Annotated in this window: 109 protein-coding genes, 1 tRNA gene and 3 other RNA genes (2 of these 113 running past the window's edge); 54 read left to right on the top strand and 59 right to left on the bottom strand. The window is 48.3% G+C overall.

Annotation, left to right across the window (positions count from 1 at the left end; all coding sequences use genetic code 11):
- A protein-coding gene (locus ACZ50P_RS16485) for a leucyl aminopeptidase (RefSeq protein ID WP_464132433.1) crosses the window boundary here: on the bottom strand, positions 1 to 1,095 show its 5' portion. It extends 408 nt beyond the left edge of the window; 1,095 of the gene's 1,503 nt are visible here — the first part of the coding sequence; the start codon lies at positions 1,093 to 1,095; the stop codon falls past the left edge of the window.
- A 117-nt stretch (positions 1,096 to 1,212) separates the two neighbouring features.
- Here ACZ50P_RS16485 and ACZ50P_RS16480 point away from each other — a divergent pair, with 117 nt between their 5' ends.
- Both ACZ50P_RS16480 and clpX read left to right on the top strand, forming a co-directional pair.
- A complete protein-coding gene (locus ACZ50P_RS16480; RefSeq protein WP_464118871.1) occupies positions 1,213 to 1,851 on the top strand; it encodes an ATP-dependent Clp protease proteolytic subunit in 639 nt (212 codons plus the stop codon).
- Between the two features lie 6 nt (positions 1,852 to 1,857).
- The gene (gene clpX / locus ACZ50P_RS16475) at positions 1,858 to 3,150 is read left to right on the top strand and encodes an ATP-dependent Clp protease ATP-binding subunit ClpX (protein ID WP_464118870.1); all 1,293 of its coding nucleotides are present in this window, start codon (positions 1,858 to 1,860) and stop codon (positions 3,148 to 3,150) included.
- Positions 3,151 to 3,208: 58 nt separating this feature from the next.
- On the opposite strand, the gene ACZ50P_RS16470 is transcribed toward clpX, so the two are convergent.
- Both ACZ50P_RS16470 and ACZ50P_RS16465 read right to left on the bottom strand, forming a co-directional pair.
- On the bottom strand, positions 3,209 to 3,601 hold the full coding sequence (locus ACZ50P_RS16470; RefSeq protein ID WP_464118869.1) for a response regulator: 393 nt from the start codon (positions 3,599 to 3,601) through the stop codon (positions 3,209 to 3,211).
- A complete protein-coding gene (locus ACZ50P_RS16465) occupies positions 3,598 to 5,127 on the bottom strand; it encodes a sensor histidine kinase (RefSeq protein WP_464118868.1) in 1,530 nt (509 codons plus the stop codon). The genes ACZ50P_RS16470 and ACZ50P_RS16465 overlap by 4 nt, the downstream gene beginning before the upstream one ends.
- A 337-nt stretch (positions 5,128 to 5,464) precedes the next feature.
- Here ACZ50P_RS16465 and lon point away from each other — a divergent pair, with 337 nt between their 5' ends.
- A complete protein-coding gene (gene lon / locus ACZ50P_RS16460) occupies positions 5,465 to 7,960 on the top strand; it encodes an endopeptidase La (RefSeq protein ID WP_464132432.1) in 2,496 nt (831 codons plus the stop codon).
- 95 nt (positions 7,961 to 8,055) lie between these two features.
- On the opposite strand, the gene ACZ50P_RS16455 is transcribed toward lon, so the two are convergent.
- Together ACZ50P_RS16455 and ACZ50P_RS16450 are read right to left on the bottom strand one after the other, a co-directional pair.
- Positions 8,056 to 8,877, bottom strand: a complete 822-nt coding sequence (locus ACZ50P_RS16455) for a hypothetical protein (protein ID WP_464132430.1) — start codon at positions 8,875 to 8,877, stop codon at positions 8,056 to 8,058.
- A 124-nt stretch (positions 8,878 to 9,001) separates the two neighbouring features.
- Positions 9,002 to 10,303 (bottom strand): SUMF1/EgtB/PvdO family nonheme iron enzyme, encoded by a 1,302-nt coding sequence (locus tag ACZ50P_RS16450; RefSeq protein WP_464132428.1) that lies wholly within the window; start codon positions 10,301 to 10,303, stop codon positions 9,002 to 9,004.
- 154 nt (positions 10,304 to 10,457) lie between these two features.
- Here ACZ50P_RS16450 and ACZ50P_RS16445 point away from each other — a divergent pair, with 154 nt between their 5' ends.
- The 4 genes from ACZ50P_RS16445 (at position 10,458) to ACZ50P_RS16430 (ending at position 12,741) form a co-directional block, all read left to right on the top strand.
- Positions 10,458 to 10,736 (top strand): YheU family protein, encoded by a 279-nt coding sequence (locus ACZ50P_RS16445; protein ID WP_464118864.1) that lies wholly within the window; start codon positions 10,458 to 10,460, stop codon positions 10,734 to 10,736.
- Positions 10,737 to 10,928: 192 nt separating this feature from the next.
- Positions 10,929 to 12,032, top strand: coding sequence for a winged helix-turn-helix domain-containing protein (locus ACZ50P_RS16440; RefSeq protein ID WP_464118863.1), 1,104 nt, complete (start codon positions 10,929 to 10,931; stop codon positions 12,030 to 12,032).
- Between the two features lie 9 nt (positions 12,033 to 12,041).
- Positions 12,042 to 12,599: a hypothetical protein gene (locus ACZ50P_RS16435; protein WP_464132426.1), complete on the top strand. Its 558-nt coding sequence runs from the start codon at positions 12,042 to 12,044 to the stop codon at positions 12,597 to 12,599.
- A gap of 66 nt (positions 12,600 to 12,665) precedes the next feature.
- Positions 12,666 to 12,741, top strand: a tRNA-Val gene (locus ACZ50P_RS16430).
- Between the two features lie 99 nt (positions 12,742 to 12,840).
- On the opposite strand, the gene ACZ50P_RS16425 is transcribed toward ACZ50P_RS16430, so the two are convergent.
- A complete protein-coding gene (locus ACZ50P_RS16425) occupies positions 12,841 to 13,287 on the bottom strand; it encodes a hypothetical protein (protein ID WP_464132424.1) in 447 nt (148 codons plus the stop codon).
- Positions 13,288 to 13,701: 414 nt separating this feature from the next.
- A complete protein-coding gene (locus ACZ50P_RS16420; RefSeq protein ID WP_464132422.1) occupies positions 13,702 to 15,285 on the bottom strand; it encodes an FG-GAP-like repeat-containing protein in 1,584 nt (527 codons plus the stop codon).
- A gap of 394 nt (positions 15,286 to 15,679) precedes the next feature.
- Here ACZ50P_RS16420 and katG point away from each other — a divergent pair, with 394 nt between their 5' ends.
- The 3 genes from katG (at position 15,680) to ACZ50P_RS16405 (ending at position 19,550) form a co-directional block, all read left to right on the top strand.
- A complete protein-coding gene (gene katG / locus ACZ50P_RS16415) occupies positions 15,680 to 17,890 on the top strand; it encodes a catalase/peroxidase HPI (protein ID WP_464135226.1) in 2,211 nt (736 codons plus the stop codon).
- Positions 17,891 to 18,079: 189 nt separating this feature from the next.
- Positions 18,080 to 18,820, top strand: coding sequence for a L,D-transpeptidase (locus tag ACZ50P_RS16410; RefSeq protein ID WP_464132421.1), 741 nt, complete (start codon positions 18,080 to 18,082; stop codon positions 18,818 to 18,820).
- Between the two features lie 94 nt (positions 18,821 to 18,914).
- Positions 18,915 to 19,550, top strand: coding sequence for a hypothetical protein (locus tag ACZ50P_RS16405; protein ID WP_464132419.1), 636 nt, complete (start codon positions 18,915 to 18,917; stop codon positions 19,548 to 19,550).
- Between the two features lie 3 nt (positions 19,551 to 19,553).
- On the opposite strand, the gene ACZ50P_RS16400 is transcribed toward ACZ50P_RS16405, so the two are convergent.
- From ACZ50P_RS16400 to ffs, 9 genes are all read right to left on the bottom strand, one after another.
- Positions 19,554 to 20,300: a P-loop NTPase family protein gene (locus tag ACZ50P_RS16400; RefSeq protein WP_464132417.1), complete on the bottom strand. Its 747-nt coding sequence runs from the start codon at positions 20,298 to 20,300 to the stop codon at positions 19,554 to 19,556.
- Between the two features lie 149 nt (positions 20,301 to 20,449).
- Complete coding sequence (locus tag ACZ50P_RS16395; protein ID WP_347358502.1) at positions 20,450 to 20,842, bottom strand: hypothetical protein; 393 nt, start codon at positions 20,840 to 20,842, stop codon at positions 20,450 to 20,452.
- A 69-nt stretch (positions 20,843 to 20,911) separates the two neighbouring features.
- The gene (locus ACZ50P_RS16390) at positions 20,912 to 21,442 is read right to left on the bottom strand and encodes a 4'-phosphopantetheinyl transferase family protein (RefSeq protein ID WP_464132415.1); all 531 of its coding nucleotides are present in this window, start codon (positions 21,440 to 21,442) and stop codon (positions 20,912 to 20,914) included.
- Positions 21,443 to 21,467: 25 nt separating this feature from the next.
- Positions 21,468 to 22,433, bottom strand: coding sequence for a quinolinate synthase NadA (gene nadA, locus ACZ50P_RS16385; protein ID WP_464118847.1), 966 nt, complete (start codon positions 22,431 to 22,433; stop codon positions 21,468 to 21,470).
- A 245-nt stretch (positions 22,434 to 22,678) separates the two neighbouring features.
- Positions 22,679 to 23,272: a GTPase MglA gene (gene mglA, locus ACZ50P_RS16380; protein ID WP_011166041.1), complete on the bottom strand. Its 594-nt coding sequence runs from the start codon at positions 23,270 to 23,272 to the stop codon at positions 22,679 to 22,681.
- Positions 23,272 to 23,886, bottom strand: a complete 615-nt coding sequence (gene recR, locus ACZ50P_RS16375) for a recombination mediator RecR (protein ID WP_464118846.1) — start codon at positions 23,884 to 23,886, stop codon at positions 23,272 to 23,274. Before recR ends, mglA begins: the two co-directional genes overlap by 1 nt.
- A gap of 54 nt (positions 23,887 to 23,940) precedes the next feature.
- The gene (locus tag ACZ50P_RS16370; protein ID WP_464118845.1) at positions 23,941 to 24,264 is read right to left on the bottom strand and encodes a YbaB/EbfC family nucleoid-associated protein; all 324 of its coding nucleotides are present in this window, start codon (positions 24,262 to 24,264) and stop codon (positions 23,941 to 23,943) included.
- A gap of 13 nt (positions 24,265 to 24,277) precedes the next feature.
- Positions 24,278 to 26,095, bottom strand: a complete 1,818-nt coding sequence (gene dnaX / locus ACZ50P_RS16365; protein WP_464132413.1) for a DNA polymerase III subunit gamma/tau — start codon at positions 26,093 to 26,095, stop codon at positions 24,278 to 24,280.
- A gap of 47 nt (positions 26,096 to 26,142) precedes the next feature.
- Positions 26,143 to 26,241, bottom strand: an RNA gene (ffs, locus tag ACZ50P_RS16360) — signal recognition particle sRNA small type.
- A 368-nt stretch (positions 26,242 to 26,609) separates the two neighbouring features.
- Between ffs and ACZ50P_RS16355 the strand changes: the two genes are divergently transcribed.
- The gene (locus tag ACZ50P_RS16355) at positions 26,610 to 26,975 is read left to right on the top strand and encodes a hypothetical protein (RefSeq protein WP_464118843.1); all 366 of its coding nucleotides are present in this window, start codon (positions 26,610 to 26,612) and stop codon (positions 26,973 to 26,975) included.
- 19 nt (positions 26,976 to 26,994) lie between these two features.
- Here the strand turns inward: ACZ50P_RS16355 and ACZ50P_RS16350 are convergent, their stop codons facing one another.
- Positions 26,995 to 27,558 carry a dihydrofolate reductase family protein gene (locus tag ACZ50P_RS16350; protein ID WP_464132411.1) on the bottom strand — a complete coding sequence of 188 codons (564 nt, stop codon included), beginning with the start codon at positions 27,556 to 27,558 and terminating at the stop codon, positions 26,995 to 26,997.
- Between the two features lie 187 nt (positions 27,559 to 27,745).
- Here ACZ50P_RS16350 and ACZ50P_RS16345 point away from each other — a divergent pair, with 187 nt between their 5' ends.
- Positions 27,746 to 28,489: a hypothetical protein gene (locus ACZ50P_RS16345; protein WP_464132409.1), complete on the top strand. Its 744-nt coding sequence runs from the start codon at positions 27,746 to 27,748 to the stop codon at positions 28,487 to 28,489.
- An 85-nt stretch (positions 28,490 to 28,574) separates the two neighbouring features.
- Here ACZ50P_RS16345 and ACZ50P_RS16340 read toward each other — a convergent pair whose 3' ends face one another.
- A complete protein-coding gene (locus tag ACZ50P_RS16340; RefSeq protein WP_464132407.1) occupies positions 28,575 to 29,804 on the bottom strand; it encodes an NADP-dependent isocitrate dehydrogenase in 1,230 nt (409 codons plus the stop codon).
- A 360-nt stretch (positions 29,805 to 30,164) separates the two neighbouring features.
- Between ACZ50P_RS16340 and ACZ50P_RS16335 the strand changes: the two genes are divergently transcribed.
- From ACZ50P_RS16335 to ACZ50P_RS16325, 3 genes are read left to right on the top strand one after another with little or no spacing between them, the layout of a single operon-like run.
- Entirely contained in the window at positions 30,165 to 31,001 is an 837-nt protein-coding gene (locus ACZ50P_RS16335; protein ID WP_464132405.1) for a DUF4382 domain-containing protein, read from the top strand.
- Positions 31,002 to 31,017: 16 nt separating this feature from the next.
- The gene (locus ACZ50P_RS16330) at positions 31,018 to 31,884 is read left to right on the top strand and encodes a DUF4423 domain-containing protein (RefSeq protein WP_464132403.1); all 867 of its coding nucleotides are present in this window, start codon (positions 31,018 to 31,020) and stop codon (positions 31,882 to 31,884) included.
- Positions 31,885 to 31,889: 5 nt separating this feature from the next.
- Entirely contained in the window at positions 31,890 to 32,732 is an 843-nt protein-coding gene (locus ACZ50P_RS16325) for a hypothetical protein (protein WP_464132401.1), read from the top strand.
- A gap of 8 nt (positions 32,733 to 32,740) precedes the next feature.
- On the opposite strand, the gene ACZ50P_RS16320 is transcribed toward ACZ50P_RS16325, so the two are convergent.
- On the bottom strand, positions 32,741 to 33,343 hold the full coding sequence (locus ACZ50P_RS16320; protein WP_464132399.1) for a TetR/AcrR family transcriptional regulator: 603 nt from the start codon (positions 33,341 to 33,343) through the stop codon (positions 32,741 to 32,743).
- Here ACZ50P_RS16320 and ACZ50P_RS16315 point away from each other — a divergent pair.
- Both ACZ50P_RS16315 and ACZ50P_RS16310 read left to right on the top strand, forming a co-directional pair.
- Positions 33,342 to 33,854 carry a DoxX family protein gene (locus ACZ50P_RS16315; RefSeq protein WP_464132397.1) on the top strand — a complete coding sequence of 171 codons (513 nt, stop codon included), beginning with the start codon at positions 33,342 to 33,344 and terminating at the stop codon, positions 33,852 to 33,854. The two genes, ACZ50P_RS16320 and ACZ50P_RS16315, sit on opposite strands and share 2 nt — an antisense overlap.
- Positions 33,851 to 34,429 (top strand): NAD(P)H-dependent oxidoreductase, encoded by a 579-nt coding sequence (locus ACZ50P_RS16310; protein WP_464132395.1) that lies wholly within the window; start codon positions 33,851 to 33,853, stop codon positions 34,427 to 34,429. Before ACZ50P_RS16315 ends, ACZ50P_RS16310 begins: the two co-directional genes overlap by 4 nt.
- 14 nt (positions 34,430 to 34,443) lie before the next feature.
- Here ACZ50P_RS16310 and ACZ50P_RS16305 read toward each other — a convergent pair whose 3' ends face one another.
- The gene (locus ACZ50P_RS16305) at positions 34,444 to 34,746 is read right to left on the bottom strand and encodes a hypothetical protein (RefSeq protein ID WP_464118836.1); all 303 of its coding nucleotides are present in this window, start codon (positions 34,744 to 34,746) and stop codon (positions 34,444 to 34,446) included.
- 479 nt (positions 34,747 to 35,225) lie between these two features.
- Positions 35,226 to 36,098 (bottom strand): LysR family transcriptional regulator, encoded by an 873-nt coding sequence (locus tag ACZ50P_RS16300; RefSeq protein WP_464132393.1) that lies wholly within the window; start codon positions 36,096 to 36,098, stop codon positions 35,226 to 35,228.
- Positions 36,099 to 36,184: 86 nt separating this feature from the next.
- Between ACZ50P_RS16300 and ACZ50P_RS16295 the strand changes: the two genes are divergently transcribed.
- The 4 genes from ACZ50P_RS16295 to ACZ50P_RS16280 all read left to right on the top strand — a co-directional run bounded on the left by ACZ50P_RS16295 (position 36,185) and on the right by ACZ50P_RS16280 (position 39,079).
- The gene (locus ACZ50P_RS16295; protein WP_464132392.1) at positions 36,185 to 36,679 is read left to right on the top strand and encodes a hypothetical protein; all 495 of its coding nucleotides are present in this window, start codon (positions 36,185 to 36,187) and stop codon (positions 36,677 to 36,679) included.
- 145 nt (positions 36,680 to 36,824) lie between these two features.
- Positions 36,825 to 37,631 carry an extracellular medium-chain-length polyhydroxyalkanoate depolymerase gene (locus ACZ50P_RS16290; protein WP_464132390.1) on the top strand — a complete coding sequence of 269 codons (807 nt, stop codon included), beginning with the start codon at positions 36,825 to 36,827 and terminating at the stop codon, positions 37,629 to 37,631.
- Between the two features lie 183 nt (positions 37,632 to 37,814).
- Positions 37,815 to 38,318, top strand: coding sequence for a hypothetical protein (locus ACZ50P_RS16285; RefSeq protein WP_464132388.1), 504 nt, complete (start codon positions 37,815 to 37,817; stop codon positions 38,316 to 38,318).
- A 146-nt stretch (positions 38,319 to 38,464) separates the two neighbouring features.
- Positions 38,465 to 39,079, top strand: a complete 615-nt coding sequence (locus ACZ50P_RS16280; RefSeq protein ID WP_464132386.1) for a hypothetical protein — start codon at positions 38,465 to 38,467, stop codon at positions 39,077 to 39,079.
- A gap of 36 nt (positions 39,080 to 39,115) precedes the next feature.
- Here ACZ50P_RS16280 and ACZ50P_RS16275 read toward each other — a convergent pair whose 3' ends face one another.
- Positions 39,116 to 40,090, bottom strand: coding sequence for a serine/threonine protein kinase (locus tag ACZ50P_RS16275; RefSeq protein WP_464132384.1), 975 nt, complete (start codon positions 40,088 to 40,090; stop codon positions 39,116 to 39,118).
- A gap of 45 nt (positions 40,091 to 40,135) precedes the next feature.
- Between ACZ50P_RS16275 and ACZ50P_RS16270 the strand changes: the two genes are divergently transcribed.
- Positions 40,136 to 40,891 carry a M48 family metallopeptidase gene (locus ACZ50P_RS16270; protein WP_464132382.1) on the top strand — a complete coding sequence of 252 codons (756 nt, stop codon included), beginning with the start codon at positions 40,136 to 40,138 and terminating at the stop codon, positions 40,889 to 40,891.
- Here ACZ50P_RS16270 and ACZ50P_RS16265 read toward each other — a convergent pair.
- Complete coding sequence (locus ACZ50P_RS16265) at positions 40,888 to 41,580, bottom strand: phosphatase PAP2 family protein (RefSeq protein ID WP_464132380.1); 693 nt, start codon at positions 41,578 to 41,580, stop codon at positions 40,888 to 40,890. The two genes, ACZ50P_RS16270 and ACZ50P_RS16265, sit on opposite strands and share 4 nt — an antisense overlap.
- A 138-nt stretch (positions 41,581 to 41,718) precedes the next feature.
- Between ACZ50P_RS16265 and ACZ50P_RS16260 the strand changes: the two genes are divergently transcribed.
- The 4 genes from ACZ50P_RS16260 to ssrA all read left to right on the top strand — a co-directional run bounded on the left by ACZ50P_RS16260 (position 41,719) and on the right by ssrA (position 46,106).
- Positions 41,719 to 43,074: a hypothetical protein gene (locus ACZ50P_RS16260; protein WP_464132378.1), complete on the top strand. Its 1,356-nt coding sequence runs from the start codon at positions 41,719 to 41,721 to the stop codon at positions 43,072 to 43,074.
- Positions 43,075 to 43,240: 166 nt separating this feature from the next.
- Positions 43,241 to 44,134, top strand: a complete 894-nt coding sequence (locus ACZ50P_RS16255) for a hypothetical protein (RefSeq protein ID WP_464132376.1) — start codon at positions 43,241 to 43,243, stop codon at positions 44,132 to 44,134.
- Positions 44,135 to 44,292: 158 nt separating this feature from the next.
- Positions 44,293 to 45,426, top strand: coding sequence for a TIGR02147 family protein (locus tag ACZ50P_RS16250; protein ID WP_464132374.1), 1,134 nt, complete (start codon positions 44,293 to 44,295; stop codon positions 45,424 to 45,426).
- Positions 45,427 to 45,760: 334 nt separating this feature from the next.
- Positions 45,761 to 46,106, top strand: a transfer-messenger RNA (tmRNA) gene (ssrA, locus tag ACZ50P_RS16245).
- A gap of 164 nt (positions 46,107 to 46,270) precedes the next feature.
- Here ssrA and ACZ50P_RS16240 read toward each other — a convergent pair.
- Genes ACZ50P_RS16240 through ACZ50P_RS16230 form a run of 3 tightly spaced genes read right to left on the bottom strand, consistent with a single transcriptional unit; the run spans position 46,271 to position 50,986 of the window.
- On the bottom strand, positions 46,271 to 48,727 hold the full coding sequence (locus ACZ50P_RS16240; RefSeq protein WP_464132372.1) for a DEAD/DEAH box helicase family protein: 2,457 nt from the start codon (positions 48,725 to 48,727) through the stop codon (positions 46,271 to 46,273).
- Positions 48,721 to 50,181, bottom strand: a complete 1,461-nt coding sequence (locus ACZ50P_RS16235; RefSeq protein ID WP_464132370.1) for an Eco57I restriction-modification methylase domain-containing protein — start codon at positions 50,179 to 50,181, stop codon at positions 48,721 to 48,723. Before ACZ50P_RS16235 ends, ACZ50P_RS16240 begins: the two co-directional genes overlap by 7 nt.
- Before the next feature lie 4 nt (positions 50,182 to 50,185).
- Entirely contained in the window at positions 50,186 to 50,986 is an 801-nt protein-coding gene (locus ACZ50P_RS16230; RefSeq protein ID WP_464132368.1) for a hypothetical protein, read from the bottom strand.
- A gap of 557 nt (positions 50,987 to 51,543) precedes the next feature.
- Here ACZ50P_RS16230 and ACZ50P_RS16225 point away from each other — a divergent pair.
- Positions 51,544 to 52,737 (top strand): SMEK domain-containing protein, encoded by a 1,194-nt coding sequence (locus ACZ50P_RS16225; protein ID WP_464132366.1) that lies wholly within the window; start codon positions 51,544 to 51,546, stop codon positions 52,735 to 52,737.
- A gap of 321 nt (positions 52,738 to 53,058) precedes the next feature.
- Here the strand turns inward: ACZ50P_RS16225 and ACZ50P_RS16220 are convergent, their stop codons facing one another.
- From ACZ50P_RS16220 to ACZ50P_RS16205, 4 genes are all read right to left on the bottom strand, one after another.
- Positions 53,059 to 54,090, bottom strand: a complete 1,032-nt coding sequence (locus ACZ50P_RS16220; RefSeq protein WP_464132364.1) for an SIR2 family protein — start codon at positions 54,088 to 54,090, stop codon at positions 53,059 to 53,061.
- Between the two features lie 106 nt (positions 54,091 to 54,196).
- Positions 54,197 to 55,066, bottom strand: a complete 870-nt coding sequence (locus ACZ50P_RS16215; protein ID WP_464132362.1) for a GIY-YIG nuclease family protein — start codon at positions 55,064 to 55,066, stop codon at positions 54,197 to 54,199.
- 27 nt (positions 55,067 to 55,093) lie between these two features.
- Positions 55,094 to 56,026, bottom strand: a complete 933-nt coding sequence (locus tag ACZ50P_RS16210) for a hypothetical protein (protein WP_464132360.1) — start codon at positions 56,024 to 56,026, stop codon at positions 55,094 to 55,096.
- A gap of 83 nt (positions 56,027 to 56,109) precedes the next feature.
- Positions 56,110 to 56,349 (bottom strand): helix-turn-helix domain-containing protein, encoded by a 240-nt coding sequence (locus tag ACZ50P_RS16205; protein ID WP_464135224.1) that lies wholly within the window; start codon positions 56,347 to 56,349, stop codon positions 56,110 to 56,112.
- A 170-nt stretch (positions 56,350 to 56,519) separates the two neighbouring features.
- Between ACZ50P_RS16205 and ACZ50P_RS16200 the strand changes: the two genes are divergently transcribed.
- Complete coding sequence (locus ACZ50P_RS16200; RefSeq protein ID WP_464132358.1) at positions 56,520 to 57,134, top strand: DUF938 domain-containing protein; 615 nt, start codon at positions 56,520 to 56,522, stop codon at positions 57,132 to 57,134.
- 27 nt (positions 57,135 to 57,161) lie between these two features.
- Here ACZ50P_RS16200 and ACZ50P_RS16195 read toward each other — a convergent pair whose 3' ends face one another.
- Positions 57,162 to 57,704, bottom strand: a complete 543-nt coding sequence (locus ACZ50P_RS16195; protein ID WP_464132356.1) for a flavin reductase family protein — start codon at positions 57,702 to 57,704, stop codon at positions 57,162 to 57,164.
- A 112-nt stretch (positions 57,705 to 57,816) separates the two neighbouring features.
- Here ACZ50P_RS16195 and ACZ50P_RS16190 point away from each other — a divergent pair, with 112 nt between their 5' ends.
- Positions 57,817 to 58,017 carry a tautomerase family protein gene (locus ACZ50P_RS16190; RefSeq protein WP_464118780.1) on the top strand — a complete coding sequence of 67 codons (201 nt, stop codon included), beginning with the start codon at positions 57,817 to 57,819 and terminating at the stop codon, positions 58,015 to 58,017.
- A gap of 136 nt (positions 58,018 to 58,153) precedes the next feature.
- Positions 58,154 to 59,149 carry a PAS domain-containing protein gene (locus ACZ50P_RS16185; protein ID WP_464132354.1) on the top strand — a complete coding sequence of 332 codons (996 nt, stop codon included), beginning with the start codon at positions 58,154 to 58,156 and terminating at the stop codon, positions 59,147 to 59,149.
- Positions 59,150 to 59,212: 63 nt separating this feature from the next.
- Here the strand turns inward: ACZ50P_RS16185 and ACZ50P_RS16180 are convergent, their stop codons facing one another.
- The 3 genes from ACZ50P_RS16180 to ACZ50P_RS16170 form a co-directional block, all read right to left on the bottom strand.
- Positions 59,213 to 62,122: an RCC1 domain-containing protein gene (locus ACZ50P_RS16180; protein ID WP_464132352.1), complete on the bottom strand. Its 2,910-nt coding sequence runs from the start codon at positions 62,120 to 62,122 to the stop codon at positions 59,213 to 59,215.
- Between the two features lie 139 nt (positions 62,123 to 62,261).
- Positions 62,262 to 63,527 (bottom strand): DEAD/DEAH box helicase, encoded by a 1,266-nt coding sequence (locus ACZ50P_RS16175; RefSeq protein WP_464132350.1) that lies wholly within the window; start codon positions 63,525 to 63,527, stop codon positions 62,262 to 62,264.
- Positions 63,528 to 63,607: 80 nt separating this feature from the next.
- Complete coding sequence (locus tag ACZ50P_RS16170) at positions 63,608 to 64,861, bottom strand: DUF1554 domain-containing protein (protein ID WP_464132348.1); 1,254 nt, start codon at positions 64,859 to 64,861, stop codon at positions 63,608 to 63,610.
- A 201-nt stretch (positions 64,862 to 65,062) separates the two neighbouring features.
- Here ACZ50P_RS16170 and ACZ50P_RS16165 point away from each other — a divergent pair, with 201 nt between their 5' ends.
- Together ACZ50P_RS16165 and ACZ50P_RS16160 are read left to right on the top strand one after the other, a co-directional pair.
- Entirely contained in the window at positions 65,063 to 66,178 is a 1,116-nt protein-coding gene (locus ACZ50P_RS16165) for an NADH:flavin oxidoreductase/NADH oxidase (protein WP_464132346.1), read from the top strand.
- Positions 66,175 to 66,672 (top strand): FBP domain-containing protein, encoded by a 498-nt coding sequence (locus ACZ50P_RS16160; RefSeq protein WP_464132344.1) that lies wholly within the window; start codon positions 66,175 to 66,177, stop codon positions 66,670 to 66,672. The genes ACZ50P_RS16165 and ACZ50P_RS16160 overlap by 4 nt, the downstream gene beginning before the upstream one ends.
- 13 nt (positions 66,673 to 66,685) lie before the next feature.
- On the opposite strand, the gene ACZ50P_RS16155 is transcribed toward ACZ50P_RS16160, so the two are convergent.
- On the bottom strand, positions 66,686 to 67,459 hold the full coding sequence (locus tag ACZ50P_RS16155; RefSeq protein WP_464132342.1) for an exodeoxyribonuclease III: 774 nt from the start codon (positions 67,457 to 67,459) through the stop codon (positions 66,686 to 66,688).
- A gap of 23 nt (positions 67,460 to 67,482) precedes the next feature.
- Here ACZ50P_RS16155 and ACZ50P_RS16150 point away from each other — a divergent pair, with 23 nt between their 5' ends.
- Positions 67,483 to 68,835, top strand: coding sequence for an MBL fold metallo-hydrolase (locus ACZ50P_RS16150; protein ID WP_464132340.1), 1,353 nt, complete (start codon positions 67,483 to 67,485; stop codon positions 68,833 to 68,835).
- Between the two features lie 41 nt (positions 68,836 to 68,876).
- Here the strand turns inward: ACZ50P_RS16150 and ACZ50P_RS16145 are convergent, their stop codons facing one another.
- Complete coding sequence (locus tag ACZ50P_RS16145) at positions 68,877 to 69,314, bottom strand: cupin domain-containing protein (protein WP_464132338.1); 438 nt, start codon at positions 69,312 to 69,314, stop codon at positions 68,877 to 68,879.
- A gap of 106 nt (positions 69,315 to 69,420) precedes the next feature.
- Between ACZ50P_RS16145 and ACZ50P_RS16140 the strand changes: the two genes are divergently transcribed.
- A complete protein-coding gene (locus ACZ50P_RS16140; RefSeq protein WP_464118769.1) occupies positions 69,421 to 69,894 on the top strand; it encodes a GyrI-like domain-containing protein in 474 nt (157 codons plus the stop codon).
- Positions 69,895 to 69,949: 55 nt separating this feature from the next.
- Here ACZ50P_RS16140 and ACZ50P_RS16135 read toward each other — a convergent pair whose 3' ends face one another.
- From ACZ50P_RS16135 to ACZ50P_RS16120, 4 genes are all read right to left on the bottom strand, one after another.
- A complete protein-coding gene (locus ACZ50P_RS16135) occupies positions 69,950 to 73,963 on the bottom strand; it encodes a hypothetical protein (protein WP_464132336.1) in 4,014 nt (1,337 codons plus the stop codon).
- Between the two features lie 151 nt (positions 73,964 to 74,114).
- Positions 74,115 to 74,747 carry a hypothetical protein gene (locus ACZ50P_RS16130; protein ID WP_464132334.1) on the bottom strand — a complete coding sequence of 211 codons (633 nt, stop codon included), beginning with the start codon at positions 74,745 to 74,747 and terminating at the stop codon, positions 74,115 to 74,117.
- 149 nt (positions 74,748 to 74,896) lie between these two features.
- Positions 74,897 to 75,535, bottom strand: a complete 639-nt coding sequence (locus ACZ50P_RS16125) for a phosphatase PAP2-related protein (protein WP_464118766.1) — start codon at positions 75,533 to 75,535, stop codon at positions 74,897 to 74,899.
- Positions 75,532 to 76,284 carry an alpha/beta fold hydrolase gene (locus ACZ50P_RS16120; protein ID WP_464132332.1) on the bottom strand — a complete coding sequence of 251 codons (753 nt, stop codon included), beginning with the start codon at positions 76,282 to 76,284 and terminating at the stop codon, positions 75,532 to 75,534. Before ACZ50P_RS16120 ends, ACZ50P_RS16125 begins: the two co-directional genes overlap by 4 nt.
- Positions 76,285 to 76,425: 141 nt before the next feature.
- Between ACZ50P_RS16120 and ACZ50P_RS16115 the strand changes: the two genes are divergently transcribed.
- Positions 76,426 to 77,430 carry a VOC family protein gene (locus ACZ50P_RS16115; RefSeq protein ID WP_464132330.1) on the top strand — a complete coding sequence of 335 codons (1,005 nt, stop codon included), beginning with the start codon at positions 76,426 to 76,428 and terminating at the stop codon, positions 77,428 to 77,430.
- Here the strand turns inward: ACZ50P_RS16115 and ACZ50P_RS16110 are convergent.
- Positions 77,427 to 77,837, bottom strand: a complete 411-nt coding sequence (locus tag ACZ50P_RS16110) for a CoA-binding protein (protein ID WP_464118763.1) — start codon at positions 77,835 to 77,837, stop codon at positions 77,427 to 77,429. The two genes, ACZ50P_RS16115 and ACZ50P_RS16110, sit on opposite strands and share 4 nt — an antisense overlap.
- 87 nt (positions 77,838 to 77,924) lie before the next feature.
- Complete coding sequence (locus ACZ50P_RS16105) at positions 77,925 to 79,112, bottom strand: MFS transporter (RefSeq protein ID WP_464132328.1); 1,188 nt, start codon at positions 79,110 to 79,112, stop codon at positions 77,925 to 77,927.
- 218 nt (positions 79,113 to 79,330) lie between these two features.
- Here ACZ50P_RS16105 and ACZ50P_RS16100 point away from each other — a divergent pair, with 218 nt between their 5' ends.
- Together ACZ50P_RS16100 and ACZ50P_RS16095 are read left to right on the top strand one after the other, a co-directional pair.
- Positions 79,331 to 79,573 (top strand): TFIIB-type zinc ribbon-containing protein, encoded by a 243-nt coding sequence (locus ACZ50P_RS16100; RefSeq protein ID WP_464132326.1) that lies wholly within the window; start codon positions 79,331 to 79,333, stop codon positions 79,571 to 79,573.
- Positions 79,574 to 79,739: 166 nt separating this feature from the next.
- Entirely contained in the window at positions 79,740 to 80,690 is a 951-nt protein-coding gene (locus tag ACZ50P_RS16095; protein WP_464132324.1) for a PLL family lectin, read from the top strand.
- Between the two features lie 43 nt (positions 80,691 to 80,733).
- Here ACZ50P_RS16095 and ACZ50P_RS16090 read toward each other — a convergent pair whose 3' ends face one another.
- Positions 80,734 to 82,278 carry an AbgT family transporter gene (locus tag ACZ50P_RS16090; RefSeq protein WP_464118759.1) on the bottom strand — a complete coding sequence of 515 codons (1,545 nt, stop codon included), beginning with the start codon at positions 82,276 to 82,278 and terminating at the stop codon, positions 80,734 to 80,736.
- A gap of 210 nt (positions 82,279 to 82,488) precedes the next feature.
- Here ACZ50P_RS16090 and ACZ50P_RS16085 point away from each other — a divergent pair, with 210 nt between their 5' ends.
- Complete coding sequence (locus tag ACZ50P_RS16085; RefSeq protein WP_464132323.1) at positions 82,489 to 82,974, top strand: hypothetical protein; 486 nt, start codon at positions 82,489 to 82,491, stop codon at positions 82,972 to 82,974.
- A 37-nt stretch (positions 82,975 to 83,011) separates the two neighbouring features.
- Here the strand turns inward: ACZ50P_RS16085 and ACZ50P_RS16080 are convergent, their stop codons facing one another.
- Positions 83,012 to 83,656, bottom strand: a complete 645-nt coding sequence (locus ACZ50P_RS16080; RefSeq protein WP_464132321.1) for a L,D-transpeptidase — start codon at positions 83,654 to 83,656, stop codon at positions 83,012 to 83,014.
- 208 nt (positions 83,657 to 83,864) lie between these two features.
- On the opposite strand from ACZ50P_RS16080, the gene ACZ50P_RS16075 reads away from it, so the two are divergent.
- On the top strand, positions 83,865 to 84,581 hold the full coding sequence (locus ACZ50P_RS16075) for a tRNA-uridine aminocarboxypropyltransferase (protein WP_464132319.1): 717 nt from the start codon (positions 83,865 to 83,867) through the stop codon (positions 84,579 to 84,581).
- Here ACZ50P_RS16075 and ACZ50P_RS16070 read toward each other — a convergent pair.
- Positions 84,578 to 86,176, bottom strand: a complete 1,599-nt coding sequence (locus ACZ50P_RS16070; RefSeq protein WP_464118754.1) for an ABC-F family ATP-binding cassette domain-containing protein — start codon at positions 86,174 to 86,176, stop codon at positions 84,578 to 84,580. The genes ACZ50P_RS16075 and ACZ50P_RS16070 overlap by 4 nt on opposite strands.
- Before the next feature lie 157 nt (positions 86,177 to 86,333).
- Between ACZ50P_RS16070 and ACZ50P_RS16065 the strand changes: the two genes are divergently transcribed.
- On the top strand, positions 86,334 to 87,056 hold the full coding sequence (locus tag ACZ50P_RS16065; RefSeq protein WP_464132317.1) for a DUF4097 family beta strand repeat-containing protein: 723 nt from the start codon (positions 86,334 to 86,336) through the stop codon (positions 87,054 to 87,056).
- Between the two features lie 15 nt (positions 87,057 to 87,071).
- Entirely contained in the window at positions 87,072 to 87,731 is a 660-nt protein-coding gene (locus ACZ50P_RS16060; protein WP_464132315.1) for an SRPBCC domain-containing protein, read from the top strand.
- 3 nt (positions 87,732 to 87,734) lie between these two features.
- Here the strand turns inward: ACZ50P_RS16060 and ACZ50P_RS16055 are convergent, their stop codons facing one another.
- The 4 genes from ACZ50P_RS16055 to ACZ50P_RS16040 all read right to left on the bottom strand — a co-directional run bounded on the left by ACZ50P_RS16055 (position 87,735) and on the right by ACZ50P_RS16040 (position 91,276).
- Positions 87,735 to 89,489, bottom strand: coding sequence for a hypothetical protein (locus tag ACZ50P_RS16055; protein WP_464132314.1), 1,755 nt, complete (start codon positions 89,487 to 89,489; stop codon positions 87,735 to 87,737).
- Between the two features lie 112 nt (positions 89,490 to 89,601).
- Positions 89,602 to 90,120: an asparaginase domain-containing protein gene (locus ACZ50P_RS16050; protein WP_464132312.1), complete on the bottom strand. Its 519-nt coding sequence runs from the start codon at positions 90,118 to 90,120 to the stop codon at positions 89,602 to 89,604.
- Between the two features lie 78 nt (positions 90,121 to 90,198).
- The gene (locus tag ACZ50P_RS16045) at positions 90,199 to 90,678 is read right to left on the bottom strand and encodes a hypothetical protein (protein WP_464118748.1); all 480 of its coding nucleotides are present in this window, start codon (positions 90,676 to 90,678) and stop codon (positions 90,199 to 90,201) included.
- A 118-nt stretch (positions 90,679 to 90,796) separates the two neighbouring features.
- Positions 90,797 to 91,276, bottom strand: a complete 480-nt coding sequence (locus ACZ50P_RS16040; protein ID WP_464132310.1) for an Hsp20/alpha crystallin family protein — start codon at positions 91,274 to 91,276, stop codon at positions 90,797 to 90,799.
- A gap of 150 nt (positions 91,277 to 91,426) precedes the next feature.
- Here ACZ50P_RS16040 and ACZ50P_RS16035 point away from each other — a divergent pair, with 150 nt between their 5' ends.
- Positions 91,427 to 92,797 carry an NAD(P)H-binding protein gene (locus ACZ50P_RS16035; RefSeq protein ID WP_464132308.1) on the top strand — a complete coding sequence of 457 codons (1,371 nt, stop codon included), beginning with the start codon at positions 91,427 to 91,429 and terminating at the stop codon, positions 92,795 to 92,797.
- Between the two features lie 17 nt (positions 92,798 to 92,814).
- Entirely contained in the window at positions 92,815 to 93,210 is a 396-nt protein-coding gene (locus ACZ50P_RS16030) for an NINE protein (protein ID WP_464118745.1), read from the top strand.
- On the opposite strand, the gene ACZ50P_RS16025 is transcribed toward ACZ50P_RS16030, so the two are convergent.
- The 3 genes from ACZ50P_RS16025 to ACZ50P_RS16015 all read right to left on the bottom strand — a co-directional run bounded on the left by ACZ50P_RS16025 (position 93,103) and on the right by ACZ50P_RS16015 (position 95,533).
- Positions 93,103 to 94,947 (bottom strand): ArnT family glycosyltransferase, encoded by a 1,845-nt coding sequence (locus ACZ50P_RS16025; RefSeq protein WP_464132306.1) that lies wholly within the window; start codon positions 94,945 to 94,947, stop codon positions 93,103 to 93,105. The two genes, ACZ50P_RS16030 and ACZ50P_RS16025, sit on opposite strands and share 108 nt — an antisense overlap.
- 84 nt (positions 94,948 to 95,031) lie before the next feature.
- Positions 95,032 to 95,406: a hypothetical protein gene (locus tag ACZ50P_RS16020; protein WP_464132303.1), complete on the bottom strand. Its 375-nt coding sequence runs from the start codon at positions 95,404 to 95,406 to the stop codon at positions 95,032 to 95,034.
- Positions 95,399 to 95,533, bottom strand: coding sequence for a hypothetical protein (locus tag ACZ50P_RS16015; protein WP_464132301.1), 135 nt, complete (start codon positions 95,531 to 95,533; stop codon positions 95,399 to 95,401). The genes ACZ50P_RS16020 and ACZ50P_RS16015 overlap by 8 nt, the downstream gene beginning before the upstream one ends.
- Between ACZ50P_RS16015 and ubiG the strand changes: the two genes are divergently transcribed.
- Positions 95,532 to 96,302, top strand: coding sequence for a bifunctional 2-polyprenyl-6-hydroxyphenol methylase/3-demethylubiquinol 3-O-methyltransferase UbiG (ubiG, locus tag ACZ50P_RS16010; RefSeq protein ID WP_464132299.1), 771 nt, complete (start codon positions 95,532 to 95,534; stop codon positions 96,300 to 96,302). The genes ACZ50P_RS16015 and ubiG overlap by 2 nt on opposite strands.
- A gap of 66 nt (positions 96,303 to 96,368) precedes the next feature.
- Positions 96,369 to 96,878, top strand: coding sequence for an anthrone oxygenase family protein (locus ACZ50P_RS16005; protein ID WP_464132297.1), 510 nt, complete (start codon positions 96,369 to 96,371; stop codon positions 96,876 to 96,878).
- Here ACZ50P_RS16005 and ACZ50P_RS16000 read toward each other — a convergent pair.
- Complete coding sequence (locus ACZ50P_RS16000; RefSeq protein WP_464132295.1) at positions 96,826 to 98,403, bottom strand: B12-binding domain-containing radical SAM protein; 1,578 nt, start codon at positions 98,401 to 98,403, stop codon at positions 96,826 to 96,828. The two genes, ACZ50P_RS16005 and ACZ50P_RS16000, sit on opposite strands and share 53 nt — an antisense overlap.
- Positions 98,404 to 98,512: 109 nt before the next feature.
- Here ACZ50P_RS16000 and ACZ50P_RS15995 point away from each other — a divergent pair, with 109 nt between their 5' ends.
- The gene (locus tag ACZ50P_RS15995; protein WP_464118739.1) at positions 98,513 to 99,745 is read left to right on the top strand and encodes a M20/M25/M40 family metallo-hydrolase; all 1,233 of its coding nucleotides are present in this window, start codon (positions 98,513 to 98,515) and stop codon (positions 99,743 to 99,745) included.
- Positions 99,746 to 99,798: 53 nt separating this feature from the next.
- Here the strand turns inward: ACZ50P_RS15995 and ACZ50P_RS15990 are convergent, their stop codons facing one another.
- Positions 99,799 to 100,719: a LysR family transcriptional regulator gene (locus ACZ50P_RS15990; protein ID WP_464132293.1), complete on the bottom strand. Its 921-nt coding sequence runs from the start codon at positions 100,717 to 100,719 to the stop codon at positions 99,799 to 99,801.
- A 206-nt stretch (positions 100,720 to 100,925) separates the two neighbouring features.
- On the opposite strand from ACZ50P_RS15990, the gene ACZ50P_RS15985 reads away from it, so the two are divergent.
- The 4 genes from ACZ50P_RS15985 to ACZ50P_RS15970 all read left to right on the top strand — a co-directional run bounded on the left by ACZ50P_RS15985 (position 100,926) and on the right by ACZ50P_RS15970 (position 103,523).
- On the top strand, positions 100,926 to 101,303 hold the full coding sequence (locus ACZ50P_RS15985) for an HPF/RaiA family ribosome-associated protein (RefSeq protein WP_464118737.1): 378 nt from the start codon (positions 100,926 to 100,928) through the stop codon (positions 101,301 to 101,303).
- Between the two features lie 38 nt (positions 101,304 to 101,341).
- Positions 101,342 to 101,899 carry a BON domain-containing protein gene (locus ACZ50P_RS15980; protein WP_464118736.1) on the top strand — a complete coding sequence of 186 codons (558 nt, stop codon included), beginning with the start codon at positions 101,342 to 101,344 and terminating at the stop codon, positions 101,897 to 101,899.
- Between the two features lie 150 nt (positions 101,900 to 102,049).
- Positions 102,050 to 102,622: a flavodoxin family protein gene (locus ACZ50P_RS15975; protein WP_464132291.1), complete on the top strand. Its 573-nt coding sequence runs from the start codon at positions 102,050 to 102,052 to the stop codon at positions 102,620 to 102,622.
- 127 nt (positions 102,623 to 102,749) lie between these two features.
- The gene (locus ACZ50P_RS15970) at positions 102,750 to 103,523 is read left to right on the top strand and encodes a hypothetical protein (RefSeq protein ID WP_464118734.1); all 774 of its coding nucleotides are present in this window, start codon (positions 102,750 to 102,752) and stop codon (positions 103,521 to 103,523) included.
- Positions 103,524 to 103,651: 128 nt separating this feature from the next.
- Here the strand turns inward: ACZ50P_RS15970 and ACZ50P_RS15965 are convergent, their stop codons facing one another.
- The 3 genes from ACZ50P_RS15965 to ACZ50P_RS15955 all read right to left on the bottom strand — a co-directional run bounded on the left by ACZ50P_RS15965 (position 103,652) and on the right by ACZ50P_RS15955 (position 106,750).
- Entirely contained in the window at positions 103,652 to 104,272 is a 621-nt protein-coding gene (locus ACZ50P_RS15965; protein ID WP_262552730.1) for a superoxide dismutase, read from the bottom strand.
- A 74-nt stretch (positions 104,273 to 104,346) separates the two neighbouring features.
- A complete protein-coding gene (gene speE / locus ACZ50P_RS15960) occupies positions 104,347 to 105,636 on the bottom strand; it encodes a polyamine aminopropyltransferase (RefSeq protein ID WP_464118732.1) in 1,290 nt (429 codons plus the stop codon).
- A gap of 196 nt (positions 105,637 to 105,832) precedes the next feature.
- A complete protein-coding gene (locus ACZ50P_RS15955) occupies positions 105,833 to 106,750 on the bottom strand; it encodes a class I SAM-dependent methyltransferase (protein WP_464132289.1) in 918 nt (305 codons plus the stop codon).
- A gap of 187 nt (positions 106,751 to 106,937) precedes the next feature.
- Between ACZ50P_RS15955 and ACZ50P_RS15950 the strand changes: the two genes are divergently transcribed.
- On the top strand, positions 106,938 to 107,630 hold the full coding sequence (locus ACZ50P_RS15950) for a Bd3614 family nucleic acid deaminase (RefSeq protein ID WP_464132287.1): 693 nt from the start codon (positions 106,938 to 106,940) through the stop codon (positions 107,628 to 107,630).
- Here the strand turns inward: ACZ50P_RS15950 and ACZ50P_RS15945 are convergent.
- Positions 107,627 to 109,213: a PAS domain-containing hybrid sensor histidine kinase/response regulator gene (locus ACZ50P_RS15945; protein ID WP_464132286.1), complete on the bottom strand. Its 1,587-nt coding sequence runs from the start codon at positions 109,211 to 109,213 to the stop codon at positions 107,627 to 107,629. The two genes, ACZ50P_RS15950 and ACZ50P_RS15945, sit on opposite strands and share 4 nt — an antisense overlap.
- A gap of 155 nt (positions 109,214 to 109,368) precedes the next feature.
- Positions 109,369 to 109,845: a fibronectin type III domain-containing protein gene (locus tag ACZ50P_RS15940; protein ID WP_464118728.1), complete on the bottom strand. Its 477-nt coding sequence runs from the start codon at positions 109,843 to 109,845 to the stop codon at positions 109,369 to 109,371.
- Between the two features lie 97 nt (positions 109,846 to 109,942).
- On the opposite strand from ACZ50P_RS15940, the gene rnpB reads away from it, so the two are divergent.
- The 3 genes from rnpB to ACZ50P_RS15925 form a co-directional block, all read left to right on the top strand.
- An RNA gene (rnpB, locus tag ACZ50P_RS15935) (RNase P RNA component class A) lies at positions 109,943 to 110,327 on the top strand.
- 225 nt (positions 110,328 to 110,552) lie between these two features.
- A complete protein-coding gene (locus ACZ50P_RS15930) occupies positions 110,553 to 112,136 on the top strand; it encodes a YiiX/YebB-like N1pC/P60 family cysteine hydrolase (RefSeq protein ID WP_464132284.1) in 1,584 nt (527 codons plus the stop codon).
- 11 nt (positions 112,137 to 112,147) lie between these two features.
- Positions 112,148 to 113,002 carry the 5' portion of a hypothetical protein gene (locus tag ACZ50P_RS15925; protein ID WP_464132282.1) on the top strand. The gene runs 348 nt beyond the window's last position, so only the first 855 of its 1,203 coding nucleotides appear in the window; its start codon is at positions 112,148 to 112,150; the stop codon falls past the right edge of the window.

Below are 113,002 nucleotides of genomic sequence, written 5' to 3'. Positions count from 1 at the left end.
TTCAAGCTCAGTAGCGTAAGAAAGAGCATCCGCCAGGATCAAACGACCTTCCGCATCGGTGTTGTTCACTTCGAATGTTTTGCCATTGCGAGCAGTGTGAACGTCGCCTGGTTTTGTCGCAGAACCGTTGATCAGATTTTCAGTGGATGCCACAAGGCCCACGGCGTTGATTTTCAATTTCAATTTTGCGATCGCAAGCAGGGTGCCGATAACGTTCGCGCCACCGCACATGTCGAACTTCATTTCTTCCATGCCAGCGCCTGGCTTGATAGAAATACCACCGCAGTCAAAGGTCAGACCTTTACCCACGAAGCACACAGGCTTTTTGGAAGCCGCAGCCCCTTTGTATTCCATGATGATGAAGCGTGGCTCTTGATCAGAACCGTTGGAAACGCCCAGAAGGCCGCCCATTTTTTCTTTCTTGATGCGAGCTTTGTCCCAAACAGTCACTTTCAGATTGGCAATGCCTTTGGCACCTTCAACCGCAGAGTCTGCTAGGATCGTCGGAGTCATCAGATTGCCTGGCATGTCCCCCAAGCGGCGGGAGAAGTTCACCACAGAGCCCAGGATTGTGCCTTCATTGAAAGCAGCTTTGACGGCTTTGTCGTTACCCAATTTGGAAGCAACATGCACGTTGATTTCTTTAGTGTCTTTTTTGCCGGACATCAATTCGTTGAAAACGTAAGAAGTCAGGATCAGACCTTCTGCCGTTGCTTTTGCAAAGTCAGCAGCGTCTTTTTTGCCGGAAGCAACGCCATCGAAATGAACAGCGGCTTCAGTCACGTTCAAACCTTTGATTGCTTCATAAGCAGAAGCCATGGATTGGCGAACGGATTCGTGAGTGATTTCGTTTTCTTTGCCAAGACCCACCACGATGATGTGGCGGAAGCCCTTGAAGCTGAATTCACGGAAAACAACCGCTTCTTGGTGTTTGCCTGTGATTGTTTTTTCTTCCAAAGATGGAAGCAAAGCTTTGTGAAGCTCAGAATGAGTCACTTTTGCGAGCTTGTCTTTTTGAGAAGAAGACTTGGAAAACACGACCAAAGCCGGGCAGGTCAATGTGTCGATGTCTTTGTTGAGCAAGTTGAAAGCCATAAAAACCCCTTAAAATTATTCGGTTTTGTTGTGCGTTACTAGATGTAGCACAGCAGTTTTAAGGGTCAAAGGCTTTTTGATAAAGTCCTGCGCCAGTATTCCGATAGGTAGCACAGAATGACACCTCAATCACAACCACAGGAGACAGCAGTGGCACTCATTCCTTACGTCATCGAGCAAACCTCAAAGGGTGAAAGATCCTATGACATCTACTCCCGACTACTTAAAGACCGTATCGTGATTCTGGGTACGGCAGTGACAGACGAGGTGGCCAACGCTATCATCGCACAGTTCCTGTTCCTGGAAGTGGACAACCCTGAAAAGCCGATCCATTTGTATATCAATTCCCCCGGGGGCAGCGTGTCTGCGGGCCTGGCGATCTACGATATTATGCAGTTCGTAAAATGTGACGTGGCGACCTACTGTATGGGGATGGCTGCGAGCATGGGTTCATTGTTGCTGACGGCGGGAACAAAGGGCATGCGTTACAGCCTGCCGAACACTCGCATCATGATCCACCAACCATTGTTGTCCGGTGGCGGTTTGTCCGGTCAGGTCACTGATATCGAGATCCACGCGAAAGAACTAGTTAAGACAAAAGAGAAATTGACTCGTATCTATGAGACACACACTGGCAAAGATTACGAGACCTTGAGAGCAGCTATGGAACGCGATAACTTCATGGATCCATATCAGGCGAAGGAATTCGGATTGCTTGACCATGTGGTTGAATCCCGTAAGGCAAAAAAAGGATAAGAGCAGATGACGACGAAAGATACCAACGGTGCTTTGAGATGCAGTTTCTGTGGCAAGGGCCAAAAAGAGGTCAAGAAATTGATCGCCGGTCCTGGCGTCTACATCTGCGACGAGTGTATTGATCTTTGCAATGACATCATTGACGAGGAAAAAGAAAGAGAGACGGCGGTCAAGGGGACCTTCAAAGTTCCAAAACCAGCCGATATCAAAACTTACCTTGATGATTACGTGATCGGTCAGACACAGGCCAAGAAAACTCTGGCGGTGGCGGTTCACAATCACTACAAGCGTGTGAACGCGATGGCTCAGGGGAAAAAGTCCACTGACGTTGAAATGCAAAAATCCAACATCCTTCTGATCGGTCCGACAGGTTCCGGTAAGACATTGTTGGCTCAGACAATTGCCAAGGTTTTGAATGTGCCATTTGCGATGGCCGATGCGACGACTTTGACGGAAGCCGGTTATGTCGGTGAAGACGTTGAAAACGTGGTGTTGAACCTGCTTCAGGCTTCTGACTATGACGTGGAAAAAGCACAAAAAGGTGTTATCTACGTGGACGAGATCGACAAGATCTCCAGAAAGTCTGAAAACCCATCCATCACGCGTGACGTGAGTGGTGAGGGTGTGCAGCAGGCGTTGCTGAAAATCCTCGAGGGCACCGTGGCGAATCTGCCTCCAAAGGGCGGTCGTAAACATCCTCAGCAGGAATTCATCCAGGTGGACACGACGAACATCCTCTTCATCGTGGGTGGGGCGTTCGTAGGTTTGGATAAGATCATCGAACAAAGAACGACGAACAAAACGATGGGTATCGCGGCGGACATCCGCACGTCCGAAGAAGTGGAAAAGAGCGCCAATCTGCTTTCTAAAGTGGAGCCGGATGACCTTTCCAAGTTCGGTTTGATCCCGGAGTTCATCGGTCGTTTGCCGGCAATCGCAGTTCTGGCGCCATTGGATGAAGAAGCTTTGCTCGACATCCTGGTGCGCCCTAAGAATGCGATCATCAAGCAATACCAGAAGCTGTTCAGCTATGAAGGTGTTGAGTTGAAGTTCACGGACAAAGCTTTGCGTGCGGTGGCTCAGATGGCCCTGAAACGTAAAACCGGCGCCCGTGGTCTGCGTGGTGTGATCGAAACAGCGATGCTGGATGTGATGTACGACATTCCTTCCAAAACAAATGTGAAGGAAGTGGTCATCGATGAAAACGTGATTAATGAAGGAGCTCAGCCGATGCTTGTCTATAAAACGGATGAGGAAATTCAGGCTGAAGAGGAAGCAAAAAAGAAAAGCTCTGCATAGGACAGAGCTTTTTGGAAGAAAAGAAATTCAGAAGCCTCAGGGAAACCTGGGGCTTTTTTTATTGTTCGGAAAGATTCAGATCCTGGCGCACGGCTTCGCCCAGTCGGTGAAAGTCGACGGGTTTACTCAGGAAGCGGGTGGCCCCCAAAGATTCGGCTTTAGTGCGGAATTCAGAGGACTCATAGGCGCTGACCATGTAAAAGGGCATCTGCAAGTGCATTCCATGAACCTCTTTGAGGAGTTCAAAGCCATCCATGCCGGGCATATTGATGTCTGAAAGAATCAGATCCACTTGCTGATTTGCAGGGTTTTTAAGGTAATCCAGGCAATCCTGTGCGTTCAGGAACGATACCAGGTTCAATTCACCCCAATGGGCGAACAACTTCTTGAACTTCAGCTTGTAAAGCAGATGTGTGTCTGCCTCATCGTCGACTATCACAATATGGATCATGAATTCGGTCTCTCGTGTATAAGGGGCAGGGACATGATAAATTCTGTCCATTGCCCGAACTCGCTGTTGTATTTTAAAGTGCCGCCGTGTTTCTGGGCAATATTAAACGCAACAGTCAGTCCGAGTCCAGCCCCTTCACCGGCCGATTTTGTCGTTAGGAATGGATCAAAGATTTTTTCACCCAAAATTGTCGGGATCCCCACACCATTGTCGCGGATGATGATTTCAACAGAATCACCGCGGACGACTGTGGACAATATGAGTTCCGGCTCAAAGTTCTTATTGCTGCGAACTTTCTTTTCCAAGGCATGAATAGAGTTGTCGATAATGTTGGAAAGCGCCCGCAGCAGGGATGCCGTATAGACCGGCACGTGAATGGATTCACCCAGACGGTAAGTGACCTTCGGAGGCACATAGCTGGAGCCCAGCGATCGAGTCGTGATCGTATCCTGATAGGCTTTCTTGACGACTTCGTTCAAATCCGCCGTTTCCAGAACATCACTGTCATAACCCGAAAGAATTTGCATCGAGCGCACGATCTGATCGATGCGTTGGCTGTGTTTTAGGATCACACGGCTGATCTCTCTGATTTCTTCCAGATTTTCAGAGTCCGTCAGAAGTTCGGAGAAGTTCAAAACAAAGTTCAGGGGGTTGCGAATCTCGTGTGCCACGCTGGCCGTCAGGCTTCCCAACGAGGCCAGGCGCTCCTGGGCGACCAAAGTGGCCTGCATGCGCTTGATCTGCAGCATGGCCTTTTCAAGGCTTTCATTCTTGGTCGTCAACTGGCGGGTTCTTTCTGCCACTTTTTGTTCCAAGGCCTGATTCAAACTTTCAAGTTTTTGATTGGCCTCTAATAGCTCAGATCGGAACAGATTGATGGATTCGACCAAAACATCCAGCTCGTCCTGTCCTTTGTGCGGTCGGCGTTTCAGCTCCAGATCTTTGGCGTCACGCCCACGATTCTCACTCAAGTATCCGGCAATATGCTGGATATGAACGACCAGAATGCGGTTGAAGATGAAGTACAGGAACAATACCACGACCGCGGTTTTAGCAGCCTGACGAACGAAGATCCAAATCGCTTCCTGGAAGTATTTTTCACGCAGGCTTTTGACGTCCAACTCGACATCCAACGCACCCAGAACCTCGTTGGTGTTTTTGTGATAGATATCAAAGCGTTTGTGACTTTCTTCGGTCGGATCAGATTTCCCAGTTTCATAGATGGTTTTATTGTCAGCCACCAGGCGCAGATAGCTTACGCCCTGCAAACGCCCCAGACCATCGAGCTGAATTTCGAGAAGTCTAGTGTCATATGACCACAGATGCTCGGCCATGGAATCAAGGTAAGAGTTCTTGATGATGGTAAAATTGTTCTGCAACTTATCAAAATCTCTTTGATAGTCCATGATAAGTTGGAATGCGGTAAGAATCAGTGTCGCAAACGAGCTGACCGCCCAAGTCGCTATAAGGAGCTTGAGGGAAAGCGAGTTGGTGCTTAACCATCTTTTGCTGTCTCTGGGTGTCACATAGCACTTATCGAACCAAATGGACTAAAAGGGTATCAAAATGTTGGGCCCTGGAATTACAATTAGGAAAGATTCTCAATTTCCAACACTTATTAGAATAATTATCGGTTAGCATTAGGTGTGCTTATGATGCCTATTTTAAGGGCAAATTGGACTCGCTGCCAGGACCAGAAGTCATTTTTTCTGCAATATATTTACTTCCCAGCAATCATACACATCGTTAGACTGAGTATAAGAATTTGCTCATGGTTTGAGATGGATCTTTTAACCGAAGCAGATTTGGTTCGGTTCTAAGTAGGAGCGAGCCTGCTCGTTAACCCACAGGGAGGGAGAGGATATGAGCGAGGGAAAAGTACAACAACTACCACTTTTGCCCCTAAGAGACCTCATCATTTTTCCGCATATGATGATGCCTTTGTTTGTCGGTCGTGAAAAGAGCATCAACGCTCTTGAAGAGGCGATGAGCAAACAAACCGACATCGTTTTGGCCGCTCAAAAAGACGCCAAAACCAATAATCCCGAACCCAAAGACATCTTTGCTATCGGTACTGTTGGAACGATCATCCAATTACTTCGTTTGCCTGACGGAACTGTGAAAGTTCTGGTGGAAGGTAAACGTCGTGTAAAGATTAAGAATTTCGTAAACAACGACAACTTCTTCACAGTGGCTGTTGAGGCCCTTGATGAAGATCCTACGAATATCGTTGAAGCGCAGGCCTTGGTTCGCTCCGTTAAAGGAACGTTCGAGACCTACGTGAAACTGAACAAGCGTATCCCACCAGAGATTTTGATGCGTGTTTCCACCATCGAAAACCCAGGGGAGCTTGCGGATATCATCGTCGCTCAATTGAATCTGAAGCTGGAAGACAAGCAAACTGTTTTGGAGATCATAGATCCTTCCAAACGTCTGGAACACCTTCTGAACCTGATGACGGGCGAGATCGAAATCCTTGAAGTCGAAAAGAAGATCCGCACGCGCGTGAAGAAACAGATGGAGCGCTCTCAGAAAGAGTACTATCTGAATGAGCAAATGCAGGCGATCCAGAAGGAACTTGGCGAAAAAGACGACTACCAGGCAGAGCTTCAAGATCTTGAGATCAAAACCAAGAACAAGAAGATGAGCCAGGAAGCCAAAGACAAGGTCATGAAAGAGATTAAAAAGCTCAAAATGATGTCACCGATGTCTGCGGAAGCGACTGTGGTTCGCAACTACATCGACTGGGTTCTGTCTTTGCCATGGGCTGATTACACAGAAGAAAAACATGACATCAAAAATGCTCAGCGCATTCTTGACGAAGACCACTGGGGTCTGGAAAAAGTCAAAGACCGTATCTTGGAATACCTGGCAGTCTTGTCGATCTCCAAAGATATGAAGGGGCCGATCCTTTGTTTGGCAGGTCCTCCAGGGGTGGGTAAAACTTCCTTGGCTAGATCCATCGCGGAATCTTTGAATCGTCCATTTGCGCGTATCTCTTTGGGTGGCGTGCGTGACGAAGCAGAAATTCGCGGTCACAGAAAAACCTACGTGGGTGCGATGCCAGGTAAAATCCTGCAGGCCCTGCGTAAAGTGGATAAAGGCAATCCATTGGTTCTTCTGGATGAAATCGACAAAATGGCCAATGACTTCAGAGGTGACCCGGCTGCTGCGATGCTTGAGGTTTTGGACCCTGAGCAGAACAGCAATTTCCAGGATCACTACCTGGAGCTTGAATATGACCTTTCTAAAGTGATGTTTATCGCGACAGCGAACTCCTTGCACACGATTCCAAGACCTCTATTGGATCGTATGGAGATCATCAACCTTGAAGGTTATATCGAGCAGGAAAAATTCCACATTGCGAAGAACTACCTGGTTCCGAAGCAGTTGGAAAACCACGGCTTGAAAGACTATAAAGTCACCATCAAGGATGACACCATCCGCGATGTGATCCGCTACTACACTCGTGAAGCGGGCGTTCGTAACCTGGAAAGACAGTTTGCCAACGTGGCTCGTAAGGTCGCCAAAGACATCGTGATGAACGAAACTTTGGAAACATTCAAAGCCGAAGCTAAAACAGATAAAAAAGCTGTGGCTGCCAAAAAAGGCGGCAAAACAGCGAAGACCTCCACGAAGAAGAACGAAGGCTATGTGGTTACTCCGCAGAAACTGGTCGAGCTTCTGGGGCCGCACAAGTACAAGTTCGGTATGATCGAGACTGAAAACGAAATCGGTCTGACGAACGGTATGGCTTGGACGGAAGTGGGTGGTGACCTTCTGGCAGTCGAGGTGAGCGTGGTGCCTGGTAAAGGCAAGTTCACTGTGACCGGTCAGCTGGGTGATGTGATGAAAGAATCCTGTGCGGCGGCGATGAGCTATGTTCGATCCAGAGGTCCTTTGTTCGGTTTGGACAAAGAATATTTCTCGAATATAGATGTGCACATCCACTTGCCAGAGGGTGCAGTTCCTAAGGACGGTCCTTCTGCAGGTATCGCACTGACGACTTCCATCGTATCAGCGATCATGAAAGTCCCTGTGAAGCGCACAGTGGCGATGACGGGTGAAGTTTCATTGCGTGGACGTGTGATGGCCATCGGTGGTCTGAAAGAGAAGATCCTTGCTGCTCACCGCGGTGGCATCAAGCTGATCATCTGCCCTAAGGAGAACGAAAAAGATCTTAAGGACATCCCTAAGGATGTGATGAAGGATCTGAAGGTGATCCTGGTGGACCATGTGGATCAGGTTCTGATCAATGCTCTGGACATCAAGTCTCCAAAAGAATTGTTCAAGATTCAAAAGGAGCGCGAGTTCGGAATCAAAGCTCAGTACACGGGTCAGTCGGTACACCACCACTAAGAGTGGTTGGAAATTAGAGATTGGAAATTTGACGAGAGTCGAATGCAAAAGGCCGGTAGAAATATCGGCCTTTTGCATTTGAAGTAACTGTAGGTTTAGCGTTTGTCGATCAGGTCGCGCAGGTCTTTGGCGTTGATGTTGCGTTTGCAGTACAGGGATTTAGCGTTTTTGTAGCCTTGATAATCAACGGCATTGCGGCTGGTGTAGGGGACAGAGCCGTATTCCTGCAAAGAGGTCATGCCGCGCCGATATTGGACGGTTTGAATGTCGCGATAGTTGCTGTCTAATACCGAGAGAATAAATCCATCGCCGTCCCTTTTCATATCCACCACCAGCCAGGCGTGGGCCATGATGCCTTCGATTTGCAGCATTTGATAGGCCACCCGACCGTTGCGCACTTCGCTGTAAAGATTGTTCATCATGCTTTCAAGCTGCTGGGCCGGCACGGAATGCTTCCCTGTGACTCCACGAACCCAACCAAACAGAATGCCACCATCGACGATTTGGCCGGCGTTCAGCTCAGTCTGAATTTGATCTCGGTGAACGGCAGAAAACTCTTCCAGATTTCTAAACCCTGGGATATCAACCACACCCCGGTTGGCAGAAATGTCCTTGATAATCTGAAGGGCTTCCGAGCGTGTGGGGCGAGGCAGCTCCGGGCGATAGATTGCCAGATACGTGGCGTTTCGTGTGAACATCGAGTGCCACCAGCACACGCCCTGATCGCCGATGCCCCCTTGATTTACAAAGGCCAGATGATTCTCTGTCTTCATCAAAAGGTCTTTATAGTCTTGGCTGTTCATCGCACAGTATTCTTTTTTGGAGGTGGGCGCTTCTTTGGCCTCCGTTGGGGAAGCCCAAAGACTGGAAACTGTGAGAAGGGCAGATGTGATACGTGCGATATTCTGTAATCTCATGGAACACTCCTTACTAGTTGAATTCGGCTGTGTAGGGAGCAAATCAGATGCCGTCATAAAAATGAAAAAGCCCTCACTCTGTTTGAGGAGGGCTTTGCAGGGCTGTCGATATTCTGGTCAGGGACTATTTAGGCCGGGTCACACAGCGGAAGCCGATGTTGTTCATTTTCAGATTCCACGACGCTGGGGCTTGCAGATCATCAGCCGTGATGTCGCCGATGTTCGCGGCAAAGATGCCCGTCACTCCTTTGGAGTGGATGCAGACGGCGCCTCCACGAATGACTTTTCCGGTGCTGCCCCCGAACAGATTCCCCATGTAGGTGTCTTTCTTTCCGGCGTCGGTCATGCCGGTGAAATCAAAGAGCTGCTGGGAGCCAGGTTTTACGTCCCAATTGTTGTTGTGATACCGACGGCCGTAGTGGCTGGAAAGATCCGGCGTGTACGAGCTTCCATAGATCGTGTCACTGACCCATTCCCAGGCATTGCCACCGAAATCCCAGATGATCGCGCCGCTATTTAGGACAAACGTTCTGCGCTCTTCGCCTTTTTTCTTGCCGGTGCCATCGTAAGGATTGGTGACGTCCTTGACTTCAACTGGCTCGGTCCAGCCGGAGTAGAATCCTGTGTAAAGTGTGTTGTTCTTTTTGTGATCGACCCAGTTTTCTGCGTTGTCATAGATTTCCAGGGCCGCCGCATTCCACTCGGCATTGGTAGGCAAGCGGTAATCGGCTCCTAAAGCAGCACAAGCTTCTTGTGCGGTGGCTTTGTTTGCCAACCAGGGCCTTCCGGCGGCTTGGGAAACGGCTTTGCCAGAGACCTTTTTCATCTCAAACTTCGCGATACAATAGGCCTCTGTTTTTACGACGGAGTTTGCCGCAACTTTTTCATACCCATCTGGACAAACCCCAATGGGCTCTGGAGTTGGCTCTGGAGTTGGCTCTGGAGTTGGCTCTGGAGTTGGCTCTGGAGTTGGTGTCGGCGCCGGCTCCTCCGGTGTCGGAGCAGGAGCGGGCTCTTCCGGAACTGGCTGCGGAGTCGGCGTTGGACTTGGAGCAGGCTCTTCGGGCGTAGGTGTTGGAGCCGGAGTAGGAGCCGGTGTCGGCGCTGGTGCTGGTTCTTCCGGCGTGGGTTGTGGAGTAGGTCCTGGCTCTTCTGGCGCGGGAACAGGTTGTGGTGGCGCTGGAATCGGTGCTGGCGTTGGTTCCTCGGGCATAGGAGTAGGAGTCGGTTCTTCCGGCGCAGGAGCAGGAGCAGGCTGTTCCGGAGTTGGCTCCGGACTAGGTGACTCTGTCGGTGGTGTTGTTTGGGGAGGGTTTTCCGAGGACTGATTGTCTGGCGAGGTTTTCTTTCCCGAAGAAGACTGGGAGCAAGAAGCTAAGAATGTCGTTAAAGCCAGGCAAAGCAAACACACGCGCAGTTTCGGCATTTCGGAGTCCTCACAAGTTGTGGTTTTATATAATCTTCACTGATTTTTGACCTACTTTGGAAAATTCCTTATGTTAAAAGTAAGAACTCGTCTTTGGGCCTCTTTTGTTATAACCCAACCCAGTCATTGGCCGAGAACCAGCTAGGAAGAAAGTATGAGAGAAAATTCGCAAGATCCGGCCCCGCCGATTGAAGTTTCAAAAGATGATCTGAGTGATGCGGCTTTGCGTGGGGTGATAGAAAACTTCATTCAGCGCGAAGGCACCGACTACGGCGTGAATGAAGTGGCCCATGAAACCAAGGTGCAACAGCTGCAAAAGCAGATTGAAAAAGGCCATGTCCGCATTGTTTTTGATCCCAATACAGAATCTGTCACGCTGATGACCGAACAAGAATGGAAGCGCTTCCAGAAGGCCGGAAAACCGCTCTCCTAGCGTTTTTTTCGTCTCTCACACCGCAGAATAATCACTTTGTGTTGCGGGCGCTCATTACATTCCTGAAATCAATTCTCAGTATGCCTATTTTGTGAGCAACCGTCCGCGTCTTGCATTGACGTATTCCTGACAATCTGTAAAAACCTGTCCCCTGCGAGTAATTTGTTTTTTGTTTTGGAGTTTTAGGAACTTATGAACCCAACTGATCGTGCTTTCGAGCTCGGCAAGCTTTATTACGACCGAGGAGAGTTCACGCCTGCCGTGGACAATCTTCAGGAAGCGACAAAAGCTTTCTTTGCCGAGAAGAATTTCTCTCAATACTTGAAGTGCATCAATCTGCTTCTGCGCATCTATGCTGAGCGCGAGCAATTTGAAGAAATCAACCTGGCCAAAGAAAAGCTTCAGGATCTGGTTCTTAAAGAGGGCTTTGAGCTTAATTCCAAAACTTACTACACACTCGCAGTTTGTGCCTCCTACAAAGGCCAGATCGACACCGCTATGGACTATCTCCAAAAGGCCCTGGCGATCGCTCTTGCATCCGACAACAAAGAAGATATCTGTCACGCGATTTTTGGTTTGGCGATGTGCTATTCACATCCGTCCTCTGCGCGCTATTCCGATGCTTTGAAAGAGATCTACAATCTTCAGGTCTTCTTCCAGGTTTACCAGATGCCGGATCTTCAGGCGTCTTCTTTGTTCCTGAATGCCGACATCTTGAAGCAGATGAAAAAGTATGACGAAGCCATCGAGGTTTTGTGGAAGGCTTACGACATCGTTCGTGAGACTCGCAACGTGGTTATGTCCAACTACCTGATGGGTGCCTTGGCCGACACGTACTTTGAAATCGGCGACAAGGACATGGCTCGCACATACATCACTTTGGCGCAAAGATCTGTTGATGGTGAAAACCACAAACGTCTGGCACGCATGGTGAAAAATCTTGCCGAAAAAATCGGCGGCGAGACTCAAACTAATTTTGACCTCATATTTGATGAGGCCAATCACTCGGTTATCGAGAAGAAACTGGGTCGAATTGACTTCAAAAACCAGTTTATCCTTTTGGATTTGCTGCGTTTGTTCGTACAAAATCAGGGGCAGATCTATTCCAAGGAATTCTTGGTTGAGAATGTGTGGAAGCAGCCGTATGATCCTGCCATCCACGACAATAAGATTTACGTGACCATCAAACGTCTGCGTAAGCTGATTGAACCGGATTATGAAAAGCCTAAGTATATCTTTAGAGCCAAAAATGGATATTACATGAATAAAGCGGCTCGAGTTCATTTCGAGCACTAGGGGGGATTCATGTTGAGCAAAATTTTGATCGCAACTTTGGTGACTTTATCCAGCATGGCTTACTCTGTAGGGGCTCATGCCAAAGTCGAAGAACATATCATGCCAGCCAGTGACGACCGTTGGGTTCCATGGCCGTTCCACTTGGCACAGCCATTCCCATGGCAAGACATCCAGGGTATCTGGAAAGTCGAGCAAGGGGACTACGTTTCCTACTTCGCCTTGAAGGTGGTTCGTCAGAAGTCCACGGGTGTTCGTCAGCTTCAGGTGAAGCAGTTTGACGGTGAAACCTGCAAAGTCCTGGCGACAGGGGTGGGCCATGAGAATCATTTGAAGGTTTTGGCGCAAATGACCAGCAAGGGTGGGGCTATTTACCGCGTTCAAATGACGGCCATCAGCCAAAAAGATTCCCCGGTACCGCCGCTGCAGGGCATGCCTATGGACGAAGTTATGGTCCTTTCCATCGGCACTTTGGAGCGTGGGGGTACGGATGAAATGGTTCACATGCAAACTGTGAAGATTTCAGCCACCTTGAGCCAAAGAATCTGCATCGAGGACATAAAAAAATAGCATTTTATTAAAAAAGATATTGCTTAAGGGACGGACCATTGCTAGAAATGGTCCTCTCAAGACGATAGGGAATTAGCTCAGTTGGTAGAGCGCCACCCTTACAAGGTGGATGTCGTCGGTTCGAATCCGGCATTCCCTACCAAACTTCTTCTAGGAAGTTTAAATCAACCACCCTCGAGGTGGTTTTTTTATTTGTCCTTCTTCCTCCATCAAAATTGAAACGGCGCCTTATGGCTGCGTTCTATTTCCTCTGATGGTCGGCTTCTGCGGACCAGATATCCAAATAAATCTTTACCATTTTATCTATATCCACCTTTTTAAGAAGGGCGGCATATTGAGTTTCAATTTCTTTCTTCTTACTCATCAGCTTGGATTTTTTGGCAATAGCAAAATAGATTTCTCTTTCGGGGAAGAGGGTGTCCATATATGAAATCACTTTGGACTTCTTGATATAGCACAGCCCTGCATTTAGGCCGTAGACAGTGTATTGAACTCGGTTCGCCTCTAATAGTTTAAAAACAGATTCGATATCGGGGACTTCATACAGTTTCTTTTTGTAGTTGATATTCTTTTCGGCCAGATAGTCTTTAAATAACCCGATTCCTGCATCACCAATTAAACCTGCTCCGGGTCTGTCATAAAGATCCTGAATTGATTTTTCCCGCATCTTTACGAAAAAAAATAACAACCTTGTCCTTCAAATAAGGAGGCTCAAGATAATCGAGATAGGCCAGTCTTTCATTTGTCTTGTGCTGCCCGATTAAAAAATCAACGTGGCCGTCTTCTGCCAACTTCTGAACCCGTTTCCAGGGGCCTGAATAACTGACCCTTTAGTCGAACTTCAAGCTTTTGAATAGCTGATGAGCCAGGTCTACCCCCACGCCCTCTAAGGCGGTAGCGCTTTTCTGCCACGATACGGGCGGATATGACGGGCTGCCTGTGATCCTATACGGCTGAGCATAGGCATTTATGCTTAAGCAGAGACAAAGAAAGCACAGGGTTTTGATCATAAGTTAATTTATGTTCAGAACCCTACAGAGGCTATCTAAATTAGCTCTTTGTGATTTTTATGGATTTCCAGTTTGGTGTTTAACACCTGACTTTATTTCTCGCGACAAGTGATCGTCGTGCTGCGACCTTGCAAGTTGACTTTAAACGACTTGCCGCTGGTTGAATTCAGCATGGTTGAGGCATTCGCAGTCAGATCGTCATTGATGTGAGAGTTAAAGTAGGCATACTGATTCCAGACTTTACGACTTGGCATCCACGAACCTGCGGTGGCGGGCTTGAAGACGCGAAGGCCTGTGATGGTTTGGGCGATCTCTTTCTCTGCATCTACTTTGTACAGACCTCTCACGCCATAGTTGTTGGCCACCGCCACCAATTCTGCATAGCCATCGCCGTTCACGTCGGCCACCACTGGATATTCACGTAAAGTACCTGAAGGGTTGATGGTTGACCAAACAACTTTCAGGTCGCCGGATTTGTCCATTTCGTAGATACGCAGGAATTGTTCGTCGCCATAGATGATTTCCGGTTTGCCATCGCCATTGAAGTCGAAAGAGGTGATGCCCGTAACCAAAGAGCTGCAGTCCTGGGTCACGCTTCCAGCGATTTTATTTCCATAGTTATCAAAGATAGTCAGTGATTTCCCTGTCGCAATGGCGATCTCCAAAGTGTCTGACTTACCATCAAAATCGCCAATCGAAGCCTGGCCGCCGCCAATAACGGGTCGCTTTTGGGCGTCCAGCCTACAGATAAGATCAGAATGTTCTGCCAATGCTTTGTCAGAAAGGATTTCTCCGGTAAGACCATTATAGATCGTCAGATAGCCACCACCCGTGACAACGACTTCAAGCTCTGCTGTTTCTGGCATCAAATCAGCGGAAGCCGGGGTGCCCGTGCGTTTGAAGGACCAAAGCTTTTTGCCTGTTTCGTCGTATACAGCGGTGTTGCTCACGATATAAGGTGCACTGCCTTTTATTGTGCTCAGGCTGGTTGCATAGGTGTCACAGGAAGTTGTCTGCTCATCCAAACGGAAAGAGACAGAGGGTTTTTTCGAGGCATCTTCAGAGACAATATAGTTACCGGCAATGATTGAAGATCCGGCCGGATTCGAAAATTGAGCTCCGGCAAAACCACCTTTGCATCCACCCAGCGCCGTCGGCAAAGCCAGAGTCCAGCGCAGAGAACCATCATTGTTAAGGGCAACCATGGAGTTCTTCTTCTGTTGAAGATAGAAAATCTCAGGACGGCCGTCGCGATCAATATCCAATAGCAGAGGGGATGTCGAAGCATAAGGGCGAATACTGTCCTCTGAAGCGCTCCATTTGGTTTCACCTGTGCGACCGTTGATCACACGCAAGATGCCGTCGCTTTCATAGGCTCCATCTTTAAATGTGACGAATAGAATTTCTGGAGTGCCGTCGCCATCCAGATCTCCCACAACAGGAGCAGCCATGACTTGTTTGTATTCCGGAAGCAAACTGGCTTCGGGGTCCCACGCATAGTCCAGAGTGGGTTTGACTTCTTCTGTGATCATCTCGCGGCAGATGGGTGCTTCGGGAATTCCGGCTGACTCCAGGGAGGCCATGTCGGCGAACTGAACCTGTTGTGGCGCACAGTTTTGAAAGGTGGTGACCAGAGTGATTGAGCCCAGAATGAAAGCACCATTTTTAAACTTCATTGATTCCCCCGTAATGTTCGTTAAGCAACCTGGGTGCCAGGTTATAAGCATCTGAGTGCATAGGAGCGTCGCTTCTGTTTACATTGTCTAAGGGCTGGTCCTGTTTTAAGAACTACAAGCAATATCAAAAGCTTAAATATGCAGTGAGGAAGAAATGTTGGGAATCCTTTTACAGGACCCCGGCGGATGTCTTGGCTTGAGACAAAATTGAGGCCTCCAAAAGTTGCGGCCAAAAATTAGATAAAAATTATGGGGACAGAAAATAAATAGATTTCCTCTATCGATCATTAGGGAGAATCAATTTTACATTCTATAGAGGTTTGCAAACACTAGAGAGGCCAAACAACCGATTTTATAATCACAAAGGAGAACATCAGTGTTGCAAAAACCGCTTATGGGCGCCGCTCTTATCGCACTCAGCCTTCACGCTGGGTCTGCATTTGCAGCGTCCTCAGATAAAAATGTCAATGTTCAGCAAGCTCCAACCAATAAGTTCTGGTGGCCTGAGCGTCTGGATCTGGCTCCTCTTCGTCAACACTCCGTTGAATCTGACCCAATGGGGAAGGGCTTTGATTATGCAAAAGAGTTTAATAAATTAAACCTGGAAGAAGTAAAGAAGGACATCGCTAAAGTCCTGACGACGTCTCAGGATTGGTGGCCGGCAGACTATGGTCACTATGGCCCGTTCTTCATTCGTATGGCGTGGCACAGCGCCGGCACTTACAGAGTGGGTGACGGTCGCGGTGGCGCAGGAAGTGGTCAGCAGCGTTTTGAGCCGCTGAACAGTTGGCCTGACAACGTGAATTTGGACAAAGCCCGCCGTCTGCTGTGGCCGGTAAAACAAAAATACGGCAAAAGTCTTTCCTGGGCGGATCTGATGATTCTCACGGGCAACGTGTCTTTAGAATCCATGGGTTTCAAAACCATCGGTTTTGCCGGCGGTCGTGAAGATCAGTGGGAACCGGATGTTGTTTTCTGGGGAGCTGAGAAGAAGTGGATGGGCGATGAACGTCGCAATAAAGAAGGCCGTTTGGACAAGTCGCCAGTGGCGGCGGTGCAGATGGGTCTGATTTACGTGAATCCTGAAGGCCCGAATGGCAATCCGGATCCGATCGCGGCAGCCAAGGACATTCGTGACTCCTTCGGCCGAATGGCGATGGATGATGAAGAGATCGTGGCTTTGATCGCTGGCGGCCACTCTTTCGGTAAGGCGCATGGCGCTCACAGACCGGACAAGTGTGTGGGGGCAGAGCCATCAGCAGCGCCGTTGGAAGAGCAGGGCCTGGGTTGGAAAAACAAATGTGGTACAGGCAGCGGTAAAGACACCGTGAGCAGTGGTCTGGAGGGGGCGTGGACTCCGACGCCGACTCAATTCTCAATGATGTATCTTGCGAACCTCTTCCAGTTTGACTGGGTGAAGACCAAGAGCCCGGCGGGTGCGACGCAGTGGATTCCGAAGGGGGGCGCGGCTGCCAATCAGGTGCCTGATGCTCATGATCCGAATAAACGTCATGCACCGATTATGTTTACGACGGATCTTTCGTTGAAAGAAGATCCTGCCTTCAACAAGATTTCCAAAAAATTCCTGGATAATCCCAAAGAGTTCGAAGCCGCATTTGCGCGAGCGTGGTTCAAGCTGACTCACAGAGACATGGGCCCGCGTGCGCGCTATCAAGGGAAGGATATTCCTAAGGAGATCTTCAAGTGGCAGGATCCAATTCCTGCTGTCAATCATAAGCTTGTGAGTGGCGCTGAGGTGGCACACCTTAAAAAGTTGATCGCAAGTTCGGGTCTTAGCAATTCAGATCTCATCCGCACGGCGTGGGCTTCAGCGGCCTTCTATCGTGGGACGGACAAACGTGGTGGCGCCAATGGAGCGCGCATCATGCTGGCTCCGGCGAAAGACTGGAAAGTGAATGATTCGCAAGAGATCTCTAAAGTCATCGCGGAGCTTCAGGAAATTCAAAAAGGCTTTAACAAGGGCAGCAGAAAAATTTCAATGGCGGATTTGATCGTGCTTGGTGGAGCCGTCGGTGTTGAAAACGCAGCCAAGGCGGGCGGCTATAAGGTGACTGTGCCATTCAAGCCAGGCCGCATGGATGCCACTCAGGAGCAGACAGACGTGGAATCCTTCAGCGTTCTGGAGCCGAAAGCTGATGCTTTCCGTAACTACTACGGCGAAGGAAACTATCTTTCTCCGGCAGAGGCTTTGGTGGATCGTGCGAATATGCTGACCTTGACGGTTCCAGAAATGACGGTGCTGTTGGGAGGTCTGCGTGTTCTGGATGTTAACTCGGGCCATTCAAGACACGGGGTATTTACTCAGAAGCCGGGTGCCTTGAGCGCGGACTTTTTTGTGAACCTGCTGGATATGTCGACGAAGTGGCAAAAATCTTCTGAAGACGGTCTTTATGAAGGTCGCGACAGAAAGACGGATGCTGTGAAGTGGACGGCCACACCGGTGGATCTGATCTTTGGATCTCACTCTGAGCTGCGCTCAATCGCTGAGGTGTATGCTTCCGCCGATAGTAAAGAGAAGTTTGCCAATGACTTCGTTAAGGCCTGGGACAAGGTCATGATGTTGGACCGTTTTGATCTGAAATAAATGGTTTTGAGCCGGGCCTCTTCTTGGGAGGCCCGGCTTTCTTCGCAAGGTGTGTAAAAATTTTCTGACGAAATGTTACACAACGCGCAATATATGTTCGATCCCTGTAATCTTTCTGCTAGATAGCTGACCCATCAAAAAGACGAATTTTGCCTCGCTAATGGCAATAATTTCAGATGGGGAGATTTCATGAATCGTATGATGGCTATTTTCGGCCTGCTTTTGGTTGCCACCTTGGCCTCTTTCAATGCTTTTGCGCAATCTCGCTCCGAGCTGGAGCGCCGACTGATGGTTGAGGATTCATACGAGGCTCCTCGCGGTCGTCTGTTCAATGAACAAGCCTATCTTCGCGGCGAAACATACCTGAGCCAGTACACCAATGTGATTGTTATCAACAAGGCGGCGAAAGGGCCTCAGGCGCAGACGTTGCGTCTTTATACAAACCGCCAGCTTCAGCTTTCCACTTATGTTTCCACAGGCCGTGAGGATTTGGAATACATCAGCAAGGTTCGTGGTGTTGTGAACAAGATCTTCAAAGGCACCACGTCTTCTCACTGGAGACACACAACCCGCGGATTCTATGCAATCAAACGCGTTCACGGTTACAACTACCGTTCTGGTGAATCCAAGTTCCAGATGCCTTATGCGATGTTCTTCAATGAAACTCGTGGTTTGGCGATCCATCAGGTGCCGCCGGATCTTTCTGGTGGTGAGGCGGCAGGCGAGGCAATGCTGGGGAAGCGGGCTTCTTCTGGTTGCGTGCGTGTTCACAAGGCTCAGATCCAAACAATCCACCGTGCGGTCACTGCCGCGGGCAAGGGTTCTGTGCCAGTTCTGGATACCCGCACGGGTCAGCCTAAACGTGATGAATACGGCAAAGTTCGCTATGAACAGGGCTACGAAACAATCGTGATTGTTGAGGAATACTAGTATCACGCCACAGGGGAGCGTGGCTTGACCTGCTCCCTAAACGGACATAAAAAGGCTGGGTTATCCCGGCCTTTTTTGTTTTTAGGAGCTTTCCATGAACCTGATTGAAATCGTCAATGTGCCCGATGAAAAACGTGATCACCAATGGGAGATTGATTTCTTCATGTCCGTCACTCAGGGCAACATCAAGCTTTTGGTGGAAACTCCTCAGCAGGGGCCGGATGGCTGGCCTTATCTTTTGGTCGAAACCGGTGAAGACGCCACAGAGCCTGCGAACAAAGTCATGCAGTGGGCAGCGATGAAAGGTGTGGGTTTGGTTGTCAATCCACGCAAATCCTATCCGGATTATGTTTTTACTTACGGCATGCTTTGGAACTTCAAGGAAACCGGTCGTTTCTATCAAGAGGCGGCACAGGCTTCGGTGGGCAGCGTGGAAATGGAAAAAGGTCAGGGCTTGCACGCGGGGCCGCCTTCTCCACAGTATCTTCCGCAGTATGTTCGTAATATTTTAAAAGAATTCTTCCGTGATCAGGGCGTTCTTCGTCCACGCATTCTGGTGATGAGCCCGGATCGTAAGCACTATGATCTGGCATTTTCTTTGGAATCTTTGGGGAATCCTCCAACCAAAGAACATCAGGGCATTGCTGAGGCTCTGAGCTGGTTCCTGCCTCCGCATTATTCTGTGGTGCTGGTCTCTGAAATCGGTCTTCCGACTTTCACGGATCTTTAGTCTTTAGAACTCTTCAGAACGATACCAACAGGCCGGGCGCTCTTTTAACAGAGCGCTGGCGCGGAACGTATCCAGGCGGCATTGGGGACTGGGATAGTCTAACAAGGTTGTCTGGACGATGTCGGTTTCGGCTTTCTCCAGACTGGGAGAGGGATCGTTGTTCGGCAGAACTGTCCACTGCAGCTTTGCTGTGATCAACCCGGCCAGCAGAGCCCGAGGACATATCTGCGGGTTTTGAGCCATGCAAGTCTGCTCCAGCAACATTTCATCTTTGTTTGCGACCTGTTGTGGTGATGAGCTTAGTTGTTGCGCTATTTGATTGAAGCACCCTTGAACAGAGTAATAGTCCGCAGCCCCTTCAGCGGAGGCCCAGCTGACATTGCCATGGATGTCGGGGAAATAGGGGGCGCCACCTTTGTGATGACCGACTTCGTGGCAGATCATCAACGTCAAACTGTCCAAGGTCATCGAAGGATGTCGAGCCAAACCGCCATAGATCACCACCAAGCGGATGTCACTAAAACGAAGAGCTTGGGCATTGACAGTGTTGTTGGCCCAACTGCCTTCGAAAATAAGGTCGGAATAATTTTGTGCAAACAGATCCAATAGCTGATGGAACTGGATTTCAGAGATTTCTTCTTGGGAAGAAGCCTTTTCACTCAAAGCCGCAGCTGGCAGCAAAGCCGGGCACAACGAGTGCCTGAAGGCGATGTGAGCGGGCCACAAAATGGTGAGAATAAGAAGGGCCAAAGAAATCTTCATGGGCCGGGATAGTAAACAAAACTCTTGCGGATCGACTATTCAAATGGTGTCTGGCTGAAAATATTGCAGGATTCTTGAGTCTTCGAAAAAGAGTCGCGGGATCTTCGGATCCCGCGACAAGTGGTTTTGGCAGTGATTTAATCCAGCTCGCCCGGACGAGGCAGAAGGTCCATCAGACATTCGCGCCAGTACTCTGGAGCTTCCTCTGAATAGTCAATCGCGACATGGAAGCCTTTTTTACCCAGAAGCTGCGTGCGTGTGATCACACCCGAGATTTCCAGATTCATTTCTTCCAGGTGCATAAAGACCCGGTCGCCAATCAGGCAATCCAGATTCAGATTCTTGCGAAGAGCTGAAGGAATCAGGTCTTCGCGTTTAATCAGAAGCAAAAGTCCCGTTGAAGAAGCTTCGATGATCTCACTGTTCTTTGCGATTTTGGCAAAGTCATCCAGTGATGTGAGATACGAAATATGAATGGGAGAGACTTCGGTCCTTGGAGCCACTCTGCGGTTGTATTTTGTACTTCCCATCTTTCACCTACCTTGAAACAAACTACATTAGTGTCGGTTATAAGACTCTTCGGCAGGACTCGACCAAAGTTAAGAGGGAATTACAAAAAAGCAGAAGCTCCACTGTGAAATTTGTCTGACAACTCCGCGTCCTTCAGAGGAGGATTTAAACTCTGTGGCGTTCGTAAGAGTGAATGTCTCAGTCTGAGAATCAATATTTTGCCAGTCCCCTATAGAAATCCGCGAAACCACCGACGGTTGCTCGAAGGTTTTAAGCGCTTTAAAACACGCCTCTTTTGCGCACCACAAGGCAGCCGCACTGGGGCTTTGACGGAGTTCTTCGTCGGAAGATACGCGTGCCACGACCTTCTCCTGTACGCGGGAGGTGATTTCTAAGTCCACCCCAATCGGAAACTCGCACAGAGCAAACATGCCCAGGTCGTGGGTGTGAGAGACGGAGTGATACAGTGTTTTTCCTTGAGTGCGTTTTTGGATTTCCGCACGCAAGAGATCCCGGTGGTTGGGATTGTGACTGCCCCAATCCGGATGCGCAAAAATCTGTAAGCTGGGGCAGTGAAGGATCTTTTGGAAGGACTCAATTGTGCTTTCAGAGATAATCATCGGCAGTGAGTCCTTGGGGTGAAAATTAAACAGTGAATTCCGCGGGCCAAGTCACGGGCTTGCCGCTGGTGATATCCATCATGCGATCCAAAGACACTTTGGCCTTCAGGCGCAGGGATTCATCAAGACCCACTTGAGGTTTGGAGGTCTCAAGCGCGTACTTGATCTTTTCCATGGAGTTCATCTTCATGTAAGGGCAGTTGTTGCAAGAGCAACCTGAATCCAAAACAGGAGCTTGGATCAGTTCCACATCCGGACGCAGCTTTTGCATCTGGTGGAAGATCCCGGTCTCGGTAGCTACGATGAACTTCTTCGCCGGATTCTTTTGAACTTCTTCCAGCAAGCGGGACGTGGAGCCGATGACAGAAGCATATTGCAATACGGATTCATCACACTCAGGGTGCGCAATCACGACCGCATCTGGGTGCTGGGCAATGAGCTCATACAATTTCTTGGCGTTGAACAGCACGTGCACTTCGCAAGCTCCCGGCCACAACACGAATTCGCGATTGAGTTTTTTAGAAAGCCAACGACCCAGGTGCTGATCCGGCCCAAACAAGATCTTACGATCTTTGGGAATGGATTCGACGATCTGTTGAGCGTTGGAAGAAGTGATGATCACATCAGAGATGGATTTCACTTCCGCGCTGGAATTGATGTAAGTCACCGCAATCCCATCGGGATGCTGACGGCGCCAAGCCAGGTACTTGTCGTAAGGAGCCCCTTTGACCAAAGAACAACTGGCCTCCATATCCGGAACCAGAACTGTTTTGGTAGGGTTGAGGATCTTCACACTTTCAGCCATGAAGACAACGCCGGCCAACAAAATGGTGTCCTGTTGGACCTGTTGGCCCATCTTGGCCAGATAGAAGCTGTCACCGACATAGTCCGCGATGTCTTGAATATCACCCTCTTCATAGTAGTGAGCCAGAATAACCGCGTTTTTCTCTTTTTTAAGTCGCTGAATATCAGCAGCAATATCATAAGCCATAATCAACCTCGGGCCTTATTGTAACCCAGATGAACACAGAAAAAGCTCATATAGCACGACAGGCACAAAAAGCAACCCCACAAAGGTCCCGGCATGACCCCCGCCAGACGTAGTTAGAGCAAATAGCTGGGATGGCTTAAAACAAGTTTTGCCCAAGTTCCACAGCAGCCAATCCCAAAGGGATGGCGTCCGCGAGGACTGTCCGAAGGGCAAAGCTTGTTTTAAGCCAGCCCCGCGGTCTTGTTCTAAAGAGTCGTTCCGCCTTTGAGGACGTTGATAATGGATTTGGAGACAGTTTTCAGGGATTCGAAGACGCCACGGCCTTCAGAGGCGCAGCCTTCGATTTCAGGAGCATTATAAGGGTTCAGAGCACTTCTTAGCTCTGCCAAGGATGCGACATTCGGCAGATCACGCTTGTTGTATTGCATGATCAAAGGAATCTCACGGATGTCATAGCCTTGTTGTTCCAAGTTTCTCTCAAGATTGCGCAGGGATTCCAGGTTTTCATCCATACGTTCGATTTGAGAGTCCGCCACGAAGATCACGCCATCCAAACCCTTTAGGATCAGCTTGCGGGAAGCATCATAAACCACCTGACCAGGAACAGTGTAAAGGTGGAAGCGGGTTTTAAAGCCACGAATGTCGCCGACGTTCAAAGGCAGGAAGTCAAAGAACAAGGTGCGCTCAATATCCGTGTTCAATGCCACGAGCTTGGATTTTTGATCCTCGGCCGTTTTTTGATAAACCCACTGAATGTTCGTGGTTTTACCGCCCAGGGAAGGGCCGTAATACACGACTTTGCAGTGAATCTCTTTGGCATTGTAGTTAATAAAGGACATTACAGCTCCACTCTGTTTTGCAGGGCACGACCCATAGTTCTATCATCTATGAAATCGATGTCGCTGCCAATAGGAACTCCATGGGCAATGCGAGAAAGTTTCAAACCTTTGCCTTGCAGCTGCTTTGCCAGGTACAAAATCGTGGTATCGCCCTCAAGATCGGCATCCAATGCGAGGATGACTTCTTTGATAACCGGACCGGTGCCGTTCAAACCATCATCAACACGGTCGATCAGCTCTTTGATTTTCAATTCTTTAGGACCGATGCCTTCCAGCGGGGAAATGGCCCCGTGCAAGACATGGTAGCGACCCCGGAACGCGCCGGAAGATTCAATACGCATGATGTCCGCCGGCTCCTCCACCACGCAGATGGATTCGTCCGAACGGTGCGCATCTTCGCAGTAGCGGCAGATGTCCGTGTCCGTGTAGTTAAAGCAGCGAGGGCAGTCATGCACCTCGGCCTTCACACGCAAAAGTGCCTCGCTCAAACGCTCTGGGTATTCGTTCCCCGTGCGTAAGATGAAATAAGCCAGACGTTGAGCAGTCTTGGGCCCGATACCAGGCAGACGGCTCAACTCGTGGACTAATTTTTCAAGGGCAGAGATATGTAACACTCGCTACTCCAGCTTCGGACACCTGTCGGTGCCCTCAGCACTGTGGCCACAGGCCTAGAACATTCCTGGGATATTCAAACCGCCAGTGATTTTTTCCATTTCTTTTGCGGAAGTATCACGAGCTGTTTTAACGGCTTCGTTGACTGCAGACAGGATCATGTCCTGAAGCATTTCCACGTCGCCGGCTTTCAAAACTTCAGCATCGATGTTCAAAGAAGTGATCATGTGGTTGCCGTTCACTTTTACTTTTACAGCGCCACCGCCAGAAGTTGCTTCGTATTCAGCCTTGGCAAGATCATCCTGGGCTTTTTTCATCTTCATTTGCATTTGGTTGGCTTGTTTCATCAACTGAGCCATTCCGCCGGGCATACCCTTCATAGAATTCTCCTTTTTAGTGGCCGCGTTTATTTAGTTCAACGATGGACTTGATCTGTCCCTTGAACACGGTCTGTGCAGCCTTGACCATGGGGTTTTCGTTGATCTTGTTGCGAAGCTCTTCCTCGGCCAACTGCACTTTTTTCTGCTGGATGGCCTGGGCGGATTCTCCGACCTGATCACGACTCATTAATACCTCAAAAGAATACCCAGCACCCCAGTATGAATCAATAAATCCCTGTAGTTTTTTGCGCACTTGGGCGTCGGCCATTTGGTCTTTCAGGAAGGCCAATTTCACAGGAACGCCAAGGCTGATCAGCTTTCCTTCTTCTTTCACAAAAAGAAGATTTTCGACTTTGGCAGCGAACAAAGCATCGTCCTGGCGAAGCAGTTCCACAAAGTTCACCCAGCGTTCTGTGGCAGAAGACCCTGTGGCCAACTTCGGTTTTTCCGCAACTGGCGCGGCTTGGGGGGCTGGGGCAGGTGCCGGAGCACTGAGCGCTGTTGCCGAGGTGGTGGCAGCAGGCTTTTGTGTCGACAGGGATGATACCGCAGGCTTGGCTTTGTTCAAAGCCGCCTTCATGGCCTCCAGTCCTTTGGGACCGTCTAAAACTTTTTGAGCTTCTTCAATGCGATCGTGACCTTTGACTGTGGGGGCTACCGGCGGAACGTAAGGCCGGGCACCACCTGCGCTTTGAGGGGTTGCAGCTCCACCTTGCAACAACGTCTTCAGGTCCACAAGTTTGGGAGCTGAAGCCATACGAAGCAAAGTCACTTCCAGAACAATACGAGGATCTTGGGCGCGCGGGATGTCGTTGCCACCCTTTAAAGCCATGTCGAAAAGCATGTGAATGTCTTCCTCAGGAAGACGGCTTGCCATTTCGCTGAGAGCTTGAAGCTCAGAATCAGGCATTTCCAGAATCTGAGACGCTTGGGCTTCGGACACTTTGATCAAAAGCAGATTGCGAATCATTTCCAGAAGATCTTGCGAGAACAAATGAGGCTCAAAGCCCGCGGCTGCGATCTTTTCAATCACTTTCAAAATCGCCTGAGAATTGCGATCAATCAAAGCGTTCAGAGTTTCAAACAGCAACGCACGGTCTGTCAGGCCCAGGATTTCCACAACACTAGCACGAGTCAGCGGACCATTGGCAAAGGTGATCACCTGATCCAGCAAACTTTGCGAGTCACGCATGGACCCGTCACCTTGACGAGCCACCACCCACAGGGCTTCATCCTCCGCCGTCACACCTTCGCGATCACAGATCAGCTTCAGGCGCTCAGTGATAGAGCGGGTGGAAATACGACGGAAATCAAAACGCTGACAGCGGGACAAGATCGTTTGCGGGATCTTGTGCACCTCGGTTGTCGCCATGATGAAAACCACATGCGAAGGCGGCTCTTCCAAAGTCTTCAACAGGGCGTTGAAGGCGCTGGTGGAAAGCATGTGCACTTCGTCGATGATATAGATTTTGTATTTACCACTGGAGGGCATAAACGCCACAGTGTCGCGAAGTTCACGGATTGCATCCACGCCGTTGTTGGAGGCTCCGTCGATTTCGATCACGTCAATGCTGGAACCGCCGGCGATTTCTTTGCAGGAATCACATTCGTTACACGGAACAAAGTTTTGAGCATTGGGGCAGCGAAGAGCTTTGGCAAGAATACGAGCCGAGGAAGTTTTACCTGTTCCGCGCGGGCCTGTGAAAAGCAGAGCATGCGGAAGACGACCGTTTTTTAAAGCATTGGAAAGTGTTTGGGTAATATGATTTTGCCCGACAACGTCGGTAAATGATTGGGGACGCCATTTGCGTGCAATCACCTGATAAGACAAAACCCACCCCTGATAGTTCGTTTCTCGGTTCGTGCGAAAGATAAAAAAGTGGCCGAGCACCCCATATCACATAGTCCCTCGAGTGCCGTTGCTTCCTTCCGGACCTAGCGGGATTCGTCAAGAGAGCTATTGTATGGGACCCGGCCACCGCTGGATGTAACCCATTGGAGAGGGGATTACATTCGATAACTGGGTGCGGCATAGAAGTAAGTTTGGGGGCAGCTCCCGCTCCGTGGGACACGCCTTCCGGGCTCTGCCAGCGCCGGGGCCCTTGGCCCCGGTTCGGGCCGTCCGGGCCCCGCTGGAGGTCCCACTCCGGGGATCTGCCCCCAAATTTACTTCTATGCCGACGTTATCTCTGGTTTTGGCCATGGAATTTGGGGGCGGTGGTGTTTTTTGGCAGGCTGGCCCCTTTGGGGCGCCGCTGGGTGGGGGGGAGTTTTGTGGGGGGGTGGGTCGTGGCTTGCTGTTTAGTTGGGGGTGGGGGAGCATTTAGGAATGTGAGGTGATTCGTATGTTGAAGATGGTATTGGTTTCTTGTTTGCTGGGTTCTTTTGCTTTTGCTCAGACCATGGGGGTGAAAGACATTCCTGCGGATGGAGAGACGACGATTGAAATTACAAAAGGCTCCAAAGCTAAAAATGAATATGAAGTTGTCACCAGTGAAGATGAGATCGAAGGGGATGCGGCTCCGCTTTTGAAAGATGCTCGTTTGAATTGGAAGAAGGCCTGTGCTGATTGGAAGGCTGAAACCAAAGAGCTTAATAAAGAAAACCAGGTTCTGACCCTGAACTGTGGGAAGATGACGTGCGCCACAGTTTCTATGGAGTCCACGTGCCGATCTCAAAGTAAAGTGAAGATCAAGACGCGTATCAAGTAGTAGAAATTTCCAGCTATTTCTAAAGAGGCTCAATCTTTTTATAGTTTAGCAGGACATTTCCGCTTCTCATGGTTTTTGCCGAAACCAGCTTCAAACGGAGTGGGCGAGTCAATCTCTGGAACATGGTTGTGCCCTCGCCCAGTGCCAACGGATTTAACAAAATGGAGTAGTCATCAATCAGATTTGCCTCGGCCAGTTGAGCGACGATTTGACCACTTCCCAGAATGGTCATGTCGGTCCCGTCTTCGGCCTTGAGTCGCTTGATTTCTGCCAGCAGATCCCCGTTTAGCAGAGTTGTGTTTTCCCACGTGGCTTCACGCAGGGTCTTTGAAAATACGATTTTCTTCGAGCTGTTCATTCCCTGGGTGGTCAAGGGGTCGTCTTTCCACGCGTCCTTAGAGGTCCAATAGCTCTGCATCATCTCGTAGGTTTTTCTGCCGAAGACCAGGGTGTTGCCGCTGTTGGATTTTTCGTCGGACAGACCCTGTTCATCTTCGCCGAAGTTGTGCCAGCTGATATCTTCGTTAGGCCCTTTGAAGTATCCATCCAAAGTGATCAGATTAAAAACGCTCAGCTTCGCCATTGGTCTTGCCTCTTTCTGAGTAATCTCGTTTTCTTTCTGACGAATGTACCTTGAAAAGCGGGGTTTACCAAAACATCACTCGTTTTAGCCTGTCCTTTGTTCCGGATCTTGCCCAGTCCTGTAGATGAAAAAAATGTAAGCAATGTAGTCTAACACTCGCCTGCCAATCGGCAGTGAAGGGGTTCAGATGACATTGAAACAAAATACCGTCGCCTTGGTTCTTGCTCTGGGAGTGGGTTTGCTGGGATGCCAAGGGGGAGCCAACGACTACGTTGAGTCGTCTTCCATGCAAAACGAAAATCAAAATCTGACAGATACAACCGACACAGCTATGACAGACGGTGAGGATATCGCTGATCATGTTCATGATGATTTCGGCATCTCAGAAGAAATTCAGGCGCTGGGATGTGTGAAGGCGTCCTCTTCGCAGAAAACACAGGTCAATCTGGGGCTCTCCAAAAAAGAAGAGTTTTTGCAGAAGTGCTCAAAGGAAACCAACGGTTCCTTCTGGTGTGATCAGGTGGTTCGTCCGAATCCGAAAAGTGTGAACACCTTCCGCTGCACCTATGGCTCCAGTCAGGTGCATAATCTGATTCATCCCGACGAAAGCACCTGGAAGTATCCGATTGCGGGAGTGCGTATCTTGCAGGATCTTTCCGCCAAGGGAATTAAGATCAGTCAGATCTATAATTGGTGGAGACCTGAACCTTATAATAAAAACGTGGGCGGGGCCGCTGGTCGACATCCTTATGGAACATCCATCGACGTCAGATTTGCCAGCAACAGCGAAGCGGACCGCGCCTTTAAAGAACTTTGCAAAATGCGCAAGGCCAAACGTCTCAGAGCCATCGGTCATTATGGCAGCGCCTCTTTGCATATCGGTGTGGGCGATAAAACAGCCAACACCTGGGGCAAAAGTTGTGGATCTTGAATTTAAAGAATTTGGCACGTAAAGGAATAAAAAAAAGAGGAGCCTTCACGGGCTCCTCTTTTAGTTTTTTCTTTCAGCCTACGGCTTACATGGAAAGAGCTTTTTTCAAGTTCTCATCCAACTTCGCCAGGAACGGCTCAGTGTTCATGTACTTGTCAGCTGGAACCTTGTCGCCATAGATGCAAACCGCAAGGTCTTTGGTCATGAAACCAGCTTCAACTGTTTCAACGCAGACTTTTTCCAAAGTCTGAGCGAACTTCACAAGCTCCTGGTTGTTATCCAGGTTACCACGGTGCTCAAGACCGCGAGTCCATGCAAAGATGGAAGCGATTGGATTCGTGGAAGTTGGCTTGCCTTGCTGGTGCTGACGGTAGTGACGAGTCACTGTGCCGTGAGCGGCTTCAGATTCCATTGTCTTACCGTCTGGAGTGACCAGTACGGAAGTCATCAGACCCAAAGAGCCGAAACCTTGAGCTACTGTATCGGACTGAACGTCGCCGTCGTAGTTCTTACATGCCCATACGAAGTTACCGTTCCATTTCAACGCGGAAGCAACCATGTCGTCGATCAGACGGTGTTCGTAAGTGATACCAGCAGCATCGAACTTCGCTTTGAATTCTTTTTGATAGATGTCTTCGAAGATGTCTTTGAAGCGACCATCGTATTTTTTCAGGATCGTGTTCTTAGTGGAAAGGTACAACGGCCATTTCTTAGTCAACGCCTGGTTGAAGCAAGAACGTGCGAAGCCAGTGATGGATTCGTCGGTGTTGTACATGGTCAAAGCGACGCCATCACCTTTGAAGTTGTAAACTTCGTGAGTGATTGGTGCGCTGCCATCTTCCGGTTGGAAGGTGACTGTCAGCTTGCCTTTGCCTTTGGTTACGAAATCAGTTGCACGGTATTGGTCACCGAAAGCGTGACGGCCGATGCAGATTGGTGCTGTCCAGTTAGGAACCAGACGAGGAACGTTTTTGCAGATGATAGGTTCGCGGAACACAGTACCGTCAAGGATGTTACGGATAGTGCCGTTCGGGGACTTCCACATTTGTTTCAGGTTGAATTCTTTTACGCGAGCTTCGTCCGGAGTGATCGTCGCGCATTTGATACCCACGTTGTACTTTTTGATCGCTTCTGCAGCGTCAACAGTCACTTGGTCGTTGGTAGCATCACGGTGCTCCATGCCCAAGTCATAGTACTTAATGTCGATATCAAGATATGGAAGGATCAATTGTTGTTTGATGAATTTCCAGATGATTCTTGTCATTTCGTCGCCGTCGAGCTCAACGACGGGATTGGCAACTTTGATTTTTTTCATAAGTCGTGTCCTTTGTGATGGGATTGTAAAAGCGCCCTGAAAATATAGAATGGTGCCGCCTGTAAGACAAAGGAAAACAGGGCATCAAAGCCTTTAGTTGTGCGTTTCATAGCTGGAAAAAGGCCTTCCTTGGGTGATCACAAAATAATTAGTAATCAGAATGAGACGATAAAAATCGATATATAAACCATTGATATTAAATGACAATCTAAAAACGAAACTTAAAAAGTGATCACAACTGTGAACTTTTTCTGAAGAATCCCGATAAATCAACTATCCTGATTTCAGATAGCAGTTCGATGCCGATTCAGCCCGAAGATTCAGCCAGACAGGATGTCGAATTATTAACAGGGAGGGAATATGAATAGCAAGGTTGTAAAGTCAGTGATCGCAGGTTTCGCCGCAGTGAGTATGGGATGTTCGCAGGCGCCGTCCTCATCGGGGACTGTGGCGACGTCTTTGACGATGACGGGTTCGTCCCAAGCATCGACTTTGGCGAAATATAAACTTCAGCACCCATGGCTCAGTTTGTTGATGCCGCAGGCTTCGGCTCTGCCAGCACCAGCGATGACGGATGCTTCGGGGGCCAATGTCTCGCTCACCAAGGCCTGGGTGGTGGTGAAGGAGATTGAACTTGAGATGGAAGAATCAGATGCCGTCGGTGAAGTGGATGAGGATGGTGTTGAGTTCCAGGGGCCATTCGTTGTGGATTTGCTTTCTCCAACTCCGACCTCTTTTGGGGTGGCGGAAGTGCCAGCGGGTGTTTATCGTCGCATCAAGATGAAGCTTGAAAAGGATGCGGCTCTGCCTGCCGAAGCGCCGATGGGGCTGGCTGGAAACAGCATCTACTTCGAAGCCACTGTGGCGGGGAATCAGATTTCTTACTCTGCAGATGATGGAACAGAATTTAAAATCAGCGGGGCCGGTGGAATCAACTTGGGGGAATCCTCCAATGTGCTGATGGCGATTAAACTGGCGGATCTCTTTAAGATGATCGATTTGTCCGGTGTGACTTCGAATGTCGCTATCACGTCAGCGAATCGAGTTGCGGGAGTCAATCAGTGTCCTTTGATTGATCCATCAGCCAACGATCTTTACACTTGCTTCAGAAAAGGTCTTGAGCAGGCAGCAAAACTTGGCAAAGACGATGACGGCGACTGTGAAATCGAAGAACATGAAGACGAAGTAGAAGACTAATGCAGGGGAAAGTTTTATGGCAACGGTAGTTAAGAGACCCCTTATACAGGAATATCACGACTACCTGGAATTCTTAAAAGACTGGGTTGAATATCTCAAGGATCGGGAAAAGGGATTCAGTCTAAGACAGGTGGCAAAGGAGGCCGGGATGGCCTCCGGCTACCTTCCTATGTGCTTTGCCCGAAAGCGCAAGTTAAGTCGGCGGGCTCTTGCGAAGTTGAAGCCCCACTTGAAGATGACTCCGAAGGAAGAAAGATACCTGGACTTGTTGCAGGTGATTGCCGAATCGGAGGACCCTAAAGAGCGGGTCCAGGCCCTGACCGGGTTGCAGAAACTCCGAGACTACAAAGAGTCCAACCGTCACGAACTTGAGGTTCATCAGTATTTAAGCAAGTGGTACTTTGTTGCGATCCGGGAATTGGTGAATCTTCCGGAATTTTCAGCGGATCCGGTTTGGATTCAGCAAAAGCTCCGGGGTCGAGTTTCTCAGAAAGAAGTCGAAGATGCCTTGGATTTCCTTCTGAAGTTTGGCTTCGTGGATAAGGATTCTGACGGGAAGTACAAAGTGATTCAAAAGCAACTGGACTGTCACGAGGGTGTCTTCAAGATTTCTCTGGGTGAATTTCACCGCCAGATGCTGGATTGGGCCAAGACCTCGATTGAAGAGGTTCCGCGGGCCGAGCGTCTTCTTCTGGGGCATACCGCTGCATTGACGAAAGGTCAGTTTGAAGCGGTCCAGACGATCCTGCGCGATGCCTTGGCGTCGTTGGAAAAGGTGGACGCCGCAGATGCAGATCCCACCGGGGAGGTATACCACATTGAGCTGGCAGCCTTCCCTCTGACAAAAAAAGTCGCTGAAGACGACGAAGTTATGGGAGAATAGATTTTATGAGAATGCGTTTGGCCATGGGTCTTATGACTATCACGATCATCTCTGCTTGTCAGAAAAGCAGTGACGGTGGGACCAGCACCGGGAACCCTATGATCAGCTTTAAGATGACGGCGTCGTCTTCGCCGGCAAATTCGATTGCATCTTACGTCTCGCGTTTTCCTTGGTTGAATCTTCTGCTGCGTCCGGCGCTGGCTTTGCCGCCTCCGCCTGCAATGACGGACGCCAATGGAGTGACAGTGACGCTGGATCATGCGTGGATCACTGTGAAAGAGATCGAGTTCAAGGCCACGGAAGTTGCCGATCAGGATGAAGTCGATGGTCAGGATGTCAGTTTTGAAGGTCCCTTTGTGGTGGATCTGCTTTCATCGCAGCCGGATTCGCTGGGACAGGCTCGAATTGCGACCTCGCTGGTTCGTCGTGTGAAGATGCAGTTGCATAACACCGACACACTTCCGGCCGGTGCGCCGGCACAAATGCTGGATAAAAGCATTTACTGGAGTGGAGCGGTCGGCGGACATTCCCTGGTGATCACAAGTCGGGAAGGCTATGAATTTGAACTCGGTGGACAGAACGGCGTTGGAATCTCTGAAAGCGCCAATATATTGATGAGTATTCAAGTGGCCAGTCTTTTCAAGAAAATCAATCTTTCGGCGGTGACGTCGGATGTTGTGATTGATGAACAGAACCGTCTGCCCGCGGTGAATCCGTGTCCGCTGATTGATGCCTCAGCGTCAGATATCTACACCTGCTTCACCAAAGGGCTGGAAACCGAGTCCAACCTTGGAGTGGATGCGGATGACGATGATGAGCTGAGTGGCGATGATGACACCGTCAAGTAGTCACCGGGCTATTTAAGAACGGCTTGTTCTAGAAAAGAAAGATGGCTGTCGATAGCGTCATTGACAGCCGACGTTGAATCCAGGCTTTGAAACTGTCCATCTATCAGCAAAGTGGCAAATCCGTGAATTCCTGACCAGACAGACCTTGCGGTGATTGTGGGGTCTGCCTTTCTGAAAACTGACTGTTTGATCCCGTCTTTCAAGGTCTCCTCAAGGGTGGCAAATGCCTTTGCCCCCGCAGCTTCAAGTTCCGGTCTGAGATCCGGGCTGCAGCGAAGTTCCTGATGGAACATGCAGCGATAGTGTCCTTGATTCTTTTCGGCAAACTCAATATAGGCTTTCCCCAGTGCCTTCAGGCGTTGTCGGGGTGACCTCAGCGGACTCAGGGCTTCGGTGAAGCTCTGGTTCATAGCCAGAAACCCCTCTTCAGCAATGTGACTTAAAAGATCTGTTTTTGAGGCGAAGTGGCGATAGACGGCCGTGTGACTCACTTTAAGGCTTTGGGCGACTTCGCGCAAAGTGAAGTCTGCTTCGCCCTTTTTCTGAATGATTTCAACGGTTCTTTTAATGGCGGCTTTTTTAAGGTCGCCGTGATGGTACGTCTTTGCCATGAAAAAAAGACTAGCAGGTTTTTTCTATGTTTACAATGGTCACATTAATGTTAACATTGTAAACATGAGAAAGCTAAATCCGTTCTATCGTCTTCTTTTGATTTTCACCCTGTTGGCCGTGGCCGCAAAGTTTGGCGGTGCTCTTACGCAGTGGAAGGATGTTCCGCTGTGGATCATGATTCAGGTCTTTTTTTTGGCGGGGGTCAGTCACTTTACGTCCTTACGCCATGAATTCGTGAAAATGATCCCTCCGAAAATCCCAGCCAAGATGTTTTTGGTTTACTTAACAGGGGCCTTGGAGCTGCTGGGCGCCTGGGACTTAATGAATCCTGAAAACAGAGCCATCACAGGATGGGCTTTGATTGCGCTGTTGGTGTTAATGTTCCCAGCCAACTACTACGCCGCTAAAAGCAACATTCACTTCCGAGGTGCCAAACCATTGTCAGTCCTGCAGCGGGGGGCGGTGCAGATTCTCTTTATTGTCGCTTTGTATGTGGGAGCCATCTTATGAAAAAGATCCTGGTGATAAATGGACATCCTAACAATACATCGCTGTGCTCTTCCTTGGCGCAGCAATACGCAAAAGGAGCCACAGAGTCCGGTTTTGAAGTTCGTCTGGTGCAGCTCTCGGATTTGAAGTTCGATCCTGTTTTACATAAAGGCTACTTAAAGATTCAGGACCTGGAGCCTGACCTGGTTCAGGCGCAGAAGGATCTTTTATGGGCGGAACATCTTGTGATCGTGCATCCAATCTGGTGGGGCTCGGTGCCAGCCTTATTAAAAGGCTTCTTGGATCGTGTTCTTTTGCCGGGTTTTGCTTTTAAGTATCACAAGGACAGCCCATGGTGGGACCGGTTGTTGAAGGGACGAACGGGAAGACTGATTGTGACGACGGATGCGCCATCATGGTGGAACAAGTTTGTCCTGCGCGATCCCGTGATCCGCATGATGAAGAACTCGGTTCTGGAATTCTGCGGTATCAAACCTGTCAAGGTCACGCAGTTAGATCGAATCAAAGATCGTCCTAAAGATGTGATCGAGTCCTATCTTAAGAAAGTTTATGAACTGGGTAAAAGGGGAGCCTAAGCTCCCCCTTGCGATTATCGCTGCAAGATCGTTGGATTTTGCAGGCGGGCTTCCAGTTGCTGAAGTTGTACTTCCAGAACTTCATGATTCCGTTCCGGAGCTGAATAGCGTACCAATTTCGGTCCTCTCAATGTAGCAGACGCTAACGCAAGCATGATCCTCGTGCTCTTATAAGCAAGATACAGAAGGAAGCTTGTAAGTTGACCGGCCTTTTTTACGCTTTCAATAGACACATCAGTTGAGGTTTCAACGAGTTTCAATAAGTACCGCTCGTTTTGGAATTCCCATTGTTTTTTTCTACGCAATAGTGCGTTCATAGCTTCCTCCTCAGGATTGATAATGCTTGCGGCAGCTCTGTGCAAAAGGCCGTTTTGACAGATAGATGCGCAAGGGTTGTTTGAAAGTTCAGCTATGACACCACTTCAGAATCAAAGTACGGACACAGGTGTTGGGGACCTCATTCAGTACAATGAGACCAAAGCGTCGCCAGAGCTAAAATTAAATTTTGGGTTAAGATCTAAAGACGAAAAGTGACTAACACTTTACGTGCTTAGAGATGCAGTTCAATTGTCGTGGGATTGAATCTGTGACCTATGAATGAATGTCAGAGGCCACGTCCACGTTAGTAGATCCGCAAATATTTATATTTTGAATCATCATAATAATCATGATGGCCTCCTTTCATTAGAGATAATTCCAATATCGAGGATTGTTCAAAAAAAGTAAACTGATTTTTTTGAAATCCTTTGTGGAGGCCAGTTCCAAGATGGAACCTTGATTCTGTGATGGTGAAAATTTAGTTCTTTTTTGTCAGAACTTCGATGAGCTGTTTGAAGTACGCAGGCATTTCCGAGCGGGGATACCATGCCAAAGCGACAGAGTAATCCAAATGCAATTCATCGGCGAGATAACAAAGGCTGCCATCTTTGATAAACGGGCGAGCAAACTCTTCTGTCAGAGACGAATAGCCCAGCCCCTGTTGCAACATGTAGGTGAGCGCATCGATATTGTTGGCATAGTGGCGCAGCTTCTGCGCTTTTCCTGCCAGTTTATATTTCTTCAGCAGATCCAGCGTGACGGTGTCTTGAGGGTCGAAATCAATAATGGGTTCGTTTGCAAGAATGTCGTCGAGCTTTCGTTTTTTCCACGCCGAGGGTCCGACCAGGTAATATCGCTCTGGCGCCATCACCTTGGAATCCAGCTCCAGCCCCACTTGATTTGCGGGCAGGGCGCCGATTTGCGCGAAGCCGGTTTTTAGTTTTCCCAAAACACTGTCGGTGTCGGTGATATCAAAGCGCACGCGCAGCTTGGGATTTTTTTTAACGACGGTGCTGACTTTGGGGATGATGCGCGAGCGCATCAGGGTGGAGGTGCCGCTGAGGCAGACCTCAAAGAAGGCCGACTCTTTTTTTCCGGAAATTTTAGACAGGGTGTCCCCTTCGAGATCGCGGGCCGCCTGGACATAGCGCAGAAGGGATTCCCCTTCCTGGGTCAGACGCATGCCTTTACGGGAGCGGGTGAACAGCGTCACACCCAGTTGCTTTTCCAAGCTCCGGATACGTTGGGTCACCCCTGTCTGGGTGAGATTTACTATTTTAGCAGCTTCCAGGACCGTGCCTTTTTGAACAACGGCCCAGAAAGCTTCAAGGGAAGGGCTTAGTAAACTCATTAATAATGATAATAAAGTGATATATATGAATTATACAAATACTTTCTTTGAAAATAATTTCGCCTCCAACAACGTAGGAGGTTGTGATGAAACTAAAATCTTGGATTGTTCTTTTCGGTGTAACTCTTTCGGCGATGACAGCTCAGGCAGACTGCCTTCCGGATCGCGCCAGCTCTTATCAGTGTTATTTTCCTCAAGAGATCACGTGCTCTTTGAACGGCGATCCCGTCACAGCTGCGGGTCAAAAAGTTCTGAAGCTGAAGTATGACAACCATGGCAAGGTTCAATACAGCTATTCAGTCTGGGTGCCGGGCAAGTGCCCAAGCCGAAACTGCGGTTCGGATGTGGAATATACTTATGAAGGATCCAGTGAAGAGGCCGGTAAGACGGGCAGTGTAAAAAACTACAATGATCAACAACTGGTCGCGAGCCTCGCAGGCGCCAATGGGCTGGAGTTTATGATGATCCTGAATCACTCTATTCCAGCAGGATTGAAAGCCCGAGTTCCCATGAAACTGCAGGTCATGCAGGTGAAGGGCATGTATGTCACCGGAAACGGTACTGATTGGTATTGCCAGTAGCAGGTGGATACTTGGGGCTTCTGGGTCGCGGTTTTAAGGGTCCTTTTGACAAAAGCATCAGAAAACCGTCAACTGTTCTAGGGGACAAAGCGCTGTGGTTGCGATTATATTGTCCCCGGACCTGAGGTCCGCTGAAGGAGATCTAATGAAAACGCTGGCTCTTGGAATTTTGAGTGTCCTGTCCCTGGGAATGTCGGCACAGGCGCGCTCGAATTGTGAAGTCAGCGGATTGGTGGATCGTCTGACCTGTCCTTATTTGGTAAAGGAAATTGCGGGGCCTCACCTCACCCGTCAGGTCAAGTACTCCTTACCGAAAGGGCGTGCTCCCAAGGCGGGTTGGCCGACAGTTGTCTTGTATCAGGGAAGTCTGTTTCCGGTGGAGTTTTCCAGAAGCAGTCTGATGATCGCAGGCGGATACAATGAGATCCGCCTGATTCAGTCTTTGTTGGATCACGGTTTTGCGGTGATTGCACCACCGGCCATCGAAGGCATTGCATGGATGACCAATATTGTGGGTGTTGATTACAACACTTCTGAAGATTTCTTCTTCGTTTCAGAGCTTTTAAAAGCCATGGCGAATGGGGAGTTTGGGAAGTTGAACATGGCGCAGTTGTATGCCACAGGCATCTCCAGCGGTGGATATCATTCCAGTCGCATGGCCGTGGCCTTCCCGGGAGTGTTTAAAGCTCTGGCGGTGCATTCGGCTTCCTATGCCACTTGCGGTGGCCCGATGTGTTTTGTGCCTGAAGCGATGCCGGAAAATCATCCGCCAACGATCTTCCTGCACGGCCGTCTGGATCCTGTGGTTCCTGTGCGCACGATGTATCCTTATTATGAAAGTCTGCAGGCGCAGGGAATTGAGACAGCTGCATTTGTCAGCCCTTGGGCTCGGCATGAGTGGTTGGAAGAAGCCCCAGATCTGATTACAGATTGGTTTTTAAAGCACCCCTAAATAAATTCAACATATTCATTTCACATAGAACCGAAGGAAACCCCTTCGGTTTTTTGTTTTCTTTCAGTCACTTTTGCCAGTCAGGTGTAAGGTTGCAGATCAGACAAAAAATCGCAGACGTAAAAAAATCTTCAGTTCAACCTAGGCTTCCAAAATCAAACCAACAAGACTAGGAGGTCTTTCATGAAAGCAGCAAAATTATTTGCAGGTATCGTGTTCTTTGCATCCACCTATGCGATGGCATATCCGATGGTGGGGGATAAAGTGGAATGGACCGGCACTGTGGTTGGCACCGACGGCACTTCAACCGAAATAAAAGGTTCCAAAGAGGTGCTCAGTCAGGATCCGACCACGATGAAGTGGCTGGTGAAATCCTGGATGCAGATGGGTAAATGGGAACGCTGTGAAACCAAGGAAATGAAGAACCTTTACACGCCCGAGAAGTGGCAAAAGATCATGACCAACTGTGTGGTTCATGGAGGTGTGATGGAAGAAGTTACGGTTCCGGCTGGAACTTACAACACATGCAAAATGACGAAGACCTGGGAGAGCGGTCACCATGAAGGTGATACAGTGACCATGTGGTGGGGTGATGTTCCGTTTGGCCTTGTAAAAGTGATCAAGACCGACGGAGATTCTGGAAAAGTAAAAACCATGGAACTCAACATGGTGACTTTGGGCCAGTAAGGCGCTTATCACAGCACTGATTTCCTCAAGGGCCGCAGCAGCGGCCCTTGTTTTGTAACAAGAGGCTTATGAAAGTGAAGGTCATCAAGTCAGACTTCTCTAGAATGAAAATTGATTCAACGGACCCTCACAACAAGGAGTCAGGTATGAGAGACGAATTGCAAACTGCTCGCCGAAACTTCCCGCGGGCTGAATATCAACTTGTAAAAGACAGCTTTCCAGAAACTCTTCACCATCTGTCGGAAGCCCGATTGAATGCGCACATTGCCCGGTGTGAACGTTTGATCGCCAGCTACAAAGTTCGACTTAAGGATAAAGAAAGTTTGGCGCATGTTTGGCGTGGTTCAGCCAAAATAAGCAGTGGACGCTTAATCCGCTATCGTATGAATCATCTCGGTATCAGTCTCAAAAAATTTAAAGCCGAACTCAAAAAAAGCGCTTCTGCGACATCGGCTCGTAAACCCAAAGTCTCCGGTTCTTCTGCAAAATCCAAACGAGCTGGAGTATCGAAAATGTCTTCCGCACATGGCGGCACTCGACGTATTTCTGCCACTCGCGCTTCCACCAAAACAAAACGTCAGCCGAAGTATCCTGATTTGCCAGAGTCAGGAACTGAAGAAGTTTCACACACCTTGACGTTGCAGCCGAAAATGCGACTTTCCCGTCGCGGCGGCAAAACAAGTTCGACGCAGTTTCGGGAAGCTCAGCGCAGGGAAAGTGGACCTTCCAACCAAGTTAATCCGTCTTCGCGAACGCGCTAAAATAAAAGACCCGCTTGTTTGTCAGCGGGTCTTTCTTTATCCGATTTTCCAGGCGATTTTTTCCAAGGCTTCAACTTCTTCAGCCCAATAGGTGTATTTGTTAAATTCCGGGAACAGGCGGGGGAAACTCGGGTCTTCCCAGCGTTTGGCAATCCATCCGGCATAAGACACAATTCGCAGGCCTCGCAACATCGGAATCCACGACCACTGATGATCCGGGAACTCGCGCAGTTCTTCGTAGCCTTGGATGATCTGCATTTTTTCTTCATCCAAACTGTCTTCGTCGCCAGACAATAACATCCAGAAATCCTGAATCACCGGACCATTGACGAAATCGTCAAAGTCCACCAGGAAGAATTCTTGACCGTTATTCAGCAAATTCCCCTTGTGACAGTCCCCGTGGATACGGATGAACTCTGACGGATCAAAGTTGTCATCAATAGCATACAGAATGTCTTCGGCGGCGATATTGTAGCGCTGGCGCAGTTCCGGGGTGATCCAGTCTTGCAGGAAATCCAAAGTGTCCCAGCCACCATAGTAGCTGGTATCCAGAACCGGGCGGTGTGGAGCTGCTTTCTTCGCGCCGACATTGTGAACTTGCGCCATCAGCCGGCCCACTTTGTGAAGTTCGCCTTGTAGGAACTCTTGCGGCATGCGGCCCAGAACTTTCGGGAAGAAGGCGACGTACATTCCATCGACTTCCAACAAGGTGGAATCATGGCCTTGCAGCAAAGGGGCGACGGCGGGAATGCCTTCGGCCTTCAGGGACAGCAAAAACTCATGCTCCTCCAGGATGGCTTCTTTGCTCCAGCGGTTGGGGCGATAAAATTTGGCGATGACGTTTTTATTCAAAGCCCCGGGCGTGCAGGGCTCTTCCAGCTTGATGTCAAAAACGCGGTTTTCATAGGAATTTAGCTGCGTAAACTCGCCCGTTGGATAAAGGCCAGCATGTTCTGTCGCCAGAAGCACTTTTTCAGGGTCTAAACTATAGAAAGAAGAGCTTTTATCCATTATCTGATCTTGCCACTTTTTAAGGCTTAAGTCATTCTCTGACTGATGAGCGGCAAAGAAACCTTTATCTTCGCAAAATGGCCCGTAGAGGTGCATCGACGGAATTTTCGTCGCTCGGTTTCTATTTATCTGTACCCCAATAAACCGATCAAGGTCGTGGCGGCAAAAAGCACCAGTCAGAAAATCATTACCGATTTTTTGATGGCGAAAAAAGACTGGATCGAAAAAACATTCGTGAAATTTTCCGAGATCGCTGAAAAGTTCCCGGAAAAGCGCATCAGGGCTTACGAGAATTTTCCGTTTAAAGGGACCGAGCGAAAGCTCAAAGTGGTGATCACCCTGCACAAAAAAACTTTTGTCTCGATCACCGATGAACATCTGCTTTTACATATCCCACGCAATGACTGGAGCGCAGATTCCCTGATCGAAGAGCATCCCACAGCCCTGAAGGAAATTCGTCATTTCTATAAGCGCGAAGCGGTGGACTTTTTAAGTCAGCGTGTGGCCTATTGGTCCGAGCAGATGAACCTGCGCCCGTCACAGGTTAAATTCCGTGAACAAAAGACCCGCTGGGGCAGTTGTTCCTCGAAAAAGATCATCAACCTGAACTGGCGTCTGATCGTCTTTGCCGAAGAGGTGATTGATTATGTGATTGTTCATGAGCTGGCGCATTTGCAGCACATGAACCATTCAGATCGTTTTTGGGGTCTGGTCGAAAAGTATGTCGCTAATTACAAGGACATCGTCAGAACCATGAGGGAATCCCAGTATCTGGTGGAATTCCTCTCTGAAAAATCCTAATAAAGTCCGTTTTGAGTCTTTTGACGCATCAGTTGCAGGGCCAGCAAGGTGCCGACGTAGCCCACACACGCACCAAAGATGATATCGCTGACAAAGTGGTCATGCACCACCACGCGGGTTAAGCAAACCAGCATCGCAAACGGAATCCAGAACCAGCGAAAGCGCGGGAAGGCGACACTCATCATCGTTGCCACTGTGAAGATCACCTGGGAATGGCCGGAAGAAAACGAATGCCAGTGCCAGTGCGTCGTAAACGGAGTGAAGATGTGCGGATCAAAATCCGGTGTTTTGTGAGGCCTCTGACGGCCGGCGGTGAACTTAATAATATGCGTGATCACGCCCGCCACCAATAAAGACACCAGAAGATTCAAACCCCAGCGACGATAGTAGTCGACGCGGGACAGGTGGGATTTCAAAGCGCCAACGTGCGGGGCGACCCATTTGCAGAAGGCCCAGATGATCAAGGCGGCTGCAAAATAGTATTCAGACAATGCCACGTCCGTCAGGATGCGTGCGGGTTTTCTCCACAATGCTGTGACTTCTTTTTCAGCGAAATACAGGGATACTTGCTGGTCCACGAAGTACATCGCCAGCAGGGCCAGCACGAAGCTGACAAGAATAACTTTCAATAGATGTTGGGTCAGTTTTTTAGGGTCGCTCAAAAGCTCGCCGAATTGTTGTACAGGCATGTAATTCCTTCCAAGGCTCAGTCTAAAACCTAACTGTATTGAAATACAAGGCCTGCTGAGGGGTGACGAAATCTGGCCCAGGCCTTGCTTAAGGACCTTTGCGAATTGGTTTATTGAAAGAATACTTGGAGGTTTCTCATGTTGCCAATGCTTCAAAAGCATACCTTGATCACGGCGGCCTTGTTGGCGTCGTTGTCCCTTACTGCTTGCGGTAAGAAAAAAGACGTTTTCTCAGAGCCTAATAAACAAGCTAAGCCAACGGACTCGAGCCAGACTGACAATACCAACGGTGAAATCGGTGGTGGTCTGCCTGCTCCGGGCAGTAACGGTAAGGACACGACTCAGCCGTCTCCGATTCCAAACAAAGGTCAAGGTCAGGGGAAAAATCCAACAACTCCTCCTCCGCCACCTCCAACGCCAATCAATCCACAAGCCCCTGTGAATCCGACGACGCCTCCTGCAGTGGTGGACACTCGTCCAGCACCAGCTCCGGGCACGCATGTGATTCCGGGCGATTACAGATATAATGATCCGTCCAACGTGACTCGTGATAATTTGACGAAACGTATGACCGGTGGTGTGACCGCTGATGGCCTGGTTTACACGTCTTCCGGCACGGATGAGCTTTTGAATTTCCTTAGAGCTCGTAACGAAAAAGTCAGCTATGAAACTCGTCGCTTGAACTTGGAAGCGGCAGCCTCTGTTCAACATGCGAAGCTTTCCGTGGACAGCATGTCTGGCGATGTGATCATCACTTTGAAAGTCCGAGAAGGCAACGATATCAAAGTTTATAACGTCGCGGGTTCTCAAGGCGAAGGCACGGCTTCTCCGGTGAGATCTGTTGGTGCTGGTAACGGCGAAAGAACAACAGGCACACGCGCTTTGGAAGGCACTGTGAAGTGTCTGGATCTGGATGGCGGTTGTGAAAACGTGTTTGCACGTTTGAAGATCGGTTCCAGTCCTTCTTCTGCGATCATCAACGTGGTGTTCAGAAGCTCTTCTGCTGACTTGTATTTCAATTTGCCAGAGCAGTTCTCTGACAATCCAGAGTATCTGATCTTGCGTGATTATGTGAAAAACACGATTCGAAAAGAAAACACCGTGGATAGAATCAAGTCCGTGGGCTTGTATTCTTTCGAAGTTGTGAATGGTCGTTCTGGCTTCACGGTTGTGACTAAAGGTGCGAACAACGAACTTCTGGCATTTGCGGGTCCTTTGCTGGCTCCTGAAGCGGGGACGGGTGTGAATATTCCGCTGACTCGTATTGCGAAAGATCAGGAAGACTCTTTGGATCTGGTTTCCTTGGGCAACTCTAAGCTGACTTATGCAAACTGGATCGGTGAGGCTCGTTTGGTCGCCAACAACGGTTTGGGTCAGATCCGCATTGCTTTGAAAATGAGAAAGCGTGCGTCTTATGCTCAAGATCAGTTCGCTGTGACCTTCATGCGTAAGATCAAACCTCTGGTTGAGATCAACGACGAAAACTTGAAATAGCCCTAAAAGACCCTTCGTTGGGTATGTTTCTTATGCCGGCCACTGATTTCCTCCAAGATCAGTGGCCTTTTTTCGTTCTTTCGGGGTCATTTTGTCTCTTTAATAGTTGGTACGCTGGTTGCTTTAACGGGAAGTGGGGGAACTTCTTAACCACTTGGGGGACATAATGACTCTAAAACGCAGCCTTTTACTTTCATTTGCAGCAATCACTCTGTTTGCAGCCGCAGCAGAGGCTTATATTGTACCAGGGGCACCTCGCCCAGAGACTCCATACCCAACTCCTGATGTCGGCCCTGGTTTCCCAGGTGATTTTGGCCCTGGCGGTGACTTCGGTCCCGGCTATCCTGGTCAGGATGATTTCGGCAATGGCGGCGGCTATGGTCGTCAGGAGCGCAAGGTTGTTTATCTTAACCGTCGCGTGAATAACGAAACTTTGCACCTTCGCCAGTTGGCAGGGATTGGTGAAAACTATCGCGGTTATGAAGTGGAATCCGTCGAAGCTCAATTCCGCAGCAGCGGTTACAACACCGAAGTGGCTTTGCTGACAGACGGTCGTATGAATGAGTCTGTTTATTCCCCGCAAGGCGCCGTGTTGCTTCGCCCGCGTTATCGCGCGGTTTTGGGTGAAGACATCCGCACATTGCAGTTGGAGATTCGTGGCAATGCACAGATCGAATCTGTGACTGTGAATTTGCGTGAGCGTTCTTACCAGCCTCCAACGAATCCAGGTCGCACGATCGATGTTCCGTTGTATGTGAACCGTCGTTTGTATGGCAATGATCGTTTGGATCTGGGCATGTACTTGGATATGAACCGCTACCGTGGTTATAGAATCCAGGCCATCGAAATCGAAGCCAATGCAGTTTACAACATGGCTTTGATGGATCTTTTGATCAATGGTTTCAATCAAGGTCAAACACTGCAAGTGGATCGCTACAGTCATCGTCAGTCTGTTTACCCACAAAATGCTGTGATCGGTCAGACAGCTTCTAGCATCGTTCTTTACACTCGCGGAGACTTGGATGTGCGCGCGGTGACTTTGAAGCTGACTCGTCGCTAGTATTTTTGCTTTCAAAACTTGATCGACTTAGAAAGGCCCTCGGTTTCGAGGGTCTTTTTTTATGCTTTGCGATAACGTAACGATCTTCGCGCACAAATCCGCTTGTTTTGGGGATTCAAATCAGGTGAACTAGTTTGGTGCAAAGGAGAACCGTTTCTATGCAAAACCATCAGCCAGAGTTTAGCAAAGGCAAAGAAATTTCAAAGGGTTCGCTCGTTCCGCCCGTATTATCTGATTATATGAACTATCGCCAGTTCTTGGGCGATTTTTATCTGTATAAACGTAAAGCCTCCAAGGGTTCTTTGCGTGCTTATACGTATGCCGTTTTCTCTGCAGCAGCCAATATCAAGTCCCCGAACTATTTGAAAATGATCATCGAAGGGAAAAGAAATCTTTCCGACGATATGATCGGCAAATTCGGTAAGGCGCTGGGTTTCATGAAGGAACAAACGGAAGAATTCCGTCTTTTGGTTCAATTCACTCAAGCCATGGACCCTGCGGAACGCAACATGTACCTCAAGAAATTGAGCGAACACCGTGTGGCTGGGAAGCTGAAGTCTGGCGAAATCGATCGCAAGACCTGGGAAAAGGTTCCGAACTGGGTGGCTTGGATTATCTATGCGATGATCGACCAGGAAGGTGTTTCCTTCGACACGGCGACCTTGAAGAACCTTCTGCGTGGCAAGGCTTCCGAAGATGAAATCGATCATGCTCTGTCCACTCTGATCAGCTCAGGCGATCTGCGCCGTGATGAAGTGACAGGAGAGCTTAAAAAAGCTCGCAGTCTGACTGAATCCCCGGAAGAAATCCCGGTGGCGTTGGTTCGTAAACTTCAGTCCCAGTTGATGTACTTGGGGCTTGAGTCCTTGTACCAGGATCAGCCGACCGAGCGTGAATTCGGCACGTTGACCTTGTCTTTGACCAAGACAGAGTTTGAAGAAATCAAATTCAAGCTTCGTCAGATGAGAAAAGCCCTGCACAAGGACAACTCCATTGCGCGCATGAAGGACAAAGGGGAAAGAGTCTATCAGCTTAATATCCAGTTGTTCCCAGTGACCAACGCGGTGGAATCAGTGGTGAAAGCTCCGGTGATGAAGTCCTCTTTGGATATCGTGACCGAGATGCCGATTGTCGAAGCCCCGGCTGCGGTGGTGGTTGAACAAGCCCCCGTGGTTCCAGTGGCGGCGGCTCCGGTAGCCCCAGCGCCAGTGACCAAAGAACAGAAGAATGAACGCTCAAATGTGAGCTCTCTTGCCGCTACGGCCGCGTCCGCTGCCGACCTTTTCCGTTAATTTTGCACAATCCAGGGGCTGTCACCGAACATGACGGCCCCTCGGATAAATTTAAGATTCTTAAATTTTGGTGTCAGTTTTGCCCCATTTTTCAGGCAGCAATGTGGATAACTCTGTGGAATAGACCCATAAATGGTGGATATCTCAATCATTTGGCGTAAATTGTCCCCTGCTAACGTTAGGATCTCGTTAGGATGACACCACCCAAGCAAGACAAAAGTCCTGCGTCACGAAAAATTTAATCGTTGAAAACGGGGGTCCAAATGGGAAGGATAAACGATTTTCATTTTCCCGCAAAATGCGAGACAATGAGAAAGATATGTTTTCACACTATGGGGGCGTACTGGCTTCGACGTGGGTGCTGAAGCATAAGGAGCATACCGGGGCGGATGAGGACCTCGTTAAAAACGTCCATTTTGTAATTGGCAACGATTACGCACTTGCAGCTTAATTAAGCAGCACGATCAACCTTGTGGTGGTTCCGCACTTGGATTGATCGTCATTTAGGGACCTCGGCGTGTTGGGTTTTCTCCAGCAGACATGCTTAAATTTACTGGGGGAGAGGTCTTAGGGATTTTGTCTGTGGAAGCCCGAGGACCAATCTAAAACACTGACTAAGTATGTAGCGCCTTATCGTGGATCATTTGCGGACGGGGGTTCAATTCCCCCCGCCTCCACCATTTTACCTCCCCCTGATTGGCAGGGGTGAAGGTAAGACCAATATATTAATAAGAAATATAGAGATAGCTTGGGGATTTTCGATTCAACGTAGTGTGAATTGCTTCACAGGGGTTCACGACTTCTGTAGTCGATGGTAGTTTTACCGTAGTTTGCAAATAGGTCTTTAGGAGACAGCCTTCTTTAAATTTTCAAGAATGTATTGTTCAGGACTTAAGGAAGTATTTTCTTGGTCCCTAAATTCACGCACAATGCGATTTAGTGCGAATCTATTCATAAACCCCTTGTCACAAAGTTCGACAAAATCATTCTTAGAAATTCCTGTCATTACCTCAAAAAATTGAGGTGACTTGGTTTGTATGACATCGTCGATGTTGTATTCACGTTCATAAGTCATATAGATAAAGTCAGCCATACAGATGGCCAATCTCTTAATTTGTGTGGCGTACCACTTCTTTCTGGTTTGCCTTTCCTCGTCTTTGTCTTTTTCAGCGAAATCCTCGATGATTTTTTCCTTTTCATCTCGAGTAAGATTCGGGTCACCTTTTACTTGCTCTAAATCACTGGCGTCTCGTCCGATCTGAACGAAATCCTCAATGGATGCTGAAAACTCACCACTACGGTAGCCCTTAACTTTTTCTAGGATTGCTAAAAGGTGTGGGTGTTCCTCCAATAGCTTCAATTTTCCAAAATTTACTAAAACATTGGATGTAATTCTGCGGGCAAGGGCAATACGAGATCCCTCATGATTGAGGACCTCAAAAATATCCTTGGCTGTTGTGGGTGTGCTGGTCAGACTGCCTTCATAAAACCGCTTAATATCCAAGGTGCCGCATAAACCCTCGGTTACGATTTCTAGGTTGTCCTTACTAACATCCGTCCGTTGCTCATAGCTTTCCTGCTGGTCAATCTGGTCGGCGATATTGCTCGCACAATCATAGGTCACTTGTAAACAACGGGTGATCGCAAAATCGAAAACCCAGGCTTTAGGTTTTAGCGATGATTTTGTTTTCTCGTTCACCCAGGCAGATTGCACACGGAAGATTGCTTGGTAATAGGTTTCGGCGGATTTAATATCGTTTAAAATTAAGATACTGTCCCACTCCTTGATAGTAACCCCGGTTAAAAATCGGCCACATGTAAAGGTAATGGTTCCTAATTTATTGGGGTTCTCATTGGCTTCAGTGATGGCCTTTTGTACTGATGATTTTTCTTTGGCCACAATGCGGTCATCTTCATCTTTCTTACTATCGCTTCCCGAAGCATTTATCAGAATGAAATTAGAAAAGTATGGATGCGATTGAAGTTTTTCAATGAGGGCAGAAATTGAATCGACTCTATTCATCCACCAAACCGTATGACGTTTTGGTGGGCATCCTAGTTGAGAACCAAGACTTCCATAAACACTAATGGAGCGGGCATCGTGGCCTGATTTTGTTAAACCCGAAATAAAATGGTCAACAGCTTCCTGATAAACGAATTGATTCTCTTCATTGGTTTCAAAAAGTCTATTTAGTGAAAAATCGATGTCGTCAGTTTTGAAAGTTTCCCGTTGCTCTGCAATGTCCTCGTCAGTGATTTCAATGGCCGAGATATTGAGATCGGGCATCAAGCGATAAACTTTCTCCTCTAGTTCTTGTGGATCTGCGTCAATTTCATCTCCTTTATTTTTTTGTTCATCGAGATAGCTATAGGTGTAAACCTGTTGAGATGAAAAATCATCCTGCTCAATCAAGCGGAATGGTGTGCCTGATAAGTCTAGGCGGTAATTAAAATTAATTTTCTCCAAAATGCTTTTTGCCCGCTCGGTTCTACTGCCGTAGTGAACCTCATCAAAAATTACTAAGTCCCAAGCAATTTCTGGGATTTTATGTAAGCGTTCTTTCGTGTTTCCATCTTCATCGATCCACAGGTCTTGTAAAGAAACACATAAAACTATCGGGCCACTTGTCCGTGGGAAATCGCCACTATCATTCAGTGCTGGATCAGCTGGACGGTCTGATTTTGGCTTTGCCCTAATGCCTGTCCATCCGTCAAAGTCAACCTGTTCATTTACCGTATCAATCCATTCGCCGATAACATCGGGTTTGTAAGTTACGATTAATGTATTGCGAGCGTTGATTTTTTTAGCCAAGTGAATACTGGTAAAGCATTTACCAAATCGCATCTTGGCATTGATAAGAAAACGATTGGAATGGGTGGCTGCGCCGATGACTTCTAAAGGATAGTCTTTTTTAAACCATTTGCTCGCTTTTTCTATAGCTCCTGCTTGTTCTTTACGGAGCTTGTAATGTTCTGTGCGGGAACTTCCATTTACAATTTCATTGTAGGCACGACGGACATCTTTGAATGGGTCGTTTTTGTTTATGACCTGGAACCATTCCTGTCCGGGAACATTTTCAATTTTTTTACAGCCATTTTTTATAAGTTGGGCATGAATATGATGGTCACGAACTCCATAGGGAAGCATCCCGATCATTTGATAATCGGGATTTTCAGGATTTGATGTTCCAAATTGGTTCCAAATCCGTTCTTCACCAACTTTTGTATGGCCTACTTTTATCCAACCATTCTTCTTATATTCTTCGGTGGTGTAGGCATATAGTTTGAGTTGTTCTAACATGACCACTCTTTTACCTTTGCCCTAATATGGTTTTGCTCATCTTTTGTTAGTTTGAATAATATGAATAGATCGGTGTCCGTCCAAATTCTTTTAGTGTCTACATATGGAACCCATTCCCAACGATCTCTTGGTAAATGTTGCGTGATTTTTCTGAGGCCCAAAAAGTAGCGAGCGAAATCGGTCTTTAAGTATGCGATCAAGTTTTCTGCTTCTTGTTTGGAGTTAAAGGCATCAATTACACTATATGTTTCAGTAGATACTGTACCTTTTGGCAAAAGAAAAATTTGGTTGACAGGAATTGTGGATCTGCGGTTTCCTTTCGATCCGCCTGCTACGGCTGGAACTGAAACTTTATAAAGATCAATTTTGTCGGCATTTTTTTCAATGGTTTTCCTGTCCACATAGTTGATTGATTTATTTCTACTCAAGCAAGGAATGGCATTTTTGTCAGTTTGCTTTAGTGGTTTTACTTTTGAGAAGTGGTCAGTTGCAAGACCAAATGGCTTCCTTGACCAAGCAACCGAAGAAATAAAATCGCCTTTCCATTGAGACAAAATTTTGCGAACAAGCGCATAGCCTTTTGGGTCATCTGCGATTATATCGAATTCATTCAGGTGCAAGGAAACTTGGTGCTTGCCATCAGTAAATGTCGTTTGACCATTGAATGCTTTATCAAAATGAAGAAAGCAAACGCCGCCGTTGATATCCACGGTAGGAAATACATCACTAGAATTTTTGAAATAGCGAAGATTTTTTACTTGTCCTGAATTTCGGATTAAGTCTCTAAAATCATCCAAACCTTTACCACCGCCAAACCATCTTGCGGGAATTACTAACAAGAACTCACTTATCTTAGCTGTGCTGATAAGCTTTTCAGTGAAAAGGCCATATATTGATTTGGCACTTTTTCCGAATCCGCCGTCTGACTCTTGATATGGAGGATTTCCTATAGAGACTATTCGCTTATTTTTCGACGTGCTTTTGATATATTCGATCATGGATTTGAACTCCCTTTCAAATTTCTCTTTATCTAGTTTTCCGTCTTCTTCGGACACATAATGTCCATCACGGATGATGTGGTTAAAGTCTTCGTTGTGCGAATTTTCGTTACCTAAAAAAGTGCGTATGCTCAGGCGATGGTGTCGCTCGTCCGGCGCAAGGCCAAAGTATCTGTTTGACTTGTAAACCTCTTTCCTCACCATCTCCAAATCTAAAAGTTCGCGTTTACCTTTTGATTTAGCCCAGCAACTATGAAAAGCACATGCAAGAAGTAGCTCTCCTGCTTTACAGAATGGATCAAAGAAAACCACATTTTCATCAGCGAATAGTTCCTCACCTAGTAGGGCCATCATTTCAAGGGCCTTTTCCATTCTTAAAATAGGTTGATCTCGGCCAATCACATTACCGAGAACATCAACGACATGGGCTGTGGGTTTGATCGCTAAGGCACTCATTAAATTAAGCCTCTACTAAAAGTGATCTGCTTGCCTTGCGAGCGGTGTCATGTGGTTTAGTGATTTCAACTACTGCTTTGGCAAATCCATAGTCTTCAAAGCCTCTTAGTTTTCCTGAAAGGACGGCATCAATAAAACGAACTGATCGTTCATATTCTAAGGGAATTGTTTTGGAGGCTTCACAGGACTCATAAAAATTTACCCACGATAAATCAAAGTTCATCGGTTGGTGGCCATTTTGTGAAAACCACTTGCCCCCTGATTTTGTGAGTTGGGCGTGTGTCTTAGCATTTTCCGAGTTGCTTAATGCGGACAAGGTTTCATTTTCATCGATGTGCCATTTGATCGCCGACAAAACGTGGGCGAAGAAGTTACGTTTTTTTGAAAATAGAATTGCATCGTTTTCGACTTTTAACTTTCTTTTTAAGAAATCCAAAGTCGCCAACAATACGCGGGAACGGCAATTATCTACATTTTTAGGATCGATATCAATTGCCCACAAAGTATTAAGGGCATTGGCGACTGCATATAAAGGGGCCTCAGATCTACCGCACAAGCCTTGAGCTATTGCTTTTTTATAAATCCCATCAAGTCGTCTTTTATAAATTGGGATGACTATATTTCCGTGCCCCGCACAAGGTTCAAAAAATACGGTTTCCTCATCAGACCAGAGTCCACGTTTGTCTTTCGCTAACAAATTTAGCATGTCTTCAACATATGTTTCGGGGGTGAATACCTCACCGAGGTCTTTAATTCGGTCGCGACTTCTATGAGATAAGTTTTCTAAGAAAAACAGATTTTTCATGGGGCCCTCTTATAAACAAACACTATTAATTTGTGGATATATATCGGTTTGTTTATTAAATAGAAGAGACTAGATATTTGGGTATTTAGCTATCTATTGTCCAGTATGTTTGGTTCAGACGAAGGTCGAAAAACTATCTTAAAAATATTTTCGACGGCTCTATCTATATGAAATTATTTAGTTCGGAATATAACTGGCCCGAAACTGGCCTGCAACCGGTCAGGCTTTTTCCACATAAACAGCCTTTCCCAAATGGACGTTTTTTATTGTTCCATCGATAAGCCCAAAGCCAAGCAGCATCAGCTGCGGCAGCAAGTCTCATAACAACGGAGGTTTTAAGATGAGATTAAGCAGAGAGGGTTTACGTCAACTGCGTCGCGCTTTGGGGGTTAGTCTCTAATTTCTGAAGAGCAGCGTGGATATTAAATGAATGTTCTACCAACAGTGTTAGAATTTAATTTAAAGGCAGACCTGAAGAAGCTAGTGATGGCGCGGCGCCTACGCAAGAAATTTTAGAAAAGAATCTGTTTTATTAATTTTAGAGATCAGGAATCAAAATGAATCGTGAAGAACTATTAAAGTCAATTTCAGAAGATCTGCATATTTTTGAAAGTAAGGTCCTTTCAAGCAACGATCTCTTTATGCTCGATAGAGCCAAGCTTGCGGAGGACTTTTATGCTTGCCTCTTTACGCTAATATATGGACGAGATTTTCTGAATACAAATTACTTAAGGGCAAATTTTCCGGCAATTGATTTGGCTTCCCAGAACCTAAAGACCTCCGTACAGGTCACTTCAAGCCTTGATAAGACCAAGTATAAAGAAACTGTCGAGATGTTCTTTAAGCATAAATTAAATGAAAAGTATCAAAATCTACATCTTTTAAGTATAGGAGATCCGCACTATGAGAATGAGGAGATTCTTCACGATGTAAAAATCAAAACTTTGAAGAGAAAAGACTTAATTGCAGAACTTGCTCAATTGAGAATTGAAGTTCTAGTTTTAATTCGCCAATTTCTTGATGCTGAACTTTATACTAAAATAGATTTTACCCCTGATTTCAGAAAGAGAAGGCTTCCCATTTTTTTACCTCAATCTTTGGATCTGCGTTGCAAGGAAGATAGTTCCAAAATAGCTAGCCTATTTAAATCTCATCCACTAGTTAATCTTTTGGATTCAGGCTTCGCTTCTATGACAAGATCCTTGCTGCAAGAAATTTCGGAAAATTCATTTAGGCATGGTTTAGCAAAATCAGTTGAAATTCAAGTTGGTGTAAATAGCATTATATTTATGGATGATGGACAGGAATTTAATCCAAAGAAAGTGAAGTATATTGATAGTAAAGATGGCAGGAACTTCGGTAGGAAGATTTATCTAAGCTATTTTAAGCGAAAGATGAGAAATGCAGCTACATTGAAATATAGGTACGATGATAAAATGTCTAAGAATGTGGTGTCAATTTCTTTTGCTCAATGGATATGTGATATATCACCCATAGAAAATTGTGTAATTTGGGAGAGCGAGATTGGCACAAAAGAGTTAGTTTCGGACTGTGAAGTCGTATTTCTTACTTATGACACCGAGAAGAGCGTAAGTCACAATTCGACCAAACTTGAAAAATTGCGGAATTTGGCGTCATCACATCAGGGATATGGAATTGCGATCGAAGAGACAGAGAAGGAGATCGCTGACGAGCTTAAACAGGAATTTCCAGATCTTAAAATTAAATTTATCAAAGAAAATAGATCATAAGAACAACGTGATGGAAGAAACTTAATTGTCCTCCGTTCCTCCAATAGCGTAGGGAAAGCAGATCTCTTTCAATCTTGGGCCTCTATCCCTTGAGTAATTTCAAGTAGATAGACTTCAGATTGGCCCTGGAGGAAGTTTCGATAACTCGCGACTCGCCTCCACCATTTTCAAACGGGGAGAAATCAGAAATGCAAAGTGAAATTAATGACTTAAATAAATTTGATTCGCGGAAGCACTTGTTCTGTTGTCATGCTAAATCACGTTAAGTCACGGGGTTTGCAGGGAATTGTAGTTTATGGCCGTAGCTATTGGGGTGGAGGACTACGTAAAGATTTTTATTTTCTTAAGAAATGTATCCAAGCCACACCCATCAATCAGTGCATTTGGAAATAGACGTCTATATGCATCCTCATCGGCCTTACCGTAAGTTGAAATATAGAGATCTTCTTTAAGATTTCGAAGCATATTGAACACCAATTCATCGTCCACACGAGAAGTATTCGGATTTATGCCAATGACGATTGTGAATGAAGACTCCTTTGCGATCATCAGGGCGTCAGATCTAACAGCTTCAAGGGATGAGAGATTGTAGTCTGCCTCCTTTCCTTCTGTGAAATTTGCAATTACCGGCGAAAGTGTCCCTTCTGTTGCTTTGTGGATGATATCTTTTGAGTCAATACCTCCACAAAATTGAATTGGATTTTCGACAATCAAATCACCATTTTTGGCTGTTCTAAAAGAACTTGGTTGGCCATTATGGTCAGGCTCTTTACCGTATGAAATTCTAATGTCAGCTTTACAGAAAAAATTTATTGAACCATGAGGCTTATAGATTTTTACGCCCTCTTTTTCTGCCTGCCCAAGTACTCTAGGAAATTGAGGGTAATGGAATTCAACTCCGCATCTTTTTAGGGCCTGTTCAAAAAGTATATCGTAGTTTAAAGTCACGACTGACCAACTGAGTGGTGATTCTACTCTCATCATTTTTACTAGAGTGTCGTAGTCATCTTGCCGTTCATTAAAACCAAAATCGAATTTATCATCTGACAAATCAGAAAACAGTATCTGAAGAACTCTATGTAAAGACTCTCGACTTGTTCTATCAAGAGTTGCGATAAATTTCTCAAAATTTTGTTCTTTGTTAGTCTTGAGAAGGTCCTCAACAACATTCGAATGTTGCCCTAAGTAAAAAAGGGCGCTTGAATATCGTGATTTCAAATAGAAAATTTTTTCCTTTATGAACGATAGAAGATCTTTCCCTAGAGGCGGCCTTTCGGCATGTGACATTCTTGCACCAAATGAGGCGCCGGCACCAATAATGAGAAGTTTTTGGTGAGATTTATCAATGCCCATCTTACGACTCCCGACGTTTAGGTTTCATTTGTGATGAAGTTAAATAAGTTTGATCTTAAAAATTGTACTTTGCTAAGGATGGATTGTGTTCTTTCTTTATTGGCTGCTATTCGCCAAGCTCTTCTTTTAAAGTTTTGCCAGTTTCCTTATTTCTCCATGCTGTTAGTCCATTTGTAGCTCTAGCTTTAACCAAGGCGCCGCAGACAGATGGAGAAGTGAATTCTAAGTCACGTTGCAACACACCCAGCTCATCATTGATTCTTTTAACATCGGCGGAGTCGACCAGCTCCTTCCATTTTTGGTAATAAGAACCATGATTATTTTGAAAGCTATCTTTCGCTTTTAAGCAGATGTGCGATCCAGATTTTAAAATATAAGTATCATCTATCTTTTCCATGAGCGCACAGACATCATGATTGGCCAAGGTATTTGTTGTGTAAAAAAAGCCATTTGACTCTTTAACTTGTTTATTTCCGTTAGTTTGGAAATATCCGAGATTGAGTGCTTCTAAAATATAAAGAATATTGTCTTTGAAAATATCTAGATCAGCTCGATCTTCTTCAGATAAGTTAGCGCCACTGGCGGGCGCACTGTTTTTTACCTCGATTTGAGGAGATTTAGATGCCACTTCCCAGTAGTACTTTTCCAAGAACCTCACGTGGGCTTTATTCAAATTTTCGTTGGCTTGAAATACGATGAAATGAGTCCACCATTCTTTATCTGAATCTATAATATGCTGTTTTATCCTATTATGGAAATTATCGGTTTCGCCAATGTACATCTTTACGATTCCATCTTCTGGATCTGAAAATAGGAAGTAAAGACCAGTGCCACTTAATTCCTCTCTTTGTTCAATTTGTTTTTTATGGGTCCTTGTCCCAAGGAAAGCAAAACCAGACCAATTAAAAAGAGTGATTTTTTTTAAAGACCTAGGTGATTCGCCTGTAACAAAAATTTTCAACGATTTACTAGCCATAAAGGATCCTATTGACGTTTTTCGAGTTTATCCGACAGAGACTTTTTTTGTCTCATAGCCACTAAAGAGACCCATGAGGGTTGTGTATGCCATATCATCAATTCTAGTTCCTGAAATGATGCTGCCGGAAGATTTACCATCGAAGATGCCATGGAGTCGAATCGTTCCGTCGGTCTGAACAAGGCCATCTACCAATAAGTGGAATGTTGTTCCTGCGCCAAATCCGAAAACGAGTAGTTTTAGACACTGTTGCATTTCCCCTGATAAAGCTAACGCTGCAGGATCTCGCTGGAGATGTAAATCAGAGCGTTCCAGTAATCGCAATATTGCAGTAGCGACCGCCTTAACGGTTAAGAAAGGAAGAGCACTATGAGACAAAAAGCTTCGGTGTGCTCCGGCTCCCCAAAGAGCAAAGTCATAATCAGGTAGCTCATGTCCGTAATAGAAACTAACTCCGAGGAGTGAAGAATATAGGGTTAATTTGAAGAGGTAAGCTCCCTTTTCCTCTTCTGTTTCCAAAGATTGGTAATTTAAAACAATTTGATCCGAAAAACTAATTAGGGATGATTGAATCTGCTTTATTGTTTTTGGAGTTTCTTCGAGGGTCTTAAGAGTGTTTTCTTTAGCATTTGCAGATGTTTGTTTAATGTCTTCCTTCATGTAGGAAAGAGCTGATTTAATGCCATTATCTTCACTTTGTTTTTTTACGTTTGCGAAATAAGTTGTTAATTTATTTCCGAAAGCTTTGGCCCCATTCCCAAGATCTTTTGCTGCGTTCCACTTAGGTTTTAAATCCTTCGTCAGAATATCGGAGAGCAAAAGTTTGGGTTCATTTTTTAAGACATGGCAAGAGGCGCGACCAATCGTTTGAAGAGCCGTGGGGCCAGGTAGTTTACCAAGAAGTGATTGAAGCGTTAAAATTTGGTCTTTTGCAATTTTGGCGTTTTGATCATTGCTCATAAAGCAATATTCGGAAAAAACAAAAAATACTTTACCAGATAAGGTCTAGGAAAAGCTGGGACCGATGATACTGAGATTAATGTCTATTTTACTAGATGTTTGTATTTCACTCTCAAGGTCTTGCACCAAAAATAGGCAGAGTGTCCTCGATTGCCGTAGCTTGAAATTTGAATCTCATTTGCCGCCTGCAAGTACATCCAAATCAGTTTTAGGGCTGGACCTGGTGGGTTCCTCTTGCCTGTTTCCCAAAGCGCTACCGTAGCTGGGGACACCCGAAGCTCCTCTGCAAAGTCTCTTTGGGACAATTTCAAATGACCTCTAATGTGCTTTAGGATCTTTTTTATCTGTGCACCGGCCGCGCTTTTTGTTCAAAGCATTTTTGAGATCCTATCGACTGTAGGAGATTTTTCAGTGCCCTTTCATATTTAGTAATAGAAAGATTGAAAATAGAGGTTATATGCCTCAAGTTGCTATCTTAAAAAAAGGAACTCCTATGGAACTCCCATTCTCTGCCGCCGCTGATCGTAACAAAGAGCCCATTTTGGAAGTTCTTAAGAAAGTCCTTCGTCCCGAAGATCGCAACTTGCTTGAAGTTGGTGCGGGCACGGGCCAACACGCGGTTTATTTGGCACCCTTTTTCCCTAAGATGGAATGGACCCCCACCGAAGTGGCCGACAATTTGCCGATGCTTCGAGAGCGTATCAAGCAAAGCGGGATTCCGAACATCAAAACCCCGTTCCGTATGGTCGTCGGAGAAGACGACTTTCCAATTCGCACTTTCGACGTGATTCTGACGATCAATACCTTCCATATTATGTCTTGGAAAGAGTGTAAGACCTTTATCAAACTGATTGCGGGCCGCTTGGAAGAAGGCGGGAAGGTACTGATCTACGGGCCGTTCAACTATAACGGCAAGTTCACAACCCCCAGCAATGAAGAGTTTGATAAATCCCTGCGTGAAAAGGACCCACAAAGTGGCATCCGTAACTTCGAAGATGTCCTGGCGGCGATGTTTAAGAATGGCTTTGAGTTTGTAAAAGACTACGAAATGCCAGCGAACAACCGCATGCTGCTGTTCCGCAGGCTTAAATTCGTCAGAAAGAAGTGAATCCTTAAATGGACGGGGTGGTCATTTTCAAAAAATGCCCACAAGCTTCGAGCGCATCTGTTTCTTTCGATCAAACTTTCTGCCGTCGACTACAAAGGTGCCATCACCTACGGCATGCAGGGTGCGCTTTTCTTTTCGTGAGGTGTCAAAGTAAGCGGCCACTCCCTCAAGCACGACGATGTCGTGTTTCTTGATGATATCAACGACTTTACATTCAATGTTGGCAACACATTCTTTGATTAAGGGGGCTTCGACATACTTCCCCTTAACAGGCGTAAATCCAAATTGATCAAACTTGTCAGTGTCCTTGCCGGAACAAGTGCCGACGCCAACCACTTTATCCAGCAGATCCACAGTCGGTATGGCAATGACACACTCGCGATTCTTCGCTAGTGCCTTGTAAGAAAAGTTCCAGGGACCGGTGGTCATGGCAAATTTAGGTGTAAAGTCCACCACCATCGTCCATGAAACAGTCATGATGTTATTGTTGCCGCCGTCACTTGTGGTAATTAAAGTTACCGGGCCGGGCTCGATAAGAGTAAATGCTTTGCGAAGATCCATTTTCTTCATAGCAGAATCAGACGCCCCGCCAACTTGAGCGTCAAGATTTGGACTGGTGTTTTTAAACAAAGCGCAATAGAGTTCTACAGATATATAGCTTCAGATATTCGCCGGGGGATCAATGCCTTACGTTAATGTTCAGATTACAAAGGGCGCGACTAAAGAACAAAAAGCGCAAATCATCGCCGATATCACCCAGTCTCTGGTGAAAGTCCTTGGCAAAAAGCCAGAGCACACCCATATCGTCATTCAGGAAATTGCGGACGAGGATTGGGGGTTTGAAGGGCTGCCCACGGATGAATGGAAGAAAAGACAGAAATAGCCCCTGACGAAACCAAATGCGAAGTTAAGATTGGGCTCAGTCCCGTCACGACTTTGGTGCAGCCAGCCCCTCATGTCCGTTTGCGCAGTTTTCTTGAATGATCCTTCGGGCTTGTATATCATCCAACGAATGGGTTGTGAGGATCTCATTGGACTTGCGTGAAAAGATAAAATCATCAGAGTATTTTAGTTTCTGGAAGCTTCAGAACAAACTTACCCTGGGATCATTAGTTGCCATTTTGTTCTTGTCGGCTCTTTTTGTTATCGGAAGTTTGGCCCTTCCCGAAATCAGCACCATTCAAATAGTTGCCTTTATCGTCATGATCCCAGCTTTGGCTTGCTTTGGGATCGCCACCTGTCACTTATCCAATCTTGAATCCGCGAAAACTCAGAAAGAATACGAAAGACTGCTGGCGCGCCTGGCGGAAACCGAGGATTCACAGATCACCCTGGATCGCTTTTTTTCGATTGCCAGCGATCTGATGGCTGTCGCCGGGAAAGACGGTCATCTTAAGAAAGTCAGCAAGTCCCTTGTGAACACCTTGGGATACAGTGAAGCGGTTTTGTTAAGCACACCTTTCTTTGAATTTATTCATCCAGAAGACAAGGAAGCCACCCGGGAAAACATTAAAACCCTGAATCTGGGCGTCCGCACGGTTGGATTTGAAAACCGCTACCGTGCCGCAGATGGCAGTTACCGAACCTTAAGCTGGAGTGCCGCCGCAGATACGGAGCTTGGAGTCAGGTTCGCTTCTGCCAGGGATGTGACGGAGGAACGGAATTTTAGAAACCGTATCCAGCAGATTCTGGATGCTTCACCGTTTTTGTTAGTGGTGAAAGATAACAATGGCATGATCACAAGCTGCAACACGTCCTTTGCCAGCGCCGTGGGGGTTCGCAGAGACTTGTTGATTGGTCAAAACTCCCGGAATTTTATGGCTCCGGAATCTGTCACTTCAATCCTTGAAAAAGAGCAAGAAGTGCATAGAACTCTGAAATCCATGACTTTCGAGGAAGTTCTTGTGATCCGGGGAGTCGCGGTGAAACACCAGTCCACAATCTTCCCGATCCTGGACCAGCAGGGACTGGTGATCTCATTAGGAAAAGTGTCCCTAAGTGTTATGCCACTCTAAGCCGGTGGCAGAGATCAATAAGCTTAATGAATTTTTTGCTACAATTGAATCTGACAGGAAGCACTAATCATCTCGTAGCACATAGACAGGTGCTCGGGCAGAAGCCTGGATGTAACCATCTCCCATTTGTGAATAAACGTTTCCGCCCCAGCACTTCAAATTTCCTGAAGTGGTGACGGCACAGCTGTGCCCTTTTTGTACAGAGGCGTTCACGAAGCGTTCGGAAGGCATTAATTCGGTCGGGTTGGTCTGATAGCTTGAAAAGGTAGATCCAGCATCCAAGACACCTTTGCCGATATCATGATAGTAGCTGTAGCCCCAACAGATAAGTTTTTGGCTTGTGCTTATTGCGCAGAAGTTGTTCGTTCCGCCATAGATCTTTGCAAAAGTCTCGGTGCTGTTGATAAGAGTGGGAACGGTGCTGGCCGTTGTTGTTCCATTGCCGTGTTCATACTGGCTGTTTTGTCCCCAGCATTCGATGCGTTTATCAGATTTGCGAATGGCACAGGCATTTTGTATGGCAATCGCAACTTGATCATATTGTGTACTCCAGCCCGGTACGGTCGGAATCGACTTATCCGCAGTATCAGCCCCCAGCCCCAGGGCTCCCGAGTTTCCACCCCAGCAACGAATTGTATCATCGGTCTTCACACCACAGGTAGAGGCGAATGAAGCCGTCAGAAACTTAAACTTATCGGTGCCACTGACTTTTGTGGGAATTAGCCTTTCTGTGAAGTCCCCTGTACCGAGTTGACCCCAAACGTTCAATCCCCAGCAATACACATCTTGATTCGTCGAAAGAGCGCAGACACTGCGTCGGTGAGCAACAATCGTCGTGAATTTTTCACTGGTAAGGGCGGCTGTCGGAATCAGGCGCAGGTCTTTGGTGCCATCGCCTATCTGACCTTCTAAGTTACGCCCCCAGCAGTAGGCGGTCCCGTCAAAAGAAAGTCCACAATGGAAAGACTCTCCACTGGTAAGTTCTTTGAACTTCCAAGGGGAAACTATCGGGAAGAAGGTCGGGCGCCAATGTTGGGAGCCAGTTCCAATACGGCCGCGGTCATTCGGACCCGTGCAAAGAGCGTTGTCATTGTTGTCAATTGCGCAGGTGGAAAACCCGCCGACAGTGACTTTCTTCAGCGAGGGCAAAAGAATATTCGGGGTGATCAATATTTGATCTCCGGATCGCGCTTGTCCGGTTTGCCCGTTGCTGTAATTGCCCGAACACAAAAGTTCCTGCTCGGTACTGACCCCGCACCCGTGACCGATTCCGAAATCGTATTTTACAAATTGATGATCCCCAAGCATCCGTGTGGGTGTTGAGTGATAAACCCCACTCCCAGTACCAAGATCCGCAAAACCATTGTCCCCCATGCAATACAATGCGTGGTCGTTCATATTGCGTGCGCAAAGATGATTTCGTCCGGCGAAAACTTTGTCATAAAAGGTGCCTGCATGAATTTTAGTTGCCGACGTACTTTGTAAGTTGGCGTCAGTGGCATCTGAAGGATTTTCGTGGAAGTAAAGACCCCAGCAGTAAAGTTCATTGTCGATGGAAATTGCACAGCTAAAATCAGCTCCGCTGGCGATCTCTTTGAAGCTGGTGCCCGGTAGTACATAGTTCGGGGTGCTTTGTGCTGTGGTGTTCCCGGTCCCAAGCTGACCGTAGTTATTCGCACCCCAGCAAAGAATTTTATTGTTGGAATCTATTCCACAGGCATGTTTGTCGCCCACTTTGATTTTTTTAAACTGGATCGTGGCATCATAGAGTGTTGGGGCACCCAGGGATGCGGTTGCGGTTTGAGAGGCAATATTGTTGGTATTGTTACCCCAGCAATAAAGAAGATTTGTCCCTTGTTCGATGGCGCAGTTCGTTTGAGTGCCAGCGTCGATCTCGGTGAACTGAAGTCCACCTTGAACCAGTGTGGGAGTCTGGCAGTCATTGGGGTTAGCACCTGTTCCACAGGCGGGATTATTGGTCACTCCAAAACACATGGCCTGGCCATCGGTTCTGATTGCACAACTATGATCATAGCCGCCAGCGATATCGATAAAGCGTAGGTTAGAATCCACCTCGCGTGGGCTGTTGGCATCGCTAGAAGTTCCCAGGAAGTCCTTGGTGCTGGCCCCGAAGCAGTAAAGTCGGTTGTTGGTATCGAGGGCACAAGTGTGATTAAGAGAAGCTTCGACATCCACATAGCGCCGCTGTTCAGCTCTGTTGGAAAGAATATATCGAGCCGATCCGACCCGACCGACCGAGATGTTTTTCAAGCTGCTTCCGGTGACATTGAAAAGAAGCTGATGGTCCTTTTCAAGAGGACCAAACTGGGGATGTCCTTCAGAAACTAAGGGAACAGTGACGTTATGAACGGTTTGATTGGCCGGGAAAAGAATTTCCAAAGGGGGAATGATTTTATTGTGGGCTGTTATGTCTGATCCGTAGAAGTTGAATGACACGGGCACGTCATACGGTTTCGCAGTGTCGATTTTTAAAGTGATCGTGATCTGGCTGGTTGTTTTCGACAACTTTTGATCAAAATTCATTAGCTCTATGATGGCTGGGGAGGTGTCTCGCACAAACACTTTTGATACAGCTTTCGACCCATCGATCAGATTGTCCTGAACTGGGGCTACACATAGCTGATAGCTTTGATCTGTGGTATGGCTGAGGGTGCTTGTTGAAGAGACCTCGACGGCGCTGGAATATGCTGAAAGATCAGAGCAGTCCAGTGGCAATGGTCCGAATTGGAAAGCATAGTGAGTGTACTGAGAGCTTGTTACTTGCAAGATGGATGAGCTATCTATGGTAGCTTGCGCGGGAACTCCTGAGACAACGAACGAGGGTTCGGTTGTGCCATCATTAATCTGTGATCCAATTTGAGCCACAATGGAAGCATCCAAAGAGCAGCCCAGGTTGCCCAGTACCAAATAAAATAAAGAGGCCCAGAGGACGACGGTTCTGAAAAGTTCCACAAGAAACTCTTCGGGAGAGCGAATCTTGATCTAAAGTAAAATGTGTTTTAACCTAAAAAATGTGTTTCGCTGTTGCGAGCCTCAAGAGGAGGTCTTTCCTGTATTGCAGGGCGGCCATAATTTAGACCGCCCGATCGGACTACTTCGCTGCCGGACGCTGGAAACCCAGCTTTTTCTTCGGCTTTTTGAACGGATTAATTTTAGCAGGTGCCTTTGTCGCGGCCGGTTTTTTTACAGCAACCGCTTTGGCTTTAGCGCGAGGGTGGGAATTGTATTTTGAAGAATCAATGTCCCTTTTCCCGCCACGGCCTTCCAGTTTGTTGATCAGAAGCTCGTCACGTTCAGTGACAAGATTGATGACGGTCCCTTTGCGTCCCGCACGCGCGGTACGGCCGGCACGGTGAAGATAATTTTCCATTTGTCTAGGCAGGTGGAAGTTGATGACCCGGTCGACATTCTGAATATCCAAGCCACGGCCTGCCAGATCAGTAGCCACCAGAAGTTTGATCTTGCCGTCGGCGAACTTTTTAAGATTCGCCCTGCGATCATTCTTTTCCATTTCGCCGCGATAGACAGCCACTTCGTGCCCCTTTGCTTCGAGATCTTTTGCAAGTTTGTCGCATTGTTCGCGTGTGTTGGTGAAAAGAATGGTTCCGCCGTCGACTTTTTGGGCTAAAAGTTTATCCAGGTGGGCCCAGCGATCACCATCTTTCACGATCAGGTTTTTGGTGGTCAGGCTTTTGACGACCTTGCCACTGCCAGAACTGCGAATGACTTCGGCGTCAGCAAAAAGATCATTGATCAGATCCTGCACGGAGGGGGAAATCGTGGCCGAGAAAAGCGCCAACTGGACATCCTTCGGGCAAGAGTAATAAACCTTGTTGGAATCCGCCAAAAAGCCCTGATCCATCATCTGATCGGCTTCGTCAAAGACCAGCATACGCACGTCTTTAAGATCAATCTTATCCATGTCCATCAACTGCGCCAGACGCCCAGGGGTCGCCAGAAGAATTTCAAACATGCCAGAAGTGTTTCTTCGGGCTTGTTCCATGGCCATGCCACCCAGTGCGGGACGCACTCTTAAACGAGTGTCGTGGGTCAGAGTTTTAAATACCTTTGAAACCTGCTCACCCAATTCGCGTGTTGGCACCATGACGATGGCGCGTGGAGAAGATTCGGCTGTGACAGGCTGGTCGCTGTCCTCTAGTGATTTCAGTAGATGCAGCATAGGAAGAGCGTAAGCCAGTGTTTTACCGCTTCCTGTCTCAGAAACACCGACAACGGACTGGCCGCTCATAAGCAGTGGCAGGGTGTTGCTCTGGATCTCCGTGGGTTTGGTGATGTGTTTTGCAGTCAGGGTTTTGATCAGGGAAGGTAAAAGGCCGAAATTTGCGAAGTTATTCATGGGGCCGACCCTAACACGGATGGCCCCGGGATTCGATCAGGAAAAAGGCCTCAAGGGCCTTCTTGGAAAATTTATCGGGCTTATTGCTCGGCACAGAGCAGGTGCTGGCTCTGATTGCAGGCACTCACGCCGCTGGAAATCGCTGTGCCCGAGCTTAAAGAGGTGCCTGTTCCGACACGTCCATTGCCGTCAGCCTGCTGATAGGTCCAATTAATACAGTTATCAGTCGTGTACGGGATCCAGCCAGTGGTTAAGCCCGTCCAAGTGTCGGTGGTGGGCAGGTGCTCTTCCAGCTCTCCGCTGAAAACGCCGTGTTCGTTGGTTTTACCATAGTGATAAGTTTTATCTTCATTCACGTAGATCGTATTTGGTAAAAGCACCCAGTTGACGGCTTCAGACATGCCGGTGGCACTGTCGCAGTCATGGCTTGAACAAGGCCCACGAAGGATCGCCGGGGTCGGGCTGAAGTCACCCGGATCCCGGGCGCCGATCACGGCTTTATAAGTCCCGCTCAGCCCTTTGGCTGTCGCGTCTGTCGCGCAGGCAGAATCAAAACCCGAAAGTCCCGCATTGCCCTGACGGGTCGTCACAGACCGGAAAAGAATCTTCTGCGTTCCTGCGGGTGGGGCTTGGCGGGTCTGTACACAGTAAACGGGGTGCTTGGCCGAACACGCCAGCAAATTGGCGTCGTGATCATAGTACAGAGGTCCACCTTGGTATTGGGTCCAACCCAGATCCACAAGCTCCTCTTTGATAGAGGACTTGCCGTAAGAACCCATGGTGGCGCTGGTATTGTCAAAGTCGGAGGTGGTCCAATTGGAACAAGTCATGTCCGAGGCAGTCCAGTCATTCTTGAATCCTGTCCAAACATATTTGGTGGCCGCCGTGATGGTGTTTGTCAGGGGAGTGTCTGGGAAGTCGAATTTGACTCCTTCAGCGGGAACATCGACCGCGGTGCCGATGACGGTGGTCAGATCTTCGCGGCGATACTCTTTGTTTTTGCGCAGAATCCAGTCTGATCCCAAGGGGCGACGGTTCGTTGTGAAGATCAGGGCTTTGAAAACACCCGGAAGCCCTTTGGCCACTCGTTCGGTTTCGCAAAGGGCGTCGAAGGAGGCCAATCCAGAACCGGTACCCGAGGAGGCTCCTGAGCCATTCACCTCTGTGGTGGTCACAAAAATAATGCGGAAGTTTTCTTGGGTGGTGATGGGAGTGACACCACCATTATCACCTCCACCGCCCCCTGTGTCGCCGTCCCCCGTGCTGGGAAGTTCTTCTTCGGGCTCTTTCTTGGCTTCACAGGCTGTCAGGGAGCCGACAGTGGTCGTTGTCATAATGAATGCGAGAAAAATATATAGAAATTTGTTCATTTTTTGATGCTCGCAAAATCTTGTGATGAACTGAAGGGGTTTGCTGAATGTTGAATCGTTCCGGTAGTACGTCGGGTCGTGCGACTTGGACCTATGTCCTGGGAGCTGTCCGTCTTGTCATCCCCGGTGACCTATGAGCAAATTATCATCAGATCGAGAGGACAGATGGCAAAGCTTTTTGAAAAATGGAACTTGGGCAGTCTTGAACTTGAAAACCGCATCGTGATTGCACCCATGTGCCAGTACAGCGCACAGGACGGGCAGGCCTCGTCGTGGCATCTTATGCACTTAGGATCTCTTGCTCATTCCGGCGCAGGTTTGTTGATCCTTGAAGCCACGGCGGTGACTCCCGAGGGACGTATTTCGTGGGGGGACCTGGGGCTTTACGATGATTATTGTGAAGCTGCTTTGGAAAATGTGATCACAGAAGTGCGTCGCTACACCTCTATGCCATTGGCGATTCAACTGGCGCACGCGGGCAGAAAGGCTTCGACGGAAAAGCCTTGGCTTGGAGGCAAGCAGATTGCTCCTTCGCAAGATCACGGCTGGCAGACAGTGGCTCCGTCAGCTTTAGCGTTCCATGAAGGGGATCATCCTCCCGTGGAACTGACTCTTGGGGATATCGCCCTTATTAAAAAAGCCTTTGTCGAATCTGCCCAGCGAGCGTCCCGCATGGGTTTTCAGGGAATCGAGATTCATGCGGCTCATGGATATTTGCTCCATCAGTTCCTCTCTCCACTTTCAAACAAACGCCAGGATCAATATGGCGGAAGTTTAGAAAATCGCATGCGCTTCCCGTTAGAGGTGTTTGCTGCCGTTCGCGAAGCGGTTGATGACGATGTCGCTGTATGGGTGCGCATCTCTGCCACGGACTGGGTTGAAGGGGGATGGACCTTGCAAGAGGGCATCGAGTTCAGCCGACGTCTAAAAGAGCTGGGCTGCCCGGCCATTCATGTTAGTTCCGGTGGACTTGATCCAAAACAGAATATCTCTTTGGGAGCTGGTTATCAGGTGCAGTTTGCGGAGAAAATCAAACACGAGGCGCAAATTGAAACCATTGCCGTGGGTCTGATCACAGAGCCCGAACAGGCCGAGGAGATTCTGCAGGCAGGCAAGGCGGACGCGATCGCACTTGCCCGGGCTGTGCTGTATGATCCCCACTGGCCCTGGCATGCGGCTGCAAAATTAAATGCTTCTGTGAAGTGCCCGCCGCAGTATTTACGCTCACAACCAAGAGGGTTTACGAACCTTCTTCAATCTGATATCACGGAGTCAAGATGAGTGCAGACCACAGCTATCAAAAAGAAAATGAATTTGCCATCGACTCAGAAGCAGATCTGATTAAGTCATTTCGTCCCCGTGATCAGAAAAAGCTGATTTTCCCTGAACGGCTTCGATTTCCTTTTCGCGTTCGTTCTTACATGACCTGGAAGGATCCATCCGGAGTTTATACCTATCTGGTTTTTAAATTGCCGAACTGGGATTTGCCTAGAGGCGTTGCCTTTAAAAGAACGGCCAGCAGTGGAGAACCCACCGGGGGACTTTGCAGTTGGTGCCATGCCTATGGTTCGACCGAGGAAATTGGTTTGTTGTCGGTCGCAATCAGTTCAAAAGTCAGCACTTCTTATTTCGTCTGTCAGGATCTGAGCTGCATTGATAAGATCGAAGAGAATGCGATGCTTGCCGGGAAAGATCCGGACAAAAACATCGCTGAGCTTTATTATCGGATGGAAAAGTTGTTCGAAAGAATCAGCAACTATAAGCCCGAGAGCTAATAATTTTTTAAACCTATTTCTTCAGCGTCAAGCGCACGGGGCAGTGGTCTGAACCCATAACGTCCGGGCAGTGCGCGGCTGCTTTAAGGCGGTCGGAAGCCTCCTTATTCACCAGGAAATAATCCAGTCGCCAACCAATGTTCTTTTCGCGAACTCCGGGGCGATAGCTCCACCATGTGTAGTGTTCCGGGCCTTGTTCAAATTTGCGGAAGCTATCCACCCATTCAAGCTTATCCAGAAAGTGGGTCATCCAGGCGCGCTCTTCTGGCAGGAAGCCTGCGTTCTTCGTATTCGTCTTGGGATTTCGCAGGTCGATTTCCTTATGTGCAATATTAAAGTCACCGCAGATAATGACCTCTCGTCCTTTTTTTCTTAAAGCCTGTAAACGTTTTTCTGCCGCCGCACAAAACTCCAGCTTAAATGGCAGTCGTGTGTGTTCGCGCTGACTGTTGGGGAAATAGCTGTTCACCAGTGTGATGGAGCCAAAATCAGCCTCCAGCCAACGGCCTTCACTGTCGAATTTGGGAATACCCAAGCCAACGCGAACGTCGTCTGGTTCCTTGCGCGAATAAAGTGCCAACCCGGAATAACCCGCTTTTTCGGCAAAAGCCCACGAGGAATGATAGCGTGCAGGATGGTACAGAGTCTCATCCTTTTCGATCACATCGCTGTTGATTTTGATTTCTTGCAGGCAGACGATGTCGGCCTTTTCTTTCTCAAACCATTCACGGAAGTTTTTTCTGTGGACCGAGCGCAAGCCATTTACATTCCAGGATATCAGTTTCATGACCTTACAATGGCGTAATTGCTATGGGGAAGCAAGCGCGCTATAGTTCAGGGATGAAAATTTCGCGAATCCTTCATGCAGGCTACCTTCTTGAAAGTAAAGGGACTCAGATCGCTTTTGATACAATCTTTGAAAACCCGTTCAGTCGAAACTGCTATGCATTTCCGAAAGTGAGCTTTGATCAGGCTCAGATTCGGAAATTGAAGCTGGATGCGGTTTTCATTTCACACTTTCACGATGATCACTGGTCCTTGGACAGTCTGGCGCTGTTGGATCGAGAAACGCCCATCTATGGATTCTGTGTTTTTGATGAATTCTTTTCTTTGACCAAAAAACTAGGTTTTAAAGAAGTACATTCATTAAAACTCAATCAGCCCGTTCAGGTTGGAGGTTTTACGGTCACGCCTCGTCGTGCTTTGGATGAAGATGTGGATTCTTTATTCCAGATTCAGGCCGAGGGCTTGAATGTTCTTAATGTCGTGGATTCCTGGATCGACTACGACACGTTGGATCTGTTGGTGGCACAGGGCCCTTGGGATCTGATCATGTGGCCGTTTCAGACGATGCGAGAAATCGAAGTGCTTTCGCCCTCGCGCGCAGAACCCGCCTGCGGTGAACTGCCCCCAGAATGGATTGAGCAGTTAAAGCGTCTAAACCCCAAGTCCGTCATCCCCAGCTCCTGCCAGTTTCAGATGGAAGACTGGTCTTGGTATAACAAAGCCTTCTTCCCGATCACATATGCGCAGTTCAGGCATGAACTGGTGCAGGCGTTGCCCTCTGTAAAGGTTGTTAGGTTAGATCCCTCTTTGTCGATCGAGCTATCAAAGGAAAGTGTCTTAGCCGCAGCGCCCTTGCCTTGGATGTCGCGGCTGGCGACAGAAGAGGTGGATTACGAGTACGATGCCGAACAAGTTATTCCCAGCACGGCAGAAGTTGCGCAAAATCTTGGGCCCACGTCTGACGCGGTCAGGGCCCGAGTTCAGAACTACTGTCGATTTGAACTGCCGGAACGATACGGATCTTTGACCGAACCTGACGAGAACTATTTCGAGAAGCCCTGTCTGTGGCAGCTGTCTGTCTTTGACGACAAAGGAAACGCGGAAGTTTTCTGTTATCTAATTGAAGGTCGGAAAATTCGGCCAGCCACACAGGCGCAATGTGCGCAGTCCGTCGCATGGCAAACGGAAGTTCCTTTGGCTAAGCTGCATGCCGCCTTGGAGCTGGGGGAGTCTTTGACTTCGATGTATATGCGAATCAATGACGGCCCTGGCGCTCCAGAGGCAGATGTCATGCAGGATCCGCTGGTGCGTTGCCTTTTTGAAGGTCTCTTTGCAAGTTATCAAAAGGCGCAGTTAAAGGCTATGGGCATAGGGTAGGCACCCGGCCCTTGTTCAAGACAGGGTGCCAGCGTGTACATTCAATGCGTATGAGGAGCCTTGCTGGCGAAGTCCACCATTCCTTGGAAATCAACCAACACGACGGGCTCATTGCCGACGACCCAGGCATCGTGTCCTGGAGGAATCAAAGAGACATCACCAGGTTTGCAGATGATTTCTTTGCCATCGTCCATCTTGATGCACAAAGTTCCTGAAACATGATACTGGAAGTGAGGAGCTTCGCAGCTGTCGGTTTTTGCGATTTCTTTCACGGATGTGGACCAACGCCAGCCCGGTTGCAGGGTGGCTCGGCCGATGACGGCGTCACCAAAGTTAACCAACTCAAGTCTGCCTTTGGGGAAGTCGCGGACCTCGTCAGGTTTGGCGAAGTTCTTGGCCGACAGGGCCCCGATGACTTTGGCAAAGCTTGTGGTGGCGGTTTTTCCTTGAGTCTTTGCGGAAGATGTTTGCATAGCCATAATTGCCTCCTATACGGATCATACCCCTGTTAACCTTTGACGACGAGATGCGGTGTTGTTCTACAATGGACTTAGGTAAACTAGGTAGCGTCAGGGGAGCGACAAGATGAATCCAAAAGTTGAGATGATGACTTCGCTGAAATTAATGGGCCTAAAGACCACGCTTCGCCTAAGTCGAGAAGACCGAAATGACATGACTCAAGTTCCCGTACTTTGGCAGAAACTTGCTTCCCAACAGGGAAAGCTACAAAGGAAGAATCAAGAGCGTATGGCCTTGATCACAGGGGACCTTCCTTTGCCAGCTGAAGAACAGTCTGTCTATCATGCGCTTTTTGAAGTTGAAGAGTTTACTGACATCGAAGGATTTGTTCAGATGACTATTCCAGCGGGAAAAATTGCCAGATTTGTTCATGTGGGCCGGCCAGAGCTTGTCGGGCAAACAGCAATGAGGGCTTTGACCGAATGGCTTCCCCAGTCTGGGGAACTTTTGCGGGCCAATCAGGAACTTTTCATTTATCCTGCAGCCTATGATCGCACCAATCCAGATGCGACATTTGAGTACTGCCTGCTGTTGAAATAAAAAAAGGGCCTGACCGCGTGGATCAAGCCCTTGGAAGGTTCGGTTTCTTTAGAACTTACTTCGGTAAAAAGTTTAGATGTTTGAAGTAAGCCTCAGAAGCAGAGGATGTGTCATTTGAGTCGTGCTGAATTGTAATGGCCACGATTTCCATATCCTGGACATTCTTATCAGGGAATGCACGCTTTAAGTCTGCAGCCAAGTCACGTTTGTAGTCTTGTATCTTGCCCAGCATGTCTGAGTTGTTTAGCAACAACTGTTTTGCTTCCGGCAACGTCGCGACAACTACGTTCTTGTTGGAGTACCAGTTTTCAAAGATATCGCCCGCTTTGCGGTTTTCACCGGCCACGGCACCTCCATAGTAGTAGCCAAACAAGAAGACTTTGTCGTTCTTGGCGTCGATCACGGTTCTGTCGCCGTTCGCGCGACCGTCACGGATCGTGAACCACACCTGGAAGGCTGAATCATCTTTGCCAGTTTTACCTTTTACCGGATCAGCTCCCACAACATCTTTCGTTACTGCCAGCTTCAGACTCATCTCCGGGAATTCCACAGGAGAGAATCTGTAAGCCAAGCTCGTCATGCGGATGGAGTTGTTTTCACTCTTCATCAAGGCCCACTTGTTGCCTTCATATTCGTATTCCGCAGTGGCATAACCAAAGTTTTTGTTGTCATCCAAACCACCTGGAGAGCGGGACTCATAGTTGAACTGGTGATCCATGCGGAAGTGAACCATGTTTTTATGGTCGTACACGATACGGATACCTTCTGGCATATTTTGGCGGGTCACGGGATTGACTTTGATGCCAGCCATGACATCCCCAAGCTTCGCTACATCCAGAACTTGGTAGGGATCATAGCGAAGACCAGATTGAGGCAATTTCACCTTCACCTCATAGTTATCTGCCGGATCATTTAGTTTTGGCAGAACCTGACGGGAAAGTTCGTAGGTATTGCCGTAAGGGATCAGCTCGACTAAGTGTTCCTGTCCCACACCGAGCTGAGCAACTATTCCCGGGCTTTTCACACGGTAGTATCTTCTGTCTTTGAAATAGTGAGCATTGGCCGCTGATAAAATCACCTGCGTATTCCAGTTGAAGTTGTTTTCGTCGTTGCTGATGTCTAGTTCCGCCAAAGTATTCACAAGACCTTTCATGAATGCTTTTTGGTTGAAGCGGGAAGACAGAATACCTGCCAAGTGATCCGCATGAATGGTACCCAGATCCACGGCTTTCAAATTTGCCGGGAACTTGGAGGAAGACACCGTCACAACGCCGTCATTGTCCTCGTCGAACTGACCAATGAGCTTCGTCGCTTTCATGAAGATATGGGAATCTTCTGGAGCGCTTTCAAAAGTCACAGAGAAGTAACGGGTCAAACCAGTCAAAGAGCGCTCGTTTTTTCTCCAGAATGCATCCATGGCTGTCGGGGTGATGGATTTGGAGGCTGTTTTTTCTGTTTGGCAGATCTCAGGTCCTTGTTTTTCGGAAAGGGCTGAAACCAGGGCAAACGGAACGTCTGTGGTGTTCAGGATGCTAGAGCCATGCAGGGGGGCCGCGATGGAAACCATCCCTTTCACCGTCATAGAGATAAAGTTCGGAGCTTTCAGGAAAGCGTGCAATGTATCCACGGCCCCTTTGGAGTAGCTGAGGAACAGATACTTTGGGGCTGCGTGACCACGCTGAGTGCGTGCTTTATAGTCCTGGCGCAGATAATTCAGAATGATGTCAGCATTCACTTCGGCGCCACAAGTGCTTTCCACGGGTGGTTGAATCACACGCAAACCCATCTCGTCGCTCAGGGCTGAAAGCCCCAGACTGAAGATCTCTTTGTCGAAGATGCTGTTATAGATGCCCGGTACATAAACGATCGTCAGGTCTTCCAGTTTTTGGTTATAGATCTTTGTCAGCGGTGTCGGATAGATTCGGCCTTCCAGGTCCGCTTCCTTGATGGCTTCCTTCAAAAGACTTTGCGCAAGAGACAATTGTCCTTTGGAGTCCGCTTTGGTCAAAGCTTTGAAGGATTGATTGGTATTCTTTTTATCAGAAACCCATTTGCGGGCAAACTGCATGTCGCGCGTTTCAGGCAGGAATGGCTTTTCTTGAACCACGATGGAGTTTTCCAGCAGATAAGGCAATTGATACATCTTCATGACAGCGCGTTTGGCCGGCAAAAGAATTCTTTTGATCGTATCGACAATATCACTGTCTGCGCCATCGAGGTTGACGTTCTGAAGATCCAGATTGGCCGTTTTCTGGTCTTTCAAAAGACCGACTTTCTCTTTTACTTTGGCGATGCGTGGATCATTCATCAGATTTTCAACAGAACCCGCTGTCAGGACAGCGTCAGTCACTGCACCGATGTCCTCTGGGGAAATCATCGTCGTGACATCAAACTTGGAAACGTCAAAGTTCATTGGCGACATGCTGCGCCCGGAAGGATCTTTGAACGGATCGAATTTAAAGGCTTCCATGAAGCTTTTCATTTCAGATACCAGGAAGTAAGGACGTGTATCGGCCACGAATTTGGTCAAGTGGCGGAAGATGCGTTTTTGACTCAGGTCCTTGGCGTCAGTTTGAATGCCCTGGCGAGAATTGGTAATGACTTGTTTCAGGGCCTCCTGGCCAGAATCGTTGTGTTTCTTGACGGCATCAGCAAAGAGATCTTTTGCGGACACCCCGATGAAGGAAAGAATGTCTTTTGAGCGGATTTGGCCGGGAACTTTGCGTTTTGTTGAAGCCACCAGACCGTAAGAAGAAGCCGCCGTCAATGAGCCGTGAGTGCGGTACATCTTCGTGAAGGCCCCCAGGGAGTTCTGGATAAAGTGACCGTCTTTCAAAGTCAGGATAAAGTCCGGGAAATCAAAGTTTCTTTCAGAGGCAGATTCGATGATACGATACAGAGCATCCGGATAAGGTGTCATGTCAGAGGCTTTCATGGCCTCGTTGGACGTGATGGGCTTGGCAAGCGTTGTCGTGGAATGCAGCGCTTTGGCCAACTGCAGGGGATTGCCAGTGACAGGAAGATAGAAGTAAAGGTCCTTTTTCTTGTCGTATTTAACTTTTGCTTCACCCGTTTGAGTGACCACAGTCATCAGGGTCTCAGAGGAATTGTTGCGGTTGATGTAGACTGCCATGTCGAACCAGGATTCTTTGCGGAATTCAGAAATCAGGTTCTTCATGTTGTTACGATCTTTAAGATAAACCGGAGCCCAGGTGCCCAATGCCATCAAAGGCATGGTCACGTCTTTGTCAGACTGAAGCTGTTGCACGGAGTTGAGGCCGGCACGCTCGACGATTTTGTGAACGTCAATGCCGATGAGTTCCTGTTCTTTTTTGCCTTCCTGGAAGCGTCCGATATTTCCGTGGTCTGACACCAGAACCACTTCCACGTCCTGACCTTTTTCTTTGAAGGATTTAATCAGGCGTTTAACCTCTGCATCCAGTGTTTTTAGGATGGGATACAGACGATCCAACTGGGTGTGTGCGGTGGAATCCACGGCGCCGATGTAACCTGTCATGAATTTCTTGGGTTTTGCTGCCAACAGATCATCCATCACTGTTTTGACTTCCAGTTTGGGAACTTCTTCTGTCGGGAAGTACATCAAAGCTTCAACATAAGGATTAAAGAAAGCATCGAAGGCACCCATGTAGTACTTTGGGAACGCCAGACGACGATAGTAGTCACGGGGATCACCCTGAACTGATTGAGACGATTCATCAAAGTAAGTGGCTTCGACGGATTTGATTCGGCCCGCAGCTCCGAACAGATTGGCGGTATCAGTGACCACCGACCAGGACAAGTCCGTCATTGAAGGGAATGGAGCGATGTGGGCGCCGGCACTAGTGAACTCTTTAAAAAGTCCCTGTCTTTGTGCTTCAAGAAATGCGAAGTAACTGAATCCATCCACAGCCAGAACAACAGTTTGAACCTGCTGTGCCGCCGGTGCTGCCGCCTGAGCTTTCTTCCAGGGAAGGTCGAACGCCTGAGCCGAAGGCGCACAAGCCATTGCAATCACACTGGCCGCCAGACCCGCAGTAAACAAGCGAACATAGGCAGATGGACGTTTCATAGATCCTCCAAATAAATTTGTCTCACTATGAATAGAGGCAAGGTCGGTGCCAACCGAGCCGGAGGATTTAGGGCTATAAACGACTATATTCCTTTGCAGACCAAAGGGAGTGTCTCATGTTGAGAGGGTGACATTTCTGAGAAGCCGTTGTCTAAAACTTGCGTTCCATGGTTACAAACGCTGTTTTATCCCCGAACAACGTCATTGTGACCCGAGTGGACTTTCGGGGGTTGTCGGATCGGTAAATTTCATACTCCACCACGGCCAGGTCTGCCATAGAAGGGTTTTTGTCGTAGAGATACTCTTTAGGTACAAAAGTGGAAGCGGCAATGATTGCTGCAAGATGCTTGTTGACGCCTTTGGATCTTAAATAGGTGTCAGCGAGCTTGATAAAGTACCCGTGGCACCAACGGTTTGAATAGTCATCATGGATATGTCGGCGTGAGCAGGCGGCTCCATTTGGATCACCATCCATCGCCAGAACGTCTTTTTCCGTAAACCCGAAAACTCGAACAGGCTGTTGTCGGGGATCTTTGGGGGCGGTCATCACCACCATTCGTCGGTCAGGAGCTGTGTTAATACTGTAAGAGACGGAGCGTTCATAGGTTCGGCTTTGCTCTAAAATGGCCTGACGGATCTGGGGTTCTAAAGAGCTCCAGCTCAGCCGTTTGTCGGAGGTTTGACCCGTGGAGGTCACGTTCACATCATAGACGACGACATCACCAGCGGCTTTGGCAACCGATGAAAGATTTAGAGTCATAAGCAAAGCAAAGATTGATTTCATAAGCATCTTTCCTATTCGGAGATCGGAATGATGCAAGCCCAGGGCCAGAGAGTATAAACATCTGTTGTTGTTTAATTGGAACTGCGGGCAAGAGCAGTGTCTATAAGCCGATGGAGCCAGCGTGGATTGTCACGACAGGGGATTTACTATTACGAAATTGTATTGATCCAAGCGTCAACAGAAGGGGCGTATCTGCTGACGATTTCGTGAGTCCAGAGGGCGGTGATCGCGCCGGCAAAGATATCCATCGTCCAGTGCGCTCTTAATAACAGAACTGCGACCACTTCAAAAATGACAACCGCGCAAGCCAAAGCCATAAAGAAGGGTCCGCCAAGTTGGGCAATCTCCAGTGCTCCCAAAACTGCTAAGGCGGTGTGCCCGGAAAAGAAAAGATCGTTGGAAACTCCATAGGTCACAAAGATCGATGGGACCCCAGGATCGCGCCAGATCATGCCTTCAGGGGTTGGTAAAACAGTGACGGCTTGATTGATCTGTCGCAAGGTGAACAGTACCAGCAAAGCCAACAAAGGGCGAATGCTGGGTCCCAGCAGTGTTTGCGCAATCAGATAGATACCGACAGCATCGATCACCAGAGAGCTGGAAATCAAAAGTCCGTTGGCCACTTTGGGGGTGCGGTTCAGATACTGGCTCCAGCGATCGGTCAGAACATGGAAATAGTCGCCGATGCGATCCTTGAATGGCATCTGACGCTGTCCCAAAAGCTTTTGAGTGAAAAGCCACAGTCCCACGGCAGCAACGGTCAGTCCAATTTTTATGGCGATAGTCATGCTTTTAATCCTGAGTTGATAAACTGACTTACTTGATCCAAAACCCACTTTGGATCGTCCAGAGTTAGATCATGTCCTGCTTCAGGATGTCTGACCAGTGGTACATTCCATTGGCGGGCGATTTTTTCAGAACATTCAGGATGAACCACGCGATCTTTGGCGGACGAAAGGACCAGAACCGGAGCCGGTGGTTCCCTTCGTTGGCGTATCTGAGTCGCCAGACCCAACTGCCAAAGGAAGTTCGCAGGCCGCACGGGCAGTTCCCGGCTGCGTGCCCCCCAATGCTTGGCAAGTTCGCTGACGGATTCCTGCGGCGTTTGCGTGGTCGTCATACGAAGGATCATTTCTTCACGCTTATGCAGATCTTTTTGCAGGGCCGACTGGAAAATGCGCCCAAATGAATAAGGCGTCATTCTTTTATAGAACGGAGAGTTGTTCAGGCTTGAGTTAATCAATATCACGGCCGCGACTTCATCGTTGTGGCGGTGAGCCCACTCTAAAGCCAGCATTCCACCCAATGAAAAACCAAAGAGAATCTTTTTGCCATCTGTGGGGGCTTGGTCACGCAAAGCTTGGATATTCTTGGATAGGCTTAAAGGAGTTTTGTGACTATTCAAGCGGCCATTGCCGAGGATGTCGGCGGTGTGAAATTGGTCCAGAGGAAAACGTTCTTGCAATTGGGGAAGAAAGTTCCACCAATGGTAGGACTCGCTCATGATCCCTCTAATTAACACCCACTGTCTCTGCATGCGAACTTAGACCCTCTTTCCCGTCCTCAAGAAATAGTCGAAGTCTGCTGGTGGGTCAAATCCACAAGGGCTGCGTCAAAAGCGTAGCTTTTGACAAAGCTTCTGTCTGAAAATACAGCTTAGACAGTAAGGGGAACGACCATGAACACAGCGACATTTTATCACGAGGCACAGACTTTCCTTGAGCAGATTTTTGCAATGCTTGTGGCGCAGAAGGTGGTTCTTGAGAAACACTGGCATATTGATCACCTTTGCTATCGTGCTGCCTCACTGCAGTCCTATGAGAACTTTAAAAAGTCTTTCGCAAGTTTTGCTGATTTGTTGATTGAAAGTGATGTCAACGGTCGCCCGATTGCCACTTACAAGCTCAGAAAGTCCGTGCATTTTGAGGGCTGGAGCATTGACGTTGTCGAACTGCCAGCTCCCAAGCCAGGCAAGGTAACGATTGAAGGCTTTGAACATCTGGAAGTGGTCAGTGATTTGACTTTTTCTGAACTGAAGGAGCGCTACCCTCATTGTGAGTTTAACGAATCAGGCCTAAACAAAGATTTCAATCAAGAGCTGGAGATCAATCTGGGGGCTCTTGCGATCAAGTTTCATCCGTTGTCTCTGGAATCCGTTGTTCGTCTTGAAAAGAAGTCCTCAGTTTATAAAGCAATCAAAGAATCTCAGGTGTTGAAGGTCTTTAGGGCCTATGACCCGCGTATCGTGGGCACCTTTCCTTTGGATTTGGATGTGCCTGGATCAGATGTGGATATCTTGCTGTCAGCCGCAGACATGGATTCTTTGCACAACAACCTTCAGCAGCATCTGAGTTCTTATGCTGATTTTACTGTGAGGCGAACCGCTGTCAGTGGCGTGGATTCTCTAGTTGCCTCTTTTAAGTTTTATGATGTTCCCTTTGAAATCTTCGCACAGAAGACCCCCACGGCTCATCAAGCGGCAAACAGACACTTTCTTGTTGAAGAGCGTCTGCTGTGTCATGGTGGGCCGACGTTACTCAGAAAAGTTCAAGGTCTTAGAGGCGATGGACTTAAGACGGAACCTGCATTCGCAGCGGCCCTGGAAATCAAAGGGGATGCATATGCAGAGTTGCTGTCTCTGCAACAGTTGGGCGAGAGCCAGCTGAGGGCTCTTCTTTGTTAGAACCACTTCTTGTGCTCAATGATCAAACAGCGGTTTGAGACCACTTTGATTCCGGCCTTTTCCGCGCGTGCTTCGGCTTCCGGATTGGAAATCCCGAGCTGTAACCACAAGACCTCGACGCCGCCCACTTCAAGAACTTCATCAACGACATCGGGAATTCGATCGGAACTTCTGAAAACGTCCACGAACTTGCGATATTCAGGTGGAACGTCTTTCAGTGAAGAATAAATTTTAAAACCGCCTACATCATGGGCTTTTGGGTAAGTCCCGACAATGTCCCACCCGTGATCTTTCATGTAGGCCGGAACATAGTGGCTGGGTTTTGTGGTGTCGGGACTGAGTCCATAGACGGAAAACTTGCGGTATTTTTCCAACAGGGCTTTGAATTCATGGTCTTGAACATTCATAGACACTCCTTGCTTGATCTACCTTAGAACACCACAGAGCCATTGAAAAGCCAACGCCAACTCAGTTGCGTCCCTTTTGGGTCTGACTTAATTCTTTTTCTCTGTCAGGAACACCAGGAAAGCCAGAGTGGGCATTGCTAAGCCCACCCATGATGTCAGATTCCAGCCGCCATAGGCATATGCCCAGGCTCCAAGTGTCGAACCAATAGCGCCGCCAACAAAAATGGTTGCGATAAACAGCCCATTCAGGCGACTGCGATATTCAGCCTGCAAAGAGAAGATCGCCCGTTGACCCAAAACCAGATTCGCGGTGATTCCAGCATCCAGCAGAATGGCCGAAACCACCAGGGCGGCCAAGGCCGCCTGTGAACCGGCAGTAAAAATATGACTCAACAAAAAAGATCCGGCGGAAATCAGCATCGCCGCTTTTGTGGCTTTTTGACTCCAGCCTTTGTCAGCCGCCCAGCCTGCTAAGGGCGCGGCAATGGCGCCCGACACGCCCACTAAAGCAAAAACGGCAATGGCCGTCTGGGACAGATTGAAGTCGGGTCCCGCAAGCAGCAAGGGGCTGGCTGTCCAGAACAAGCTGAAGGCGCCAAAAAGAAAAGCCTGATAAAGGGCCCGTCGCCGCAGAATAGGAGTCGTCAGATAAAGACGCCCCATGGATTTTAACAAAGCCCCATAGTGCAGATCTTTGTTCGAGGGAGGGCGCGGGGGCAAGACCAAATAAAGCACGACACCTAAAACAGTCATCAGAAAGGCGGACAGAACAAAGACCGCATGCCACGAGAACAGATCCGTCAGCAAGCTAGATGTTGGGCGGGAAAGCATAATGCCGATCATAAGGCCACTCATCAAGCTGCCGACAACCTGACCACGTCGTGTTTCCGGGGCGAAGTGGGCTACGTAAGGAACAATGATCTGAACCGTTGATGCGCCCAAGCCTGTGGCGAACGCGGCGATAAAATAGGGAATCAACTGCGTTGCAAAAGCCAGCCCAAGAAGTCCCAGAATCGTCAACGCGATCATCGCCATCACAAGGCGACGGTTTTCCAGCATGTCCCCCAGGGGAACCATCAGCAACACCCCCAAGCCGTACCCCACTTGTGTGAGTGTGACGACCAAGCCCGCTGCTTCGGGTGCTAATCCAAGAGCCTGGCTGATCATGGCGACAATGGGTTGCGCATAATAAAGATTGGCAGCAGTGATACCAACAGCTGCGGCAAGAAGAAGAACCAAGCCTCGGGACAGGGGAGATGAGGAAGACGATGTCATAGAAACTATAACTACGCCTGTCCGACAAGACGGGCAAGATAAGGTTTTGCTTTATCCCTTTTTCAATTTGAACGCGACTTCGTCTCGGATCGTCTGTTTGTGTTCACATCCGATTCGCTTTTTAGTTAATTGTTTTAAGCGAATATTTTATTAAATATTATCGATTTTCAAAAAGACTGAGCCTTTAGTAGTTTATTTAAAAGATCTGGAGGTAAAGAATGAAATGTCCAACCTGTAAAGAACCGAATCTTGTGATTTCCGAGCGCAAAGGAATTGAAATTGATTATTGCCCCGAGTGCCGTGGAATTTGGCTGGATCGTGGAGAGCTGGATAAAATCATTGAACGCTCACAAGAATTTGAAGCTAAGAAGGAACAGCCTTCCTATCACCAGCCTCAGTCGGGTCCTTATCAGCAAAAGCCCTATAAGCGGAAGTCATTCCTGGAAGAACTGTTCGACTAGACGGATGCTTGAAAGTCCAGTGCTCTTTTGCACAAGGGCTTTCTTTAGCAAGCCTTAGCAAGGCATTTTGGCAAAGCGAACGAATCATCTACCTGTTCTGATTCGGCATTGGTTACCTTGGCGGTGAAGAAAAGATTAACCAACGCTCGAATCACAGGAGGATGATATGCGTGTCACAACAGGCTTACTTTTAATTTCTTTCGCACTCGGCGCATCACAAGGGGCACAGGCTTTTGTGATGACCGATGCAATCACACCCCCCGTATCTGTTCAGGGGCCGATCACCCCTGAACATGATGATCCACAACCTCCGGGTTGGTCCGCCTGGTCCAGCATCGGAGGTGTTGGAACCTCTGACCCGGCTTCGTGTTCACGTAGTGGCTATCGCACAGATCTTTTTGTACGAGGCACAGACAATGCTCTTTGGTATCGTGCATGGAATGGAACCTCGTGGGGCTCCTGGAAGTCTTTGGGAGGCTATCTCACCTCCTCACCGGCGGTCGCTTGCTGGGGTTCCAATCGTATCGATGTGTTTGTGCGAGGCGGAGACAATGCTCTTTGGCAGCGCACCTTCCGCAATGGAGCTTGGCAACCGTGGGTTTCTTTGGGCGGATTTTTGACTTCGGGTCCGGCGGCAGCAAGCTGGGCGGGTGGACGATTGGATGTCTTTGTTCGTGGTGGCGACAATGCCCTCTGGCATAAATGGTTTTCTTCCGGTGCTTGGTCGGGTTGGGAATCGCTTGGCGGTGTTCTGACATCGGACCCCGCAGCTGTGTCCTGGGGCGCGAATCGTATTGACGTCTTCGTGCGCGGCACAGACAACGCCCTTTGGCACCTATGGTATGCGGGCGGTTGGTCGTCCTGGGAATCCTTGGGTGGCGTCTTGACGTCATCGCCGGGGGTATCGTCATGGGGAAATGGTCGTCTGGATGTGTATGTGCGAGGAACCGACAATGCTCTTTGGCATAAGTGGTTCCATGGTTCATGGTCGGGGTGGGAATCCTTGGGTGGAGTCCTGACTTCGGGGCCTGATGCAAGTTCTTCGGCGAAAAATAGAACCTTGGTGTTTGTGTTGGGGACAGACAACGCAGTTTGGTATCGTTCTTACAAACAGTGAAAATAAAAAAGCTCCCCGGAAATATATCTGGGGAGCTTTTTTTTTACTGACCGGGCATCACGAAGTGCAGCTGTGCTCCTGGTCCCAGGGGCAAGCCCAGTAAAATCCAGGCAAAGAGCAGCAAAGACCAGAAGATGGTGAAGGCGATGGAGTAAGGAAGCATCAATGCAATCAAGGTGCCGATGCGAGCCTTCGGGTCATACTTATTGGCGAATGCGAGAATCAGAGGGAAGTAAGGCATCAACGGAGAAATAATATTCACCACCGAGTCCGCCACACGATAAGAAGCCTGAGTCAGTTCCGGGGCAATACCCAGGAGCATGAACATGGGAACAAAGACCGGAGCCATCAGGGCCCACTTTGCGGAGGCGCTCCCCAGGAACAAGTCCACCACACACGTCAGAATGATAAAGCCAATCATCAGAGGAATGGCGCTTAAGTGCATGTCTTTTAGAACTTCTGAACCTTTCACAGCCAGGATCAATCCCACGTTCGAGGAATTAAAGAGCGCAATAAACTGAGCGGCGAAAAAGACCATGACCAAATAAGGCGCCATGGTGGCCATGGATTCCTGCATGGCATTGGTCACATCAGATTGGGATTTAAAAGTCTTGGCAGCAAATCCATAAGCGACACCTGTTAAGGCGGCCAGGAAAAAGACCATGGGAATAATACCCATCAGGAAAGGGGAATTTAGCAGGGAGCCGTTTTGAGCATTACGCAAAAACCCAGTCTCGGGGACGGTACCCAGAAGAACCAGTGCGATAAAAACAAAGAAGACAATCCCGGCCCAGCGCAGGCCTTTTCTTTCATAGGCATTCAAAGGTTCTGGGGAGGTGTGTTCGGCAGAGCCCTTGTATTCGCCTAGGAACGGGATCGTGATTTTTTTGGCGACCAGGGTTCCCACGCCGATGATCAGGATGGACGACACGGACATGAAATACCAGTTCACAACCGGAGTCACAGTGTATGCCGGATCAATGATTCGTGCGGCCTCTTGCGATAATCCGGAAAGAACTGGGTCCGCCACACTGAGCATAAAGTTGGCGGCAAAACCTCCGGAAACACCGGCAAAGCAAATGGCCAAGCCCGCCAAGGGATTAAGACCGGCGCTATGGAAGGCCATGGCTGAAAGTGGAATTAGCAAAACATATCCGATATCCCCTGCGGTGTGGGACATGATCCCCGCCAGAAGAACCGCTGGTACCAGAAGTTGTTTCGGGGATTTTAAAACCAGCAAACGCAGCAAAGCCCCCAGCAAACCACTTTTTTCAGTCAGGCTGAATCCCAGCATTGCCACCAGCACGGTGCCCAGCGGGGCAAATCCGGTAAAGTTCTTAAGCATATCGGTCAGCACCATATGCAACCCCTGCACAGACAGCAGGTTGACCGCGGTGATTGTTTCTTTCTTTACGGGATGAACAGCTTCAATACCCAGACCGCTGATAACGGCAGAAAGCAGAACCACCAGGAACGTGAGAAGTAGGAACATCAGAGCAGGTTGTGGCAGCGCATTTCCCGCTTTTTCAACTTTCAGCAGAAACTTATACAGTGGACCTGACTCGATAGAATTTTCCGAATTCGACATGTGACTTTTCCCCCTCACGAAAGTATAGCTTAAAGAAGCATCATGCAGGCAACCACGGAGTTCTCAGAGTCCCCTCGGAATGACATGAGGCGTTTCCAATGGAGGAAAAAGCCTAAAACCGCCCCCAAGGACCCGAATCGGCCGGTGATGTTTTCAGGGCGAGAATAGAATCTTGTCGAACTCGGACGGCAAATGTATTAGTTTGTTCCTATGGAAAATACGAATTGCTGTGTCTGCCAAAAGCCGAAAGCCACCCTTCAGTGCGGAGCTTGTAAAGAACCTGTCTGTAAGAAGTGTGCGCAGTTTTTAGAAGAAGGAAGCTTTTCGTTCTTGAAAGAGGTTCCGGAGTTTCTATCTCATGGGGCTTATTGTGGTCCATGTTATGATGCCAAGATTGTTCCGGAGCTTGGGACTTACAACGAAACCATGGAAGCGGCGAAGAATATTGCCGTCTTTATGAAAGACCAAAGCAAGGAAACCCGCAATTTTTCCCGCAAAGAAGCGGCTTTAAAGGTCGTGGACTGTGAGGATCGTGAAGAGGCTTTGTTGCGTCTGGCCTTTATGACGGTGAAGGCCGACTTTAATGCTTTGATTGACGTCGAGCTTTCTTATGAAAAAATTCGCTCTGGTGGGTCTTATAAAACCCACAAGTGGAGCGCCAAGGGAATCCCCACAACGTATCACAGGCGTCGCTAAAAAAGGGTCTTCGGTCGAAGACCCTTTTTACTTTCAACTACTGCACGGTGATCCAGACATTGTATTTGCCATACTGACGGACCAGGCGGTTGAAAATGTAACCATTGTCAGGATGCATGCGAATGCAGCCGTGAGATGCTCTGGTGCCCAGTTTGGACCAGTTTCCTTGAGGCGTGCCATGCAGAGCAAAGCCTCCGGTGATAAAGACCGCATAGGGCATATTGCCTAACCCCTTATAGTCTCCACCTGGATACTTTCTTGAGGAGTAGCGGTCATAGATACGACCATCCGGGTGTCGATCAAAATTGGGGGTGGTATAACCGGACATACCCGTCGACACCAACCAAGACCCCCGCAGACTGCCGTTGACATAAAGGTACATGCGCTGAGTGGACTTCACAACCTGCGCCCACACGGCACAGCTGTTGCGGAAGCAATTGGCAAAGCCGATGATCTCATCAATAAAGCTTTCTGGAAGGTGAGACGGTTGGCCCGTTTCTTCTTCGTAGATTCTATCGAATTCTTCCAGAATCTGTTCGATATTGGGATCAAAGGGGTTGATCTCTTCGATGACATTGGGTTCGTGATTTTTCATGCTTTCTATTGGCTCTGCTTGGGCCGTGCCGACTGTCAAAAATAGCAGAGCTGTGATTGCGCCTGTTATTTGTTTTAGTGTTCTCATGTCACACCTCATCCGTTGTGAGTTGTACTTGTCCTCATTGTACTTTGTGGGGACAGAAATCTAAAAAAATCAGCACAGATTAAGACATGTAACAGGTGAATTGTGATAGAGTGGAAAGACTTGGACACGGAAGTCGTGTTGATAAATCCGAGGTTTTTCGTATTGGGGAAGGATGCCCCAGCGTTTCGAGGTTGAGGGGGCAGTTCTTTTGGCACTAAAAAACTATCATGATCAGGCTGTCTATCGTCAGCACTGTCCCGTGTGCATACAACCGTTGAAGGGGTGCTACTGTCCGCACATCCAGCGTTTTGATCCTCACATCAGTTTTGTGATCCTGATTCACCCGATTGAAATGCGCCGAAGAATTGCCACGGGGCGAATGTCTTATCTTTGTTTGGAGAACTCTTACCTGATTTCCGGGCAGGACTATTCCGACAATGAACTGGTGAATGCGCTGATTTGTGATTCCGATAGGCACTGTGTGATCCTGTACCCGGGGCCAGACTCACAGAATCTTTCCCTGATGTCAGAAGGCCAGCGCACGGACCTGGTGCCAGCGGGAAAAAAGCTGACCGTGTTTGTGATTGATGGCACTTGGGCCACGGCAAAAAAAATGATGCGCGAAAGTCAGAATCTGAAGACTTTGCCACAGGTCTGCTTTTCACCGACAAAACCGTCAAGCTTCCGGGTGCGCAAGCAGCCCGCGGACTTTTGTTATTCAACGATCGAGGCGATTCATCAAACAATTGAGATCCTGGGTCACAGTCGGGGATTTAAGACCGCCCGAAGACAGCACGACAATCTGTTGGAAGTGTTTGATCTGCTGGTTGAACGACAACTTGATTATCTGCGGATGTCTGAACAGAAGAACGGGGCCTATAACTCTCGCCAGGAAAGAAAAAGGACCGTTGAAACAGAATCCTAGGCTTTCGAGTTGATCTTGGCCGCCAGGTACTCTTCGTAAGTGATGTGATTGTCGTACACAACCGAAGTGTCAATTTCGATAATGCGGTTGGCGACAGTCTGAATCAGTTCGTGGTCGTGGGATGTGAAGATCACCGTGCCCTTGAAGCGGCTTAAGCCCTCATTCACGGCCGTGATGCTTTCCAGATCCAAGTGATTCGTGGGTCCGTCCAGGATCAAAATGTTAGAACCAGCCAGCATCATCTTGGCAAACATACAACGGACCTTTTCGCCCCCGGAAAGAACCTTGGGCTGTTTCAGGGCGTCACTGCCACTGAAAAGCATTTTACCCAGGAAACCACGCAAGAACGTTTCATCTTTTTCAGTCGAGAACGGGCGCAGCCAGTCCACCAACGTTTCTTCATCCCCATTGAAGTATTTGGAGTTGTCCGTTGGGAAGTATGAAATGGAGGTTGTGATGCCCCAATTAAATGTTCCGGAGTCTGCTGCCATCTCGCCGGACAGGATTTCCAGCAAAAGTGTTTTCGCCAGATCGTTTCTTCCCAGCAAAGCGACTTTGTCGCCCTTCTTCAGAGTGAAGCTGACGTTCTTTAGCAGAGTTTCACCTTCCCAGGTTTTGGTGATCTTGTCGACGGTCAGGATGTCGTTACCCAGTTCGCGTTTGATATCAAAGCCAATGAACGGCTGTTTGCGCGAAGAGGCGGGCAGATCATTGAACTCAAGCTTTTCCAATTGTTTCTGACGGGAAGAGGCCTGTCGGGACTTGGAGGCATTCGCGCTGAAGCGCGCGATGAAGGCCTTAAGCTCTTCAGCTTTTTCGGCGCTCTTCTTGTTCTGATCGGCGCGCAGGCGTTGATTGAGTTCGCTGGACTGACGCCAGAAATCATAGTTTCCGCTGTATGTGGTCACTTTGCCGAAGTCGATATCCGCGATATGCGTGCAGACCTTATTCAGGAAATGACGATCGTGCGAAATCACGATCACAGTGTTTTCAAAGGTTTCCAGGAATTGTTCAAGCCATTGAATCGCATAGATATCCAAGTGATTCGTCGGCTCATCCAGCAGCAGAATGTCGGGGCGACCGAACAAGGCCTGCGCCAAGAGGACTTTGACCTTCTCGCCGCCGGTCAGTTCTTTCATCAGTTTTCCGTGAAGCTCTTCAGGGATGGCCAGTCCAGCCAGCATGACGGCCGCTTCGGATTCAGCTTCCCAACCGTTTAGTTCGGCAAATTCGGTTTCAAGCTCAGACGCACGAACCCCGTCTTCTTCCGAAAAGTCAGGTTTAGCATAAAGGGCGTCCTTTTCCTGCATGACTTTGTACAGACGCTCATTTCCCATCAGGACGGTTTTTAGAACAGGGAACTCGTCATAAGCATAGTGGTCCTGTTTCAGGATGGAAATTCTCAGGTCTGAGGCAATATGAACCTCGCCAGTGTTAGGCTCGATCTCCTTGGAAAGGATTTTTAGGAACGTGGATTTGCCGGCCCCATTGGCACCGATAAGTCCATAACAATTCCCCGGAGTGAATTTGACATTCACGTCTTCAAAGAGTTTTTTCCCGCCAAAACGCAAACTGACATTGGATGTGCTGATCATGAACAGAGGTCCTTTTGAAAGCTGTTTTTGTACGTGTTCCCTAAGAGAAACGCAACCCTTTACTGGGAACCCCTCTGGCCTTGGAAAAAAACTCTTGTTTCTGGCTTGAAAAGGACCTTTTTCGGGAGCTAAATTAAGGAATTGTTTAGGAGGAAATATGAGAACAATGTTGATGATGGCTTTGCTGCTGGCCGGATCGGTTGCAGGTGCTCAGACCGAAACAAAAGACTTTGATGCCAAGCTTATCCGGTCTTTGGAGCTGGAGAACATCAAAGGTTCTGTGAAGATCGAAGGCGGGCATGAAGACAAACTGGTCGTAACGACCGAAAAGATTGATTTTACCAAGTCTTGTGCGCTGGAGTTCAAACAAAAGGGCTCGGATCTGGATATTAAAGTTCATCGCAAAGGTGCATTTAAAAAGTCTGATTGCACGACAAACTTTACGATTCTGGTTCCTAAAGTGATCGATCTTGAAATCAAAAACGGTGCAGGGGATGTGACCATTGTGGGGACCAAGGGTGATGTTGACTTCAAGATCGGCGGCGGTCATCTAAGCATTGATTCTGACGTTCATGAACTCGAAGGCTCCAGCGGCAGAGGCGAAATCACGGTGAAGTCCTTAGCCGGGAATGTGGATCTGAAAATGGGATCTGGCACTGCAAAGATCACTTACGCAGTGGTGCCTGTTTCAGGCAAATTCGATCTGAAATCCGGCAGCGGCCTGGTGGAGTTAACAATGCCAGCGGATGCCAAGTTTACCACCAGCTTTATTTCTCCTGCAGGGAAATTAACTAATGAGATCGGTGAAACCTCGGATTCCAAGTTCAAGGTTTCTGTGAAATCGGGTGCCGGAAGCCTGCATATCAAAAAAGCACTCTAGTCAGCGGATAAGTGTATGGCCAAAAAAGTTCCCGTGGGCGTGATTGAAAAACTGAACAAGGTTTCCGCGGAGTCGGTGGCCAAACACACCGGAAAAAACTGGGATCAGTGGGTGAAAATTCTGGACACTCAGGGGGCCACCCACATGACCCACAAAGAGATCGTGGCCTTTCTGGGGAAGAAGTACAAGATCAAGCCGTGGTGGCAGCAGATTGTGACTTCGGCTTATGAAGTTCATATCGGACGCAAGTTTGAGGGACGTAATGCCAAGGGCGAGTACATGACCGCGGCCACACGCACTTTCTATGTCAGTGCCGATAAGCTTTGGGACCTGCTGGAGTCCCCACAAGGGCAGGCGGTGTGGCTGAAACCGTTGTCGCCGTTTAAATTCAAACCCAAAAATGTATTTGAAACAGAAGACGGTGTCTTTGGAGAAATCCGCACAATGAAAGAGGGCGTGCGTCTGCGTATGACCTGGCAGGATACAGATTGGCCGAAAGCGACCATTCTGCAGGTTTATCTTGGCGAACGTGGGGACGATAAAAGTATTCTGGTGTTCAATCATGAAAAGATCAAAGATGGGCGCACCAAGACAGTTTTGAAAGAACGCTGGTTGCAAATTCTTTCAGACCTGGCGGAGCTGACTCCGCCCAGAAGATCCCCAAAGAACAAGTAAGAACTACTTCTCGTAAAGGCGAGTACGGTCTTTGATGTAGATCATCAGAGATTCGCGCGTGATACCACGCTCGCTGACCTTGGTGTCGTCTGAAAGATAAGTGCTTTTTCTGAGCCAGTTTGTCACGGTGGATCTTGCTGACTTGGCCGTGGGAACAAAGCCCTGCACCAGATCCAGACACAGTCCGCGGGCCGCGCCGGCGGAAGGGCTCAGTTGGCGGGAGCTGAAGGGACTTTTTCTGGTCCATTTGTTTTCCAAATACAATTCGGGATAGATTCGATGTTCCATCTTCGCCCAGACATCACAGTACTCGGCATTGGATTGGCTTGAGTTCATCTGGTAACTGTAGGTCTCCATGGATTTCAAAAGCCAGTCTGTCATTTCCGGCTGAAGCTTCTCAGCAATCTCCTGGCGTGTTTTCTTAAATTTCAGAATTGATACGCGCAAAGCAGGGTCAAAGAGCGACTGCTGGACCAGATCCGGATACTGTTGCTGATTCTGTTTTTGCCACAGCAAAGTGGCTTCGAAGTTCACGCAAGCATCAAAGAAACTGGTGGGCATATGGCCTAGGACTGATTCATAAAAAGGTTTGCGGCAGGACTTAAGGATATAGTCCTTTTCCGCCGGAGTCAGACGATCCCCATTTTGATCAATACTTTTTTGATAGGTTTTAGAAACCGGGGCCTGCTGACAGTCCCGGTTGGAGGTGTACTCCAGCCCATCATGCACAAGAAGTTTGATCAGATTGTACTTGTCCTGGGACTTTTGTTTCAGCCAGGACGGGTTAAAGCGATAGGCCGTCAGACTTTCGGCAAAATCCTCAAAAGGATTTGTTTCACCGTAGCGAGAGACAAAGGGGTGGCCTTGTTTGGCTTTTTTGCGCAAAGATTCAAATTGGCCGTCTTTATTTTCCTTCCATCCGGAAATAGCCAACCAGCTTGCCGAACGGTCATAGTCCGAGAACTGATTGTCCGAATGGTTGTGGGCAATTTCATGGTAAAGAGTGTACTGGCGCATGATGGAGCTTTGTTCTGTCCAGGCATCGAAAAGCTCAATGGCGGCATTGGCGACAACGTTTCCGCCATCATCGCCGTAAGACGCACGAGTGTAACCTCGCTTAAAGCGAATCAGCTTTTTGTTGCTGCCAAAGGGAAGCTGATTCGGATGAACCAGCTCCAGCGTGCGAATCACATCGGCGATTTCTGCTGCCGTGAAAGGTGAGGCGTTGATAAAGGCGTAAGGGGATGTGTTGATATCAAACTGATCCATCAGATATAGCATCTGTGGACCCACCTCGGGACCAAAGATTTTTTGTGCGACACAAAAGGCCTTGTCGCAGGATGGACTGATCTTAAAGGCCTGCTGAAAGTTTGCCGGAGCTTCTTTGATTTTTTCCTCGGGGTCCGCCGGGAACAGCAGACGGCTCAGAGCCAGCACAAGTTCAGGTCTTTCATTTCGGAGTTCAATGCCGGAAATTGTATAGGTGCCTTCTTCAAAGCCGGGACCTAGAGGCAGGTTCTTGTAATAAGCGGCAATCGCGGCACTGGTTGTGGGAAGCTTGCGGCGGCAGTAGGCGTTTTGAACCTGCTTTTCGCTGGCGGCCCACCACGGAAGATTGTTATTGGCAGGGTGCCGGTGACTTTGCGAGTACGGCACAGGATGGTCCACGAAGGCCTTGTCGGGGTTTACCTTGGACAGATGAGTGCAAGCTGAAGTTGTAAAAACGAGAATGGTAAGAACAGAGGCAATAAACTTCACGGGTTATCTCCTGGAACGAAACGGGTGCAACAGTTCCTTTTCGGAGATAGGCGGACCGTCTTAATGCTTTGAGAGAGGAAATCTCAAAATAAGACGGTCTATGTGAGAAGTTCTAGAGGCTTTCAAAAGTTCCCTTTTCGCGGTTCTTGCGAACATTGGGAACGTGGAAGACCTGATTATGGAAAGAAATGTAAAACCCCGGTTGCAGAAGTTTTGCGGCAAGCAACGCCTCTGTGACATTCTGGGCGGCATCGCTGTCGTCAAAACCCATGGGAATCATGGCGCCGGTGAAAACCACCGGAACTTTCGGTGTGCCGATTTCTTTAAAGCAGTGTTCAGCCGAAACGTGCATGGTGTCTGTTCCGTGCAAAACCACAATCGGACAACCGCGTTGCATCTGATCGCGAACCGTGGCGGAAATCAGCGAGCGGTCTTCATCCGTCATGTACAAAGAATCTTTGCTGAGCAAAGGGTAGACGGAGATGTTCGTGTATGGCAGACGCATTTTTGACAAAATGCGATTCTTAATACTGGTGCCGCGATTTTCCAGGGATCCATCGAACTCATTATATGTTTTTTCGATAGTTCCGCCGGTCGTAATAATAACAACGTCTTGAATAGGTGTGCCCATGGTTAGCGATCCTATGTCAACTTTCCGGGACTGGCAAGAAATGCCAGAAAAGGGGTTCGTTGGGCGGAGCGTTTGAGGCTACCAGACATTGATGATATCGTATTCGCGAATCTGAGGGCCGGCTTCAACCACGGCCACTCCGCCACTTTTTTGATCCAGAAGAGCTTCACCCAAGGGACTGTTGGGTGTGATCACCTGGATGTTTTTTCCCTCAAAGGACACACTGACGCCGCCACCTTTGGCAAGAATCAGAAAGAAACTGGTTTTGCCATTGTGTTCGACTTCAATGACTGCGGAAGAGGAAATCGGATCGTTCGGCCCGAAAGATTTCAAGTTCACATGCTTTAGATGCAACAGGGCCTCTTCAATGTCGGCGATGCGTTTGGCCTGACCGCGGGCCAAATAAGACGCTTCCAATCCCCGGGTGTCATATTCATTTTCCGCTTTGCTTTCCTCATTAGTGGCGGCATCAATCGTGGCCTTGACGGATTCTTTCAGCGCAGCGATGTCGTTTTCCAGTTGTGTGCGGATTGTTTCAATCAGTTTTTTCTTGTCCACGTGATTACCTCAATGAGTTGCAGCTTTCAGTATCTGCTTTCACTGATGGGGTGGCAACCGGAAACTAAAAAAGAGGAGGGCTTGACGGGGGATCAAGCCCTCTTTGGAAGGAGGAGGATTAGTGGGAAGGTTCAGACTTGATATCTTCGGAGGATTTTTTAAATCCTAAGCGCTCGAAGAAACCCCCTTTAGATTGGATTTCGATTCTTTTGGCTTGGGCAACCGGTGTTTTTGGCAGATAAATACTTAAGACTCCATCTTCATGATGTGCTTCGATTTTTTCGCCATCAACACTGTTGGGAACGGTGAATCTGCGTGCGAAAGTGCTAACGACTTTCTCTTCGCGTTTTCTTTCTCCTGAAATTGTCAGAAGATTTCCGTTCACTTCAATATTTACATTCTCTTTTTTATATCCCGGTATATCCATGCTTAACAGATAATGATCCTGGGTTTCAGACACCTCGCATGCCGGAGTGAGTGTGCGTTCATAAGCCTCGTAAGAAGCGGGCGCTGCGAAGTTATCAAACAAGCGATCCATCTCGTCGAAAAGATTGGTCGTAGCTCGGCGAGTTGGCCAATAAGGTGTTAATAGTCTCATTAAAAACCTCCTTTGTTGGTTTCTTTCTCACATTACAAAGCTGTGCGCGGTTTTTTCTTTGTCAAGGCGGTCCTTTTATTTTGTTAATTACCAACTTGGGTTTGGGACAAATGTGATAGAATATAGAATTTTAAGAGGGTGGGGGTAGTTGTGAAAGTGGCAATCGCGGGCGCCAGTGGTTTTGTCGGCAAGGCCTTGATAGAGGAACTGCAGGGGCATCACGACATCGTGGCTCTGAGTCGTTCGGCTAAGGTGAGCACCACCCCGGGAATTGAATGGCGCTCTTGTGATCTGTTCAGTTTGCTTGATGCTGAAAAGGCTTTGCAAGGCTGTGACGTGGCTGTCTATTTGGTTCACTCGATGCGACCCTCAGCTCAACTGACGCAAGGAAGTTTTGAAGACTTTGATCTTATCGTGGCTGACAACTTTGTTCGGGCCGCCGAAAAGTGTGGGGTCAAACGGCTTCTTTATTTAGGAGGAATGTATCCCGAGGATTCCCCCACCTTGTCGCGCCATCTGAAAAGTCGGCATGAGGTCGAAGAGCTTTTCATTGCCAGCAAAATTCCTGCAACCCTTCTGCGAGCCGCCGTGATCCTGGGGGCTGAGGGGTCATCATTCCATATGATGGTGCGCCTTGTGCAGCGCCTGCCGGTGATGGTGTGCCCGAAGTGGACTCACACGCGAAGTCAGCCGATTGCTTTAAAGGACGTTGTGCGAAGCCTGCACTATTGTATTGATGCCTCGAACACCGCGGATCACACCTACGATCTGGGCGGTCCGGATGTGGTGAGCTATCTGGATATGATGAAGATGATCGCCCGTATTCTGGGGAAGAAAAGAGCCTTGGTACCAATTCCATTTTTAAGTCCGGAGCTGTCCACCTTGTGGGTGTGTCTGGTGACGGGGGCCCCAAGAGCTTTGGTGCGACCGCTGGTGGAAGGGCTGCGAGTTCCGCTGACCGTTCGGCCTGGGCACGCCCTGAGTATCCCAGGATATTCATTCACGCCGATTGAACAGGCTTTGCAAGCGGCACTTGATCGCTATGAAGAGCATCGCAAGCCCCTGGCTTTTCAGAAGAATCCGATGGGGTCCTACGAGGTTCGTTCGGTCCAGCGCCTTTTGATTCCGGAAGGTTTGACGGCGGCCCAGGTTGCCAAGGCCTACATGGACTTTCTGCCAACAATGCGTCCGGGCTTTATGAAAGTGGAAGTCAGTGGGCGCTGGGTGAACTTCAGTTGGAGCTTTCCTTATTTGCGCCTTCTCATTCTGGAGTACTCACCGGAACGAAGTTGGTCTCACCGCCAGCTCTTCTATGTGCGAGGCGGACTGTTGGCGCAAAAGACAGTTCGTGGACGTCTGGAGTTTCGGGAAATTTTGGGTGGCAAAGCCGTGATTGCTGCCATCCATGAGTTCAAGCCCCGCATGCCTTGGTTCTTGTACAGATGGACTCAGGCGTTGTTTCATGTTTGGGTTATGTATAAATTTGGTCTGTATTTAAAACGACCGCAGGCCGTCCGTTAAGGCAAAGAAGGGAAGTCATGGCTCAGGCGACACATTCAACTTTTATTGGTTATATTCTTTGGATTTTCGGTTTTATGGGCGCTCATCGCTTCTATTTTGGTAAATCCGTGTCGGGCACGATCTGGTTTTTCACCTTCGGTCTGTTGGGCGTGGGTTGGCTGATTGATCTTTTCCTGATCCCCGCAATGGAAAGGGAGGCACAGAGAAACTATCGCAGTGGCCGCGTTGACTACACCATTGCCTGGATTCTTCTGACCTTCCTGGGAGTTTTTGGCGTGCACCGCTTTTATATGGGAAAATGGATCTCAGGACTGATTTGGCTCTGCACCGGAGGACTTTTCCTGTTGGGTTACCTGTACGACTATTGGAGTCTTAATGAGCAGGTTTCGCAGATAAACAGTCAGGCGTCCTGACAGGGCCCAAGCTTTTAACAGAACCCACGAAGCTCCCACAGAAGACCATGCGATTAAAAGGGCATCGAAGGGGACACGGAAGCGGTTTTCCGATTTAAAGAACCACACAGTCAGAAACAGGGACAGCATCAGCAAAGCTGAGGCCTGATTGAAGGCCTCTTCATCCTTGCGAAGCACCAAAAGCCCCAGCAAGGTCAGGGGCAGCAAACCATAATAGAAGAAGTTTTCCCACGGATAGTAAAGGTCCTGAACATTTGTGGAAATATGGGGCCACAGGGGATTGCCCCAGGCCAGATAGTAGATGTAGCGAAGGCTTTCGATTAAAACCAAAGGATCTTCTTTGATGCAATTCACGCCGGCCTTCCAGAAATAGGATTGATCTGTGAAGGGGCGATCCCATTTTTTGTAAAGTCTTTCGTTGGTGAAGCCAAACATAGGTGACATCCAGCGGGCGCCGGTGGAATCTTCGTTGTCTTTGCTGGGGCATTTGCCTTCGACGAAATTTAAAGCCCCCGCTGTCGGGCCCAGCTGGGGCTTTCCATAATGCTGCCAGGTCCAAGCCATGTGGGGGGCCACAACCAGAGCACACCCCAGTCCCATCACCGCAACTTTGCTAAAGCCCTTTTTAAACTGGTGACGGTCTTGATACAGCAGCCAAAGTGCAAAAATGGGAATAAAGAAGGCGTGATTTCCTTTAAAGTAAAAGGCCAGCGCCATTAAAAGTCCGATTAAAAAGAATCCGCGCAGCTGTGGGTTGTTTAAAGTTCTCAGGATCAACCACAGAATCAAAGAGATAAAAAAGGCATACGCATTTTCTGCCATGTGAAAAGTCGCAAAGCCCGCCAAGGGGACATAGGTTGTGCCGATCACAGCACTCAAAGCCCCGGCGAGCGCTCCGAAGCGCTGACGGACCATTAGATAGATAAGTATCACTGTGCCCCAGGAAAAGAACACCTGAGCCCAGTTGAAGAGTTCAAAGTCCCCGAGCTCGCGCAGCCACAAGCTCCAAAGCGTAAAGCCAATGGGCTGAAAGAGCTGATCAATTCTGAACTGACCGTTAAGAATTTCCTCTGAACGAGAAAAATAGGCGCCCATATCTGAAAAAAGACTGAACTGTGGCGGAGCCTCGATGAACACCAGCCAAAAACGGAAAAGAAAAGCGAGAATCAAAAAGGTCATCACAAACAGACGTTCCGCAAGGTGACGAGCGGGAAGTCTGGCGTAAAGTAGCAGAGCCAGGGACAACGTCAAAGCGATCAAGCCGGCGGCGACGGGAAGATCCGTCCAGTCCTTTTCGAGCAGAACCCCATAACTGTCGCCACGGGTGCTGCCCGCAAAATGCCATTGTGTGTTTTGTGAAAGTGAGTCTTTGGTGTTCACCAGCAAAAGACCTTTGCGATTGTCACAGACGTTCTGAAGTCCCGAAGGCAGCTTCCATTCGCCGTGGCTGGTGCTCATTTCATGCACACAGTTCATGGTGCGCATCTTAAGGCGACTCAGGGGATAGATCATGGGCTCTGTTTCAAACTTAAGCCAGTACAAGCCTTCACGGTCTGTGTTGTAGTTAAGATATTCAAAAGACGACAGAGCCCGGGTGTTAACCGTGAGATCGGGACGAATGATTTCGATGTTCCGGGCTTGGGGGGTCAGGGCCACGAGCCAGGAAAAGGCCAAAGCCAGGCCAACGAGGCCGGCCACGAGACAAAAGGTAGAGAAGTTAGCACTGTGTCTTTTCATAAGCTTGAGGAGTATCTACTGAGAGATCTTGTTTTTCCTCAAGTTACGAAAGATTCATCGAGAGTTTATTTGTTGTTGAAGCCGTTAGTGAACAAGTCGTAATAAAGTGGCGCTATGAAAGAACAACAACGCCGCATAAGGCAGAGTTGTCGTCACCAGGACCCCCCAGGGCTTGGGATTGTGCAGAACATGAAGTCCGGTCACGACAAACATGATCGGAGACAAAATAGCCAGACTCAGGGGAACACCGAGATGCAAAACCAGAAGAGCTCCGCAGAAAATTTCAACAATTTTTACGGTCGGCATGATAAAGCGCGTGTCGATACAAGCTTGCACAAAGCGGTCAATGGCCGGATCTGAAGGGGGCACTTTCACCCAATGAAAGAAACCGTTCAGTCCCCAGAAAAACATCTGCAGACCTAAAATCCATCGACAGGCAATTTCGATATAATCAATCATGTGTTTGAGTGTAGCGGAAGCCGTCGATCAGATCAACAACGCCTTGATTCTTACCACTGGACTTCGTCAAAGCTCCCCGCCGGAACGCCTGGCTGCTAGCGTGTTTGAGAGCTGGAGGTGTTTCCATGGACTTGGAACTTGCGAAAGTGGACCGGGAAATCGTCAACAATGAGGCTTATGATCACCTGGCAGAGCGCTGGTATGAGGCTCAGGATGATCCCATCGCTCTGCTGCGCAATCAGCACAAGGTTGAAATGCCATGGATTCTGGAATCCATTCGCAAACACATCGGATATCATGCGGAAATTCTTGATATGGGGTGCGGGGCAGGGTTTCTGGCAAATGATCTGGCCGAGGCCGGCCACAAGGTGACGGGAATTGATTTGTCCACTTCCAGTCTGAAAGTGGCCGAATCCCGCGATCACACCCATTCAGTCCACTATCATCAAGGGGACGTCTATCAGGTTCCCTATGGCAACGAAAGTTTTGATGTCGTCGCAGCGATGGATTTGTTAGAGCACGTCTCCGATCCGCAGAAGGTGATAGCAGAAGCCTCGCGAGTTCTGCGCCCCGGGGGGCTGTTTTTCTTTAACACCTTCAACAAGAATCCCCTGGCTTGGTTGGTTGTGATTAAGGGGATGGAGTGGTTTGTGAAGAATACACCTCCGGACTATCATGTGTATTCATTGTTCATTGAGCCCGGCAAACTGAAGATGTGGATGGAGAATTTTGAGTTGGAGCAACCGGATATCCGCGGAATACGGCCGGTGTTTTTACAAAAGCAGATGTGGCAACTTCTGCGCTCTGGTGAGGTGCCCAAAGACTTCAAGTTCACCTTCACCAAGCTTCCTTTGATTGCTTATACAGGCTTTGCGAAGAAGGTGCGGGTGCAATAACCGGTAATTTTCAATTAAAAAAATGAAACTTGAGTGATAGTAAACAAAAGAATATATGATCCTCCTATGAATTTATCTCTGGGTTTGAAATATCTTGGTTTGCTGCTGCTGGGTTTGATGGCGGGAAGCTCTTTTGCTCTGGTTGTTGGAGTGGGCCCCACGCTGGAAAGCCTGTCGATCTTGGCTTACCTGGAGTTTCATCGTAGTTGGAATCACTCTTTTTCCATGATGAGCCCGATCGTTTACTCGGTGGTTCTGCTGGCTTTGACGGCCAGCCTGTACCTGAGCCGGGTTCGCTGGAAGTCCATGGAGTTCGTACTGATTGCCTTTGCAGTGGTCTGCGTTCTGAATGAATTGCTTATGACGTACCTGGGAAATCTTCCGCTCAATCAGCTTATCACAAACTGGGATCTGATGTCGCCGCCACCGGACTGGATGGATATTCGCTCTCAGTGGCTGTGGTTTATGTACATCCGCTGTGCTTTGCTGATGGCGGGGTTTTCCTTGCTTCTGGCTTCAATCCTTATGATGAAGCCTGTTCGCTCTTCGCCGTCAGATGCCTTTGCTGCCGCTTAGGCAGATTTCCTTTCGCTCCCGTGTCGTGCGAGCCACCAGAGGCTTCCGTGGTCTCACCGGCTTTCAGGAACCGTGGCAGCTCTTTTTTACCTGTCGCCCTATAGTCGTCAGCCAAAAGCGCCTTAGCTTTTTCCACAGGCCAGTGACGATGTTCTGTCAGGTAAATCAGCGCAGATTCAAAAAGACTTAACTGGGAAATTCCATGGGACTGGGCATGTCGCTGTGACATGAAGCCATTGAACTCATAGAACTCCCAGAAGAAGGACCGGTGTTCCTTGTCCTGGGCCGCAGCTTTCAGGCTGTCGACGAAGTTCTTGAAAGTGCCGCTATTGGCATACAGATCCCAGTATTTGGAAAAACGATTCATCGTCTGCAACGTGGCAAAGTCCATGGACTTCGTGCGCAGAATCTGGAATGGCGGATGGGCTGAATAGACCATTTCCCATTCCTTGTCGTGTCGGGAAATAGGTGCGCCCTTCAGGCGTTTGAGAATACCAACTTGGATTTCATCCGGACGAAGTTCTGCCAGAATATCAAACCCCTTGGCAAAGCTATGAATGTCTTCACCAGGCAAACCGACGATCAGGTCGGCGTGCGTATGAACACCTGTTTCCGCGGCCAGAAAGCGGAAGTTGTCTTTCACTTTTTCCAGATCGTTACGACGGCTGACCAGTCGGGCGACGTCGGTGTTCCACGTTTGAATTCCAATTTCAAACTGCAATGAGCCTGCGGGGAATTTTTTGATCAGTTCGCGAATTTCCACTGGCAACCGATCCGGCACCATTTCAAAGTGCAGGAAAAGCCCCAAATGGATACGCTTCAGGAAGAATTCCAGAATTTGTGTGCAAGTTGAAGGGCTCAAATTGAAGGTGCGATCGATGAACTTAAACTGGCGGGCGCCTCGATCCATCAGTTTCTGCATTTCGGCCAAGAATTGAGGAACATCGAAATTACGAACGGATTTATCCAACGACGACAGGCAGTATTCGCAGCGATACGGACAACCGCGGGAAACCTCGACATATAAAACACGGTTTTTGATGTCCTCATCGCTGTAGAATTCGTAAGGCGACTTGATGGCTTTAATGTCCGGCAGAATGCCTGCAATGAACTTTTGTTCGGGCAGGGTGCCGCTGGACAGATAGTTTCTGCAGAAGTCTCTAAACAGGAAGTCGGCCTCACCCTTGATGACATAGTCCGCGATGTGACAAAGCGGATTGGTTTCCGATTCGTGACTGACTTCGGGGCCTCCTAAGACCACCAAAGTTTCAGGACTGATGCGCTTAAGTAAAGACACTAGTTCCAAAGATTCTTGGGCATTCCAAATATATACGCCGATTCCGATGATCTTTGGTTTGTGACGCAGAAGACTTTCGGCGATGTCCTTGGGGTCCCGGGCAATGGTGAACTCAAGGATCTGGGCGCGCGATTGCAGCTCTTCCAAATTGGCATAAAGGTACCGCAAACCAAAGGAGCTATGTTGGTAGGTGGAGTTCAAAGTAACCAGCAAAATGTCTGTCGTCATAGGCACTTATCCTAATGCATGTTTAAAAAATAAGCGAATTGTCTTTGCCAAAATGAGGACAAATTCGATAGCATTAATCTGCGGTAATGCTTTTCAAAGGACTGAAAATATGAAAACTGCCACGATGGCTTTGTTATTGTTCGTTGCAACGACTGCGACGGCGCACGTTCCGGATCTGGAAAACTTCGAAACAAAGCCGATTCTGGCTGATTTGAAGGATCTACGCGCTCTCAATATCCCTGTTTTAGCTAAAGACGAACGCATCGAAGTGGGTTACGCGATTGTGACTCCCTTGATGCAGCAAAGAATTCAGGAACGATCCCATCAGGTCGGCAAATGCGGTGGCTTTGAGGATCTGAGTCTGGATATGCACGTTCAGGGTGCTGGATTTAACAGCATTTTGGATAACTTGGCGAAAATTCAGGAGCAGAATGCCCTCTATGACCGGGCGCCGTTTGCCCCTTTGGCTTTGGAAAAGAGTGCAGCAATCGAAGCTGCGTTGACCGAAGTCAGCGAGGACAATCTTCGTTCTTATGTGACTTGGTTGTCTTCCTTCCCAAGCCGTAGCAACCGTGATGCGGAACCGAACCGCCACGTCGATGAGATGAAGACGCGTCTGGAAGCAATGTTGGCTGAATCCAAAATCCCTTATGAGATTTCACTGATCACCCACACCTCCACAAAACAGAAAAGCTTGAAGGTGCGCCTGGTGGGTAGTGAGCGCCCCCAAGAGATCGTGGTCCTGGGCGGTCACTTGGATTCCATCAATCAAAGCTGGGGTGGTGGTAAGACGGCACCCGGTGCTGACGACAATGCCTCCGGTTCCGCGAACCTGATCGAGGCACTGCGTATTCTGATGAGCAAAGCTCAGCCCAAACGCTCCATTGAAATTTTCTGGTATGCGGGGGAAGAGTCCGGTCTTTTGGGCTCGGCAGAGATTGCAAAGCAGTACAAAGCGGAAAAGAAAGACGTGGTGGCAGTTCTTCAGTTGGACATGACTTTGTTCCCCGGTTCGGGTGAACTGGTTATCGGCAGCATGACGGACTTCACCAGCGCCTGGCTGCGTGAATACTTAAGAGCCGCAAACGAAACTTACATCCACGCGCGCATCGTGGATGATAAGTGTGGTTATGGTTGCAGCGATCATGCCTCCTGGAATCGCCAAGGGTATCCTGCCTTGATGCCGTTTGAAGCGACATTCAGCAAAAGTAACAAAAACATCCATACGACCCGCGATGTGATCACGCCGGAATCCAACTTCAAACATTCAGCCGCTTATACAAAAATTGCGGTGGTGATGGGGATGGATCTGGCAAACTCGGATGCTCGTCAGCCGTATTAAACCCAAAATTAAAGTTCAGAACAAAAGCCCGCTCTTAAAGGCGGGCTTTTTTATTAGAACTTCTCCAGTCGTCGGATGGTCTTTTTAAGATCCATCAAAGTTTCATCTTCCTTTTGATCCTTGCGCGCCAGCAGGTACAGTGTGTGTTTCCAGTATCCGGCTTTGGGGCCAATCAGTGTGATCTTGCCGGACTGAACTTCATCCATCACATAGGGAACAGGCAGAAAGCCCACCCCAGCGCCATCGATCACGGCTCGACCCACCACAGACATGATGTCGCTTTCGAAGATCACTTTTTTGCGTGCGTGAATTTCCTGAAAGAATAAATCCGTTTCATGGCGCAGTTTCATCTTGTATGACGGGATGATGAGGCCCCACGGGACGGCGTTTAAGAATTCCAGCACTGAGGTATGGCGTGAGATTCGAATCTTCAGATCTTTTAGATTCTTGGTCGACACCATCAGATTTACCGGCATTTCTGCGGCGGCAATTTCTTTAACATCATCGGCGTAGATGGGTTTGTTCGTCAGGAGCAGATCAATTTCCTGGCTGCGCAGTTGATTGACCAAAATGTCGGAGGGGGCGGAGCTGACGAAGAAGTGTTTTTCGATGCCACGTTTTTGTTCACGAATCAACGGAGCCAGCAGATCGGCGATGAAGGGGCGTTCCACCTGATCACTGACGCCGATCCGAAAGCGCTGACTCTGTTTTTCAGAGGGGCTTTTTAGTGATTCAGCGAAATCGGCGGCAACATCGAACATCTTTTTACAGTAAGCAAAAGTGCGTTCTCCTTCGGGTGTGAGATGCAGATTTCTTCCACGCTTTTCAAAAAGTTTTTGATCCAACGTGCTTTCCAGAACTTTTATCTGAGAACTGAGTGAGGGTTGGCTGATATGCAGATATTTGGCGGCATTGCTGACTCCACCCAGCCGGGCGGTTACATAAAAGTAATATAAATGATTGTAGTTAAACATGGTCTAAAACCTCCGAATAACATGGTTTTTTTGGCGCCTTTTTGGAACTAGGCTCTTGATGCGTTCCTGTAAGTTATGAGTTCCTTTTGGAAATCTTCGCCTAGACCACCTAAATATATAACTTTAACCTAAGTATGTCTTCTAAATTATATATTTAACGAATTTGTCGATTTCAACGATAATGAGAGCAAGACAAGGAGGTAGATATGCAAACAGACATCTACTACAGAGACATCACTAAAACTGAAAATCTCGAATCTTACCTGATGGAGACAGTGGAAAACGCTGTCGGAGATTTCTTCAAGTATGACAGTGGTGCTCACCTCACCGTGCGTGTCGAGACAGATCGACATCGTACACAGACTCGCAAGCCGAGCTACATGTGTGAGGTCATCTTGAAGCCATCACGCTCAAAAAGTGTGATTAAAGTCGTCAAGAGCGACGAAAACTTCAAACGATGTGTAGCGAAGACAGTGTCCGCTTTAAAAGTGGTGCTGAGCAAACGATCCTCACGTAAATCCCAGCATCGCAGAAATGATCCGATGCTGAACTATCAGCCACCCACACTGGAAGGGGTGGCCTGAGTTGAAGGAAAACCCGAGAACAAGCAAGGAGCAGCCTAATGAACACGCATCTTCTTAAAAACCAGATCGACAATGAGCTCGGTCGAAAAATACGCGATCGAATCAAATGGGATAAAAGAGTGAGCGCAGCTGATCTTGAAATTGTTGCCCGGGGCAACCTGGTCATTGTCAGTGGATTCGTGGATACGTCTTACAAAAAGAATGCGGCCTTGGAGGTCATCTCAGACACGGAAGGTGTCTGGGCGATTGAAGACCGCATTGTTGTACCCACGGACTACTACAGATCAGACGAGGAGATTCTTCGTATCCTTGAAGCGCAGCTGGCAGAGATGATTAAAATCGGTGGAGAACACATCGAGGTTGAGGTCGCTGACGGCATTGTGAAGCTTCATGGTGAGGTGTTTAGACCTCGTTTGAAAGCCTTGGCCGTCGCCGCGGCCTGGGAGCTGTCCGGTGTGCAGGATGTTTTGAATTTCATCGAAATCAAAGACCCGCCACGCAGAGTTCCGGTCTCGGTTGATTTTGCTTATGAAGTGTTGTTCCCCCTGGACAGGGGAACAACGATCCAAGAAGACAACCTAAAGGAGGTGTCTTGATGAAAGTTGTCACAATTTAAGGTGCGGTCCTTTTCCCATCCCTCCATGTGCAGGCGTCTGATCCCAGACGCCTGTCTTATTTTTGTCCTTGGATTGTTTCTTCCGAACAGGTCATAATACTTCATCCCCAACGGCATGGAGTGATTCCCGATGAAAAAGATTCTTGTTTTAAATGGCAGCCCTTCCGGTGATCAGGGCAACTGTGCGCTTTGGATCAAAGGCATGAAAAAGATTTTCCCAAAGGAAGTGTCGGTGGATGTGGTGACGCTGGCAAAGTCCGGTTACAGTTCGTCCCTGAAAAAAAGAATTTCGAATGCGGATGCCATGATCTTTGTGACCGGTACATATTGGGATTCCTGGGGCAGCCCCATGCAAAAGCTGTTGGAGCAGATGACGGAACTTGAGGGCACCAGTGCTTTAATAGGGAAACCTGCGGCTGTCTTTGTTCTAATGCACTCCGTGGGCGGAAAGGGGATTTTGTCCCGCTTGCAGGGGGTGCTTTCCACGATGGGGTTTTTGATTCCTCCCATGAGCGGCATGGTCTATTCGTTGGTGTCTGATATCGCATTAAAAAGTCCCAGTTCACATGCTAAAGACTTCTGGCAAAAAGAGGACGCCGAGCTCATTGTGGAAAATCTTCTGAAGGCCTGTGATCTGAATGTCCAGTGGGCGTTGTGGCCTGTGGATAAGAAGGATGCCCGTCGCAAGTGGTTGCGTTCGTAGAAGAGCTGTCTAAACTGTTGTCACAGTGAAAATTGTACCGGTGTGAAAAGGGTGCGGAGCTATGAGCTGCAAATAAGCGATGGCTCAGAGGGATTCTTTTGGCATCCTATTTGTAATGCTCGCGGGCATGCGCGCGTTTATTTTATCATTCATTTTTCTTTCCGGACTTCAGGCTTTTGCGGGCTTTGATGACGTCATTCCTCCGAAGCGCGTGATCTTCAACCCAGTTGTCAGCACGTCGGCTCGCACGCTGGCTCAATGGCAGTTTGGTTTTCAAAGAACCAGCGGTGCGAACATCAATTCTCACATGTTGGCCAATGCCCTGAGTGTGGGGGTGCACGAACGTGTGGAACTGGGCACGGTTCCGATCTTTTATGCCACGGTTCCGGGCAGCCGTAACTACACAGCCAAGTTAAATTTTTATCGCGGCGACAAGTTCGACTGGGCGGCGGCTTTCACAGAAAACCGCTTTAAGTCCGAAGTAAGGCTGGATGGCAAAGTGGTCGAGACACCGGATCTGGTTCTGCGTTCTTTCCATATTGGTTTTAATTATCGCCCGGTGGAGCTGGAGGACGTCACCCTGTCGCCATTCCTGAACAATGTCTGCGGGCATATTGATTCCAAGAACACACTGACATTTGTGTATTCTCTGAAGTGTGAATCGGAGTGGGGTCTGGATTTGCAGTATCAGATCAAGGACCGCGAATGGTTGACCTTTGCGTGGGGTCACTTGCGTGAAGCGGGGATTTCCCCTTACGAGGACATGAACACCGGCGCAGGTATTGCGTGGTCTCAGTTCCGTCCAAAAGAAATGTTCTCCCGCCCCTCGGTCGGCGTCTACTACACTCCCGACACCGGAAACACCCTCTTCCTATTATCCACCACCTTCTTCGAACTCTAAAAGGTACCTGCTTACATTTGCAGAAGCAGCGCAATAGAAGCTTGAATAAAAAAAGGGACTGCCGTTGTATAGCAGTCCCTTTTGTTTTTTTTTAAAGCAGTGCTTCTGCAAAAGCGAGCAGGTACCTTTTAAGTCATGGACTTAGTTAGGTCGCGAACTTTTTTGGAAGCGAAGTTTTCGGAAACGAAGTTCCAGTTTACTTGGCTCCAGAAGGTTTCTAGGTATTTTGCGCGAAGGTTTCTGTAATCCACATAGTAAGCGTGTTCCCAAACGTCAGCAACCAACAATGGAGTTGGACCGTTGTTTGTGAATGGAACCGCTGCGTTAGAAGTGGAAACCAAAGACAGCTTGCCGGAAGCATCCGCGCACAACCAGATCCAGCCAGAACCGAAGGTTTTTACGCCGCCATCGACGAACTTTGCTTTCAACTCATCCATAGAACCGAAGTCGCGAGTGATCGCTGCAGACAACTCAGCAGAAGGCTGGCCGCCTTGACCTGCCGGAGTCATACCAAACCAGAAGAAGGTGTGGTTCCAGGCCTGAGCCGCGTTGTTGAACACGCCACCAGAGGAAGTCAAAGTGATCTCTTCAAGGGATTTCCCTTTCAAAGACGCATCTGTTTCCATGAACTTGTTCAGATTGTCGATATAAGCTTTGTGGTGCTTGTCGTAGTGGTAAGTCATTTGTTCTTCGTTGAACAAAGGAGCCAAACCTGTTTTTGCGTAGGGAAGTTGTGGAAGTTTGAACATTTACGCCTCCTGTTTGTTTAGTTCTAGATGAAACTATAATGAAAACAGGAGGCGGTCTATCTCAATTAGATAAACTAGGCGTTATCGCCAAGCATTGTTTTAACGAACGTCGGCAGGCAGAACGCCGCTGTGTGCAGATCTTCGTTGTAGTATTTCAGACCTTTGGCCAGAGAGAATTGGCGCGCATGGTCTTTGTTGAAGTCTTTCGCCGGGTGATTTGTCCCCTTCACACCCATCTGCAAACTCCACATTCCTGACGGATAAGTGGTCGCATGGAACAACATCGTGTGGACGCTCTTCTTGCCGAAAATACCTTTCAAGCACTGATTCAGTTCAACGAAAGTGCCTTCATGGAACATCGGGGATTCACCCTGAGTGATCACCAAGCCGCCTTCTTTCAATGCGTTTTTACAGTTCGTGTAGAATTCGGCAGTGAAAAGCCCTTTTGCCGGACCGACCGGATCAGAACCATCCACGATGATCACGTCGTAAGAGTTTGGCGCAGCATCTTTTACGAACTGAATGCCGTCACCGATAATCAGATTCAATTTCGGATTGTTAAACTCTGAAGCGATCTTTGGAAGATGTTGCTTGGAAGCGCGCACAACCGCTTCGTCGATTTCCACCATTGTTACATTTTCAACCTGATCGTATTTGAACAATTCACGAATGGTACCGCCGTCACCGCCGCCGATAACCAAAATGTTCTTCGCATTCCCGTGCGCCTGCATCACCGGGTGAGTGATCATTTCGTGATAGTGGAACTCATCACGCTCTGTGCACATCACCATATTGTTGATCGCCAGGAATTTGCCGTGAGAGTAAGAGTCCAAAACACGCACGCGCTGGAACGGATTTGTCTCATCAAACAGAACTTCACCAGTGTAACGCAGGGAAAGAGCCTGGTTTTCATCCTTGTCGGTGAACCAGACGTTGCGGTCGATCTGATAACCTTTGGAAAGATCGAAGGAAGGTTTTTCGCGCATGATCTTCGGCTGGAAGTCGGATTTTTGGATCACGTGCAAAGAGCCGCGGTTCATTTCCAAAGCAGAGTAGTTTGCCTGGAAGGCTTTTTTCAGGTGCTCGAAGGAAACCCAAGGGTCCACGGAATCACCACAAGTGAACAGATCCACAGCGGCATAACGGTATTCCGGCCATGTGTGAATCGCCAAGTGACTTTCTTGGATCACAACAACACCGCTTACACCCCAAGGGGAGAAGTGGTGGAAAGTGGAGTTAATGACTGTCGCGCCTGCGATTTGTGCCGCTTCAACCATGCTTCTTTCGATGATGGAAACGTCGTTCAAAACCTCAGCGTTGCATCCACTGAATTCAACCAAAATATGACGGCCAAGTGCTTTCAATTCCCATTCCTCCAACGGCCCCTGAAAATACCCCATCCGCCTTGCGCCTGGGGCATTTTGAGTGACCTTATATTGCTAAGATCTTCTAGGGATCTTTTTGATTTTAGTAGTTGTCTTAAAGCGGGGGTTCTAGGGCTTTTTGGTGGCGGGGGCAAGGTATTTTTGTCCCCAAATTGGAAAAGGGCCCTAGGAGCCCTTATTTGCTTCTGATGTCGAAGCAGTTGTGAATTTTTTTATCATGGAAGTCCTGTGGGATGCTCTCGGTGGTGATTTCTTTCACTCTGTATTTGGACAGAATGTTGTCGGAAATCTTAAACTTCCTCTTGTTGTTCGAGAAATACAGAACTCCCTCGGGAGCCAGCATTTGCATGCAACTGTCCACCAGGAAATCCTGATCGCGCTCGACCTCGAAGGTGTCCTCCATTTTCTTGGAATTCGAGAACGTTGGCGGATCCAGGAAAATAACGTCAAAAGTGTTCGAATTTTTCTGTGTGCGCAGCCACTCCAACACGTCGGCGTTGATGAAACTGTGTCCATCCAAGTCGATATTGTTGAGCTGGAAGTTGTCCTGAGCCCAGCGCAGATAAGTTTGCGACATGTCCACACTGGTCGTGCGGGCCCCGCCCAATGCGGCAAACACGCTGACAGACCCGGTATAGCAGAACAGATTCAGGAATCTTTTCCCCTGAACCGTTTTAAAGACCTTCTGGCGCATCGGGCGGTGATCCAGGAACAAGCCGGTGTCCAGATAATCATACAGGTTCACTTTGAATAAAGCTTGCGACTCTCGCACGACGAAGGTGTCTTCTTTGGCATCCAGCTTTTCGTACTGTTTCAGGCCCTCTTGACGCTCGCGTTTTTTGATTACGACCTTGGAGTCATCACACTTAAACAACGTCTTGAGCGCCTCTTGAACGTGAGGCAGGTGGTTTTTGTCTTTGTCGCGCAAATCACTTTTGTCATAGATCAGGTAGTGATCTTTGTAGATGTCCACGATGTAGGGATATTCGGGAATATCACGATCATACAGACGAAAAGCTTCGATTTGATGGCGTTCGGCCCAGCTTTTAAGTTTTTTGAAGTTCTTTTCCAAGCGGTTTTTGATCATGTCCATGGGGGCTTTTTAGACAATTTGGACGGGATATGGTACCAATTCCTGGATGTTGGCAGAAAAAAGGGCAGAACATATAGCATTTTTACTTGCTGAGAAAGAAAAGGACGTCGCTTTCGTCGAGCACGAGGGCAGGATCTACTTTTCGCGCCATTCTCGGGCAAAAGGACCACGGCCGTCCTCGGCAGTGGTGAAGCTGCTGCAGGGGCTTTTTGAGCAGTTTGTCGATCACAGCTTCTTTATTCTGCGCCAGCGGATTTACACCAGCGCGGATCTGACGGAAATGTGCCGGGGGATGGTCAAGGTCGTCGCCAAGCGTGTGACCGCCGGGATTGTTCCTTGTGATCATCAGATTCCCATTTTGGAGCCAATGATTGAAATCGGTGCGGGAAGTGAGCTTTTGCCAGTCAGCCATCATCTGAACCGGGAAAATCAGGTTCCCTTGGCGGACATCCGACAGTGGTTTTTAGAGCAAAAGCCCGGCTCCAAGCAGGCTTTTTTGCAAAGTTTAACCCGCCTGGCGCAAAAGGTGCCGCGGGGAGATGTTTTGCACGATTTCGACCGAAATATCGCCGCCTTGTTGGTGGATAAAGACGGAAAGATTCTGGGTTATGGGGTGAACTCCAACTCTAAAAACAAAACCCTGCATGCGGAAGTGAACCTGATTCAGCGCCTTTATCGAGAAAGCGGCCAGGCCATACCCGAAGGTGCAGTCTTATATTCCACTCACAAACCCTGCAAGATGTGCGCAGGGATGATTTATCACAGCTCAAGGAATCCTCACTCGATCAAGGTGTATTATTCAGTCAAAGAAGAAGGCGGTCTGTCCCGGCAGACCGTGCTGGATCAGTGGAATCTGAATGAGCTAGTGAGCGAAAGTTAGTAAATCGCCTCTGGAGCACTGAAGAAAGAATGGATGGCCTTCAGCATCGTGTCCTTGCGCACGGGTTTGGACAGATGCAAGTCGCAACCGGCTGAAAGGCTTTTGCGAACGTCTTCTTGGAAGGCATTGGCGGTGCAGGCAAAAATGCGGGCCGGAGTGCGGCCCAGGTCTTTTTCCAAGGCCCGGATGCAACGGGTGGCCTCATAACCGTCCATTCCTGGCATCTGCACGTCCATAAAGATGATGTCATAGTGTTCGTTTTTCACCATTTCCACCGCCTCAGATCCGCTGCTGGCATAGCTGACAGCGTGAATGGTCTTTTGCAGATAAATTCCAAACAGACTGCGATTGTCATCCACATCGTCCACCACCAAAATGCGCAGGCGGCTGTTGGAGATATTGTGCCTGATATCGGTCAGTTGATAGCGGCCCTGCCATGGGTTGTGCATCGCTGTCTTTCTTTCCGTGGTGGTGGGGACTGAGATCGTGAAATAGAAAGCACTTCCCACATTGAGTTCACTTTCAAACCAAATATGGCCATTCATCAGTTGCACGATGTTTTTTGTGATGGAAAGTCCCAGACCGGTGCCGCCATATTTGCGCGTGGTGGTGGAATCCGCCTGCGTGAAAGGCTGGAAGATGTCTTTGAACTTCTGTTTGGAGATACCGATGCCTGTGTCAGAAACACAGAACAGCAGATTTCCCGGGTGCGAAGTGCGGTTCACGGCGACTCGCAGGGAAACACTGCCGCTTTGGGTGAATTTTATCGAGTTATTCAGAAGATTCATCAGCACCTGGCGCAGACGATCCGCATCTCCGACGAAGTACTCCTCGACGTCAGATTCAATCTCGATGTTCATTTGCAAACCTTTTTCCTTGGCGCGGAAACCAAGAACGGCCACCAGATCATCCAGCATCCCCTGAAGTTTAAAGGGCAGGGGGCGCAGTTCAATTTCGCCAGCTTCGACTTTGGACAAATCCAGAATGTCGTTGATGATCGTCATAAGCTGATGGTTGGCGCGCTGAAGGATTTCGACAAACGAGGCCTGCTGGTCGTCCAAAGTGGTTTCTGCCAGGGTGTCCGTGATTCCGATAATGGAATTCAGGGGCGTGCGGATCTCATGGCTCATGTTGGCCAAGAAGACGGATTTGGCATGTGTGGCTGCGCGGGCCTTGGTGGCGGCTCCGATCAATTCTCGGTTCTTTTTCTCCAGATTTTCAGACAGACTTTTCTTTTCTGTGATATCGACCGCCATTTTGACGATCTTGACGATGGTGCCTTCAGCATTTCTTACAGGAGTGTAAGAGCCTTGGATCCAAATGATCTCCTGCGTTTTGCTCAGACGTTTGAATTCTCCAGCTTGCGCATGTCCTTCAGCAAGTTGATTCCACATTTCTTGATATTCGAGCTCATGTTGGTGAAACTCCGGCAGGAACAAAGAATGATGCTTTCCCTGAATTTCGCTTAGCTCGTACCCGAGTAAGTTCAGGAAATTGGAGTTGGCCCAGAGAATATTTCCCTGGATGTCGAACTCTATCACTGCGTTAGAATTGAGAAGCGCCTCATACACCGAATGAGTCATGGCATAAGTGTATCTATACTCTTACAAAGATATAAAATTACAAAACGGCCTGGGGATTAAAACTTTGTAATTGCACCTGGAGTTTGTCGAAGCGCAAAAAAAAAGAGCCCTTGGGTTAGGGCTCTTGGAGTGTGCAATCAAAATTTCGCAACAACTTATTTTGCTGCAGGAGTTTCGAACATGGACATTGCAAAGAAACTTTTGCGGAAGGTGCTCCAGTTGTTTGATTTAACAGCTGCAACTCTCCAGAAGTAATGTTTGCCAGCTTCCAAACCTGTCACTTCAAAAGAGTTCCCCTTAACAGAGTACTCGTTGGCCACCAACCACTTGAAGTTAGCGTCAGTCGCAACTTGCACGTGATACTCGTCAGCGCCAGCAACGGCTTTCCAAGTCAGAGTTGTTTTGTCAGCTTTGATCGCTTGGTAGTAGCCAGGGCTTTCCAGCTGCGGTTTTGCCGGAACCTCGTTCTTTGTAGGGTCTGCTTTTGGCTGAGGGAACAAAGCATTCATTTTTTCGGTCAAACCACCATGACCACCGCCATGACCGCCACCACCGTGAGCCTCTTCAGCCAAAGAAGCAGAAGCAAGAGTCAAAGTCATAACGAACGCAAATAGAGATACCAAGATCTTCATGATTTAATCCTTTTGTAAACGATGCTTAGAAAGTAAAATAAAACTGGGATTAAGAAAACCTTCTTGCACGAAATGCTGGATGGTGTTAGAAATCCCCACGGTTTTGCGGATGATTGCTCTAATAATACTCTAAATTCCTGAAATTAGAGAGGAAAGTCCGGACTCCATATGGCAGCGCAAGGGGTAACGCCCCTCGACGGTAACGTTAGGAACAGTGGAACAGAGAGAATGTCCAGGGCATTGAGCCAGACACCGGGAACGGGAGGGTCTGGGGAGCCGCTGGAGTGAAAACAGCCAAACTCTGCGCGGAGCAAGATCAAATAGGGTGACACTAGTAGGGCGGCCAGCCCGTAGTCACCGGGTAAGATCGCTTGAGGGTGTCAGTAATGCCACTCCCAGAGGAATGATCATCCACGATTATCGGGGCAAATTATGGGACCTGGTAGTTGGGACAGAATCCGGCTTATAGCAAAACCGAGATCCCGCCTTCTTTATAGATGACTCTGCAAGTTCTAAGAACCAGAGGTATCTTCGTATTTTGATTCCACTTCACAGTTCTTTTGACCGAATTACAGACCAATGGCTGTGAGGTCCTAGTAGGGCCTTTTTGCACTGGTACGCAGGACTAGATTCATTGTCCTTCGACAAGATCATTTCCGTTTGCGAGGGATCTTTAGCTTATTCTGAGAACATTGGAGGGAAATCCCATGTTCTCTAAATTGCTGGCGTTGTGTCTAGTCACAACCTTCGTTGGCGCGTGCTCATCATTTAAATCCTCAAGTGAGAGAGCTCCCGCAGCAGCCTATTATGTCGATCCACAGTACTATGATTTGCAAGCTTTGTTGTCTGAGGCTTTGACCTTTAGATCCACGGCTTTGCGCTTCGCCGATGAAAAGAAACTGGGTGAAACCGGCAATATCACCTTAAGTCGATCTGAAGGTGAGTGGGTGCGCGCCATGGGGACTGACTACCTAAAAACCCGTCAGAAACTTCTGGACCTGGCGATTTCCGAGGGCGAGTACTTTTCTGAAACTAACGAGGTGAAGCTGACCCCGTATCGCGGGACCAAAATTGAAAGAAAAGCCCGTCAGGTGCGTAAGGACTTCTATCAGGATTATAAAGTCCTGAATATTGATCCGAAAGATGCTCAAGGGGAAAGACAGATCTTCCGCATGCATATGGCCCTGGCTTCTGCGCTCATGCTGATGGACAACTATCTGGTGGCAATCCAGCCGTTCAACGATAACGCTTCCTTGCGCTATGTTTTGAACTATGACGTCGCTCAAAAACGTGCGTTGCAGACTTTGGCGGATTCATACTCATCCATCTCGCGCCGATCTCAGCTGGAAAGAGGAATTGAATTTATTGATTCCGTGATGGCATGGCGGCGTTCCCAGGGAATTTCGACCAGCCCTGAAGAAAGTCAATTGTATGCAATGACTCAATCAAGCATCTGGTATTTGGCGGTAAAAAACGGAACAGACAGCAGCGCCTTTAAAGATGCCATTGCGAATCTATGGCACCGTCTGACTTTGCGAGGAAAACGCGGGGTTCGTTCTGTTTCCTACGGGGTCAGCATGGGCTTTGGCAATATGGTCGGCATGGTGGAAACCCGTAAAGGTCATCTGATCAATATGCCTGAGTCAGAAAAAAAAGCTTTGATCGCTGAAATGAAACCCCTGGATATTCTGATGGAAAAAACTCCGTTCCGTCTGACGGATAAGATGATCCCGGGCCACTATGGCCACGTTGCGATCTGGCTGGGGACGGAAGATCAGCTGAAAGAACTGAAAGTCTGGGACAGGATTCCGGCAAATATTCAGGCCAAAATCAGATCTGGTCATCGTATTGTCGAAGCTTTGCGTCCGGGAGTTGAACTTAACACCCTGGAGCATTTCCTGAACATCGATGACTTCCTGGTGATCCGCGACACTCGTTCGAATATCACAGATGAGTACCGTCGCGAGGCAGTCCTTCAGGCGATCGCCCAGATCGGAAAAGAGTATGACTTTAACTTCGACGTCCACACCCACACACGCATCGTCTGTTCGGAAATTGCCTATGTGGTTTATAAGGACGTGAAATGGCCTTTGGAAGAAACTTTGCGCCGCTACACCATCAGTCCTGACAATGTCGCGCAGTTGGCGATCGGCAATCAAAGAATCTTTGAGCCGGTGATTATGTATTACGGTGGTAAGCGTGTTTACAAGGATTTGCCGTACTCTTTAAGTCTGTTGTTGAAAGCGGATGATTCGCATTACGCCGAATTCAGAAAATTCCAGAATCTTTAGGATGTGACTATATGAAGTTGATGATCAAGTCTGCATTGATTGCCTGCGCCGCTTTGACAGCTGTGCACTGTACACATAAAGAAGTCCGTCAGCCAGCCAGCGTGAAACAAATCATCACAGATGGTGAGGCTCAGGCGCTGGGCGAACTGATGGGTGGGGATTCTCCTTTGAATCCTTACCGCCATAAGATGTCCGTGCATTTTCATACCAATGGAGATCAGAAGTATCTTTCAAAAACCGCACGCAAAGCCCTGAATGAGGCTTTGATTAAAACGCTGGGCTCGGACGCTCCTGAGCAGGGTCTGGCCAAGATCGCAGGCGGCAATATCAAAGATGCCTTGATTGAAAACTTCGTTAAAACAATGCGCTTTTATAAGATCATCAATACCGGTCTGCAGGTGGATTTGATGTTCAATCCAGAGTTTAATCAGAAAAATGATTACTCTGCCGAACTAAACAGCAATCAACTGGTGCGTTTGAGTGAAACAGGCCGTTTAAGCTCTAAATGGGAACAATTGGAAAAAGCTACGGTGACGGGAACTGTCTATAACAACTCGGCCCTTGTGCCAGTGACCAAGGGGGCTGCGGATTATATCGGTGGCTCTATGACGATCTATATTGAGATCATGGATATCGGCATTGGTGTGCCCAGTATCAAAAAGTACGGCGTGAAAGGCTTTGTGCGCTATCGCCGCTACTATCGTTCAAACCATGCCCTTCAGAAGCCGGTTGTTTGCGATGGCTATACCTTGTCAGCGAAATCAGCCGGACCGGGCGTGCCTTTGTTCTATACCGTCGATCTTTACAAGAACTTCAACCTGAAAGACCTGATTCCGACCGAGGAAACACTTGAGATCTACCCGGGA

Source organism: Bdellovibrio sp. CKG001, from assembly GCF_055397465.1.
The sequence above is the reverse complement of the archived record's forward strand: the minus strand, read 5'-3'. Positions and strand labels throughout refer to the sequence as shown.

Coding starts and splice junctions, on each gene's coding strand:
- ACZ50P_RS16405 (WP_464132419.1), top strand. CDS start 18,915: ATGAACCTGATTGAAATCGTCAATGTGCCCGATGAAAAACGTGATCAC.
- ACZ50P_RS16140 (WP_464118769.1), top strand. CDS start 69,421: ATGAATCCAAAAGTTGAGATGATGACTTCGCTGAAATTAATGGGCCTA.
- ACZ50P_RS16335 (WP_464132405.1), top strand. CDS start 30,165: ATGAATAGCAAGGTTGTAAAGTCAGTGATCGCAGGTTTCGCCGCAGTG.
- ACZ50P_RS15980 (WP_464118736.1), top strand. CDS start 101,342: ATGAACACGCATCTTCTTAAAAACCAGATCGACAATGAGCTCGGTCGA.
- ACZ50P_RS16255 (WP_464132376.1), top strand. CDS start 43,241: ATGACTCTAAAACGCAGCCTTTTACTTTCATTTGCAGCAATCACTCTG.
- ACZ50P_RS16120 (WP_464132332.1), bottom strand. CDS start 76,284: ATGCAGAGACAGTGGGTGTTAATTAGAGGGATCATGAGCGAGTCCTAC.
- ACZ50P_RS16170 (WP_464132348.1), bottom strand. CDS start 64,861: ATGACAACGACCACTGTCGGCTCCCTGACAGCCTGTGAAGCCAAGAAA.
- ACZ50P_RS16235 (WP_464132370.1), bottom strand. CDS start 50,181: ATGAGTGCCTTAGCGATCAAACCCACAGCCCATGTCGTTGATGTTCTC.
- nadA (WP_464118847.1), bottom strand. CDS start 22,433: ATGGCTTATGATATTGCTGCTGATATTCAGCGACTTAAAAAAGAGAAA.
- ACZ50P_RS16445 (WP_464118864.1), top strand. CDS start 10,458: ATGAGAGAAAATTCGCAAGATCCGGCCCCGCCGATTGAAGTTTCAAAA.
- ACZ50P_RS16135 (WP_464132336.1), bottom strand. CDS start 73,963: ATGAAACGTCCATCTGCCTATGTTCGCTTGTTTACTGCGGGTCTGGCG.
- ACZ50P_RS15965 (WP_262552730.1), bottom strand. CDS start 104,272: ATGTTCAAACTTCCACAACTTCCCTACGCAAAAACAGGTTTGGCTCCT.
- ACZ50P_RS16305 (WP_464118836.1), bottom strand. CDS start 34,746: ATGAACGCACTATTGCGTAGAAAAAAACAATGGGAATTCCAAAACGAG.
- ACZ50P_RS16260 (WP_464132378.1), top strand. CDS start 41,719: ATGTTGCCAATGCTTCAAAAGCATACCTTGATCACGGCGGCCTTGTTG.
- ACZ50P_RS16270 (WP_464132382.1), top strand. CDS start 40,136: ATGAGCGGCAAAGAAACCTTTATCTTCGCAAAATGGCCCGTAGAGGTG.
- ACZ50P_RS16070 (WP_464118754.1), bottom strand. CDS start 86,176: ATGATCAGCACATCCAATGTCAGTTTGCGTTTTGGCGGGAAAAAACTC.
- ACZ50P_RS16435 (WP_464132426.1), top strand. CDS start 12,042: ATGTTGAGCAAAATTTTGATCGCAACTTTGGTGACTTTATCCAGCATG.
- ACZ50P_RS16330 (WP_464132403.1), top strand. CDS start 31,018: ATGGCAACGGTAGTTAAGAGACCCCTTATACAGGAATATCACGACTAC.
- ACZ50P_RS16410 (WP_464132421.1), top strand. CDS start 18,080: ATGAATCGTATGATGGCTATTTTCGGCCTGCTTTTGGTTGCCACCTTG.
- lon (WP_464132432.1), top strand. CDS start 5,465: ATGAGCGAGGGAAAAGTACAACAACTACCACTTTTGCCCCTAAGAGAC.
- ACZ50P_RS16455 (WP_464132430.1), bottom strand. CDS start 8,877: ATGAGATTACAGAATATCGCACGTATCACATCTGCCCTTCTCACAGTT.
- ACZ50P_RS16050 (WP_464132312.1), bottom strand. CDS start 90,120: ATGGGCACACCTATTCAAGACGTTGTTATTATTACGACCGGCGGAACT.
- ACZ50P_RS16295 (WP_464132392.1), top strand. CDS start 36,185: ATGAAACTAAAATCTTGGATTGTTCTTTTCGGTGTAACTCTTTCGGCG.
- ACZ50P_RS16310 (WP_464132395.1), top strand. CDS start 33,851: ATGAAAAAGATCCTGGTGATAAATGGACATCCTAACAATACATCGCTG.
- ACZ50P_RS16115 (WP_464132330.1), top strand. CDS start 76,426: ATGAACACAGCGACATTTTATCACGAGGCACAGACTTTCCTTGAGCAG.
- ACZ50P_RS16325 (WP_464132401.1), top strand. CDS start 31,890: ATGAGAATGCGTTTGGCCATGGGTCTTATGACTATCACGATCATCTCT.
- ACZ50P_RS16190 (WP_464118780.1), top strand. CDS start 57,817: ATGCCTTACGTTAATGTTCAGATTACAAAGGGCGCGACTAAAGAACAA.
- ACZ50P_RS16370 (WP_464118845.1), bottom strand. CDS start 24,264: ATGAAGGGTATGCCCGGCGGAATGGCTCAGTTGATGAAACAAGCCAAC.
- ACZ50P_RS16290 (WP_464132390.1), top strand. CDS start 36,825: ATGAAAACGCTGGCTCTTGGAATTTTGAGTGTCCTGTCCCTGGGAATG.
- ACZ50P_RS16320 (WP_464132399.1), bottom strand. CDS start 33,343: ATGGCAAAGACGTACCATCACGGCGACCTTAAAAAAGCCGCCATTAAA.
- ACZ50P_RS16225 (WP_464132366.1), top strand. CDS start 51,544: ATGAATCGTGAAGAACTATTAAAGTCAATTTCAGAAGATCTGCATATT.
- ACZ50P_RS16040 (WP_464132310.1), bottom strand. CDS start 91,276: ATGAGACTATTAACACCTTATTGGCCAACTCGCCGAGCTACGACCAAT.
- ACZ50P_RS16450 (WP_464132428.1), bottom strand. CDS start 10,303: ATGCCGAAACTGCGCGTGTGTTTGCTTTGCCTGGCTTTAACGACATTC.
- ACZ50P_RS16240 (WP_464132372.1), bottom strand. CDS start 48,727: ATGTTAGAACAACTCAAACTATATGCCTACACCACCGAAGAATATAAG.
- ACZ50P_RS15930 (WP_464132284.1), top strand. CDS start 110,553: ATGTTCTCTAAATTGCTGGCGTTGTGTCTAGTCACAACCTTCGTTGGC.
- ACZ50P_RS16300 (WP_464132393.1), bottom strand. CDS start 36,098: ATGAGTTTACTAAGCCCTTCCCTTGAAGCTTTCTGGGCCGTTGTTCAA.
- ACZ50P_RS16420 (WP_464132422.1), bottom strand. CDS start 15,285: ATGAAGTTTAAAAATGGTGCTTTCATTCTGGGCTCAATCACTCTGGTC.
- ACZ50P_RS16085 (WP_464132323.1), top strand. CDS start 82,489: ATGGAAAATACGAATTGCTGTGTCTGCCAAAAGCCGAAAGCCACCCTT.
- ACZ50P_RS16390 (WP_464132415.1), bottom strand. CDS start 21,442: ATGATTATCTCTGAAAGCACAATTGAGTCCTTCCAAAAGATCCTTCAC.
- ACZ50P_RS16480 (WP_464118871.1), top strand. CDS start 1,213: ATGACACCTCAATCACAACCACAGGAGACAGCAGTGGCACTCATTCCT.
- ACZ50P_RS15990 (WP_464132293.1), bottom strand. CDS start 100,719: ATGTTTAACTACAATCATTTATATTACTTTTATGTAACCGCCCGGCTG.
- ACZ50P_RS16065 (WP_464132317.1), top strand. CDS start 86,334: ATGAGAACAATGTTGATGATGGCTTTGCTGCTGGCCGGATCGGTTGCA.
- clpX (WP_464118870.1), top strand. CDS start 1,858: ATGACGACGAAAGATACCAACGGTGCTTTGAGATGCAGTTTCTGTGGC.
- ACZ50P_RS16100 (WP_464132326.1), top strand. CDS start 79,331: ATGAAATGTCCAACCTGTAAAGAACCGAATCTTGTGATTTCCGAGCGC.
- ACZ50P_RS16195 (WP_464132356.1), bottom strand. CDS start 57,704: ATGAAGAAAATGGATCTTCGCAAAGCATTTACTCTTATCGAGCCCGGC.
- ACZ50P_RS16275 (WP_464132384.1), bottom strand. CDS start 40,090: ATGGATAAAAGCTCTTCTTTCTATAGTTTAGACCCTGAAAAAGTGCTT.
- ACZ50P_RS16220 (WP_464132364.1), bottom strand. CDS start 54,090: ATGGGCATTGATAAATCTCACCAAAAACTTCTCATTATTGGTGCCGGC.
- ACZ50P_RS16125 (WP_464118766.1), bottom strand. CDS start 75,535: ATGACTATCGCCATAAAAATTGGACTGACCGTTGCTGCCGTGGGACTG.
- ACZ50P_RS16355 (WP_464118843.1), top strand. CDS start 26,610: ATGTTGAAGATGGTATTGGTTTCTTGTTTGCTGGGTTCTTTTGCTTTT.
- ACZ50P_RS16095 (WP_464132324.1), top strand. CDS start 79,740: ATGCGTGTCACAACAGGCTTACTTTTAATTTCTTTCGCACTCGGCGCA.
- ACZ50P_RS16345 (WP_464132409.1), top strand. CDS start 27,746: ATGACATTGAAACAAAATACCGTCGCCTTGGTTCTTGCTCTGGGAGTG.
- ACZ50P_RS16470 (WP_464118869.1), bottom strand. CDS start 3,601: ATGATCCATATTGTGATAGTCGACGATGAGGCAGACACACATCTGCTT.
- ACZ50P_RS15955 (WP_464132289.1), bottom strand. CDS start 106,750: ATGGACATGATCAAAAACCGCTTGGAAAAGAACTTCAAAAAACTTAAA.
- ACZ50P_RS16350 (WP_464132411.1), bottom strand. CDS start 27,558: ATGGCGAAGCTGAGCGTTTTTAATCTGATCACTTTGGATGGATACTTC.
- ACZ50P_RS16250 (WP_464132374.1), top strand. CDS start 44,293: ATGCAAAACCATCAGCCAGAGTTTAGCAAAGGCAAAGAAATTTCAAAG.
- ACZ50P_RS16440 (WP_464118863.1), top strand. CDS start 10,929: ATGAACCCAACTGATCGTGCTTTCGAGCTCGGCAAGCTTTATTACGAC.
- mglA (WP_011166041.1), bottom strand. CDS start 23,272: ATGTCCTTTATTAACTACAATGCCAAAGAGATTCACTGCAAAGTCGTG.
- ACZ50P_RS16265 (WP_464132380.1), bottom strand. CDS start 41,580: ATGCCTGTACAACAATTCGGCGAGCTTTTGAGCGACCCTAAAAAACTG.
- ACZ50P_RS16025 (WP_464132306.1), bottom strand. CDS start 94,947: ATGAAAAGACACAGTGCTAACTTCTCTACCTTTTGTCTCGTGGCCGGC.
- ubiG (WP_464132299.1), top strand. CDS start 95,532: ATGGACTTGGAACTTGCGAAAGTGGACCGGGAAATCGTCAACAATGAG.
- ACZ50P_RS16130 (WP_464132334.1), bottom strand. CDS start 74,747: ATGAAATCAATCTTTGCTTTGCTTATGACTCTAAATCTTTCATCGGTT.
- ACZ50P_RS15970 (WP_464118734.1), top strand. CDS start 102,750: ATGCGCGCGTTTATTTTATCATTCATTTTTCTTTCCGGACTTCAGGCT.
- ACZ50P_RS16155 (WP_464132342.1), bottom strand. CDS start 67,459: ATGAAACTGATATCCTGGAATGTAAATGGCTTGCGCTCGGTCCACAGA.
- ACZ50P_RS16080 (WP_464132321.1), bottom strand. CDS start 83,656: ATGAGAACACTAAAACAAATAACAGGCGCAATCACAGCTCTGCTATTT.
- ACZ50P_RS16280 (WP_464132386.1), top strand. CDS start 38,465: ATGAGAGACGAATTGCAAACTGCTCGCCGAAACTTCCCGCGGGCTGAA.
- ACZ50P_RS16015 (WP_464132301.1), bottom strand. CDS start 95,533: ATGGAAACACCTCCAGCTCTCAAACACGCTAGCAGCCAGGCGTTCCGG.
- ACZ50P_RS16395 (WP_347358502.1), bottom strand. CDS start 20,842: ATGGGAAGTACAAAATACAACCGCAGAGTGGCTCCAAGGACCGAAGTC.
- ACZ50P_RS16060 (WP_464132315.1), top strand. CDS start 87,072: ATGGCCAAAAAAGTTCCCGTGGGCGTGATTGAAAAACTGAACAAGGTT.
- ACZ50P_RS16105 (WP_464132328.1), bottom strand. CDS start 79,112: ATGACATCGTCTTCCTCATCTCCCCTGTCCCGAGGCTTGGTTCTTCTT.
- ACZ50P_RS16000 (WP_464132295.1), bottom strand. CDS start 98,403: ATGACGACAGACATTTTGCTGGTTACTTTGAACTCCACCTACCAACAT.
- ACZ50P_RS16030 (WP_464118745.1), top strand. CDS start 92,815: ATGGCTCAGGCGACACATTCAACTTTTATTGGTTATATTCTTTGGATT.
- ACZ50P_RS16175 (WP_464132350.1), bottom strand. CDS start 63,527: ATGAATAACTTCGCAAATTTCGGCCTTTTACCTTCCCTGATCAAAACC.
- ACZ50P_RS16145 (WP_464132338.1), bottom strand. CDS start 69,314: ATGGCTATGCAAACATCTTCCGCAAAGACTCAAGGAAAAACCGCCACC.
- ACZ50P_RS16110 (WP_464118763.1), bottom strand. CDS start 77,837: ATGAATGTTCAAGACCATGAATTCAAAGCCCTGTTGGAAAAATACCGC.
- ACZ50P_RS15985 (WP_464118737.1), top strand. CDS start 100,926: ATGCAAACAGACATCTACTACAGAGACATCACTAAAACTGAAAATCTC.
- ACZ50P_RS16165 (WP_464132346.1), top strand. CDS start 65,063: ATGGCAAAGCTTTTTGAAAAATGGAACTTGGGCAGTCTTGAACTTGAA.
- ACZ50P_RS16020 (WP_464132303.1), bottom strand. CDS start 95,406: ATGATTGATTATATCGAAATTGCCTGTCGATGGATTTTAGGTCTGCAG.
- ACZ50P_RS16160 (WP_464132344.1), top strand. CDS start 66,175: ATGAGTGCAGACCACAGCTATCAAAAAGAAAATGAATTTGCCATCGAC.
- ACZ50P_RS16340 (WP_464132407.1), bottom strand. CDS start 29,804: ATGAAAAAAATCAAAGTTGCCAATCCCGTCGTTGAGCTCGACGGCGAC.
- ACZ50P_RS15975 (WP_464132291.1), top strand. CDS start 102,050: ATGAAAAAGATTCTTGTTTTAAATGGCAGCCCTTCCGGTGATCAGGGC.
- ACZ50P_RS16315 (WP_464132397.1), top strand. CDS start 33,342: ATGAAAAAAAGACTAGCAGGTTTTTTCTATGTTTACAATGGTCACATT.
- ACZ50P_RS16090 (WP_464118759.1), bottom strand. CDS start 82,278: ATGTCGAATTCGGAAAATTCTATCGAGTCAGGTCCACTGTATAAGTTT.
- ACZ50P_RS15995 (WP_464118739.1), top strand. CDS start 98,513: ATGAAAACTGCCACGATGGCTTTGTTATTGTTCGTTGCAACGACTGCG.
- ACZ50P_RS16200 (WP_464132358.1), top strand. CDS start 56,520: ATGGAACTCCCATTCTCTGCCGCCGCTGATCGTAACAAAGAGCCCATT.
- katG (WP_464135226.1), top strand. CDS start 15,680: ATGGGCGCCGCTCTTATCGCACTCAGCCTTCACGCTGGGTCTGCATTT.
- ACZ50P_RS16215 (WP_464132362.1), bottom strand. CDS start 55,066: ATGGCTAGTAAATCGTTGAAAATTTTTGTTACAGGCGAATCACCTAGG.
- ACZ50P_RS15945 (WP_464132286.1), bottom strand. CDS start 109,213: ATGACTCATTCGGTGTATGAGGCGCTTCTCAATTCTAACGCAGTGATA.
- ACZ50P_RS16230 (WP_464132368.1), bottom strand. CDS start 50,986: ATGAAAAATCTGTTTTTCTTAGAAAACTTATCTCATAGAAGTCGCGAC.
- ACZ50P_RS16150 (WP_464132340.1), top strand. CDS start 67,483: ATGGGGAAGCAAGCGCGCTATAGTTCAGGGATGAAAATTTCGCGAATC.
- ACZ50P_RS16210 (WP_464132360.1), bottom strand. CDS start 56,026: ATGAGCAATGATCAAAACGCCAAAATTGCAAAAGACCAAATTTTAACG.
- ACZ50P_RS16285 (WP_464132388.1), top strand. CDS start 37,815: ATGAAAGCAGCAAAATTATTTGCAGGTATCGTGTTCTTTGCATCCACC.
- ACZ50P_RS15940 (WP_464118728.1), bottom strand. CDS start 109,845: ATGAAGATCTTGGTATCTCTATTTGCGTTCGTTATGACTTTGACTCTT.
- ACZ50P_RS16005 (WP_464132297.1), top strand. CDS start 96,369: ATGAATTTATCTCTGGGTTTGAAATATCTTGGTTTGCTGCTGCTGGGT.